The sequence below is a fragment of the Vibrio sp. QJM3NY_15 genome (assembly GCF_057785995.1).
On sequence record NZ_CM173517.1, the window covers coordinates 3343169 to 3458511 of the forward strand.

Annotated in this window: 87 protein-coding genes, 10 tRNA genes and 7 rRNA genes (1 of these 104 cut by a window edge); 52 read left to right on the forward strand and 52 right to left on the reverse strand. The window is 45.7% G+C overall.

Features of this window, described 5'->3' with window-relative positions:
- From AC3CKG_RS15085 to argC, 3 genes are all read right to left on the reverse strand, one after another.
- Positions 1-389: the 5' end (the start) of an argininosuccinate synthase gene (locus AC3CKG_RS15085; protein ID WP_488528535.1), read on the reverse strand. 823 nt of this gene lie to the left of the window's left edge; 389 of the gene's 1212 nt are visible here — the first part of the coding sequence; the start codon lies at positions 387-389; its stop codon lies off the left edge, out of view.
- Positions 390-502: 113 nt separating this feature from the next.
- Positions 503-1291, reverse strand: a complete 789-nt coding sequence (gene argB, locus AC3CKG_RS15090; protein WP_076668771.1) for an acetylglutamate kinase — start codon at positions 1289-1291, stop codon at positions 503-505.
- 12 nt (positions 1292-1303) lie between these two features.
- Positions 1304-2308: an N-acetyl-gamma-glutamyl-phosphate reductase gene (argC, locus tag AC3CKG_RS15095; protein WP_488528536.1), complete on the reverse strand. Its 1005-nt coding sequence runs from the start codon at positions 2306-2308 to the stop codon at positions 1304-1306.
- Between the two features lie 153 nt (positions 2309-2461).
- On the opposite strand from argC, the gene argE reads away from it, so the two are divergent.
- From argE to AC3CKG_RS15110, 3 genes are all read left to right on the forward strand, one after another.
- A complete protein-coding gene (gene argE, locus AC3CKG_RS15100) occupies positions 2462-3598 on the forward strand; it encodes an acetylornithine deacetylase (protein WP_009848891.1) in 1137 nt (378 codons plus the stop codon).
- Positions 3599-3850: 252 nt separating this feature from the next.
- Entirely contained in the window at positions 3851-6487 is a 2637-nt protein-coding gene (gene ppc / locus AC3CKG_RS15105; protein WP_017108577.1) for a phosphoenolpyruvate carboxylase, read from the forward strand.
- 373 nt (positions 6488-6860) lie between these two features.
- Positions 6861-7400 carry a PadR family transcriptional regulator gene (locus tag AC3CKG_RS15110; RefSeq protein WP_017104637.1) on the forward strand — a complete coding sequence of 180 codons (540 nt, stop codon included), beginning with the start codon at positions 6861-6863 and terminating at the stop codon, positions 7398-7400.
- 154 nt (positions 7401-7554) lie between these two features.
- Here AC3CKG_RS15110 and metF read toward each other — a convergent pair whose 3' ends face one another.
- From metF to AC3CKG_RS15125, 3 genes are all read right to left on the reverse strand, one after another.
- Positions 7555-8454: a methylenetetrahydrofolate reductase gene (metF, locus tag AC3CKG_RS15115; protein ID WP_029223209.1), complete on the reverse strand. Its 900-nt coding sequence runs from the start codon at positions 8452-8454 to the stop codon at positions 7555-7557.
- Between the two features lie 285 nt (positions 8455-8739).
- Positions 8740-11151, reverse strand: coding sequence for a bifunctional aspartate kinase/homoserine dehydrogenase II (locus AC3CKG_RS15120; RefSeq protein WP_017108578.1), 2412 nt, complete (start codon positions 11149-11151; stop codon positions 8740-8742).
- Between the two features lie 2 nt (positions 11152-11153).
- Positions 11154-12335: an O-succinylhomoserine (thiol)-lyase gene (locus AC3CKG_RS15125; protein ID WP_102306776.1), complete on the reverse strand. Its 1182-nt coding sequence runs from the start codon at positions 12333-12335 to the stop codon at positions 11154-11156.
- Positions 12336-12543: 208 nt separating this feature from the next.
- Between AC3CKG_RS15125 and metJ the strand changes: the two genes are divergently transcribed.
- Positions 12544-12864 (forward strand): met regulon transcriptional regulator MetJ, encoded by a 321-nt coding sequence (gene metJ / locus AC3CKG_RS15130; RefSeq protein ID WP_004729686.1) that lies wholly within the window; start codon positions 12544-12546, stop codon positions 12862-12864.
- A gap of 199 nt (positions 12865-13063) precedes the next feature.
- Here the strand turns inward: metJ and AC3CKG_RS15135 are convergent, their stop codons facing one another.
- Positions 13064-14356: a malic enzyme-like NAD(P)-binding protein gene (locus AC3CKG_RS15135; RefSeq protein ID WP_372111248.1), complete on the reverse strand. Its 1293-nt coding sequence runs from the start codon at positions 14354-14356 to the stop codon at positions 13064-13066.
- A 334-nt stretch (positions 14357-14690) separates the two neighbouring features.
- Complete coding sequence (gene rpmE / locus AC3CKG_RS15140) at positions 14691-14909, reverse strand: 50S ribosomal protein L31 (protein ID WP_017055855.1); 219 nt, start codon at positions 14907-14909, stop codon at positions 14691-14693.
- Positions 14910-15240: 331 nt separating this feature from the next.
- Between rpmE and priA the strand changes: the two genes are divergently transcribed.
- The 7 genes from priA (at position 15241) to rraA (ending at position 23186) form a co-directional block, all read left to right on the forward strand.
- The gene (priA, locus tag AC3CKG_RS15145; RefSeq protein ID WP_017104633.1) at positions 15241-17442 is read left to right on the forward strand and encodes a primosomal protein N'; all 2202 of its coding nucleotides are present in this window, start codon (positions 15241-15243) and stop codon (positions 17440-17442) included.
- Positions 17443-17682: 240 nt separating this feature from the next.
- Positions 17683-18687, forward strand: a complete 1005-nt coding sequence (cytR, locus tag AC3CKG_RS15150) for a DNA-binding transcriptional regulator CytR (RefSeq protein ID WP_017104632.1) — start codon at positions 17683-17685, stop codon at positions 18685-18687.
- A gap of 122 nt (positions 18688-18809) precedes the next feature.
- Positions 18810-19349, forward strand: a complete 540-nt coding sequence (locus AC3CKG_RS15155) for an SPOR domain-containing protein (RefSeq protein ID WP_029223211.1) — start codon at positions 18810-18812, stop codon at positions 19347-19349.
- Positions 19350-19573: 224 nt separating this feature from the next.
- Complete coding sequence (hslV, locus tag AC3CKG_RS15160) at positions 19574-20122, forward strand: ATP-dependent protease subunit HslV (protein ID WP_017104630.1); 549 nt, start codon at positions 19574-19576, stop codon at positions 20120-20122.
- Positions 20123-20180: 58 nt separating this feature from the next.
- The gene (hslU, locus tag AC3CKG_RS15165) at positions 20181-21521 is read left to right on the forward strand and encodes an ATP-dependent protease ATPase subunit HslU (RefSeq protein WP_017104629.1); all 1341 of its coding nucleotides are present in this window, start codon (positions 20181-20183) and stop codon (positions 21519-21521) included.
- A gap of 155 nt (positions 21522-21676) precedes the next feature.
- Positions 21677-22594 carry a 1,4-dihydroxy-2-naphthoate polyprenyltransferase gene (locus tag AC3CKG_RS15170; protein WP_017104628.1) on the forward strand — a complete coding sequence of 306 codons (918 nt, stop codon included), beginning with the start codon at positions 21677-21679 and terminating at the stop codon, positions 22592-22594.
- A gap of 73 nt (positions 22595-22667) precedes the next feature.
- Entirely contained in the window at positions 22668-23186 is a 519-nt protein-coding gene (rraA, locus tag AC3CKG_RS15175; protein WP_017104627.1) for a ribonuclease E activity regulator RraA, read from the forward strand.
- Positions 23187-23295: 109 nt separating this feature from the next.
- Here rraA and zapB read toward each other — a convergent pair whose 3' ends face one another.
- On the reverse strand, positions 23296-23538 hold the full coding sequence (zapB, locus tag AC3CKG_RS15180; protein WP_017104626.1) for a cell division protein ZapB: 243 nt from the start codon (positions 23536-23538) through the stop codon (positions 23296-23298).
- Between the two features lie 324 nt (positions 23539-23862).
- On the opposite strand from zapB, the gene glpX reads away from it, so the two are divergent.
- The 3 genes from glpX to AC3CKG_RS15195 all read left to right on the forward strand — a co-directional run bounded on the left by glpX (position 23863) and on the right by AC3CKG_RS15195 (position 26103).
- Positions 23863-24870, forward strand: coding sequence for a class II fructose-bisphosphatase (gene glpX, locus AC3CKG_RS15185; protein ID WP_488528537.1), 1008 nt, complete (start codon positions 23863-23865; stop codon positions 24868-24870).
- 162 nt (positions 24871-25032) lie between these two features.
- Positions 25033-25653, forward strand: coding sequence for a helix-turn-helix transcriptional regulator (locus AC3CKG_RS15190; RefSeq protein WP_017104625.1), 621 nt, complete (start codon positions 25033-25035; stop codon positions 25651-25653).
- 102 nt (positions 25654-25755) lie between these two features.
- Positions 25756-26103, forward strand: a complete 348-nt coding sequence (locus tag AC3CKG_RS15195) for a DUF3135 domain-containing protein (protein ID WP_017104624.1) — start codon at positions 25756-25758, stop codon at positions 26101-26103.
- Between the two features lie 99 nt (positions 26104-26202).
- Here the strand turns inward: AC3CKG_RS15195 and AC3CKG_RS15200 are convergent, their stop codons facing one another.
- Both AC3CKG_RS15200 and AC3CKG_RS15205 read right to left on the reverse strand, forming a co-directional pair.
- Complete coding sequence (locus AC3CKG_RS15200) at positions 26203-26625, reverse strand: DUF805 domain-containing protein (protein WP_004729700.1); 423 nt, start codon at positions 26623-26625, stop codon at positions 26203-26205.
- A gap of 86 nt (positions 26626-26711) precedes the next feature.
- On the reverse strand, positions 26712-27059 hold the full coding sequence (locus tag AC3CKG_RS15205; RefSeq protein WP_017077592.1) for a 5-carboxymethyl-2-hydroxymuconate Delta-isomerase: 348 nt from the start codon (positions 27057-27059) through the stop codon (positions 26712-26714).
- Between the two features lie 249 nt (positions 27060-27308).
- On the opposite strand from AC3CKG_RS15205, the gene tpiA reads away from it, so the two are divergent.
- Positions 27309-28079, forward strand: a complete 771-nt coding sequence (gene tpiA / locus AC3CKG_RS15210) for a triose-phosphate isomerase (protein ID WP_012604968.1) — start codon at positions 27309-27311, stop codon at positions 28077-28079.
- Between the two features lie 160 nt (positions 28080-28239).
- Here tpiA and pfkA read toward each other — a convergent pair whose 3' ends face one another.
- From pfkA to AC3CKG_RS15225, 3 genes are all read right to left on the reverse strand, one after another.
- Positions 28240-29202, reverse strand: coding sequence for a 6-phosphofructokinase (gene pfkA / locus AC3CKG_RS15215; RefSeq protein WP_029223212.1), 963 nt, complete (start codon positions 29200-29202; stop codon positions 28240-28242).
- Between the two features lie 315 nt (positions 29203-29517).
- Positions 29518-30426: a CDF family cation-efflux transporter FieF gene (gene fieF / locus AC3CKG_RS15220; RefSeq protein WP_029223213.1), complete on the reverse strand. Its 909-nt coding sequence runs from the start codon at positions 30424-30426 to the stop codon at positions 29518-29520.
- A 164-nt stretch (positions 30427-30590) separates the two neighbouring features.
- The gene (locus AC3CKG_RS15225; protein WP_076668755.1) at positions 30591-31100 is read right to left on the reverse strand and encodes a CpxP family protein; all 510 of its coding nucleotides are present in this window, start codon (positions 31098-31100) and stop codon (positions 30591-30593) included.
- Between the two features lie 180 nt (positions 31101-31280).
- Between AC3CKG_RS15225 and AC3CKG_RS15230 the strand changes: the two genes are divergently transcribed.
- The 4 genes from AC3CKG_RS15230 (at position 31281) to trmL (ending at position 34600) form a co-directional block, all read left to right on the forward strand.
- Complete coding sequence (locus AC3CKG_RS15230; protein WP_017104617.1) at positions 31281-31970, forward strand: response regulator; 690 nt, start codon at positions 31281-31283, stop codon at positions 31968-31970.
- On the forward strand, positions 31970-33349 hold the full coding sequence (gene cpxA / locus AC3CKG_RS15235; protein ID WP_076668751.1) for an envelope stress sensor histidine kinase CpxA: 1380 nt from the start codon (positions 31970-31972) through the stop codon (positions 33347-33349). The genes AC3CKG_RS15230 and cpxA overlap by 1 nt, the downstream gene beginning before the upstream one ends.
- Positions 33350-33425: 76 nt before the next feature.
- The gene (locus AC3CKG_RS15240; protein ID WP_488528538.1) at positions 33426-34043 is read left to right on the forward strand and encodes a superoxide dismutase; all 618 of its coding nucleotides are present in this window, start codon (positions 33426-33428) and stop codon (positions 34041-34043) included.
- A 77-nt stretch (positions 34044-34120) separates the two neighbouring features.
- Entirely contained in the window at positions 34121-34600 is a 480-nt protein-coding gene (trmL, locus tag AC3CKG_RS15245) for a tRNA (uridine(34)/cytosine(34)/5-carboxymethylaminomethyluridine(34)-2'-O)-methyltransferase TrmL (protein ID WP_009844716.1), read from the forward strand.
- 186 nt (positions 34601-34786) lie between these two features.
- Here trmL and AC3CKG_RS15250 read toward each other — a convergent pair whose 3' ends face one another.
- Positions 34787-35311 (reverse strand): FxsA family protein, encoded by a 525-nt coding sequence (locus AC3CKG_RS15250; protein ID WP_488528539.1) that lies wholly within the window; start codon positions 35309-35311, stop codon positions 34787-34789.
- A gap of 284 nt (positions 35312-35595) precedes the next feature.
- Between AC3CKG_RS15250 and aspA the strand changes: the two genes are divergently transcribed.
- From aspA to AC3CKG_RS15305, 11 genes are all read left to right on the forward strand, one after another.
- Positions 35596-37047, forward strand: a complete 1452-nt coding sequence (gene aspA, locus AC3CKG_RS15255) for an aspartate ammonia-lyase (protein WP_017083812.1) — start codon at positions 35596-35598, stop codon at positions 37045-37047.
- Between the two features lie 180 nt (positions 37048-37227).
- A complete protein-coding gene (locus AC3CKG_RS15260) occupies positions 37228-38535 on the forward strand; it encodes an anaerobic C4-dicarboxylate transporter (RefSeq protein WP_017083813.1) in 1308 nt (435 codons plus the stop codon).
- A gap of 510 nt (positions 38536-39045) precedes the next feature.
- Positions 39046-40494 (forward strand): YfcC family protein, encoded by a 1449-nt coding sequence (locus AC3CKG_RS15265; protein ID WP_017108586.1) that lies wholly within the window; start codon positions 39046-39048, stop codon positions 40492-40494.
- Positions 40495-41328: 834 nt separating this feature from the next.
- On the forward strand, positions 41329-42552 hold the full coding sequence (gene arcA / locus AC3CKG_RS15270; RefSeq protein ID WP_076648674.1) for an arginine deiminase: 1224 nt from the start codon (positions 41329-41331) through the stop codon (positions 42550-42552).
- Between the two features lie 72 nt (positions 42553-42624).
- Positions 42625-43536, forward strand: coding sequence for a carbamate kinase (arcC, locus tag AC3CKG_RS15275; protein WP_017108588.1), 912 nt, complete (start codon positions 42625-42627; stop codon positions 43534-43536).
- A 196-nt stretch (positions 43537-43732) separates the two neighbouring features.
- A complete protein-coding gene (locus tag AC3CKG_RS15280; protein WP_004729719.1) occupies positions 43733-44743 on the forward strand; it encodes an ornithine carbamoyltransferase in 1011 nt (336 codons plus the stop codon).
- Between the two features lie 497 nt (positions 44744-45240).
- The gene (gene pyrB, locus AC3CKG_RS15285) at positions 45241-46170 is read left to right on the forward strand and encodes an aspartate carbamoyltransferase (RefSeq protein WP_017062721.1); all 930 of its coding nucleotides are present in this window, start codon (positions 45241-45243) and stop codon (positions 46168-46170) included.
- A gap of 15 nt (positions 46171-46185) precedes the next feature.
- Positions 46186-46650, forward strand: a complete 465-nt coding sequence (gene pyrI, locus AC3CKG_RS15290; RefSeq protein WP_017104607.1) for an aspartate carbamoyltransferase regulatory subunit — start codon at positions 46186-46188, stop codon at positions 46648-46650.
- A 326-nt stretch (positions 46651-46976) separates the two neighbouring features.
- Positions 46977-47465: an arginine repressor gene (locus AC3CKG_RS15295; RefSeq protein WP_004729722.1), complete on the forward strand. Its 489-nt coding sequence runs from the start codon at positions 46977-46979 to the stop codon at positions 47463-47465.
- Between the two features lie 175 nt (positions 47466-47640).
- On the forward strand, positions 47641-49506 hold the full coding sequence (locus tag AC3CKG_RS15300; protein WP_488528540.1) for a protein-disulfide reductase DsbD: 1866 nt from the start codon (positions 47641-47643) through the stop codon (positions 49504-49506).
- Between the two features lie 212 nt (positions 49507-49718).
- Positions 49719-50348: a response regulator transcription factor gene (locus AC3CKG_RS15305; RefSeq protein WP_012604978.1), complete on the forward strand. Its 630-nt coding sequence runs from the start codon at positions 49719-49721 to the stop codon at positions 50346-50348.
- Here AC3CKG_RS15305 and AC3CKG_RS15310 read toward each other — a convergent pair.
- A complete protein-coding gene (locus AC3CKG_RS15310; RefSeq protein ID WP_488528541.1) occupies positions 50345-52096 on the reverse strand; it encodes a potassium/proton antiporter in 1752 nt (583 codons plus the stop codon). The genes AC3CKG_RS15305 and AC3CKG_RS15310 overlap by 4 nt on opposite strands.
- A 438-nt stretch (positions 52097-52534) precedes the next feature.
- Here AC3CKG_RS15310 and AC3CKG_RS15315 point away from each other — a divergent pair, with 438 nt between their 5' ends.
- From AC3CKG_RS15315 to AC3CKG_RS15330, 4 genes are all read left to right on the forward strand, one after another.
- The gene (locus AC3CKG_RS15315) at positions 52535-52801 is read left to right on the forward strand and encodes a DUF4212 domain-containing protein (RefSeq protein ID WP_009844701.1); all 267 of its coding nucleotides are present in this window, start codon (positions 52535-52537) and stop codon (positions 52799-52801) included.
- A 10-nt stretch (positions 52802-52811) separates the two neighbouring features.
- A complete protein-coding gene (locus AC3CKG_RS15320; protein ID WP_488528542.1) occupies positions 52812-54515 on the forward strand; it encodes a sodium:solute symporter family protein in 1704 nt (567 codons plus the stop codon).
- A 202-nt stretch (positions 54516-54717) separates the two neighbouring features.
- The gene (locus tag AC3CKG_RS15325; RefSeq protein ID WP_488528543.1) at positions 54718-55104 is read left to right on the forward strand and encodes a hypothetical protein; all 387 of its coding nucleotides are present in this window, start codon (positions 54718-54720) and stop codon (positions 55102-55104) included.
- 12 nt (positions 55105-55116) lie between these two features.
- Positions 55117-56502: a class II fumarate hydratase gene (locus AC3CKG_RS15330; protein WP_488528544.1), complete on the forward strand. Its 1386-nt coding sequence runs from the start codon at positions 55117-55119 to the stop codon at positions 56500-56502.
- A 128-nt stretch (positions 56503-56630) separates the two neighbouring features.
- On the opposite strand, the gene AC3CKG_RS15335 is transcribed toward AC3CKG_RS15330, so the two are convergent.
- Both AC3CKG_RS15335 and AC3CKG_RS15340 read right to left on the reverse strand, forming a co-directional pair.
- Entirely contained in the window at positions 56631-60062 is a 3432-nt protein-coding gene (locus AC3CKG_RS15335; RefSeq protein WP_488528545.1) for a hybrid sensor histidine kinase/response regulator, read from the reverse strand.
- 111 nt (positions 60063-60173) lie between these two features.
- Positions 60174-61364 carry a 3-phenylpropionate MFS transporter gene (locus tag AC3CKG_RS15340; protein WP_065104154.1) on the reverse strand — a complete coding sequence of 397 codons (1191 nt, stop codon included), beginning with the start codon at positions 61362-61364 and terminating at the stop codon, positions 60174-60176.
- 228 nt (positions 61365-61592) lie between these two features.
- Between AC3CKG_RS15340 and AC3CKG_RS15345 the strand changes: the two genes are divergently transcribed.
- The 9 genes from AC3CKG_RS15345 (at position 61593) to fis (ending at position 71401) form a co-directional block, all read left to right on the forward strand.
- On the forward strand, positions 61593-63425 hold the full coding sequence (locus AC3CKG_RS15345) for a DUF294 nucleotidyltransferase-like domain-containing protein (protein ID WP_488528546.1): 1833 nt from the start codon (positions 61593-61595) through the stop codon (positions 63423-63425).
- Between the two features lie 11 nt (positions 63426-63436).
- A complete protein-coding gene (locus AC3CKG_RS15350) occupies positions 63437-64069 on the forward strand; it encodes a 3'-5' exonuclease (RefSeq protein WP_102279262.1) in 633 nt (210 codons plus the stop codon).
- Positions 64070-64287: 218 nt separating this feature from the next.
- A complete protein-coding gene (gene acs / locus AC3CKG_RS15355) occupies positions 64288-66237 on the forward strand; it encodes an acetate--CoA ligase (protein ID WP_017108601.1) in 1950 nt (649 codons plus the stop codon).
- Between the two features lie 322 nt (positions 66238-66559).
- Entirely contained in the window at positions 66560-67009 is a 450-nt protein-coding gene (gene aroQ / locus AC3CKG_RS15360; protein ID WP_004729735.1) for a type II 3-dehydroquinate dehydratase, read from the forward strand.
- A 74-nt stretch (positions 67010-67083) separates the two neighbouring features.
- Positions 67084-67536, forward strand: a complete 453-nt coding sequence (accB, locus tag AC3CKG_RS15365; RefSeq protein ID WP_004729736.1) for an acetyl-CoA carboxylase biotin carboxyl carrier protein — start codon at positions 67084-67086, stop codon at positions 67534-67536.
- A 15-nt stretch (positions 67537-67551) separates the two neighbouring features.
- Positions 67552-68895 carry an acetyl-CoA carboxylase biotin carboxylase subunit gene (accC, locus tag AC3CKG_RS15370; RefSeq protein WP_017104594.1) on the forward strand — a complete coding sequence of 448 codons (1344 nt, stop codon included), beginning with the start codon at positions 67552-67554 and terminating at the stop codon, positions 68893-68895.
- Positions 68896-69083: 188 nt separating this feature from the next.
- Positions 69084-69971 (forward strand): 50S ribosomal protein L11 methyltransferase, encoded by an 888-nt coding sequence (prmA, locus tag AC3CKG_RS15375; protein ID WP_017108603.1) that lies wholly within the window; start codon positions 69084-69086, stop codon positions 69969-69971.
- A 141-nt stretch (positions 69972-70112) separates the two neighbouring features.
- On the forward strand, positions 70113-71081 hold the full coding sequence (dusB, locus tag AC3CKG_RS15380) for a tRNA dihydrouridine synthase DusB (RefSeq protein ID WP_488528547.1): 969 nt from the start codon (positions 70113-70115) through the stop codon (positions 71079-71081).
- Between the two features lie 23 nt (positions 71082-71104).
- Positions 71105-71401 (forward strand): DNA-binding transcriptional regulator Fis, encoded by a 297-nt coding sequence (fis, locus tag AC3CKG_RS15385; protein ID WP_004729744.1) that lies wholly within the window; start codon positions 71105-71107, stop codon positions 71399-71401.
- A gap of 192 nt (positions 71402-71593) precedes the next feature.
- Here the strand turns inward: fis and zntR are convergent, their stop codons facing one another.
- A complete protein-coding gene (gene zntR / locus AC3CKG_RS15390) occupies positions 71594-72025 on the reverse strand; it encodes a Zn(2+)-responsive transcriptional regulator (RefSeq protein ID WP_029223214.1) in 432 nt (143 codons plus the stop codon).
- Between the two features lie 323 nt (positions 72026-72348).
- Here zntR and purH point away from each other — a divergent pair, with 323 nt between their 5' ends.
- Positions 72349-73941 carry a bifunctional phosphoribosylaminoimidazolecarboxamide formyltransferase/IMP cyclohydrolase gene (gene purH / locus AC3CKG_RS15395; RefSeq protein ID WP_102514499.1) on the forward strand — a complete coding sequence of 531 codons (1593 nt, stop codon included), beginning with the start codon at positions 72349-72351 and terminating at the stop codon, positions 73939-73941.
- Positions 73942-74267: 326 nt separating this feature from the next.
- Positions 74268-75557: a phosphoribosylamine--glycine ligase gene (purD, locus tag AC3CKG_RS15400; protein WP_488528548.1), complete on the forward strand. Its 1290-nt coding sequence runs from the start codon at positions 74268-74270 to the stop codon at positions 75555-75557.
- 135 nt (positions 75558-75692) lie between these two features.
- Here the strand turns inward: purD and AC3CKG_RS15405 are convergent, their stop codons facing one another.
- Together AC3CKG_RS15405 and hupA are read right to left on the reverse strand one after the other, a co-directional pair.
- Positions 75693-76391, reverse strand: a complete 699-nt coding sequence (locus tag AC3CKG_RS15405; protein ID WP_076668721.1) for a DUF1481 domain-containing protein — start codon at positions 76389-76391, stop codon at positions 75693-75695.
- Positions 76392-76438: 47 nt separating this feature from the next.
- The gene (gene hupA, locus AC3CKG_RS15410) at positions 76439-76711 is read right to left on the reverse strand and encodes a nucleoid-associated protein HU-alpha (protein WP_017108607.1); all 273 of its coding nucleotides are present in this window, start codon (positions 76709-76711) and stop codon (positions 76439-76441) included.
- A gap of 270 nt (positions 76712-76981) precedes the next feature.
- Here hupA and AC3CKG_RS15415 point away from each other — a divergent pair, with 270 nt between their 5' ends.
- Positions 76982-78145, forward strand: coding sequence for a CNNM domain-containing protein (locus tag AC3CKG_RS15415; RefSeq protein WP_488528549.1), 1164 nt, complete (start codon positions 76982-76984; stop codon positions 78143-78145).
- A gap of 115 nt (positions 78146-78260) precedes the next feature.
- On the opposite strand, the gene AC3CKG_RS15420 is transcribed toward AC3CKG_RS15415, so the two are convergent.
- The gene (locus AC3CKG_RS15420; protein WP_029223215.1) at positions 78261-78848 is read right to left on the reverse strand and encodes a YjaG family protein; all 588 of its coding nucleotides are present in this window, start codon (positions 78846-78848) and stop codon (positions 78261-78263) included.
- 71 nt (positions 78849-78919) lie between these two features.
- Between AC3CKG_RS15420 and AC3CKG_RS15425 the strand changes: the two genes are divergently transcribed.
- Both AC3CKG_RS15425 and AC3CKG_RS15430 read left to right on the forward strand, forming a co-directional pair.
- On the forward strand, positions 78920-79846 hold the full coding sequence (locus tag AC3CKG_RS15425; protein ID WP_488528550.1) for a D-2-hydroxyacid dehydrogenase: 927 nt from the start codon (positions 78920-78922) through the stop codon (positions 79844-79846).
- On the forward strand, positions 79846-80439 hold the full coding sequence (locus AC3CKG_RS15430; RefSeq protein ID WP_488528551.1) for a uracil-DNA glycosylase family protein: 594 nt from the start codon (positions 79846-79848) through the stop codon (positions 80437-80439). The genes AC3CKG_RS15425 and AC3CKG_RS15430 overlap by 1 nt, the downstream gene beginning before the upstream one ends.
- A gap of 108 nt (positions 80440-80547) precedes the next feature.
- Here AC3CKG_RS15430 and hemE read toward each other — a convergent pair whose 3' ends face one another.
- Positions 80548-81615 carry a uroporphyrinogen decarboxylase gene (gene hemE, locus AC3CKG_RS15435; protein WP_029223216.1) on the reverse strand — a complete coding sequence of 356 codons (1068 nt, stop codon included), beginning with the start codon at positions 81613-81615 and terminating at the stop codon, positions 80548-80550.
- A gap of 299 nt (positions 81616-81914) precedes the next feature.
- Positions 81915-82724: an NAD(+) diphosphatase gene (gene nudC, locus AC3CKG_RS15440; RefSeq protein ID WP_488528552.1), complete on the reverse strand. Its 810-nt coding sequence runs from the start codon at positions 82722-82724 to the stop codon at positions 81915-81917.
- A 165-nt stretch (positions 82725-82889) separates the two neighbouring features.
- Between nudC and AC3CKG_RS15445 the strand changes: the two genes are divergently transcribed.
- Positions 82890-83387, forward strand: a complete 498-nt coding sequence (locus tag AC3CKG_RS15445; protein WP_017104580.1) for an Rsd/AlgQ family anti-sigma factor — start codon at positions 82890-82892, stop codon at positions 83385-83387.
- Positions 83388-83753: 366 nt separating this feature from the next.
- Here the strand turns inward: AC3CKG_RS15445 and rpoC are convergent, their stop codons facing one another.
- The 13 genes from rpoC to AC3CKG_RS15510 form a co-directional block, all read right to left on the reverse strand.
- Positions 83754-87956 (reverse strand): DNA-directed RNA polymerase subunit beta', encoded by a 4203-nt coding sequence (rpoC, locus tag AC3CKG_RS15450; RefSeq protein WP_029223217.1) that lies wholly within the window; start codon positions 87954-87956, stop codon positions 83754-83756.
- An 89-nt stretch (positions 87957-88045) separates the two neighbouring features.
- Positions 88046-92074 (reverse strand): DNA-directed RNA polymerase subunit beta, encoded by a 4029-nt coding sequence (gene rpoB / locus AC3CKG_RS15455; RefSeq protein ID WP_017104578.1) that lies wholly within the window; start codon positions 92072-92074, stop codon positions 88046-88048.
- A gap of 234 nt (positions 92075-92308) precedes the next feature.
- Complete coding sequence (gene rplL / locus AC3CKG_RS15460) at positions 92309-92674, reverse strand: 50S ribosomal protein L7/L12 (protein ID WP_004729770.1); 366 nt, start codon at positions 92672-92674, stop codon at positions 92309-92311.
- Positions 92675-92731: 57 nt separating this feature from the next.
- Positions 92732-93226, reverse strand: a complete 495-nt coding sequence (gene rplJ, locus AC3CKG_RS15465; protein ID WP_010435550.1) for a 50S ribosomal protein L10 — start codon at positions 93224-93226, stop codon at positions 92732-92734.
- 251 nt (positions 93227-93477) lie between these two features.
- Positions 93478-94182 carry a 50S ribosomal protein L1 gene (gene rplA / locus AC3CKG_RS15470; protein ID WP_017104577.1) on the reverse strand — a complete coding sequence of 235 codons (705 nt, stop codon included), beginning with the start codon at positions 94180-94182 and terminating at the stop codon, positions 93478-93480.
- A gap of 4 nt (positions 94183-94186) precedes the next feature.
- Positions 94187-94615 (reverse strand): 50S ribosomal protein L11, encoded by a 429-nt coding sequence (gene rplK / locus AC3CKG_RS15475; RefSeq protein WP_010435555.1) that lies wholly within the window; start codon positions 94613-94615, stop codon positions 94187-94189.
- A gap of 213 nt (positions 94616-94828) precedes the next feature.
- The gene (nusG, locus tag AC3CKG_RS15480; protein ID WP_012605006.1) at positions 94829-95377 is read right to left on the reverse strand and encodes a transcription termination/antitermination protein NusG; all 549 of its coding nucleotides are present in this window, start codon (positions 95375-95377) and stop codon (positions 94829-94831) included.
- A 13-nt stretch (positions 95378-95390) separates the two neighbouring features.
- Complete coding sequence (gene secE / locus AC3CKG_RS15485; protein ID WP_017096511.1) at positions 95391-95768, reverse strand: preprotein translocase subunit SecE; 378 nt, start codon at positions 95766-95768, stop codon at positions 95391-95393.
- 223 nt (positions 95769-95991) lie between these two features.
- A complete protein-coding gene (gene tuf, locus AC3CKG_RS15490; protein WP_012604914.1) occupies positions 95992-97176 on the reverse strand; it encodes an elongation factor Tu in 1185 nt (394 codons plus the stop codon).
- Between the two features lie 93 nt (positions 97177-97269).
- Positions 97270-97345 (reverse strand) — tRNA-Thr (locus AC3CKG_RS15495).
- 14 nt (positions 97346-97359) lie between these two features.
- Positions 97360-97434, reverse strand: a tRNA-Gly gene (locus tag AC3CKG_RS15500).
- Positions 97435-97472: 38 nt separating this feature from the next.
- A tRNA-Tyr gene (locus tag AC3CKG_RS15505) sits at positions 97473-97557 on the reverse strand.
- Between the two features lie 45 nt (positions 97558-97602).
- Positions 97603-97678: transfer RNA gene (locus tag AC3CKG_RS15510), tRNA-Thr, on the reverse strand.
- A 210-nt stretch (positions 97679-97888) separates the two neighbouring features.
- On the opposite strand from AC3CKG_RS15510, the gene coaA reads away from it, so the two are divergent.
- Positions 97889-98812 carry a type I pantothenate kinase gene (gene coaA, locus AC3CKG_RS15515; RefSeq protein WP_017108613.1) on the forward strand — a complete coding sequence of 308 codons (924 nt, stop codon included), beginning with the start codon at positions 97889-97891 and terminating at the stop codon, positions 98810-98812.
- Positions 98813-98819: 7 nt separating this feature from the next.
- On the opposite strand, the gene birA is transcribed toward coaA, so the two are convergent.
- Both birA and murB read right to left on the reverse strand, forming a co-directional pair.
- A complete protein-coding gene (birA, locus tag AC3CKG_RS15520; RefSeq protein ID WP_488528553.1) occupies positions 98820-99785 on the reverse strand; it encodes a bifunctional biotin--[acetyl-CoA-carboxylase] ligase/biotin operon repressor BirA in 966 nt (321 codons plus the stop codon).
- Positions 99782-100828 carry a UDP-N-acetylmuramate dehydrogenase gene (gene murB / locus AC3CKG_RS15525; RefSeq protein WP_488528554.1) on the reverse strand — a complete coding sequence of 349 codons (1047 nt, stop codon included), beginning with the start codon at positions 100826-100828 and terminating at the stop codon, positions 99782-99784. Before murB ends, birA begins: the two co-directional genes overlap by 4 nt.
- 66 nt (positions 100829-100894) lie before the next feature.
- On the opposite strand from murB, the gene AC3CKG_RS15530 reads away from it, so the two are divergent.
- Positions 100895-101326, forward strand: a complete 432-nt coding sequence (locus AC3CKG_RS15530) for a GNAT family N-acetyltransferase (RefSeq protein ID WP_102536499.1) — start codon at positions 100895-100897, stop codon at positions 101324-101326.
- Between the two features lie 91 nt (positions 101327-101417).
- Positions 101418-102758: a CDP-diacylglycerol--serine O-phosphatidyltransferase gene (pssA, locus tag AC3CKG_RS15535; RefSeq protein WP_488528555.1), complete on the forward strand. Its 1341-nt coding sequence runs from the start codon at positions 101418-101420 to the stop codon at positions 102756-102758.
- An 885-nt stretch (positions 102759-103643) separates the two neighbouring features.
- Here the strand turns inward: pssA and AC3CKG_RS15540 are convergent.
- From AC3CKG_RS15540 to rrf (AC3CKG_RS15600), 13 genes are all read right to left on the reverse strand, one after another.
- Positions 103644-103720, reverse strand: a tRNA-Asp gene (locus AC3CKG_RS15540).
- A gap of 67 nt (positions 103721-103787) precedes the next feature.
- Positions 103788-103903, reverse strand: a 5S ribosomal RNA gene (gene rrf / locus AC3CKG_RS15545).
- Between the two features lie 102 nt (positions 103904-104005).
- Positions 104006-106899 (reverse strand): 23S ribosomal RNA (locus AC3CKG_RS15550).
- Between the two features lie 367 nt (positions 106900-107266).
- A tRNA-Val gene (locus AC3CKG_RS15555) sits at positions 107267-107342 on the reverse strand.
- 32 nt (positions 107343-107374) lie between these two features.
- Positions 107375-107450 (reverse strand) — tRNA-Lys (locus tag AC3CKG_RS15560).
- Between the two features lie 2 nt (positions 107451-107452).
- Positions 107453-107528: transfer RNA gene (locus AC3CKG_RS15565), tRNA-Glu, on the reverse strand.
- A gap of 91 nt (positions 107529-107619) precedes the next feature.
- Positions 107620-109174 (reverse strand): 16S ribosomal RNA (locus tag AC3CKG_RS15570).
- 392 nt (positions 109175-109566) lie between these two features.
- Positions 109567-109682, reverse strand: a 5S ribosomal RNA gene (gene rrf / locus AC3CKG_RS15575).
- A 91-nt stretch (positions 109683-109773) separates the two neighbouring features.
- Positions 109774-112666 (reverse strand): 23S ribosomal RNA (locus AC3CKG_RS15580).
- Positions 112667-112964: 298 nt separating this feature from the next.
- Positions 112965-113040 (reverse strand) — tRNA-Ala (locus AC3CKG_RS15585).
- A gap of 21 nt (positions 113041-113061) precedes the next feature.
- A tRNA-Ile gene (locus AC3CKG_RS15590) sits at positions 113062-113138 on the reverse strand.
- Positions 113139-113204: 66 nt separating this feature from the next.
- Positions 113205-114759 (reverse strand): 16S ribosomal RNA (locus tag AC3CKG_RS15595).
- 390 nt (positions 114760-115149) lie between these two features.
- Positions 115150-115265: ribosomal RNA gene (gene rrf, locus AC3CKG_RS15600) — 5S ribosomal RNA — on the reverse strand.
- Together the 16S, 23S and 5S rRNA genes with 6 tRNA genes alongside form the textbook arrangement of a ribosomal RNA operon.
- Between the last annotated feature and the right edge of the window lie 78 nt (positions 115266-115343).

Genomic DNA, 115343 nt, shown 5'->3' on the forward strand with positions numbered 1-115343 from the left:
ACTTGGTCATTACCCTTACCTGTACAACCGTGACATAGCGCGTCTGCACCTACTTTACGTGCTACTTCAACCTGAGCTTTCGCAATGATTGGACGAGCCATAGAAGTACCTAGCAAGTATTTACCTTCGTAGTAAGCACCTGTTTTAAGTGTTGGGTAGATGTAATCTGCCACCATCTCTTCTTTAAGGTCAGCGATGTAACACTCAGAAGCACCAGACGCTTTTGCTTTCTCTTCAATGCCAATCAGCTCTTCATCGCCTTGGCCTACATCAGCAACAAATGCGATAACTTCGCAGTCATAGTTCTCTTTCAACCATGGAATGATTACTGATGTGTCTAGACCGCCAGAGTAGGCTACTACAACTTTCTTTACGTTAACTTTGCTCATTTTCTTTCTCCTAATTTCCATACTGCACATGGCGGTCAGCGTTGGAAATGACTTCATAATTATATGTTTATTTAGTTTGTCTAAATTCTTTAAGTAGTGACTCGCTGTGAGGCCTACTGAGGTAAAAACTGTGTTCCTATGCTCTTACCTGAAAAAAGTTGTGTCAGTTTGTCTGGGTATCGCCAAGTGGCGACTTCGATTGGTCGTCCGAGGTCATTAGCGGCTTCTAATGCGGCTTTAACCTTAACGATCATGCCGTCAGTAATGACTTTGCCTGTGATGAGGTCATCGGCTTGTTGTTGATTAAGACTTGGAATCAGGTGCCCTTTACCATCCAACACGCCACTTACATCAGAAAGCAGTACCAGTTCAGCATCAAGCGCACCTGCAACGGCAACCGCGGCTTGATCGGCATTAACGTTCATCAGTTGGCCTTGCTCTGTCAGACCAATCGAACTAATGATTGGTAATGCACCAGCATTTAGGATCGCTTGCAGAACGGTTGAGTCGCCCGGCTCAGCTTTACCTACTGCACCCAATTCAGGGTTCAGCTCACTGACTTTACATAAACCACCGTCTGCTAGGCTCAAACCAACGGCATTGATACCGTCTTTAATCGCCTGACCTTGAAGTAACTTGTTGGCTGTACCCGCTAGCGCACCAGCAATCACAGGGATCTGATCATAAGGAGTAACACGTAGCCCTTCTTTCTTAACGGTTTCGAGGTTCAACTTATTCATCAAATCATCAACAAGGTAACCACCACCGTGAACAATCACGATTGGTCGTTGTGCTTGTTGTTGGTAAGCAGAGATAGCACCAAATAACTTGCTAAGTGTTTCACCACAAGATAGCGCAGCGCCACCTAACTTTATGATTAATGGTTGATTATTAAGGCTCATATCTAGATTTCCTTACACTAACGCAGTTAATGGCGCAAAACCATAACGTAAATTTAAACACTGCATCGCTTGGCTAGATGCACCCTTTAATAAGTTATCAATCGCTGAAACAACGATGATGTGTTGACCTTGAACCTTCCAACCTAAATCGCAGAAAGGTGTCTGTTCTACATCTTGAATTCTTGGCAATGTCTCTTCGAGTAATCTCACGGCTGGCTTACCTTGATAAGCTTGCTCGAAGGCTTCTTGTATCTGTTGTTCTGTCACACCGTCAGCCAGTTTCATAGTAATGGTCGCTAAAATGCCACGCTTAAAGTTGCCGAGGTGCGGGGTGAAAATTACATCACACCCTAGGTGTGCCGCCATTTCAGGTTGATGACGGTGGTTGAATACACCATAAGCTTGCAGGCTTACTTCGCAGAAGCTGTTGACCATAGTCGCCTTACGACCTGCTCCAGTAACGCCACTAGTCGCGTTAATCACTGGCCATTGGTTCTCATCCAGTAACTTTGCTTCAACTAAAGGCTTAATCGCCAGTTGTGATGCAGTTGGGTAACAACCCGCGACTGCAACAAGCTGAGCTTCTTTTATTTCTTGTTCGTTCCATTCCGCTAAACCGTAAGCCGCTTTGTCTAGCCATTGTTCGTGTTGATGTTCAAAACCGTAAAACTCTTGATAGAAGTTTTCGCCTTTAACTCTGAATGCACCTGATAGGTCGAACACTTGGCAATCGTTCTCAAGGAAGATTGGCGCTAGGTCGTGACTTACCTCGTGTGCAGTGGCTAAGAAAATCACATCCGACTGCTTTGCCACTTCTTCTGGATTCGTTAATGGCTGTACTGGCATATCAATCAGGCCAGCTAACTTACCGTGCAGTGCCGCAATAGGTTTACCTGCGTCTACACTATTGGCTGAGACATATAAACCTGATAGCGTGAGCTCAGGGTGTCTGTTTATCGTTAGAGCCAGTTCTGCTCCTGTGTAGCCGCTTGCGCCAATGATCGTGGTTTTCAACATCTCAACACATCCATTCTTGAGGTAAGTTACATTTCAAATTTGACTATTCATACTTAATTTTTAGCTTTATTTGATTTCTTATGCATTAAATATGATTTAATATGTGTTTTACCGACTTATGGTTTTCCTGTCAATAGTAGAAGTGAAGTTATTATGCAATTACCGAGTTTTCTAGAGGTCTATAAAGGCCTGATTTCCACCGACTCCATTAGCTCGACCGATCCAAGCTGGGATCATGGCAACGAGAAAGTTATCGAAAAAATGGCTCAATGGTTTAAAGACGTAGGCTTTAGTGTTGAGGTGGTAGAGGTCGAACCCGGCAAGCATAATATGGTCGCAAAGATGGGTTCTGGCGAAGGGGGCTTACTGCTTGCAGGACATAGCGACACCGTGCCATTCGATGAAGGACGTTGGAACTTCGACCCTCACGCACTGACAGAACACAACAACCGCTTCTACGGATTAGGCACCGCCGATATGAAAGGCTTTTTCGCTTTCGTTTATGAAGCCGCGAAGAAGATGGATTGGAGCAAGCAAACCAAGCCGCTTTATGTATTAGCAACCTGTGACGAAGAAACCACCATGTTGGGTGCACGTCATTTCACTGAAAATGCACCATTTAAACCGGACTACTGCATCATTGGTGAACCAACCAGCCTTGTGCCGATTCGTGGTCATAAAGGCCATGTCGCCAACGCAGTACGAGTAACGGGTAAATCAGGTCACTCTTCAGATCCAGCTCTAGGCGTTAACGCTATCGAGATCATGCATGAAGTGTTATTTGCTTTAATGCAGCTGCGTGACAAGTTAGTCAAAGAGTACCATCACCCAGGTTTTGCAATTCCAAGCCCGACCCTAAACCTTGGTCATATCCACGGTGGCGACAGTGCAAACCGTATCTGTGGTTGTTGTGAACTGCACTATGATGTTCGTCCTTTACCGGGCATCAGCTTAGATGGTTTAGATAACATGCTGCGTAGCGCACTAAAAGAAGTAGAAGCAAAATGGCCGGGCAGAATTGAGATTACTCCGCTGCACGAACCTATTCCGGGTTACGAGTGTCAGCACGATCATCCGTTTATCGGTGGCATGGAATCAGTGTGTGAAACTGAATCTCAAACCGTGAACTACTGTACTGAAGCACCTTTCCTTCAAGAGTTATGTCCAACCTTGGTATTAGGTCCAGGCTCAATTGACCAAGCTCACCAGCCGGATGAGTTCTTAAGCTTCGATTTTATTGACCCAACAATTGATGTTCTGAGTAAATCTATCCGTAAATATTGTTTCTAGTTATTACTTCTCAATCCGAATATTCACATAAAAGCCACCCTAAAAAGTGGCTTTTATTCTGCCATCCCTGATATAGCCGCAATCTTGTAATTAAATTTCACTTTTTCCCTAAGTTTTTAAAAATTTACTTCTCCCGCATTTTTAAACCTAATAATTGCAAACTTAGAATGCTTTATTTGACTAGATACAGCACTTTTCGCTAGATTGTGTACTTAACAAGGAACAATGGATGTAATTTTTTTACGAGGCAGGATGACAATGAACGAGAAATACGCCGCTCTCAAGAGTAACGTAAGCATGCTGGGACGCTTGCTGGGTAACACAATCCAAGATGCACATGGTGACGTTATCTTAGAGAAAGTGGAGACTATCCGTAAACTTTCCAAATCCGCCCGCGCAGGCAACAAAGCTGACCGTGACAGCCTAGTTGAAGAAATCAAAAACCTGCCGAACGAACAACTCACTCCTGTTGCTCGTGCATTTAACCAATTTCTCAACCTCACCAACATGGCAGAGCAGTACCACACCATCTCTCGCCACTGTGAGGAGCATGTTTGCGAACCAGACGTGCTGCAATCTCTATTTTCCAAATTAAACCAAAACGACATCAGCAAGTTAGATGCAGCTCAAGCTGTTCGCGACCTGAACATCGAACTCGTTTTGACTGCTCACCCAACAGAAATCACTCGTCGCACCATGATCAACAAGTTGGTTAAGATCAACGAGTGTCTGTCTAAATTAGAATTAAGCGACCTATCACACAAAGAGCGTGTGAAAACCGAACGTCGCCTAGAGCAGCTTATCGCTCAAGGTTGGCACTCTGATGTGATTCGTCAACAACGCCCAACACCACTTGATGAAGCTAAGTGGGGCTTTGCGGTTGTAGAAAACTCTCTTTGGGAAGCCGTGCCTGATTTCCTACGTGATATGGATGGCCGACTAAAAGGTTACCTTGGTGAAGGCTTACCAATTGATGCACGCCCAGTACACTTCTCATCTTGGATGGGTGGCGACCGCGATGGCAACCCATTCGTAACGCACACCATCACCAAAGAAGTACTGCGTCTATCTCGCTGGAAAGCCGCTGATCTGTACTTAGGTGACGTGAACGAGCTGATTACCGAACTGTCGATGACCAAGTGTAATGATGCCGTTCGTGAATTGGCTGGCGATGAGCACGAAGCTTACCGTGCAATCCTCAAGAGCCTACGTACTCTGCTGAACAACACGCTAGAAGTGCTTGATGCAAAACTGCACGACGCAGAAGTACCGAAGAAAGAAACACTACAGAATATAGACCAACTTTGGACACCGCTTTACGCGTGTTACCAATCGCTGCACGAATGTGGCATGGGCGTCATCGCGGACGGTTCTCTACTTGATACCCTACGTCGCCTAAAAGCATTCGGTGTGCACTTGGTTCGTCTCGATGTTCGTCAAGAAAGTACACGTCACTCAGACGTACTGTCTGAACTGACTCGCTACCTAGGCATTGGTGATTACGACCAGTGGAGCGAGCAAGACAAGGTCGCTTTCTTAACCAATGAATTAAGCTCAAAACGCCCACTGTTACCACGCGACTGGGAGCCATCCGAACAGGTCAAAGAGGTTTTGGACACCTGTAAGGTCGTTGCTGCTCAACCTCGTGAAGCCTTCGGTGCTTACGTAATTTCTATGGCTCGTACTGCTTCAGATGTACTGGCTGTTCACTTGCTTCTGCAAGAATGTGGTTGCCCGTACCGCATGGACGTATGTCCACTATTCGAAACGCTAGACGACTTGAACAACTCAGAAGCGGTAATGAAACAGCTAATGAGCATCGACTTGTACCGTGGCTTTATCCAGAACCACCAAATGGTGATGATTGGATATTCTGACTCAGCAAAAGATGCCGGCGTAATGTCTGCAGGCTGGGCTCAGTATGACGCGATGGACAAGCTGGTTAAGGTTTGTGAAGAAGAAGGCATTGAGCTAACTCTATTCCACGGCCGTGGCGGTACAGTTGGTCGTGGTGGTGCGCCAGCGCATGCAGCCCTACTTTCTCAGCCACCTAAAAGCTTGAAAGGCGGCTTACGTGTAACAGAACAAGGCGAAATGATCCGCTTTAAGCTTGGCTTGCCAGATGTTGCAGTAAACAGCTTCAACCTTTACGCAAGTGCGATTCTAGAAGCGAACCTTCTGCCGCCACCGGAACCAAAACAAGAATGGCGCGACCTAATGGAAGTGCTGTCTCAAGTCTCTTGTGAGGCTTACCGTAACGTGGTTCGCGGTGAAGAGAAATTCGTACCTTACTTCCGTCAAGCGACGCCTGAACTGGAGCTAGGTAAACTGCCTCTTGGTTCTCGCCCTGCGAAACGTAACCCGAATGGCGGCGTAGAAAGCTTACGTGCGATTCCATGGATCTTCTCATGGAGCCAAAACCGTTTGGTACTTCCAGCATGGTTAGGCGCAGGTGAAGCGATTCAATATTCCGTCGACCAAGGTCATCAAGCACTGCTTGAAGAGATGTGTCGCGAGTGGCCATTCTTCTCGACTCGTCTGGGTATGTTGGAAATGGTGTACTCGAAGTGCAACATGGAAATCGCTAAGTACTACGATCAACGCCTTGTTGATAAAGAACTGCTGCCGTTGGGTGAATTACTGCGTGAACAATTGCAGAAAGACATCAAAGCCGTGCTGAATGTAGAAAATAACGAGAACCTGATGCAGAGTGACCCATGGGGGCTTGAATCAATTCGCCTACGTAACATCTATGTTGAGCCACTAAACATGCTTCAAGCTGAGTTGCTTTACCGTACTCGTAAGTGTGAAACACCACCAGCAGAACTAGAAGAAGCGCTAATGGTGACGATTGCAGGCATTGCAGCAGGTATGCGAAACACTGGTTAATTAGTGATTCCTACTATAACCTAATCAGCATTTACATCTACAAAAAGAACAAAAGGTCGCCATGCGCGACCTTTTTATTTTGCAAAATAAACACTAATGAGTATTTTGTTAGTTTTTTGGGTTATTTTGTCCATGTATTCTACTTTATGCTTATTATTTAGATATACTACTGCTCCGCTGCGGAAATACTCCAATAAAATAATCTGCAGCAGTTTGACCAAGAAATCGGTCAACCTAGGTGATAAACGGCTTTATAAGGTGACATAACCAACCGCTGAGTTGGTGCTACTTAGACATAACCAATATAACGTGCCATTAGAAGCACACTTGTTGTTTAAGTATTTGTTTACTGTTTACCATTTGGATTTCAGACATGTCATTACCACACGTAATTCTAACCGTTTTAAGTACACGCGATGCTACTGGTTACGATATCACAAAAGAATTCTCCGCAAGCATTGGTTACTTCTGGAAAGCTAGCCACCAACAAGTTTACCGCGAGCTAAATAAAATGGCTCAGAACGACCAAGTAACTTGCGTGCTTGAACCTCAAGAAGGCAAACCTGATCGTAAAGTTTACTCTATCACTGACGCTGGTCGTGGCGCTCTAGGTGAATGGTTTGAACAACCGACTGCACACCCAACGGTTCGTGATGAGTTCTCAGCTAAGCTAATGGCTTGTGCTGTTCAAGCATCTGACCCGTACCGTGTACAACTTGCTGAGCTAGTAGAAGAGTCTCGCAAACTGGTTTCTCACTACAAAGAGATTGAAGCAGCTTACTACGCAACACCATCAACGCTAGACAAGCAAGCGCGCCTTGAGCGTCTAACACTTCGTCGCAACCTACTGATCCGTGAAGCATGGATTGTATGGGCTGAAGAAGTGCTGCTTGAACTTGGTGCTATCGCATAAGCTAGAAGCTAGAAGCTAGAAGCTAGAAGCTAGAAGCTAGAAGCTAGAAGCTAGAAAAGCAAAAGGCTTGAACTCTAAGAGTCCAAGCCTTTTTTGTATCTGTAGGATTTGAAATGTTACTGCCAGAGGCTTTCTACAAGTGCTTAGTTTTTGATTACAGCGCAGCAATTTGTGGACGAACACCTAGCGTATGGCAAAGCGCGTAAGTCATTTCTGCACGGTTTAGCGTATAGAAGTGGAAGTCCTTCACACCTTCACGGCTCAGCGTACGAACCATATCAATCGCTTGGCTCGCGCCTACTAACTGACGAGTCGTTGGATCATCATCCAAGCCTTCGAATTGCTTCGCCATCCAGCCCGGCACTTTTACGTTGTTCATTGCTGCAAAGCGAGACGCTTGCTTGAAGTTAGATACTGGCAAGATGCCCGGTACAATCTCAACATCAACACCCGCTGCCACACAACGGTCACGGAAACGTAGGTAGCTTTCTACATCGAAGAAGAATTGCGTAATAGCACGGTTCGCGCCCGCATCCACTTTACGTTTTAGGTTGATAAGATCAGATTGAGCGCTCTTCGCTTCAGGGTGAACCTCAGGGAATGCTGCTACCGAGATATCAAAATCATGACGTGATTTAAGCAGTTCAACTAGGTCAGATGCGTACATCTCTGGCGCACCGCCACCAGCGGGAATATCACCACGCAGAGCAACAATACTTTCGATTCCATTTGCCCAATAATCGTCGGCAATTTGAATCAGCTCTTCACGGCTAGCATCGATACACGTTAAGTGTGGTGCTGCCACTAGACCCGTTTGGTTTTTGATTTCTTTAATGATTGAATGGGTACGATCACGTTCGCCCGAGTTTGCACCATAGGTTACCGATACAAATTTTGGTTGAAGTGTTTTAAGACGGTGAACAGAGTTCCACAGTGTTTCTTCCATCTTCTCACTGCTTGGTGGAAAGAATTCAAATGACACATTGATGTTGTCAGAAAGCTCTGCGATATTCTGATTCAAAGCGTCGATATGGCCTGCGTGTGTGTATCCCATCTTACTCTCCCTGTGGCAAAAGCAACCACTAAAAATCTTAAATCTTAAATCCTTCGAACGCCGTTTAGACGTCTATATGTCTGTAGAATGTATTGAATACGATTTAATGTCAACAGATCCATTATGAATTTTTCTCAAGTAGATCGTGAGTAAAACTCAAGTAGTTAGATGGCTCGCAAAGCAGAAATAATGTAGAAAAAAGGCTGAAAAACACATCGTGCTTTCAGCCTTGTTTATCTTAGTGAATAGTATGACATTTAGGCACTAAACCAACCGATCTGAGTATCAGAACAGGCTAGACATTCTGTTTAGGTCAGATTGAATTGCGCCAGCTGTTACTTCACGACCAGCACCCGGGCCACGAATAACCAATGGATTATCTTTATACCACTTACTCTCAATCGCAAAGATGTTGTCGCAAGGCAGTAAGTTCGCCAGAGCGTGTTCTTTAGATAGCGCTTCAACGCCTACGGTAGCTTTACCATTCTTCTCCAAACGCGCGACGTAACGCAGAACCTTCTGCTGAGAATGTGCTTTTTCTAAACGTTCAGCTAACTCTTCGCTCAGCACAGAGGCCTTATCAAAGAAGTCATCAACGGATAGGTCTTGTAACTCTGCAGGTACCAATGATTCTACTTTCACGTTTTCAGGTTCAATATCTAACCCCGATTCACGAGCCAGAATCACTAGCTTACGCATCACGTCTGAGCCATCGAGGTCAGCGCGAGGATCGGGTTCAGTGAGGCCTTGCTGCCACGCTAAGTCAACCAACTCACTGAATGGCACCGTGCCATCGAACTGTTGGAACAACCAAGACAAGGTGCCCGAGAAGATACCCGATAGCGCGATGATGTCATCGCCGCTTTCACGCAGGTCACGTACCGTGTGGTTAATCGGTAAGCCAGCACCTACTGTCGCGTTGTACAACCAATGACGGCTGATCTTAGCGAAAGCATCTTGCACTTGATGGTAATACTCGCTTGATGCAGAACCTGCCACCTTGTTAGCCGAGATCAGGTGAATACCTTGTTGTGCGACTTGCAGGTATTTTGCTGCAAGCACAGGGCTCGCCGTGACATCTAAAACAACCGCTTCATCGTAGCCCTGAATAGAACCTAAACGTTCTAGCCAGTCGTTGCCGTTATTGGCAATCGCTTCGTCATCAAAGCGTTTACCAACTGAAGTCGCGTCAATGCCTTGGTCGTCGAACCAATAAGTTTGGCTATCAACCACCGCAACTAATTCAAAGTTCATTCCACGACGCTTTTCAAGTTCCGCTTTTTGCTCAGCAAACAGGCTTAACCAACTTGAACCAATGTTGCCCTTGCCACATAAAGCAATCGCAACACGCTTCTGCGCTTGGAACAATTGAGAGTGAATGCCTTTCACTAGGCTTGATGTTTCACTCTTACGAATCACAGCGACTAAGCTCAAGCCAGAGTTCGCTTCTGAGATGAATTCAACCGGTGAGCTCTTGAGCTGCTGGTAGAAACCGTAGCAATGGTTCGGGTTCTTAGTCACACCCGCACCTACCGCCGCAATCAGAGAGAAACCTTCTTTGAGCTTAATCTCAGCTTCAATCGCGTGGTCTTGTAGATATTCCAGAGCGCCACCAGCGATCTCTTCTGTGTAAGCAAGACGCAAGCAGTGCTGATCCGGTTCAAGTTCATAAGCAAGCGGCTCTAATTGAGCGCGCTTAAGCCCTTCAAGGACTTCACTCTCTAGACGATCGAAATCATGACCGTGACCAAAGGTCAGCTGCACGATAAGAACTTCATCTAAAGAGGTAATAATTTTTGCACCACGACCCGATGCCAGTACACGCTCTATCTGTGTAGAGCCAGCTTCTGGCTGATAGCTGCAGCGTAAGCTTAAATCCATAGCACTTTGAGCAACAGGCTGTAACGTTCGGCTATGAAGCACTGGAGCCGCTAAACGAGCTAACTCACTCGCTTCATCAAGGCGAAGCAGAGGCAGTAAACATGCATCCGAAACCAAGCGAGGGTCAGCGCTGTATACGCCTGCCACATCACTCCAAATCGTCACACGTTCAACTTCCGCCAAAGCACCAATCACAGTTGCTGAGTAATCCGAGCCGTTACGACCTAGCAGTACCGTTTCACCTTCAGTGTTTTGAGCCATAAAGCCGGTAATCACCACACGACAATGCGCATGCTGCGCTAGAGCTTCTTTAATCAGAGGATACGAGCGAGCACGGTCAACTTCAGGTTGAGCGCCCGCTTCTGCACGTAAAAAAGCACGAGCGTCTTGAGCAACTGCTTGTAAGTCATGCTGGCACAACAAAGTCGCCAACAAACGTGAAGACCAAATCTCGCCATGACCAAGCACTTGCGCTTTTTGTGCTTCGCTCAAGGGAGCAGTGAGCTCACCCAAAGCGGTAAATTCTTGTTGGATGGTTGCCGTTAGTTGAGAAGCGGCTTCGCCTTCAAGCAATGCTTCAATCAGTTCAAGTTGGAACTGACGAAGGGTTTGTAGGCATTCATGCGCAATACGACCATCTTTGTCGAGCGCTTCAACAAACTCAATCAAGCGGTTAGTTGTTTTACCCGCTGCTGATACAACGACTAAATCCGTTGCTGATGAGTATTCTCTAAGAATGTTGACTACGCGTTGGTAACATTCAGGATTCGCTAGACTGCTGCCACCAAATTTATGTAGCTGGCGAAAGGTTGCCATTATTAACCCTCCCCTTCAGCGATAAAGCCTTGTGTTCTTTCGAAAGCTTGCTTGAGATCGTCGATGAGGTCTTCTGCATCTTCAAGACCAACAGAGAGGCGCAGTAGTTGTTGAGAAACACCCGCTTCTGCTAGAGCTTCTTCGCCCATCGCACGGTGAGTCATCGACGCAGGGTGACAAATCAAGCTTTCAACACCACCCAGTGATTCAGCCAAAGAAAATAGCTCTAACTTATCGACAAAATATTTAAGTGCTTCAAAAGAGCCCGCGAACTCAAAGCTCAGCATAGAACCAAAGCCCAACTGCTGTTTCTTCGCGATCTCGTGACCCGGATGTTCAGGAAGGCTTGGGTGGTAAATTGTACCCACCAGATCTTGTTGTTGCAGAGCCGTCAGAATTTCACGTGAGCTTTCTTCGTGAACACGCATACGCGCACCTAGCGTACGAATACCACGTAGAGTCATATAGCTATCAAATGGTGTGCCGGTTGCACCAATACAGTTGCCCCACCATGCTAACTCTTCAGCGTGTTCTTCAGTTTTCGTCACCACAACGCCACCAATAACATCTGAGTGTCCATTGATGTACTTGGTGGTTGAGTGGATAACAAAATCAGCACCCAGCTCTAAAGGCTTTTGGAACACAGGCGTCAAAAACGTGTTGTCGACAGCAACCAGAGCACCCACTTCTTTCGCTTTGCGGCAAGTTTCTGCAATATCAACCACACGAACCAATGGATTCGATGGTGTTTCAATTAAGATCAACTTTGGCTTAAGCGCGATCGCTGCATCCAGCGCGGCTTGATCCGATTGATCAACAAACAGAACTTTGAAGTCACCTTTAAGTGAGCGTGTATTAAACAGACGGTAAGTGCCACCGTAGCAGTCGTGAGGTGCGATAATAAGATCATCGCCACCTAAGAAAGCAGAAACCCATAAGTTAAGCGCCGAGGTACCACAGTTAGTGACAACCGCGCCTTTACCAGACTCAAGCTCAAACAGTGCCGTTTCTAATAAACCACGGTTTGGGTTACCAGAGCGGGTATAATCGTACTTTGGCACTTCACCAAAAGCGGGAAACCCATAGTTAGTCGAAAGATAAATAGGTGGGACAACAGCATGGTGTTGCGTGTCTGACTCGATGCCAGTACGTACTGCGATGGTTGCTGGCTTCCGGCTGCTCATAGGTGCTTCCTTACAAGTTTTGCGTCTGAGAATCACAGCTGCTTGTCGGCATTTTGCGGCTGTGTTAGATATATGTTATTCACTTTACTTTCATAAACGTGAGACGTCAACACTTCTAGACGTCTATATGTCTTTGCTTATGGCAGTAAATCCCGCTAAAATCACCACTATTAATTTATTCTAACAACTAAAGTGATGAAGGTACGCAATGGCCGACTGGAATGGTGAATACATAAGCCCATATGCTGAGCATGGAAAGAAAAGCGAACAAGTAAAGAAAATTACAGTTTCTATCCCTCTAAAAGTGTTAAAGGTTCTTACTGACGAGCGTACTCGCCGCCAGATTAACAACCTACGCCATGCAACAAACAGTGAGCTACTGTGCGAAGCCTTTCTACATGCGTACACAGGCCAACCACTACCAACGGATGAAGACCTTCGTAAAGACCGTCCAGACGATATCCCTACTGAAGTGAAAAAACTGATGACAGAGATGGGTATCGAGTTCGAAGCGTTTGACGAAGAATAAAAACAACTCAGTCACTGCCTTCAATATTGATTCGCGATAACTGAACCCTATTTGTCACATCAACCACTATGCCCTCTATGACTGCGCAGTGAATGATAGACATAAAAAAACCGACTCCTAATGGGTCGGTTTTTTATTATTCTTTTTCGCTCAATAGAGCAACTGCTATAACAAGCTATTGAGCTATTGAGCTATTGAGCTATTGAGCCATGTAGTTAGCAGGCATCTCAATACGAGCCACGCCAGACTCAACCGCCGCTTCCGCAACAGCTTTTGCAACGCGAGGAAGTAGACGTGGGTCCATTGGCTTAGGAATGATGTAACCTGTACCAAACTCCAATGCAGTCTCACCCGCAGCAGCTAGTACTTCAGCTGGAACTTCTTCTTTTGCTAACTCACGAATCGCCTTAACTGCAGCTAGCTTCATCTCATCATTGATTTCGCTTGCACGCACGTCTAGTGCACCACGGAAAATGAATGGGAAACAAAGTACGTTGTTTACTTGGTTAGGGTAATCACTGCGGCCTGTACCCATAATTAGGTCAGAACGAACTTCGTGGGCAAGCTCAGGCTTGATCTCTGGATCTGGGTTTGAACATGCAAACACAACAGGCTTATCAGCCATCAGCGTTAGTGCTTCAGCTGGTAATAGGTTAGGGCCTGATACGCCCAAGAACAGATCAGCGCCTTCGATAACATCTTCAAGTGTGCGCTTATCAGTGTTGTTTGCGAACAACGCTTTGTATTCGTTTAGGTCATCACGACGAGTGTGGATCACACCTTTACGGTCAAGCATGTAGATCTTCTCGCGCTGAGCGCCACACTTAATCAGTAGCTCCATACATGCTACAGCCGCTGCGCCAGCACCTAAACAAACGATCTTACACTCTTCAAGTTTCTTGCCCTGAAGTTCGATCGCGTTCAGCATACCCGCTGCCGTTACAATCGCAGTACCGTGTTGGTCATCGTGGAATACAGGTACATCACAACGCTCGATCAGGCGACGTTCAATCTCAAAACAATCTGGTGCTTTGATGTCTTCTAGGTTAATACCACCGAATGTATCTGCGATATTCGCAACCGTATCAACGAACTCATCGATTGTGCGGTGTTTTACTTCAATATCGATAGAATCTAAACCAGCAAAACGCTTAAACAGTAGCGCTTTACCTTCCATTACAGGTTTAGAAGCAATAGGACCAAGGTTACCTAGGCCAAGAATCGCAGTACCGTTAGAGATAACAGCAACCATGTTGCCCTTACCTGTGTATTTATAGACGTTATCAACGTTCTGTGCGATCTCGCGAACAGGCTCAGCCACGCCTGGGCTGTATGCAAGTGCTAGATCTTCTGCAGAGTTTGCAGGCTTCGTCAGTGCTACGGCAATTTTGCCTGGAATTGGGAACTCATGATAATCAAGAGCTTGCTGACGGAATCGTTCTTGAGGCGATAATTCTTGAGAGGATTGGTCTTGGCGGCTGTCTTCAGACATAGGTGTAGGTTCCTAGGATATTATTATTTGGGGGATCTTGTTCATGTTAATAGATGTACTTCAAAGTTCCTAGGTGGTTAAAGCCTCTGTCTCATTAAAAAACGAGATTTCACTACTAATAAGACCAGTGAGCAGTTGAAATTACTATCGCTTGTTGAACTTTCGAGCGGATTTCTAGGGAAGCGTGATTCAGGGGAAAGTGTTGGAGCTAAACTCAAATCGACAGCCTATCGTCGAGATAAGCGAAGAGTGTTATTAAAGTCAGGGGTTTCTCAAATTTCAGGCAACAAAAAAGGACACCGAAGTGTCCTTTTTCATGTCTAAATAGCGAGAATTACTTCTTGCTAGAAAGAGCACCGAAACGCTTGTTAAAGCGATCTACACGGCCGCCTGTATCTACGATACGTTGCTTACCAGTGTAGAATGGGTGACATTTGTCACATACGTCTAGGTGAATACCATCTTTACCTAGAGTAGAGTTGAATTCGAATGTGTTGCCGCAAGAACAAGTTGCTGTTACTGCTTTGTATTCTGGGTGGATTCCAGCTTTCATGGGATAACCTCAATTAGGCCGTGTCGCCATCCGATTCTAAGCCGGACACCACACGTTGTTAAAAAATAAAATAAAGACACCGCAGCATCACTAAAAAGCGATAAAGCCATACCTTTAAGGCGCAGTATAGTAATGAATCTGTGAGGTAGGATCAACTGATTTGATACATTTTTCACCAACACAGTCCTTAAACCCTCTATTAAGCGTTATTTTCTGGCTCCAGTAGCATTCAAGCCTCAAGTAAGCTCTGTCATCTAAACTGCTCCTCGAATTTAACGCCCTTATCCATTAGACTGTTCGCTCTCGTCAACTCAGATAAAGCCGTCCCTTTATGCGTCCAATGATTGCCCGTGTGGCACTGCCTGTTCCACTCGACAAGCAGTTCGATTACAAGATTCCTAGCCACCTATTTCCGATTATTGGCGGTCGAGTCTCTGTGCCTTTTGGACGACAAACCTTAACCGGTATCGTGACGGCTCTGGTTAACGAATCAGAATTCGAGCTCGACAAGCTCAAGCCTATTAAAGCCTTATTAGACAACCAACCCGTTTGGCCTGAATCGGTCTACTCACTCTTGGTATGGTGCAGTCAATTCTATCAGTACCCACTGGGCGAAACCTTGGCTAACGCTCTGCCTAGCGCTTTACGAAAAGGCAAAGCTGCCGATTTCGCAACGCTTGTTGAATGGCAACTGACCCCATCAGGTAGAGATCAACTGATGCAAGGCTTTGGTCGCGCAGTCAAACAAGCCAAAGTCATGCACATGCTTGAACACGGCGCAGTTCCTCATCAAGAGTTCATTGATGAAGAGGTGGGCAGCGCAGTACTGAAGACGTTGGAAGAAAAAGGCTGGATTGAGTCGGTAGAAAAAAAACCGAAGCGCAAGCCATGGCCAGTGGAACTCGAAAACGACCAAGACAAGCCAAAACTCAATGCAGAGCAAGCCATCGCAATTGCGACAGTAAACAGCCAAACCGATTTTGGTTGCTTCTTGTTAGAGGGTGTCACAGGTTCGGGCAAGACCGAGGTCTACCTGAATATGATCAAGCCGATTCTCGACCAAGGCAAGCAAGCGTTAGTCTTGGTACCTGAAATTGGCCTCACTCCACAAACGATTAACCGCTTTAAGCGACGCTTTAATGTGCCTGTTGAGGTTATCCACTCTGGATTAAACGATTCTGAGCGACTCAATGCATGGCTATCAGCCCGCGATAAGATTGCTGGCATCGTGATTGGTACCCGCTCGGCTCTATTCACGCCGTTTGCTGATTTGGGCATTATCATTGTTGATGAAGAGCATGACGCCTCTTATAAACAGCAAGATAGCCTGCGCTACCACGCTCGTGATGTCGCGATCATGCGTGCTCATAAGGCGCAAATCCCAGTGGTTCTAGGTTCGGCTACACCGGCTTTTGAAACGCTGCACAACGCCCAGATAGGTAAATACAGCTATCTCACCCTCACCTCACGCGCTGGTGTCGCACTGCCGACCACCAATAAAGTGTTGGATGTTAAGGGGGAATATCTGGAAAGTGGCTTATCTGCGTCGTTAATTGCAGAAATGCAAAGACACTTAAAAGCGGGCAACCAAGTGATGCTGTTCCTCAATCGCCGCGGTTTTTCCCCAGCATTGATGTGTCACGACTGTGGTTGGACTGCCGAATGTAAACGCTGCGATGCTTACTACACCTATCACCAATACAGCAATGAAATGCGCTGCCACCATTGCGGCTCGCAGCAGCATATCGTGCACAATTGCCAAGGCTGTGGTTCAGCTAACTTAGTGACGGTAGGTGTCGGCACCGAGCAACTTGAAACGCAACTTGGTCAACTATTCCCTGAATACAAAACCATTCGTATTGACCGCGATAGCACCCGTCGTAAAGGCAGCCTAGAAAGCGCGTTAGAATCGATTCGTAAGGGTGAATACCAAATTCTTATCGGTACACAGATGCTTGCTAAAGGTCACCACTTCCCTGACGTGACACTTGTGGCGTTATTGGACGTTGATGCATCTTTATATAGTAGTGACTTCCGCGCCTCTGAAAGACTGGCTCAGTTGTTCACCCAAGTTGCAGGTCGAGCAGGACGTGCCAGTAAGCCAGGTGAGGTTATCTTACAAACTCACCATCCAGAACATGGCTTATTACAAGCGCTATTGCATAAAGACTATAACCACTTTGCTCAGACTGCTCTGGCTGAACGCAAACAAACGATGTTGCCGCCTTATACCTTCATGACTCTGTTTAGAGCAGAAGCGAACGACACACGCTTGGTGGAAGAGTTTTTGCGTCAAGTTCGTCACACATTGGAATCACATCCGTTGTTTGACCAATATTGCATGGTGCTCGGCCCAACCCCTGCGCCTTTGGCAAAACGAGCAGGGAAATCTCGCTGGCAGCTGATATTGCAAACACAGACTCGTTCATTAATGCAGAAGCTATTAATGAGTGCTAAACCTGCGATCAATATGTTACCCGCTGCGAAAAAAGTCCGCTGGTCACTCGATATTGAGCCGCAAGATTTGAGCTAAACCCACTCGGGTTAAAACTAATGATAAGTTTGTTCACAAATATTTCATATTTCTCGTGAGCAACTTCACACTAGTCATGTGATTTTTGTTAATCTAGCCGTAACTTTACACGGATGAAACGAATAAAATATTGCAATAAAAAAAGTGTTAGCAACACTTTCACAATATCTATCCGATTGTATTAATTATTCACGCCTTAGATACTTAGGCAGCAAAGGAACTTAAAAGAGGGTTTAATTTATGGCGACAATGAAGGATGTTGCCCAGCTAGCAGGCGTCTCAACCGCAACGGTATCACGTGCATTGATGAACCCTGAGAAAGTCTCAGTTTCGACTCGTAAACGAGTAGAGACAGCAGTACTTGAAGCTGGATACTCACCCAATACATTAGCTCGAAACTTACGTCGCAACGAATCAAAAACCATCATCACTATTGTTCCTGATATCTGTGACCCTTATTTCGCTGAGATCATCCGTGGTATCGAAGATGCTGCAGTAGAAAATGACTACCTAGTTCTACTTGGCGACAGTGGTCAGCAGAAGAAGCGCGAATCATCATTTGTAAACTTGGTATTCACCAAACAAGCTGACGGCATGCTGCTGTTAGGCACTGATCATCCATTTGATGTCAGTAAGCCTGAGCAAAAGAATCTACCTCCTATGGTGATGGCGTGTGAATTTGCACCCGAGCTTGAATTGCCAACGGTACATATCGACAACCTAACCTCTGCATTCGAAGCCGTGAACTACCTAGCTCAATTAGGTCATAAGCGCATTGCTCAAATCTCTGGGCCAACCACTGCAACCCTATGTAAGTTCCGCCAGCAAGGTTACCAACAAGCACTGCGCCGCGCTGGAGTATCAATGAACCCAGCTTACAGCACAGTGGGCGACTTCACCTTTGAAGCTGGCGCGCAAGCGGTTCGTCAATTATTGGCACTTCCGGAGCAGCCAACTGCGATTTTCTGTCACAACGATGCGATGGCAATTGGTGCGATTCAAGAAGCGAAGAAGCTAGGTTTACGTGTTCCTCAAGACCTATCGATTGTTGGCTTCGATGACATCCAATTCGCTCAATACTGCGATCCACCGCTAACGACGATTTCTCAACCTCGTTACGAAATTGGACGCCAAGCGATGTTGATGATGCTTGATCTACTGAAAGGTAATGATGTTCAAGCAGGTTCACGTCTACTTGAAGCCAAACTCGTGGTTCGTGGCAGTACGGCACCACCTCGAATTTAGGCAAGATAAATACCCACACAAACCTGCGGCACATTTTGATGTGCCGCTTCCATTTCTGCACTATTATCCTCGCGCAATCTGGATTACCATGAGAGCAGAACTATCAACTATTGAATTGTCTTGTGGCTAATAGAGATTATGTAAAGCGCGGTCGTGGCACGAAAAAACCGACCAAGAAACAAGCCCCTCGCCGTAAACCTTGGCGCAGTGGTCTTTTGGCGATCCTCCTTGCCGGTGGTTTTGGTTACGGACTTTACTTATTGAGTAACGATCCTGAGCCGCCAACACCAGTGCCAGAGGTGAGCAAGCCGAAACCTAAGCCAAAACCAACGAAAGTGATTCCACCACCTCCAGAAGAGAAGTGGGACTACGTTGAAACGCTGCCAAGTCGCGAAATTGAAGTTAAAGCCAAAGAGCAAGAGATCTCGAAGATCCCTTACATCATGCAGTGTGGCGCTTACAAAACAGCTTCTCAGGCAGATGCGCGTAAATTGGATATTGCTTTCCAAGGTATCTCGAGTGAAATCCGTAAGAAAGACGGCAGTAGCTGGTATCGTGTGGTTCTAGGGCCATACAAGTTTAAGCGTGACGCCGAGCGCGATCGCCACAAACTACAGCGAGCAAAAATCGAACCTTGTGCTATTTGGAAAGACACCGAGTAGTTTTAGATTCAGTCGCAGTCTTAATCTTAGCAAAAGCCAAAAAACAAACACCGAAAGCCTCCCATTGTGGAGGTTTTCTTTTATCCCTTCGCCCTTTAACCAAATTTCCTTACAACTTCCGCCGATAAGTTGCGCGACATCACTCGACCTTCCTTGAATTATCCGAGCACCATCCTCATATACTTTTTATACCCAAAGATAAGAAATATTAAGAGGCCCTACTCGTGACTACCATTGTATCTGTACGTCGTAATAATAAAGTCGTCATCGCGGGTGATGGACAAGTATCTCTAGGCAACACCGTAATGAAGGGCAATGCCCGTAAAGTACGTCGCCTATACAACAACAAAGTACTGGCTGGTTTTGCTGGCGGTACGGCTGATGCTTTCACGCTATTCGAAAAATTTGAAAGCAAGTTGCAAATGCACCAAGGCCACCTAACCAAAGCTGCCGTTGAGCTGGCGAAGGATTGGCGTAGCGACCGTGCTCTACGTAAATTAGAAGCACTGCTAGCAGTAGCGGATGAAACTGCTTCATTGATCATCACTGGTAACGGTGACGTAGTTCAACCAGAGAACGACCTGATTGCGATCGGTTCGGGCGGTAACTTCGCTCAAGCAGCGGCTACTGCACTATTAGAAAATACAGATTTAGATGCGCGTGAAATTGCAGAAAAGTCGCTGAACATTGCTGGCGATATCTGTGTATTCACCAACCATCAGCACACTATTGAAGAACTAGAGAGCACCGTTGAGCTGCCAAAGCCAGAGTAGCGACCGCTTCCATCAATAACGTTGTATTCAACAGTGATTAAAGAATTAAGGAAAAACCATGTCTGAGATGACTCCTCGCGAAATCGTTCACGAACTCAATCGCCACATTATCGGCCAAGACAACGCTAAGCGTTCAGTTGCTATCGCACTACGTAACCGCTGGCGTCGTATGCAGCTTGAAGAAAGCCTGCGTGTTGAAGTATCACCAAAAAACATCCTGATGATTGGCCCTACCGGTGTAGGTAAAACTGAAATTGCTCGCCGTCTAGCGAAACTAGCAAACGCGCCTTTCATCAAAGTAGAAGCGACTAAGTTCACTGAAGTGGGCTACGTAGGTAAAGAAGTTGAAACCATCATCCGTGACCTAACGGACGTTGCGATCAAGATGACGCACCAGCAAGCGATGGAAAAAGTACAATACCGCGCTGAAGAACAAGCTGAAGAACGCATTCTTGATGCCCTTCTACCACCAGCACGCGATGCTTGGGGTCAGAACGAGCAATCAACGGAAGAAACCACCTCTTCAAACACTCGTCAGATTTTCCGCAAGAAACTGCGCGAAGGTAAGCTAGACGACAAAGAGATCGAAGTTGATGTAGCGGCGCCACAAATGGGTGTTGAAATCATGTCACCTCCAGGCATGGAAGAGATGACTAACCAGCTACAAGGCATGTTCCAAAACCTCGCTGGCGACACCAAGAAAAAGCGTAAGATGAAAATCAAAGACGCATTCAAAGCACTGACTGAAGAAGAAGCTGCGAAGCTTGTGAACCAAGAAGAGCTAAAAGAGAGCGCGATCTTCAACGCTGAAAACAACGGCATCGTATTCATCGATGAGATCGACAAAATCTGTAAGCGTGGCGACAGCTCAGGCCCAGATGTATCTCGTGAAGGTGTTCAACGTGACTTGCTTCCTCTTATCGAAGGCAGCACAGTATCAACTAAGCACGGTATGGTTAAAACTGACCACATCTTGTTTATCACTTCAGGTGCATTCCAAGTGGCTAAGCCATCAGACTTGATCCCTGAACTGCAAGGTCGTCTGCCAATCCGCGTTGAACTTGAAGCGCTTTCTGCACATGACTTCAAACGTATTCTTACTGAGCCAAAAGCATCACTGACCGAGCAGTACATTGCCCTGATGAAAACAGAAGATGTCGGCATTGAGTTCACTGAAGATGGCATCAACCAAATTGCTGACGCAGCATGGCGTGTGAACGAAACTACTGAAAACATCGGTGCGCGTCGTCTACATACCGTCATGGAGCGCCTAATGGATGAGATTTCATTCGACGCAACAGACCGAGCAGGCAGCAAATTGGTGATTGATGAAGCTTATGTAATATCTAAGCTTGGCGAGCTCGTAGAAGACGAAGACCTAAGCCGCTTCATCCTGTAGCACAGGAAACTCCAACTTATTGCTCTATCTCAAAGAAATAGCAGCTAATAAGCGAATTCAAGGCCCACTTTCGAGTGGGCTTTTTATTACCCGAAAAATGGGCGTATACTCAAATCACAGTATGAAACGAAGACTTACAAAGAATTAGACCTACGATGAAACAATCTCTACTGATTTGGCTTGATGCCGCACGACCAAAAACTCTGCCTCTCGCACTTGTCTCTATTCTTACAGGAAGTAGTTTAGCGTTCGCCAACGACCAATTTTCTTTGTCGATAGCCCTGCTGGCATTTTTAACTGCCACGCTATTACAGATTTTGTCGAATTTAGCGAATGACTACGGCGATGCGGTTAAAGGCACGGATAACGACAAACGCCTAGGCCCGATGAGAGCCATGCAGTCAGGCGCTGTCACCGCCCAAACCATGAAACAAGCGATCATTCTCAATATCGTATTTACGGTAATCGCAGGGTTGATTCTTATTTTTCATGCACTGAGTTCACTCGAAAGCATCTTATCTTTCATTGCTTTGGGTGTTTTAGCGATTGTCGCAGCGATTGCCTATACCGTCGGTAATAAGCCTTATGGTTATATTGGCCTTGGCGACTTGTCGGTGTTTATCTTCTTTGGCTTGTTAGGGGTTTCAGGTACTTACTTCTTACATACCGGCCATGTAGAACCCAGCCTGTTCCTTCCAGCGCTAGGCTGTGGACTAATGGCGGTTGCCGTTCTCAACATCAACAACATGCGTGATATTGAAAACGACAGCGAATGTGGCAAACGCACCATGGCCGTTCGTCTAGGGCAACGTAAAGCTAAGCAGTACCATTTCGCGTTACTCGGTTTGGCGCTTGCGTCTTTCGCCATCTACCTACTGATTCAAGAAAAACCGGTCTGGATTAGCCTACCGTTTTTACTCAGCATTATTATTGTGTACAAGCATGGCAAAGCCGTTTGGGAAACCGAAAAACCGGCTCAGATTGCCCCAATGATGCCCGTTATTGTGAAATGTTCACTGGTGACTAATCTACTGTTTGCAGGGGTTGTCGTAGCTCAAACTCTATTGAGTTAATTAAGACTAATCATTGCAAAGGGATCAAGCACCGATATACTCAAAGTAAGCTCATTGTTCAAAAGGTATGCTAATGGAATACAACACTTCAGCACTGTGCGACATATATTTGGATCAAGTTGATGTCGTGGAGCCAATGTTCAGTAATTTCGGTGGACGAGCGTCATTCGCCGGACAGATCTCGACGATAAAATGTTTTGAAGACAACGCATTGATTCGGTCTGTATTAGAACAAGATGGTCTGGGGCGGGTGTTGTTGATCGATGGTGGCGGCTCACTGAGAAAAGCGCTGATCGATGCTGAAATAGCATTGCTTGCCGAAGACAATGAGTGGGAAGGTATTGTGGTTTACGGCTGCGTACGCGAAGTCGATGAGCTAGAAGACATGAACCTTGGTATTCAGGCTTTGGCCTCTATTCCTGTAGGTGCGAGCCAAGAAGGTGTCGGCGAATTAGACGTGCCGGTCAACTTTGGCAGCGTTACTTTCTTGCCGGAAGATTACCTCTACGCGGACAACACGGGCATCATTCTTTCTGCTGAGCCTTTGGATGTTGAGCTTGATTTGGATGTTGAGGAAGAAGAGGTCGAGTAGCTCACTCAGCTTCAAATAATTAAAAAACCATAAGAACACAAAGCATAATAATACAAACAAAAACGCCCGCTACTCAGTAGCGGGCGTTTTTTTAAATCTGAAGAGTCAATTACTCAACGTCATCCATTTTACCTAGAAGGTTACGGATGCGATCTTGCCATGCAGAGTGCTCTTCCTGCATTTGCTGAGTTTTTTGCTCTAGGTCGTGACGGCTTGCTTTTAGCTCACCAGCTTCTGTTGCTAGTGCTTCTTTCTCTTCTTTAAGCTCTTCCACTTCCATTTGAAGAAGTGCAATTGTATCTACTGCTGTTTGAATTTTTGCTTCTAGCTGCTCTAGTACTTCAAAAGACATTCTGGCCTACCTTTAAGTTATCCATTTGATGGTGAAGGTCTACTCCACTTATTTCCCCATTCTACTCAGCAGAGCAAGGATAAACACTCTATATATTCGATATTTTGCGCCATTCGATGAAAAAAACAGCGCTTTTTACCGAATATTGACGTGAATTATTACTAGCGCGACAACAGACTGATTATTTTGATGAATATTACCTGTTTTCACCTGCAAATTGATCGAGAGCAATCCCCCAAAAACAAAAAGGCAAACGTTTCCTTTGGGATATGGTAAAATTCGCCGCGAAATTTCTATTCCCCCTTTGAAAATTTTGGAGTCCGCATGAAACGCGATTTAGCAATGTCATTCTCTCGTGTCACTGAAGGTGCAGCACTAGCTGGTTACAAGTGGCTTGGCCGCGGCGATAAAAACGCTGCAGATGGCGCTGCTGTAGAAGTAATGCGTAGCCTACTGAACAAAACCGAAATTAGCGGTGAGATCGTTATTGGCGAAGGTGAAATCGATGATGCACCTATGCTATACATCGGCGAAAACGTCGGTATTGGTGGTGATGCTGTAGATATCGCCGTTGACCCAATTGAAGGGACACGCATGACAGCAATGGGCCAATCAAATGCATTGGCGGTATTGGCTGCAGGCGAAAAAGGCAGCTTCCTTAAAGCGCCTGACATGTACATGGAGAAATTAGTTGTTGGCCCTGGCGCAAAAGGCGTGATTGACCTAGAACTGCCACTGACAGAAAACCTAGAAAACATTGCGAAAGCACTAGGTAAAACACTCGATACACTAGTAGTAACCACTCTTGCTAAACCACGTCATGATCAAGTGATTGCTAACATGCAGGCGATGGGCGTTCGTGTATTCGCAGTGCCGGATGGTGATGTTGCTGCTTCTATCCTAACGTGTATGCCAGACAGCGAAGTTGACGTCATGTACTGCATCGGTGGTGCTCCTGAAGGTGTCGTGTCAGCTGCGGTTATTCGCGCACTCGACGGCGACATGCACGCACGTCTGCTTCCTCGTCATGAAGTAAAAGGCGATACAGAAGAGAACCGTAAACACGGTGAGCTTGAATTAGAGCGTTGTGCTGAGATGGGCGTAACGGCGGGTATCGTGTTGAAGATGGAAGACATGGCTCGTAGCGACAACGTTGTGTTCTCTGCAACGGGGATTACTAAGGGTGACCTGCTAGAAGGCATCACTCGTACAGGCAATATCGCAACCACAGAAACACTGCTTATCCGTGGCCGCTGCCGTACCATTCGTCGCATCAAGTCTATTCACTACCTGGAGCGTAAAGACCCAGAAGTGATTGGTCACATCCTGTAAACCTAAACTAGGTTCAACAGAACACGCGAAGGCTGATACCAAGTATCAGCCTTTTGTTTTATTGGCCATCAAGAACCTGTGCATTTCATCTGCACCATAGTAAATGGTTTGCTTTATAAACACCTTGCCTCATAATAGTAAGGTTCATGAGGTAGGGATAGTATGAAAACAAGCGACAAAATCTTACAGACCATTAAGCGTCAAGGTGCGGTAACCGCGAAACAACTGTCAGAAGAATTTGGCATGACGACAATGGGTGCCAGACAGCACCTACAAAGTTTGGAAGATGACGGTATTCTTGCGTTTCATGACGTCAAAGTAAAAGTAGGTCGCCCAACTCGCCATTGGTCACTGACTCAGCAAGGTCATGGTCAATTTTCAGATCGTCACGGTGAGCTCACGATTCAAGTGATAGATGCTGTCGAAAACCTGTTTGGTAAAGAGGGGCTAGCTAAGGTGGCCGCGGAACGTGAACAACACACGTTAAAACAATATCAAACGGCCCTATCTGGCTGCGACAATCTACTGAGTAAACTTGAAAAGCTAACCCAACTTCGAGAAGAAGAAGGGTATATGGCTGAACTTCAAGATCAAGGCGATCACTACATCTTAATCGAAAACCACTGCCCTATCTGTAAGGCTGCAACTCGTTGCCCTAGCCTCTGCCAATCAGAACTCAATGTTTTCAAAGAATTACTCAAAGATGAATGTCATGTAAGCCGCACTGAGCACATCATTACTGGCGAACGTCGTTGTACTTATACCCTAACGCCAAGTTACTAATACTGTCTCAATATTGAGAAAATAAAAATAGAACAAAATTTGTACAGATTTCTTTCTTAAGCTTAAAGCATATGAAACATGCTTAATGCTAAGGAAGGAAAGATGGGACATCCACAGCCAGATCAAAAACTGCCCCCCTTTGATGAACTTGTTCAACTCGCGAAAAGCGATCCGAAAGCATTCAATCAATTCAAACATGAGATGTGCGAACAGATGATCTGTTCGGCCTCTGAAACCATGCAAGACAGGCTTCGAGCCCAGCAGAGCCACATAGACTTAGTGGTTAGTCGTTGTAAAAACCCACATCATGCCAATGTCGTACTGATGCAAGAATTAAGCTGCCAAGTGTGTAAGTTCCAAGACGCGCTTCAAGGTCGTTGCAGTTTTGAAGAGCCTCTGCCTGAAAATGTCGTGCCTTTTAGACCCAATACAGAACCAAAAATGTACTAAGAGCCAAAATGTATTTGTAAAAAACGCATTAAAAACAAAATGCCTTAGAACAAAAAAGGGAGCGCAATGCTCCCTTTTTACTGATGAATCATCCAATCTTTAAACTGGATCTTCACCGTAATCATTGCGGCCTTCAGTGCCTTTCATCAAACCGCACTCTACCAAGATCCACAAACCACATACTAGTGCAGCAACCGTTGCCACCATGTGAATAGGCGATACTGGCTCTGTCGTAGTCGCAGCCATAGGTGATGCAAGTCGCCCTAGTACGAGCGGTACATTCAGCAATAACCAGTAGTTCGACTTGTTGCGGTCATGCCAGCGCTTAGCGGTAACGGCAAGATCTGGAATAACAAGTAATAGAAGGAAGATTGGTAACAGGAGATAGGAGTATGCTGGGAACAAAACCGAGATACCGGTGGCAAAACCAGTAATCGCGATATAGTAGAAAATATTCCAAATCCAGTAAGTCTTACGACCAATTCTCCCCTTGAAAGAGAGCAGTAAATCTTTCATCGACATCTTAAATACTCAAAAAATTAATACGCTACCAAAAAGTTAGCAGCAAATAGTCAGTTAATCACTTTTAGTTAGTTGATTCTTTTAAGCTAATTCATCACTTTCTGAAAGCAACTTTTATCCATATCTCGTATGTTGACTGTTAGGCTACGGATATGGCTTGCCTGTTCTTGTAAGGTTTGCATCAACAAACGAGACAATTCTCTTTTCTGTTCTTCGGTACGTCCTGAAAGTAACTCGAAGCTAATATGAACAAAATCCACATTATCCTCTTCATCACCGACCAACCAGTTATGACAGCGCAGTGAACGAGACTTCACAGAAGGTACATCAAACAAACCACAGTTTAATGTAACTTGATGAAGGTCTTCCAGTAAACCTTGAATATTCACTCGCTCATCCACTGAATTTGAGTACTCTAGAACTAGATTCGGCATTATTACTTCCTATTGTTAACGCAATCGTTTGTCCCTTAATAGCAACTAACGATGAAAAATCCGAGAAGTTAGCTATTATTCTGTCTGCCGGATCACTGATATATGCTCAAAATCTACTCTGACCATTGAGTAAGATCCAAGAAAGTCATGACCACAGTCATGATCTGTTGATATTATTCTGTTATATTATTTCGTAATAAAGTTTACTTTTTTACATTCGATTTATTTAAATACTTTGGAGATATTCCTATGCGTCATCCTGTAGTTATGGGTAACTGGAAACTAAACGGCAGCAAAGAAATGGTTGTTGATCTACTAAACGGTCTTAACGCTGAACTTGAAGGCGTAACAGGCGTAGACGTAGCAGTTGCTCCACCAGCACTTTTCGTTGATCTTGCTGAGCGTACGCTTACTGAAGCGGGCAGCGCGATCATCCTAGGTGCTCAAAACTCTGACCTAAACAACAGCGGTGCATTCACTGGCGACATGTCTCCAGCAATGCTTAAAGAGTTCGGCGCATCTCACATCATCATCGGTCACTCTGAGCGTCGTGAATACCACGCTGAGTCTGACGAATTCGTTGCTAAGAAATTCGCATTCCTAAAAGAGAACGGCCTAACTCCAGTTCTTTGTATCGGTGAATCTGAAGCACAAAACGAAGCAGGCGAAACTGTTGCGGTATGTGCACGTCAACTTGACGCTGTTATCAACACTCAAGGTGTTGAAGCTCTTGAAGGCGCTATCATCGCTTACGAACCAATCTGGGCTATCGGTACTGGTAAAGCAGCTACAGCTGAAGATGCACAACGCATCCACGCTCAAATCCGTGCACACATCGCTGAGAAATCAGAAGACGTTGCTAAGAAAGTTGTTATCCAATACGGCGGTTCTGTTAAGCCAGAAAACGCAGCAGCTTACTTCGCACAACCAGACATCGACGGTGCTCTAGTTGGCGGCGCAGCTCTTGACGCGAAAAGCTTCGCAGCTATCGCTAAAGCAGCTGCTGAAGCAAAAGCTTAATTTAAACGTCACCGTTTAGATTGAATGAAAGGTCAACTTAGGTTGGCCTTTTTTATTGCCTGTCATTTGGAATTCAAACTTAAAACCTAAACGGTAGGCACAAAAAAACCGCTGAACAATCAGCGGTTTTTAATGTATTTAAGCGGACGCTAAGCGTGGCTTAGAACAACTCTTCTGCAACGCGGAACAGCTCAGAACGGTCTGGGTTCTGCATGTTCTCGATACAGTCGATGATGTCATGGTGAACAAGTTCTTCTTTCTCGATACCAACACAACGACCACCGTGGCCTTCTTGAAGAAGGTGAACAGCGTAGTTACCCATGCGTGAAGCCAGTACACGGTCAAATGCAGTAGGACGACCACCACGTTGGATGTGACCAAGAACCGTTGCACGAGTTTCACGACCTGTTGAAGATTCGATCTCTTTAGCCAGTTCGTTCGCGTCCATCATTAGCTCAGTTAGAGCGATGATTGCGTGCTTCTTACCTTTCGCAATACCATCTTGGATGTTGCTGATAAGCTGTTCTTTATCTAGGCCAGTTTCAGGAGTAATGATGTACTCACAACCACCCGCGATTGCTGACATAAGCGTAAGGTCACCACAGTGACGGCCCATGATTTCAACAATAGAAATACGTTGGTGAGAAGAAGACGTGTCACGTAGACGGTCGATTGAATCAATAACTGTGTTAAGTGCAGTTAGGTAACCGATTGTGTAGTCAGTACCTGCGATATCGTTATCGATAGTGCCTGGAAGACCGATACATGGGTAACCCATTTCTGTCAGTTTCTTAGCACCCATGTAAGAACCGTCGCCACCGATAACAACAAGTGCTTCGATACCGTGCTTCTTAAGGTTCTCGATGCCTTTCTCGCGAACTTTAACATCTTTGAATTCAGGGAAACGTGCAGAACCTAAAAAAGTACCGCCGCGGTTGATGACGTCAGATACGCTTGAACGGTCAAGCTTTTCAATACGGTCTTCAACAAGGCCTTGGTAGCCATCGTAAATGCCGTAAACTTCAATGCCAACTGATAGTGCGGTACGAACTACGCCGCGTACTGCTGCGTTCATGCCTGGAGCGTCACCACCACTGGTCAAAACACCGATCTTCTTAATCATGCTCACCCTCGATTTTTGGGAATCTATTATTCAATTCTTTTGCTTGCCGATTGTATATCAACAAGATTTTAAATCTATATATGTGCTTTATGTTACATTTCCTCAATGGGAATAGCACTTAAATCGCGTAAATTTATGTAACATTTCTACTTCTGTAAGAGTATTACAGTTTTACTCAGTAACTTTGTTGATTCACATCAGAATCAACATTAATTGTTATGCGGTGGTTTTTGTATCACCAAAGAATTCGCAATTTTTACTCACTTTAGTTCAAAAGCCACCCACTTACCATTTGCGGGCTGCTTTTCCCACCTATTACCAAGAATGGAATTTCTGCTGCTTCTCCGGGCCAAACACCACCGAATACGGGTCTTGATGAATTAATACATCAGCATCAGGGAACACAGAGATAAGCTTGGCCTCCACTTCATCAGAAATGCGATGCGCTTCAATAAGTGGGATATTATCTTCCAATTCTAAATGCAGTTGGATAAAGCGAATCGGCCCCGAACGACGAGTTCGTAATTGATGCACACCCAACACGCCTTCAATGCTCAATGATGTCTCTTTAATCTGTTTCAGCTCTTCATCTGGCAGCTTATGATCAAGCAGAGATTGCACGGCTTCCATCGCCATTTGGTAAGCGCTGTACAGGATGTAGATACCAATACCAATCGCGAACACCGAATCCGCCTGACCAATGCCAAACCAGCTCAACGCCAGTGCCAACATAATAGCGGCGTTCATATAGAGATCGGTTTGGTAGTGCAGTGAATCAGCCGCAATAGCTTGGCTACCGGTTTTGTTTACGACATGCTTTTGGAATCGAACTAGACCGAAGGTCATCACCATCGCGAATAAGCTGACATAGATACCAATTTCTGGGGAGTTCAGTTCGTGGGGTCTAAAGAAGCGCTCAATACCGTTAAGAATGAGGAAACAAGCCGAGCCTGAAATAAACATCGCCTGCGCTAATGCAGCAAGGGATTCGGCCTTACCATGACCAAAGGTGTGTTCTTTGTCGGCGGGCTGGAGAGAGTAGCGAACCACGATAAGATTGACGACCGAGGCCGCGATATCCAACATTGAATCCACTACGGAAGCCAACAGACTCACAGAACCTGTCACCCACCACGCTGCGACTTTCACTATCAATAAGATAGTGGCGATGGTTGTGGCTGCCCAAGCGGCGAGCGTAACTAAACGTGCGTATTCTTGTTTCATAATTTGGCTATAAAGTGACTGATAGCACAAAGTATAACCTGCAAACAATCAATTGAATATGACAGCTCGGATGTAAAACATTCATTTCTAGGGATCAAAAAAAGCGGCACGCGGCCGCTTCTTTCTCAACACTTTCATTCAGCCCGGCTTTCTCAAGCCATGAATTACTTGTCTTTGTTCATGCGTTTTTCCATTTTATCAGCACACTTAGTCATGCGCTCTTGCTGGATTTCTTTCAGTTGAGTCTTTTGCTCAGCCGTTAGTACGCTCATCATTTGGTGTTGTTTCTTAAGCATTGCTACGCGACGCTCAGTTTGCTTCTCAACCATTTGGCTTGCTAGGTCGTTTGCCGCCGCTTCATCAAAAGTATCCGCTAGAACTAAATCTTGAACTTTCTCTTGGTGCGCTTTCATTTTCGCCATTTTATCGGCTTTATTACCAGCGTGTTTTTCTTTCATCTCTGCACGATTCGCTTCGCGCATCTCTTTCAATTCTGTTTTTTGTGCATCAGTCAGGTCTAGTTGACGCATCACTTTCTTATCGAAGCCGCCACATTTACCGTGCATACCTTTGTGGTCGCCTTTATCGCCGCCGCCATATGCGAATGCGCTTGCTGTACCTAACATTAGTGGAAGTGCCGCAGCTGCTAGTACAAGTTTCTTAGTCATTTTCATAATTGTTGCCTCAATTCGGTATAATAAGTCATGTGTTGCGTCTGTTTCTCAGCGCTTAGATATAGATTAGTCTTTCCCTCGTAAAGCGACGTTTAGAAAGCGTAAAGAATCGTAAAGAGTGAAAGTTGACGAATAATTAACAGTATTATTAACGTGTAAATAACCAATTAAGGCTTCCCAATGGCGAACATTCTTCTTATTGATGACGACACCGAGTTAACCAGTTTACTTAAAGACATTCTGAGCTTTGAGGGGTTCACTGTTTCTGAAGCCAATGACGGCTATGCGGGGCTTGAGGCGATCAATGATGAGATAGATTTGATCCTATTGGATGTGATGATGCCGCGTCTTAATGGCATGGAAACCCTTAAGAAGCTGAGAGAAAATTGGGAAACACCGGTATTAATGCTGACCGCTAAAGGTGAAGAGATCGATCGTGTGATTGGCCTTGAGCTTGGCGCGGATGATTACTTACCAAAACCGTTCAGTGACCGTGAACTTCTCGCTCGTATTCGTGCCATCTTGCGTCGCACACAAACCGCTTCGGCACCTAAAGCAGCCAGTGATACCATTCAATACCAAGACATCGAAGTGTTCCCCGGCAAGCAAGAAGCTTACTGTAATGGTCAGCAAATCGACCTCACCACCACTGAGTTCGCCTTGCTAAGCCATCTAATCCAAAATCCGGGGCAAGTGATCACCAAAGAAGCATTGAGCTTAGATGTATTAGGCAAAAGGCTGGCGGCATTTGACCGTGCCATTGATATGCACATATCTAATCTACGTAAGAAGATTCCAGAACGTAATGACGGTAAATCTCGCATCAAAACCTTACGTGGCCGTGGCTATTTATTGGTAGAGGAAGGTTAATGCGTATACCTAAAATCACTAGCTTATATGGACGTATCTTTGCCATCTTTTGGTTCACCATGTTACTGGTGCTTTTATCCGTGTTATCTCTACCGCACCTCGATCCTCGAGTGGCGCGAGATGTGCCCGCCGATCATCTCAATAAATTAGAGCGTATCGCTAAAATCACAGAAAAACGCTACGCCAAAGAACCGAATCTAGGCAAAATTGTGTTCCAACTTGAGGCTCCACGTAGCCGCAAGGATTCTCGTGCTCGTATCTATTTAACCGATCTTGAGGGTGCAGTCCTTACTTCGAAAAGGCATTCGGACTACAAGCTTAAGGCGATTCGTAACTTTGTTACCTCGATTGATAACCCTGAGATGCCGAAGCAAAAGCTTTACGGACATTACATGGTCGCAGGGCCTGTGCCGATTACACTCGCTGGTGAAGAACTGTTGATGTACGCCGGAGTGAAGTGGAATCAACCACCGCCATTTTTGCTACGACTGTTTGATAAGCCTCTACAGCTATTACTTGCCGTCATGCTGGCAAGTACCCCACTATTACTTTGGTTAGCTTGGGCATTGAGCCAACCTGCTCGTAGGCTTGAACGCGCAGCGCAACGTGTGGCGAAAGGCCAATTCGAGGTCGATCCAACACTCGAAAAAGGCACATCAGAATTCAGGCAAGCGGGTGAAAGCTTTAACCAAATGGTCGAAGCGGTAAACCAGATGATCTCAGGGCAACAACGCCTGCTCTCTGATATTTCACACGAACTGCGCTCACCACTGACTCGTCTGCGTATGGCCAATGCATTAGCGATTCGTAAACAAGGTGAGAGCCAAGAGCTAGAACGTATCGATATGGAAGCTCAGCGATTAGAGCAGATGATCAGTGAACTGCTGACGCTCTCTCGCATGCAGGTCGACAGCCACATAACTCGTGAAGTTCAACCACTCTCAAGTCTATGGGAAGAGATATTAAAAGATGCAGAGTTTGAAGCCGAGCAGATGGGTAAATTACTAACGTTTTCAGAGATCCCAGATCGTTCTATTTCGGGTAATCCTAAGCTGCTGATGAGTGCCTTAGACAATATTACGCGCAATGCTATCTACTACGGTAAAGACCAAGTCGATGTGCAATTCCATGTAGCCCAAGATCAGCTGACCATTCGCGTGAATGACAATGGCGATGGTGTGCCTGATGACGAACTCGATTCGATTTTCAGACCGTTCTATCGTGTTTCAACGGCGCGAGATCGTAACTCAGGCGGTACTGGGCTTGGGTTAACCATTACTGAAAGTGCGATTCGCCAACACAGCGGAACCATCACAGCCAGTCGCAGCACGTTGGGCGGACTACAACTGGAAATTACCTTACCTATCCTACCGGTATAATACCCCCACAAAGATCGCAGTTGATAATGATTGTTATTATCATTATGGTAAATCCTCTAATTAAGGAGGATTTACCATGTCACACATTTTCCCTGCTCTACCCTACGCTTACGATGCCCTAGAACCTTACATTGATGCTCAGACGATGGAAGTGCATTACAGCAAGCACCATAGAACCTACTACGACAAGTTTGTTGCGGCTATCTCTGGCAGCGAGCTAGAGCAACAGTCTCTGACCGAGATCTTCGCTAACATCTCCCAGCATAGTCCTGCTGTACGTAATAATGGCGGCGGTTACTACAACCACATCTTGTATTGGAACTGCATGTCTCAAGATGGCGGTGGTGAACCGACGGGCGAGCTTGGTGAGGCTATCAAAAGTACATTCGGGGATTTCCAAGCGTTCCAAGAGTTGTTCGCACAAGCGGCAATCAATACCTTTGGTTCAGGCTTCGCTTGGTTGGTAGTAGAAGAAGGACAACTGAAGATTATCTCGACCTCAAACCAAGACAACCCGTGGATGGATACCATCGCCAGCAACGGTGAGCCGATTCTTGCACTCGATGTCTGGGAACACGCCTACTACATCAGCTACCAAAACCGCCGCCCTGAGTACATCAATGCATGGTGGAACGTGGTGAACTGGAATGCGGTGTCAGCAAACTACGCGCAAGCACTGGCGAATCAAGCATAAGCTGATGGTGGTGAACTGTACTCACTCAGCTTGCCACCGTATACTCTGGCTATCTTTGAATATTCTTGTGAACCAACATGTTTGATATCGCTCTATACGAACCAGAAATTGCGCCCAATACGGGTAACATCATCCGCCTATGTGCTAACTGCGGCGCAAACCTGCACCTGATTGAACCGCTTGGCTTTGATTTTGAAGAGAAGAAAGTTCGTCGTGCTGGCTTGGATTACCACGATCTAGCGCGTGTTAAGCGTCACAAGAACCTAGAAGCCTTCCTTGAGTATCTAGAGAATGAGCGCGAAGGTGATTTCCGCATCTTCGCTTGCACGACTAAAACGACAGGTCACCACGTTGATGCAAAATTCCAACAAGGTGATGTGTTGATGTTTGGCCCTGAGACTCGTGGCCTGCCTGCTGAGTTCATCGAAAGCATGCCAATGGAACAACGCATTCGTATTCCAATGATGCCAGACGCGCGTAGCCTAAACCTATCTAACGCGGTTGCTATTATTGCATTCGAAGCATGGCGACAAATGGGCTTTGAAGGCGCGGTATAACCTAATCTCAGTAAATCAATCTCAGTAAATAACTGTTCACTCGGCCTGTTACCTGTTCCTGCTAGCTATCGTAAATAGCAGGTAACATGCAATAAAAAAGGCTCTTACCATTATCACTTGCTTGCGAAGGATAAAGGTAAGAGCCTTTTCTGTTTTTCCCTCTATATAAAGAAGAGGGAAAACGGATTAGTTCAAGCGATTACGATCGTTGTCATCGTCTTTCTTCTCAAACTCACCTTCAAAGGTGTTGCCGTCTTTTGATTGGTCAGAGGGATCGCGATTGAATGGGTCTTGTCCAAATGGACTCTGACCAAAACCAGCCTGTCCACCGGCATGGAAACCGCCAGACATATTGCTAACCACCATTTTTTCCATAATTTTCTTGGCAATCATCGCTCTTGGTGCTGGTAGCAATACCAACATACCGAGTGCGTCCGTCATAAAGCCCGGAGTCAGCAGCAAAACACCTGCAACCGCAAGCATCACGCCTTCAAGAATCTGTTGTGCTGGCATTTCGCCTTGTTGTAGTCGACCTTGCACAGACATAAGTGTTTGAATGCCTTGGCTACGAACAAGCGATGCACCTACAAATGCAGTAATCAAAACTAACGCAATAGTTGGCCACAATCCTAAGAAGCCACCAACTTGAATAAATAGACCAATCTCAATGATAGGTACGAAGATAAACAGTAATAATAAGATAGGAAACACACGCCCTCCTTTGTTACTCCCAGTTTACGCTGAAAGCCCTATTAATCTCAAATTTATCCTGTAAATAAGCGTGTTTATTGACCGAGAATAACTTTGCAAAATATTGACGAAACAAAACCGAAAAAGGTGATCAACTTAATATTTTTATGCGCTAGGTACAGTATCATGTGCCACATAAGTCAGGACGGATTTATCAGCCCAATATTCTAGCGAACGGAGTATTTGCACACAGAATAGGCTAATAACTAACTATATAATCAGAATAATTCTCTAAGGATCCTGTTATGGCTAATCTATCAGAAGCTCAAGTTGAAGCTCCTCAAGCTACTCGTCTCGAAGAAGATCTACTAGGTCAACGTCATGTTCCGGCTGATGCTTACTACGGCATCCACACTCTACGCGCAGTTGAAAACTTCAACATCTCAAATGTAACGATCTCAGATGTACCTGAATTCGTTCGCGGTATGGTGATGACAAAGAAAGCAGCGGCTTTAGCAAACAAAGAGTTAGGTGTAATCCCAAGCGAAGTGGCTAAGTACATCATCGAAGCTTGTGACCTAATTCTAGACACTGGTAAGTGCATGGATCAGTTCCCATCGGATGTATTCCAAGGTGGTGCTGGTACTTCTGTAAATATGAATGCTAACGAAGTTGTGGCAAACGTGGCACTTGAACTTATGGGCAAAGAAAAAGGCCAATATGAGTTCATCAACCCGAATGACCATGTAAACCGCAGCCAATCAACAAACTGTGCTTACCCAACTGGTTTCCGTATCTCTGTGTACAACAGCGTTCGTAAACTGATTGACGCTATCGAATACCTAAAAGGTGCATTCGAGCTTAAGAGCCAAGAATTCAACACAATCCTGAAGATGGGTCGTACTCAACTTCAAGATGCTGTTCCAATGACGGTTGGCCAAGAGTTCCACGCTTGGGCTGTAACCATCAATGAAGAAATCAAAAACCTAGAATACACTTCAAAGCTTCTTCTTGAAGTTAACCTAGGCGCAACGGCTATCGGTACTGGTCTGAACGCAGCTCCGGGTTACCAAGGCCTAGCAGTGAAACACCTAGCAGAAGTAACGGGCTTAGAGTGTGTCGCGGCTGAAGATCTTATCGAAGCAACGTCTGACTGTGGCGCATACGTAATGACGCACGGTGCACTTAAGCGTCTAGCGGTTAAACTGTCTAAGATTTGTAACGACTTACGTCTTCTTTCTTCAGGCCCACGTACTGGCTTCAACGAGCTAAACCTACCTGAACTGCAAGCGGGTTCTTCAATCATGCCTGCTAAAGTAAACCCAGTTGTACCTGAAGTAGTAAACCAAGTTTGCTTTAAAGTTCTAGGTAACGACAACACGGTTTCTTTCGCAGCAGAAGGCGGTCAGCTTCAACTGAACGTAATGGAACCTGTTATCGCACAAAGCATGTTTGAGTCTTTAGACATCCTAACAAACGCATGTGTGAACCTACGCGACAAGTGTGTAGACGGCATTACTGTGAACAAAGAAGTGTGTGAATCTCACGTATTTAACTCTATCGGTATCGTAACTTACCTAAACCCATACATTGGCCACCACGAAGGTGACATCGTTGGTAAGATTTGTGCGGAGACAGGTAAGAGTGTTCGTGATGTAGTTCTAGAGCGCGGTTTATTAAGCGAAGAAGAACTTGATGACATTTTCTCTGTTGAAAATCTGATGCATCCTCAGTATAAAGCTAAGCGCTACGAGTAAAGTTAGCGAGAAAGGGCTCCAAACGGAGCCCTTTTTTAGGCTCCAATACGGTTACCCATGATTATTTTGTGGATTTCCGTAGGTTGCGTTTTTGCTTAATTGAACCTAAACCATAGAACTATTATGTGAACATTCCAGTGGCGAATGTTCACATAATAAAATCTAAATGAGGTGTTACTTATGATTGCAGTAGAACTATTTGTCGTCCTGCTCTTTATCTTTTTGGGGGCCAGAATTGGCGGTATCGGTATTGGTTTTGCCGGTGGTGCTGGTGTTATTGCCCTTTCACTTATTCTTGGTGTTCCAACAAGCCAGTCTTTCATCCCGATCGATGTAATCTTGATCATCATGTCGGTTATCACCGCAATTGCAGCAATGCAGGTTGCTGGCGGTATGGACTGGTTGGTGCAAATTGCAGAAAACTTTTTGCGTAAGCACCCTGAGCGCATCACCTTTTACGCGCCAATCGTGACCTTTGTAATGACATTGATGGCGGGTACTGGCCACACAGCATTCTCAACGCTTCCTGTAATCGCAGAAGTAGCGAAAGGCCAAGGCGTTCGTCCTTCTCGTCCACTGTCTATCGCAGTAGTAGCCTCTCAAATTGCTATCACAGCTTCGCCAATTTCGGCAGCGGTTGTGGCATTCGCAGCAATGCTGGCACCGTTTGGTGTTGATTACCTAACGCTATTGATGGTTTGTATCCCAACAACCTTCATCGCTTGTATGGTTGGTGCGGTTGTCGCGAACTACATGGGCTGCGAACTGAAAGACGATCCTGTTTACCAAGAGCGTCTAGAGAAAGGTCTAATCAAACTGGCAACAGAAGAGAAGCGCGAAATTCTACCAACAGCGAAGAGAGCAACTTACATCTTCCTAGCGGCGATTGGTTTCGTGGTTTGTTACGCAGCGGCTATCTCTAGCTCTGTTGGCCTAATTGAAAACCCAGCTCTAGGCCGTAACGAAGCAATCATGTCTGTGATGCTGGCAGCTGCTGCTGCTATTGTTATGTTCACTAAGATTGATGCAGCGAAGATTTCTTCAGCGCCAACATTCCGCTCTGGTATGACAGCGTGTGTTTGTGTACTGGGTGTGGCTTGGTTAGGTTCAACGTTTGTAAACGCACACGTTGCTGAAATCAAAGACGTAGCCGGCGCTCTACTGGCTGACTACCCATGGATGCTGGCTCTTGTTCTGTTCTTCGCTTCTATGCTGCTTTACTCTCAAGGCGCAACAACGGTTGCACTGATGCCTGCAGCTCTTGCGATTGGCGTAGCACCACTAACAGCCGTGGCTTCTTTTGCTGCAGTAAGTGCACTGTTCGTACTTCCAACTTACCCTACGCTACTGGCAGCGGTTGAGATGGATGACACAGGCTCAACGCGTATTGGTAAGTACGTATTTAACCACCCATTCTTCATTCCTGGTGTGGCAACAATCAGTACTGCGGTAGCACTCGGCTTCGCATTCGGCGGTCTGTTCATCTAACATTCGCTGATGATTAAAACTTTAAAAGGAAGCTTCGGCTTCCTTTTTTGTTTTCTACTCAATGTGTTATTTGATACACATCAAATAACTATTATAAACTTTAAAACCCGCCTAAAAATAAAATTTGAATAAAATTCCAAGAGTATTCAACCCAACTAATAACAACACTTACCAAATCAATCTCCCCTCGCTTTCATCTAATCCACATCGAATATTAATCCAAGCTAACTAACCAAAAAACCTTGCTATTTTCATGCCATTTTCAAGCCATCTTATTGGCCACTATTTTTGTGAACAGCACCAAACTTAAATAGCTAGGTAAGGAATAAAATAACCGCAGATAAATTAAATCTAACTTCATTTGGATCAGTAAATATAAAAACGAACTTAATTTAAAGTCAGCAACTTTATATCGTTGGGAACTTTATAAGCATCAGTATATTTACAATCTATAAATCATTAGTCGCTAATTCACATCACTTTTATTTAAGATGGTGTAAGGAGATAGCTATGACGACTCAGACAATACCAAGCGAGACAAAAAAGGGCGGCTTCTTTGCCAATTTTAAATTCCCTTCTGCCTACACCATTTTATTTATTCTTATTGCGTTCGTAGCGCTCCTTACCTGGATTGTTCCAGCAGGCCAATACGACCGAGCCATGAATGAAGAACTCGGTCGAGAAGTACCCGTAACCGGAACCTATCAAGCCGTAGAAGGTAACCCTCAAGGTGTGATTGATGTACTGCTAGCGCCTATTGATGGCTTCTACGACCACAATAGCTATGAAGCAGCGGCTATCGACGTTTCACTGTTCATTCTAATCATTGGTGGCTTCTTAGGGCTAGTAACCAAAACGGGTGCCATTGATGCCGGTATCGAACGTGTCACCGCCCGCCTAGAAGGGCGAGAAGAGTTGATGATACCGATACTGATGGCGCTGTTTGCTGCTGGCGGTACCGTCTACGGCATGGCGGAAGAATCACTGCCATTCTATACGCTGCTAGTACCAGTAATGATGGCCGCTCGCTTTGACCCTCTGGTTGCTGCTGCCACGGTATTGCTTGGCGCAGGCATTGGGGTGCTCGGTTCAACCATTAACCCATTCGCGACTGTTATTGCTGCCAACGCCTCTGGTATTCCATTTACCGACGGTATCGCGCTGCGTGTTGGTATGCTGATTATTGGTTGGGGTATTTGTGTCGCTTACGTTATGCGTTACGCAAGAATGGTTCAAGCCGACCCAACAACATCGATTGTCTACGACAAATACGAAGAGAACAAAGCACATTTCCTTGGTAACGCGAGTGGTGAAAAACTTGAATTCACCGCAACTCGTAAACTGATTCTGACCATTTTTGGTGGCTCTTTCGCTGTGATGATTTACGGCGTATCCGTTGCAGGATGGTGGATGGCTGAGATCTCCGCGATGTTCTTAGCAGCAACAATCATCGTCGGTATTGTGTCTCGCATGAGCGAAGAAGAGTTTACCACTAGCTTCATTGACGGTGCTCGAGACCTATTGGGCGTAGCACTTATCATAGGTATCGCACGTGGTATTGTGGTGGTGATGGACCGCGGTATGATCACCGACACCATTCTGTTCTCTGCAGAACAAATGGTTACCGGGCTATCTTCGGTTATCTTTATTAACGTGATGTTCTTCTTAGAGATTCTATTGTCATTCTTAGTACCATCAACGTCTGGATTAGCGGTACTGACTATGCCAATCATGGCGCCGTTGGCCGATTTTGCTGGCGTAGGTCGTGACCTCGTTATCACCGCGTACCAATCCGCTTCTGGCTTGGTGAACTTAATCACACCGACCTCTGCGGTAGTAATGGGTGGCTTGGCGATTGCTCGCGTCCCTTACGTACGCTGGGTTAAATGGGTAATGCCATTAATCGGTATCTTGATGGTGTTCTGCATCGTTGTGCTGAGTATTGGTGCGCTTATCTAGACAGCTCCAACTAACAGTCTTCAGCCAATAAGCTTCATCTTCTCGTTCAAAGCCGCTTTCTTAGCGGCTTTTTTTATCGCTATCGAATCCAACTCTAACCCGATCACCAAAACAACCTCACGAGCTGCACACGATTCATTTAACGCCTCCCTATTACCTATCTCAGTAGCAAAGCTTAAACAAACAAAAACCACTTGCGACAAAGAGTAAGCCAACGCTTAAACATCAACGTTAAGGCTAATAAAGCGCCAACTATTCTTCGCTCTTATATTTATACAAATATTTAGTCATTTATTGGCGTTAATTATATTTAAAGTAATTTAAGCAGTAATAACCAAAGAGGGAATAGTAGTGATTTTTATAGAAAACTGGCTTAAAAACCCCAATTACAAAGTGTGACCACAATAGCTTTATTCGCATTTAAATTGTTAAAGAATAATTAATTCTTCGTACAAAATTAAATATATAAATACTAACATTGCATACTTTCAATCTAAGCTCATTATTATCAATAAAACCATTTTGCATATAATCCCTCACAAATTGAATTCTAGCTAGGCGAATGAAAAAAGCATGCATAATATTCCCAAGGAGTTAACTATTTAGAAAAGGCTGACAATAGTTGAAAGTGCATAAAGTTTGTTAAAACCCTTGATTTTAAAGGGCTGCGGGATAAAAAACGATTTGTGATAGATCTCTAAGAATACCTGACTAGCAGGCGTAATATTAATTCCAGACAAGAGATATGAATAAAATAATTCATTCTTCTCAACTGAAAATAAATAATTACTCTTAGCGATAAAAGTAATTCAAATATATAAGAGAGAGACGATCATGAGTAAGTTCTATGTAGGTTCTGAAATAGGTCAATTACGCCGCGTTCTAGTTCACCGTCCAAGACGCGCACTGACTCACCTAACACCCTCTAACTGTCACGATTTGCTGTTTGATGACGTACTGGCTGTTGAGCGTGCAGGTAAAGAGCATGACGCATTTACTCAAACGCTACGTGATCAAGGTGTTGAAGTTCTTCTTCTTACTGACTTGCTAGCAGACACACTAGCTGTGCCAGAAGCGAAAGATTGGCTACTAAGCTGCCAAGTATCTGATTACCGTTTGGGTAAAACATTCGCCAATGATGTGCGCTGCTACTTGGGCGACTTACCAAACCTAGAGCTAGCAAAAATCCTAACAGGCGGTTTGTCTTACGCTGAGATGCCAATGAAATCATCTTCAATGATGCAAGGCATGCACGCACCAACCGACTTCATTATCGAGCCTCTACCAAACCACCTATTTACTCGCGACACATCTTGCTGGGTATACGGCGGTGTATCTATCAACCCAATGGCGAAACCAGCTCGTCAACGTGAAACAAACCACGTTCGCGCTATTTACCGTTGGCACCCAACATTCGCAGGCCAAGACTTCATTAAATACTTCGGCGATGAAGAAAAGATCAACTACGACAACTCAACCATTGAAGGTGGTGACGTTCTTGTTCTCGGTCGTGGCGCGGTACTTATCGGTATGTCTGAGCGTACAACAGCACAAGGTGTAGAGCACTTAGCATCTAGCCTATTCAAACACGGTCAAGCGACACAAGTTATCGCAATGCAGCTACCAAAACACCGTTCTTGCATGCACTTAGACACCGTAATGACGCACATGAACGAAGATACGTTCTCTGTTTACCCTGAAGTGGTAAGTAAAGACGTGCAGTGCTGGAACCTAACTGGCGATGAGTCTGGCGCTGTAAAAGTGAAAGAAGAAGGCTACTTCGTAACGGCTATCGAAAAAGCACTTGGCGTAGACAAGTTAAATCTAATCACAACGGGTGGCGACAACTTCCATGCAGAACGTGAACAGTGGAACGATGCAAACAACGTTCTAACGGTTAAACCTGGCGTCGTTATTGGCTACGAAGGCAACACATACACCAACGAAAAATACGACAAAGCAGGCATCACGGTTCTTCCGATTCCAGGAGACGAACTTGGTCGCGGTCGCGGTGGCGCACGCTGCATGAGCTGCCCAATCGAGCGTGATGGTATCTAATCACTAAGACGAAACGGCCAAGTTGAACGGACTTAAATAATCTCAACTTGGCCAAAATGAGAGAACACAATTATGACTAAGCAAACTGTTGTTGTTGCACTCGGCGGTAATGCCCTACTTCGTCGCGGTGAGCCGTTAGAAGCCGATGTTCAACGCCGTAATATTGAAACAGCTGTTAAAACCATCTCTGAAATCGCGAAAGTGTACAACGTGGTTCTAGTACACGGTAATGGCCCACAAGTTGGTTTACTTGCTCTGCAAGGTTTGGAATACAAAAAAGTAAATCCGTACCCGCTAGATGTGTTGGGCAGTGAGACTCAAGGCATGATCGGCTACATGCTGATGCAAGAGTTCAAAAACTATCTTCCTAACCGCAACATCTCATGCATGTTGACCCAAATGACAGTCGATCCAAACGATCCTGCATTCGCGGATCCAACCAAACCGATCGGCCCGATCTACGAAGAAGCAGAAGCGCGTGAATTGGCAGAGAAATTCCACTGGATCGTAAAACCAGATGGCCAACATTTCCGTCGCGTAGTACCAAGCCCACGCCCTACCGGGATTGTTGAACACGACGCGATTACCCAACTTATCGATGCAGGTCATCTCGTTATTTGTACTGGTGGTGGTGGCATCCCAGTGAAAAAAGAAAATGGCAAATTAGTGGGTGTTGAAGCGGTTATCGACAAAGACATGTCAGCGGCTTTCTTGGCGAAACAATTGGATGCAGATGCACTGCTTATTCTGACCGATGCTGACGCTGTATACCTTGATTGGGGCAAACCAACTCAACACGCACTGCGCAGCACCACACCAAGCGAATTGGCGAAGTTCACATTTGATGCCGGCTCAATGGGGCCAAAAATTGAAGCATCGTGCGAATTCATTCAGCAAGGCGGCAAAGTAGTAGGTATCGGTGCACTCGAAGATGGCTTGCAAATTCTGCAAGGCCAAGCGGGCACCAATATCACCAAAGGTTAACGTACTAGCGAGCTTTATCATCTTGAGAACCTTAAACCTTGAGAGCTTTTAAATCTTGAGAGCTTTTAAATCTTGCGAAAACAGAATTAAACGAAACAAACAGAACCGAACAAATTTAACTAAAAATTGAATCGTGCTTTCTTGAATTTTCTTTCCCTGTAACAGGAAAGCGCCTAAATCTAAAAAGGAATACATCATGGCTTTTAACCTACGCAATCGTAACTTCCTAAAACTACTAGATTTCACTCCACGCGAAATTCAACACTTGTTAGATCTTTCTATGGAGCTAAAAAAAGCGAAGTACAACGGTTACGAACAGCCAACACTGACTGGCAAAAACATCGCACTTATCTTTGAGAAAACCTCAACTCGTACTCGCTGTGCATTTGAAGTTGCTGCATTCGACCAAGGTGCTCGCGTCTCTTACTTAGGCCCATCTGGCTCTCAAATTGGCCACAAAGAATCAATGAAAGATACGGCTCGCGTTCTTGGCCGTATGTACGATGGCATTGAATACCGCGGCTTCGGTCAAGAGATCGTTGAAGAGCTAGGCGCTTACGCTGGCGTTCCTGTATGGAATGGTCTGACTGACGAATTCCACCCAACACAAATCCTGGCTGACTTCCTAACGATGACGGAATACGGCCGTGGTAAGCAGCTGCATGAAATCAGCTTTGCTTACCTAGGTGATGCTCGCAACAACATGGGCAACTCTCTGATGGTTGGCGCGGCGAAAATGGGCATGGACATTCGCCTTGTTGCTCCGAAACAATTCTGGCCACAAGAAGAGCTATTGGCACAATGTCGTGAAATTGCAGAGCACACTGGCGGCAAAATCACGCTAACTGAAGACGTTCAAGAAGGCGTGCAAGGTTGTGACTTCCTATACACCGACGTTTGGGTATCCATGGGCGAAGCAAAAGAAGCATGGGCTGAGCGTATTAACCTAATGATGCCTTACCAAGTCAACATGGACATGATCAAAGCGACAGGCAACCCACATGTGAAATTCATGCACTGCCTACCTGCTTTCCACGGCGAAGACACAACCGTAGGCAAACAGCTTGCTGCTGAATATCCGCAGCTTAAAGATGGCGTAGAAGTGACGGATGAAGTGGTCGAGTCTGAATACTCTATCGTGTTCGATGAAGCTGAAAACCGCATGCACACCATCAAAGCAGTGATGGTTGCGACATTAGGCAGTTAATAAGCTGAACAACTAAGAATCTAGATAACTAATAATCTAAATAGTTAAGCACTCACTTGTTCGCAAGACATTAACAAGTTAAGTGTAATAGCAGGGAAATGCGGGTGGCGTACTTGGGATTTAACCCTTGGATAAAGCCCGCATTTTTTTTCATTCGGTTGAAGAGATTATTACCAAAAAAAACACAAGTTTTTCAGCTTCAACAAAGGCTTAAATGGAAGTTAAAAACGGACGTAATTTCGCATAAAAATCCATTAAATGAATACTTTATAGAAAGTATTGCATGGCCTTTTTATCTGAGTATAATCCTCCGCAATTTGTCTTAAGAGAGCAAAAAATGAACCGCAATTCTGTCGCACATTATTGTCAAACTACACGCCAAAGAGTGGCGGTGGTGTCATTTTTATTTTGCTCTATTGATCGTTTCGAAGCCTCCTATTTTTAGGAGGCTTTTTTTTGTCCGCAATTTGACTGTATGCATAGAAGGAAGACCCGTTATGGCGCATTCGTTATTTAACAAGCACATCATCTCCATACCTGAGCTCACTCGTAATGAACTGGAGCTTATCGTCGACACCGCAGCAAGGCTCAAGGCAGAGCCAAACCCAGAGTTGCTGAAAAACAAAGTCGTTGCGAGCTGCTTCTTTGAGCCTTCAACTCGAACTCGCCTTTCATTTGAAACCGCGGTTCAGCGCCTTGGTGGCACCGTCATCGGTTTTGATAATGGCGGCAACACATCGCTGGCTAAGAAAGGCGAAACACTTGCCGATTCGGTGCAAGTTATCTCTTCTTACGTTGACGCTTTTGTAATGCGTCACCCACAAGAAGGCGCTGCACGTTTGGCCTCTGAATTTTCGAATGGTGTTCCGGTAGTGAATGGCGGCGACGGTGCAAACCAACATCCAACTCAAACCTTGTTGGATCTGTTCTCGATTTACGAAACGCAAGGCACGCTTGATAACCTCAATGTGGCGTTCGTTGGCGACCTAAAATATGGCCGAACGGTGCACTCATTGACGCAAGCACTATCAAAATTCAATAACGTGCGTTTCTTCTTTATCGCGCCAGAAGTGTTAGAGATGCCAGATTATATCTGTGAAGAATTAGAAGAGATGGGTATCCAATACAGCACCCACAGCAGCATTGAAGAAGTGGTGCCTGAACTGGATGTCCTGTACATGACTCGCGTACAGAAAGAGCGCTTCGATGCATCGGAATACGCGCACATGAAGTCGGCTTACATCCTAACGGCCGATACGCTGAAAGACGCTCGTCAAAACATGAAGGTACTTCACCCACTGCCACGCGTCGACGAAATCACCACTGACGTCGATAAAACGCCACACGCTTACTACTTCGAACAAGCTGAAAACGGTGTGTATGCACGTGAAGCTTTATTAGCCCTAGTTCTAAACGACACTTTATAAGCAGGAGATACAGTCATGGTTAAACAAACTCAGCTACAAGTAGAAGCGATCCGTAACGGCAGCGTGATTGACCACATCCCTGCTCATCTTGGGATTAAAATTCTCAAACTGTTCAAGCTGCATAAAACAGAGCAACGCATCACGATGGGGTTAAACCTGCCATCATCAGCGCTCGGCAACAAAGACCTAATCAAGATTGAGAACATCTTTCTGACCAAGGAACAAGCCAATCAATTGGCTCTATACGCCCCACAAGCGACTGTGAATCAGATTGAAGAGTACAAAGTGGTCAACAAGCTCACACTTGTGCTGCCAGAACAAATCAGCAGTGTGTTCGCCTGCCCAAATAGCAACTGTATTTCACACGGTGAACCTGTCGAAAGTAGCTTTAAAGTGCAGCTAAAACACGAAAACGTACAGCTAAAATGTCACTACTGTGAAAAAGTATTCTCTCGCGAGATCATGAGTGAAATTCGCTAACCCTTAGCGCTATTACCTCCGCAACAAAAGCCCTTTATGGTTTATGGATATTTATTCCCAACACGGAATAAATATCCATTTAACCAAAGAATAAAACTCCACAATAAAAGCAATTAACCAGAATTTTGTTTGGTGATCGCCTTCAAAAAGATAACTATACTTTAGTGGTAGACTCAATGCATAGATGATCATACATCTCGCATACCCTCCCTCTTATTTCGGGGTTCATCGGTAAGCCCTAATTAACAATCGTACTCTACGGCTTTGGGAGTGCGTTCTGCGCTATGGACAAGCGATATCAACACGTTGACCTTAAGGAGTTGTTCATGAACCAAATCACTGAGCACGGTTGCTTGTATTCAGCTGAAGATAAAACACTGACTGCCGCGTGCAAACGCTTACTACAACAACAAAGCTTCTCGACCCAGAATCAACTGCGCGAGAAACTCGTCGACATTGGCTATACAGGTATCAGTCAATCGACCGTCTCTCGCATTTTGTCACAGCTTGGCGTTGTCAAAATTCAGAATGCCTGTGGCAAAAAGGTTTACTGCATCACGGTTGAAAGCGCGCCTGTGCGTGTCGATGCCTCAATCTCATCACAAATCGAATTAATTACTCACAACCAAGCGATGGTGATCGTAAAAACAAACCCTGGTTGCGCACAGTTGGTCGCAAGATTAGTCGATATCGACCCACATACTGAGATTATCGGTACGGTTGGCGGCAATGACACCGTGCTAATTATCCCGAAAGACACAATGAACATTGATGCTTGTGAACAAGTAGTAAGAGCACGCTTAGGTGTTGCCTAAATGTCTTATTGGCAAGGGCTGTTCACTGCAGTTGCACAGCTAATCCTCTCTCGACTGCCTAAGAAAGTGGCTCACCCGCCCTAGTGGATATTTGCTGGTCGATGAAACTAATCACAAACTATTACGGTCTGATTGAGTTAAGATACCTTCAACTCCATTTTGATGACTAAATAGTATGCGACGACTTGCCACATTACTTTTTGTTTGTGTTTCCCTGTTCACCCAGCCTGCGTGGGCGCTTTTTGGAAACGACAACGCCGAGCCAAGCTTCGGAGGCAATAACAACGGTTTTGTCCCTGTAGACCAAGCTTTCCCTTTCAATTACTACCAGCAAGACGGCAAAGTCCTTCTCGACTGGCAAGTAAAAGAGGGCTACTACCTCTATCAACATAGCCTCTCGTTCACTGGCCAAAATCTCGCTATCGGCAATGTTGAAATGGAAGATGGCCAACCACACCAAGATGAATTCTTCGGTGAGGTGAGCATTTATACTCAGCCGTTATTCGTGCAAGTTCCTCTACAGAGTTACCAAGATGGCTCACAGCTGATCGTTAAATATCAAGGCTGTGCAGATGCTGGTTTCTGCTACCCACCAGAAACTCGAGTAATCGACATTGAACCATTTACTGCGACGAGTTCTGGTGATGTAAAAAGCAGTGATGTGCAAAATAGTGGTGTCTCACAAGGTTCTTCTGATGCAACTGGTGAAGCGGACAATTCAGTACAACCCTCTTCTCCTACAGCTGACGCAGCAAGTAATACCACTCAACAAACCAATGCTCCCGCTTCAAAAGAAGCAGGCTTAGCCGATAAGCTCGGTGACAGTTGGTGGACTCCATTATTATTCTTAGCACTCGGTGTGGGTTTAGCCTTTACGCCGTGTGTCCTGCCTATGTATCCGATTCTAACGGGTATTGTGCTAGGTGGCGGCAAGCTCAGCCAAGGTCGTGCGCTGATGCTGTCCTTCATCTACGTGCAAGGCATGGCGCTGACCTACACCTTATTAGGTTTAGTGGTTGCTTCAGCAGGCATGCAGTTCCAAGCTGCGATGCAACACCCTTATGTATTAATCGCGCTGAGTATTCTGTTCGTGACGTTGGCGATGTCGATGTTCGGCGTTTATAACCTACAACTGCCAAGCAGCATCCAAACTTGGCTTAACAACCAAAGTAACAAGCAACAAGGTGGCAATACCTTGGGCGTGTTCGCAATGGGGGCTATCTCGGGCTTGGTGTGTTCACCTTGTACTACAGCACCACTGTCAGGAGCACTGCTGTATGTGGCTCAAAGTGGCGACCTATTAACCGGAGCGATCGCTCTTTATGCGTTAGCGATGGGTATGGGTATCCCGCTGATCTTGGTTGCGGTGTTTGGTAATAAGCTTCTGCCGAAAGCAGGCAGCTGGATGGACAAGGTGAAGATCGTATTCGGCTTTATTTTGCTGGCAGCACCTATCTTCCTGCTAGAGCGAATTATTCCTGAATTGTGGGCAACGGTACTTTGGTCTGGATTAGGCTTCATCGCCTTTGGTTGGCTTTACCACAGCAAGAATGCACTGCCATTCGGTGGCTGGAAGCAAAGCGCTGTGGGTATCATCGCTATGCTCGGACTATTCGCTTCAGCGCAACCAGCATTGAATTACTGGTTCGCAGAAAAGAGCGTTGTGGTTGAACAACAAATCCAGTTTGCACGCGTTAACACGGTTGAAGAGTTAGAAATCCAGCTCATCGAAGCCAAGAAACTCGGCAAGCCAGTGATGCTCGATTTCTACGCTGATTGGTGTGTGGCATGTAAAGAATTTGAGAAGTACACCTTCCACCAAGCTGATGTTGAGAACAAGCTTTCTGATTTCGTCCTGCTTCAGGCTGACGTGACAAGAAACATGCCTCAAGACATTGAACTGCTTAAACAATTGCAGGTGCTCGGTTTGCCAACCATAGAGTTCTGGGATGGCGAGGGTAACCATGTTCCAAATGCTCGTGTGACGGGTTTTATGCCTGCAGATGTATTCTTAAAACACATGCAAGACCACCAGCTATAACGACGACATTCGTCTAAATACAAGCACTAACGAAAGCCGCACCGCCCCTCCGTAACGAGATGGCAATGCGGCTTTTTTGCTATTCAGAGTAACGCTTTCTTATTCCGGGGATAAAAGTCGATATGGTTCAGACTTTTCATGCATAGATATTGTCCACATACTCAATCAGGATGATAATAAATATTAACTAAATTGTTAAAAGTATGAACGTCATGGACTCGACCTATACCATCATCATTGCTGATGACCACCCTCTCTTTCGCAACGCCCTGTTTCAGTCAGTTCATATGGCTATCAGCGGTGCGAACCTGCTTGAGGCTGATTCTCTCGATGCCTTACTGACTCTACTAAAAAAAGAAGATGAACCCGACCTGTTGCTTCTCGACCTTAAAATGCCGGGAGCAAACGGGATGTCGGGCTTAATTCAACTGCGTGCTGAATATCCAGATTTACCGATTGTGGTGATCTCAGCCAGCGAGGATGCCAGCGTTGTCACTCAAGTGAAGAGCCACGGTGCCTTTGGCTTCATTCCTAAGTCGAGTGATATGCGTGAATTGGTGAGTGCACTGAATCAAGTGCTGAATGGCGACCCGTTCTTCCCTGAAGGGCTTATCACCAACAATGCAGCCTGTAGCGACCTTGCAGAAAAGCTATCCACACTGACGCCTCAGCAATACAAGGTATTAGGTATGCTTTCAGACGGCCTGCTGAACAAGCAAATCGCCTATGAATTGAATGTTTCGGAAGCGACCATCAAGGCACATATGACAGCCATCTTCCGTAAACTGGATGTGAAAAACCGAACTCAGGCGGTGATCTTGCTACAAGAAGTCCACAACTAAGCTTCGCTTATATCCTCTTCTAAAGTCGTCTTTGGTAAACATAAACCCAACCTGACGACTTTATGATCATCTATCTCTGCAATCACCCAAGTAATGTCATGCCACACAAAACTATCGCCTAATACAGGGTGGGCACCAAGCTCTCGCTCAGCCAATTGTTTTAGCGTCATTTCTCGCTCTTCTTCCGAGCCCAGTTCAATGCCATAACAATCACTGACTGCTGCCACCGATAGTTCGACATCCAAGAAGAAATCACCAAAGAATCGAGCGGTCTCTTCAGCTAGAGGAGCCTCACTGAATAGCGCACTTAAGCTATCTAGGTCTTTATCTTGGCCAAGTACACAGAGAATATCGTTTGCCTCTAACACGGTGCTACCCGATGGGTGAAGCAAAGCATCTTTTCTAAACAGTGCCGTAATTCGCGTCCCTTCTGGCATAGACAAACGCTTAAGCGGTTCACCAACACACCACTTTTCCTCTTTCAGCTTGTAGACAAACATCTCCCACTCACTGGTCGGATAAATCTCCATGCCGGTACGAGAAATTGGTGTTGGTGTCGGTGGTAAGGTCACCTGAGCCAACCTCGCCACTTTCATCAAGCTACCGCCCTGAACAATCAGCGAAACCATAACCACGAAGAAGGCGATGTTGAAGTAAAGTTGAGCATTAGGCAGGCCAGCCATCATCGGGAACACCGCCAAAATGATCGGCACAGCGCCACGTAAACCTACCCAAGAAACAAACCAACGTTCTTTGGTGGTAAAGCTTCTGAACGGCAGTAAACCCAACCAAACGGACAACGGGCGAGCAAACAAGATCATACCGAAAGCCAATGCTAACGCAGGAAGTGCAATGTCCATCAATGTCGATGGTGTAACCAATAAACCAAGTACCAAGAACATCACGATCTGGCTTAGCCACGTCATGCCATCAAGAACATTAAGGATAGAGTGTCGAGAGCGCGTCGGACGATTACCAATGAACAAGCCTACAAGGTAGATCGATAAGATACCGCTGCCGCCAAGCATGTTAGAGAACGCAAACAGTGCCACACCACCGCTGAGTACCAAAATAGAGTAAAGGCCATCGGCCAGCTGTACTCGGTTAATTAGACTCCATAGAACCCAACCGCCACCAATACCAACAAGGGTGCCGATACCAAACTGCATCGCGAAGCTTTTGAGTAGGAAGTTCATTCCCATCTCGGCATCTGGGGTGCCCAGTAGCGCAATTAAAGTCACTGTCAGGAAGACCGCCATTGGGTCATTGGTACCGGATTCGATCTCTAAGGTTGAGCCAACACGTTCATTGAGGCTCTGCCCTTTCAACAAAGAAAATACCGCAGCTGCATCGGTCGAACCTACAATCGCACCAACCAAAATGCCTTGCATCAGTGATAGGTCAAACAGCCAAGCCGCCATTAAACCGGTTAGGGTTGCGGTACAGGCCACACCTATCGTCGCCAGCGAAAGCGACGGCCAAAAAGCGACCTTGAAGCTCGCGACCTTGGTTCGCATACCACCATCAAGCAGGATCACAGCCAGCGCAAGGTTACTCACCAAGTAGGTCAGCGAGTAATCATTGAAATTAATGCCACCGGGGCCATCTTCGCCCGCCAACATACCTACGAACAAAAAGATTAAAAGAATCGGAACGCCCAATCGAGAGGACACTTGTGAGAAAAGTACACTGATGGCGATGAGTACGGCACCAGTCAAAAATAAGTGATTAATGGTTATTGCGTCCAATTCGTTCCCCCAAAGAATAAAACTCGAGCTTTAAGCCTGTTGATCTTTTGCCACTAGCTTGTTGATCTTCTGCCGTTAAGCAAGTCACGGCCGGTGAAAGTACCGTAGTTACTATAACAAACTTATGTTTCGCTTCGTGTCATAGGCAGGACTAAATACCGTTTCTCAGTCATTTAGTTGTTAAATTTTATGACTCGCACTCTAATTCATCCCTTTTTGTTAGACCTTTGGCTAATTTAACATCATTGCAACATCACGTTTTTCTATGGTTCTGTCTCCTAGCTCCCATATTTCAGTACATTAGCGCTAATAGCGTCCCGACTAAAGTTGCACAGATCCCTTGACTTATCCTTGCTACATTCTAAATCGTAACATTACGTTAACACGGCAATTTCTACAGAAACGGTTTCTACGAAAACGGAATTAAAGGAGAAGGCAATGGCGTTCGAATCTACGGAACATGCTCAAGCCTACTGGAAGGAAAACTTGGGAATAATGGGAACACTACTCGCAGTTTGGTTTGTGGTGTCTTATGGCGCTGGCATCTTATTTGTGGATGTCCTAAATACCATTCAATTTGGCGGATTTAAGCTAGGTTTTTGGTTCGCTCAACAAGGTTCAATTTATACCTTCGTGGCGTTGATATTTATTTACGTTGTTCGCATGAATAAGCTGGACAAAAAATACAACGTACAGGAAGACTAGAGGCTAGAACATGGATATTCAAACTTGGACGTTTATTCTCGTCGGTATTACTTTCGCAGTCTATATCGGCATCGCAATCTGGGCTCGCGCTGGAACAACGAGTGAATTCTACGTTGCTGGCGGCGGCGTACACCCAGTAGCAAACGGCATGGCAACAGCCGCTGACTGGATGTCGGCAGCATCATTCATCTCAATGGCAGGTATCATCTCATTCGTTGGTTACGACGGTGCGGTTTACCTAATGGGTTGGACAGGTGGTTATGTACTACTTGCGCTATGTTTAGCACCTTACCTACGTAAGTTCGGTCAGTTTACGGTTCCTGATTTCATCGGTGAGCGTTACTACTCGAAAACAGCACGTATGGTAGCGGTATTCTGTGCAATCTTCGTATCATTTACGTACGTTGCGGGCCAGATGCGTGGTGTTGGCGTTGTATTCTCTCGTTTCCTAGAAGTTGATATTAACCTAGGCATCATCATTGGTATGGGTATTGTGTTCTTCTACGCAGTGCTTGGTGGCATGAAAGGCATCACTTATACGCAGGTAGCTCAATTCTGTGTCCTCATTTTCGCCTTCCTTGTTCCAGCAATCTTTACCTCAATCATGATGACGGGTAACCCACTTCCACAAGTTGGTATGGGCTCGACGCTATCAGGTACAGATGTATACCTACTTGATAAACTGGATGGACTAACAGAAGAACTCGGATTTACCGCCTATACCGAAGGTAACAAGAGCATGGTAGATGTATTCTTCATCTGTGCAGCTCTAATGGTAGGTACTGCCGGTCTTCCACACGTAATCATTCGTTTCTTTACGGTACCAAAAGTACGTGATGCTCGTATCTCAGCAGGTTGGGCACTACTGTTCATCTCATTGCTATACACAACAGCACCTGGCGTTGCAGCTTTCGCTCGTGTAAACATGATCGAAACGATTAACGGCCCAGACATGCAAGGTGTCGCAGCAGCAGACGCACCAAGCTGGTACAAAAACTGGGAAAGCACTGGCCTAGTTGGTTGGGAAGATAAGAACGGCGATGGCAAAATGTTCTATTCGGGCGACGAACGCAACGAGATGAAGATTAACCGTGACATCATCGTACTGGCTTCTCCAGAGCTAGCAAAACTACCAAACTGGGTTGTAGCACTGCTTGCAGCCGGTGGCCTAGCAGCCGCACTATCAACAGCCGCTGGTCTACTATTGGTAATCTCAACGTCGATTTCACATGACTTGTTGAAGAAAGGCTTCAGACCAAATATGACCGACAAGCAGGAGCTGTTAGCCGCTCGTTTGGCTGCCATGGTCGCGATTGTTGGCGCAGGTTACTTGGGTATTAACCCACCAGGCTTCGTAGCACAGGTAGTAGCGTTTGCCTTCGGCTTAGCCGCAGCATCCTTCTTCCCAGCGATTATCCTAGGTATCTTCTACAAGAGGATGAACAAGGAAGGCGCAATTGCAGGTATGTTGTCAGGTATTGCCTTCACAGCAAGCTACATCATCTACTTCAAGTTCATTAACCCAGCAGCAAGCACACCTGAAAACTGGTGGTTTGGTATCAGCCCAGAAGGCATCGGTACGCTAGGTATGTGTCTAAACTTCGTAGTATCAATTGCTGTAAACAAAGTAACTGCTGAAGTTCCACAAGATGTACAAGATATGGTTGAGAACATCCGTTACCCGAAAGGTGCAGGTGAAGCTCACGACCACTAAGCACGACCACTAAACAAAAATGTTTAGCAAAAAATGAATCAGTACTTACATTGTAGGGATTAGGTACTGAATCTCAGAAAGCCGATACATTATGTATCGGCTTTTTCTTTTGCCTTATATTTTATAAAAAGACCAAATAAAGGGTTGTTTTTAAAATATCATTTGATAATAATTATCATTAACATCCATTAAAGAGATGCAAATGATGATGAAAGAGCAGCAGAGTCTCTACTCGAGGTTTTACAAAGCACAAGATCGCTTTGCTTCATTAGAACAAGTGCAAGGCCACGAGCCATTTGTGATTCGAGACTACATCGAGTGCGCACTAACGCTTTCGGCTTACTATGAAAAGCATGCCGCCCAAGAAAACATCTTGTTATGCGAGCTGCACCTGCGCCAAGTTTTCTTTCATTTGATAGAAGCGATTGAGTCTCGTGACCGCAGTTTCACCTTTCGTCATATCTGCCTAGACTCTATTCACTCTCCATTGTTTTATTTGAAACGCCACTACTGCCAGCAGCCTCAAGGCCAAGCGCGTTTTTTGAATCTCAGCCAAACACTACAACAAGTCCAAGCCCCACTTGGCTAACAAGGATAGAACATGACCCTACAATTTCGGATAGAAAAAGACAGCATGGGCGAAGTGAAAGTTCCTGCCGATGCGCTATACCAAGCACAAACTCAACGTGCCGCGGATAACTTCGCGTTCAGTTCACACAAGATGCCAACCAGCTTCATTCAAGCACTGGCGTTAATTAAACTGGCCGCCGCCGATACTAATGCTCAGCTAGGTTTACTGGAAGGTGATATTGCCAACGCGATAGCCGAAGCCAGCCAAGAGATCATCGATGGTAAACACCTCGAGCAATTCCCTATTGATGTCTATCAGACGGGCTCTGGCACCAGCTCCAACATGAATGCTAACGAAGTGATTGCGACACTCGCTTCAAGAAGCCTGCAAGGAGACGTGAACCCGAATGATCACGTAAACATGGGGCAAAGCAGTAACGATGTCGTGCCAACAGCAATTCAAGTCAGTGTCGCTTTGATGGCAGAAAATAAGCTGTTGCCTGCACTTACCCACCTTTCTGTGGCGCTTACCGTAAAACAGCATAAACTTGCTGAGGTAGTCAAAACTGGCCGTACCCATCTAATGGATGCAATGCCAATTACCTTTGCTCAAGAGCTTGGTGGTTGGAAATATCAGATTGAACATGCCAAGCAAGCGATAGAAAGCAGCTTGCCAGCAGTCAAGGCGCTTGCTCAAGGTGGTACAGCAGTCGGTACGGGGATCAATGCCGACCCACGCTTTGCCGATAAGTTTGCAAGTAACCTGTCTCAATCGACAAAGATCAGTTTTACCTCGAGTGAAAACTTCTTTTTTAACCTCAGCAGCCAAGACGCGATCGTTGCATTGTCTGGTCAGCTTAAAACTGCAGCAGTTGCGATCATGAAGATCTCAAACGATCTTCGTTGGATGAATTCAGGCCCGTTAGCTGGCTTAGGGGAAATTGAGTTGCAGGCTCTGCAGCCGGGCTCGTCTATCATGCCTGGCAAGGTCAACCCTGTAATTCCAGAAGCAGCTGCCATGGCGGCAGCGCAAGTGATTGGCAATGACACCACCATTACGGTGGCTGGGCAGTCTGGAAATTTCCAATTGAATGTGATGCTGCCGGTTATTGCTCATAACGTATTAGAAAGCATAGAACTATTAGCCAACAGCTCAGTCGCACTGGCTGATAAAGCGATTGCTACCTTCACGGTGCGCCAAGACAATCTTGATTTAGCGCTTTCAAAGAATCCAATTCTGGTGACCGCACTCAACCCTGTGATTGGTTACCTAAAAGCGGCTGATATCGCCAAGAAAGCCTACAAAGAAGGCTTACCGATTCTAGATGTTGCCGAACGAGAAACAGACCTAAGCCGAGAAGAACTCAGCAAGCTGCTTGATCCAAGCACACTGACGCAGGGCGGTATTGCGGGCTAGTTAGTTATCTATTTAGTTAGTTAAAAAGCGAACAGGTATTAACGATCCTTACTAAAACAAAAAAGGCCTCATCCGAGGCCTTTTTTACATCCGTTCATTAATTAGGAATTAGAGCTGATTATTCCTAATTAACTCACCCGATTTAAGACCGCCCTTAACTTGAGTGGCTTCACTGGCTTAGCAATAAAGCTGAAGCTGTTGGCCTTTATCGCAGTCAACATGTCATCGGTTCTATCAGCACTGATGATGACACCTTCAAAAGAGTCCCCAAGACGCAAACGGCATTGTTGCAGGACTTCGAGTCCAGTTCGGCCATTATCGAGGCGATAATCAGAGAAAATCACATCCGGCTGCCAATCATCATCGAGACACTTCAAGCTTTCGACTAAGTCGACGGCGGTCTTGACCTCACAACCCCATCGACCAATCAAGTTCTCCATGCCGACTAAAATCTCGCGCTCATTATCGACACACAGTATTTTCAGGTGCTCGATGTCGCTTGTCGCCATTGGCGCTGAAGCTTGCACAATTGGAGCCACCTGCTCTGCTCTCGCTAAGGTGATGGAAAAGACGCTGCCTTCTCCCGGCCATGAACGCATCGAGATTTGATGACCAAGCACATGAGCAATGCCTTTCGAGATAGCCAACCCTAATCCCAACCCCTGATCGGCTCGTACTTGGCTACCACGCGTAAACTCCTCGAAGATCTCTTGTTGCTTGTCTTCATCGATACCGGTTCCGTTATCCCACACATCAATTCGCACCTGACCATTCACTCGTCTCGCACCGAGGACAACTTTTCCTTCAGGGTTATAGCGGAACGCATTAGTCAAAAAGTTCTGAATCACGCGTCTCAATAATTTAGGGTCAGAGTGAATAAACAATGACGACGGGATCATCTGGAATTGGATCTTCTGCTGTGTTGCCAAAGCACTAAATTCCGCATTCAAATTGGTCAGCACGTCATGCACGGCAATCGCGTGAACGTTGGTTTCTAGCTTGCCGGATTCCAATCGAGAGATATCCAATAAGTCGCCAATCAAATCTTCAGCCGCACCCAACGCACTCTCGATATGAGACGAAAGCTGCTTCACCTCTTGCTCTTTTGCCACCTCAGACAGCGATGAAGCAAATAAACGAGCAGCATTGAGCGGCTGCATCAAATCATGACTAACAGCCGCAAGAAAACGACTCTTAGATTGAGATTCTTGATCAGAAATTTGAGTGGCTTTAACTAAACGTTGGTTAAGTTTTTCGAGCTCTTGAGTTCGCTCATGAACTCTTGACTCCAAGCTTTCGTTAGCATCTTTGAGCGCTTGTTCTGCTTGTCGGAATACCGTGATGTCGGTAAAGCTCATGACAAACCCGCCACTCGGCATTGGATTACCTTGCACCTCAATCACTCGACCATCAGGACGAATACGAGATGAGGTGTGTCGCGTGCCTTGCTCAAGGTGATAGACACGACGGCGAACGTGATCTTCAGGGTCACCCGGACCACACAAACCTTGCTCAGCATTGTGACGAATCACATCTGAAATGGGTCGGCCAACCTGAATCAAACCAGCAGGGAACTCAAACAGTTCTAAGTAACGTTGATTCCATGCCACCAGCCTCATTTGTTTGTCTATTACTGCAATGCCTTGGCCAATATGTTCAATCGCGCCTTGCAGTAAACCACGGCTGAAGTCGTACAGTTCAGAGGCTTCATCAACAATGGTCGCCACCTCTTCAAGCTGCATGTTTCTGCCTTGCAAGGCCGAAGTGAGTACTAACTTAGCAGACGAAGCACCGAACACCCCGGCGAGCACGCGCTCTGCGTGTCTAATCAGACTTGCGGGCGCTTGTTGATTGGGAAGCAGCGGCTGACCGTGTTGTTGCCAATAACTGTGTAAGGCACTTTTCGCTCGCTTACGACCTACAAAACGCGAGGCGAGCATCTCTAATTCAGCCACCGTAACACGGTTCTGATAGAGGCTGATATTCTCATTTTCAGGCAGTGGCGTACCAACGAATGCTGCTGATTGTAAGCGCTCACTTAGGCTTGGGCGTGTTGTCATCGAGACCACTACATAACACAGGGTATTGAGTAAGATACTCATCACGATACCCCAGTTTGAACTGCTGACATCCCAACTACTCAGTAACTCTGGCGGCGTAATAATCCACAACAGTAAATTACTGTCGCTATCGCCCGCCAACATACTGGTTTGGCTCATTAGGGTAATCAACCAAATCACTGAGCCAACTAATAGGCCAACATAAACCCCTTTTCGATTACCCAGACGCCAATACAAACCACCGATCAAGGCGGGGGCAAACTGCGCAATCGCCGCAAAGGAGAGAAAGCCGATCGCCGACAGAGAATGAATGGTATCTAGCGCCTGATAAAATGCCCACGCACCCAGCAGCAGTAATAGGATCAGTCCACGACGAATCACCAATAACAAGCCAGAAAAATGTTTATGCGTTCGTTGCGTCAAGCGCATACGGCGCAGCAACAGTGGCATCACCAGATCATTCGATACCATGATCGCCAATGCAATGGTCGAAACAATCACCATGCCACTCGCCGCTGAGGTACCCCCAAGAAAAGCCAGCAAAGCAATATGATTAGCCCCTTCTGCCATCGGCACGCTAATCACGTAGGTATCAGCCGGCATACCCGTAAGTAATCCCTGGCCTGCCCAAGCAATCGGTAGAACAAACAGCCCCATTAGAATGAGATAAAGAGGAAATAACCAGCGAGCGGTGTGTAAGTCCTGAGGTCGTTCGTTTTCAACCACCATGGTGTGAAACTGACGTGGCAGACAGACAATCGCCAACATCGTAAGAATGGTGTGAATCACTAACGTGGGGATATTGGGCGATTCATAAGTAGAAGCCGCGACATCAAGCAAGTCGATTTTATCGCTGCTCATTGCGAGGTAAATGATAAACAGACCAACAATCAAGAAGGCCGCCAGCTTTACAATCGACTCAAATGCCACCGCCATCATCATGCCACGGTGATGTTCTGTGTTATCGATGTGTCGCGTACCAAACAGCATCGTAAAAATCGCTAATGCACCGACTACAAACCAAGAGACGTGATAATTCTGATATCCAAAATCTTCGGCGAGATCGGGGGCGACAATCTCCAAGCCCATCGTAATACCACGCAACTGTAGCGCGATATAAGGAAGAATACCGACCACGGCAATCACGGTGACGGCAACAGCCAAGCCCTGAGATTTTCCATAACGAGCCGCGATAAAGTCGGCAATAGAGGTGATGTGCTCACGTTTCGCGATGAGGATCAGCCGAGCTAATATCCGCCACCCCAACGTGAAAACTAAAATAGGGGCGAGGTAGATGGGTAAGAATGACCAAGGATTGTTACTGGCCTGCCCGACCGTTCCATAGAAGGTCCAAGAGGTACAATACACCGCAATAGAAAGGCTATATATCCATGGACGCCAGCGTGATAGCCAACGAACTTGCCTGTCTCCATACCATGCGATCAGAAATAACACGCCCAAGTAAGCTAAAGAGACTGGAATTACTACCCATCCTTGCATTGAAAACCCTTTTTTCATCCATAAAAAAACCTCTCCATATTGGAGAGGTTTCATTTAACTAGGGAAGTGCGCTTAACTCAATCGCATCGCTTAAATTCTGTGCTTTGGGCTTTAATTCTGAGCATCAGATTGAGCTGAGGCTGTTTGATTGACTTCAACCACTGAACTTCTTTCATCAACCTTAATGAACAGTGCAAGTGCGCCCATTGCGGCCATGCCCCAGAAAATATTCGCACCCCAAAGCTCATAACCCCAACCACTTAAGGTTGTCATTAGTGCGATAAAGGCACCTAATGGAATCGCGTTATACAAAGCTTGCAGGGCGACCATCTTGTTCTGTTCTTCAGATTGAATGTATTGAATCGCAGCAATATGCGCCATGGCAAATGTCACGCCATGAAGCAGTTGCACCATCACCAATGCAAAAATAGCCGTTGTTGACGCGGTAATACCCCAGCGAGCCATTACCCCGATTGCCGCTACTACGAACAGCGTGCGCAGTGACCACCCTGAGAACAAGCGTTTACTTAAAGCAAACACGGCCACCTCAGCGACAACACCTAAGCTCCATAAGTAACCAATAATCGCTTCAGAGTGACCCGCCTCTTTCCAATAAATCGCACTAAAGCTGTAATACGCAGCGTGGCTACCTTGCAGCAGCGCCATCAAGGCCAAAAATTTAACTACTGACGATTCACGCAGCAGCTCACCTAATTTTGGTCGTACCGCTTGTTGCTCAGAGTGTGTCACCGGCATCACATTAGGATTTCTCATCGCCAATACTAATGACATCAGCACACCAGCAAACGCGGTATACAAAATCATGTCTGTACCAAACTTCGCAACCAAAAAACCCACCACGGTGGATCCTGCGATAAATGCAATCGACCCCCACAAACGAGTACGCCCGTAATCAAGCATATTGAGGCGGCTGTAATGGTTCGCCATTGCATCAGACAATGGAATGATCGGGCCGCAGCATAGGTTGAACAATACTGTCGCAAGCAGCATCAATAAAAAGCTACCGCCAGTGAAGAAGTGGAAGCCAACAAACAGCAATGCCGCAAAGCTCAAGCAACGCAAAGCCGGCATTAAATGCTCAACTTTATGGATACGTGGGGTGATCACTAGGTTGGCAACACAACGCGTCGCAAAGCCAATACCAATCAGAACACCAATATCACCCGCAGAGACACCTTGGTCTTCAAACCACAGCGCCCAAAATGGCAAATAAACGCCATAGGCAAAAAAGAAACCAAGAAAATACTGGGAGATCCAGCCATAGGGAGAAGGGCTAAACATAAATAACCTATAAAGTGTGCGGAAAAAGGCAAAACCAATTATGCCTACGTCGCATACGATGAAAAAGGGAATTATTGAAGAGATAGTATTCCTGTATTCAATGAATATCGATATCCCATTTGAGTGAGGTATCCGGCGCTCATCCGCACCACGATCGCATTTAGACTAAAGTCGTCTGGAGCTTCGCTGGTAATTTGTCAGACTGAAAAGAGACTCCTACTTCTTTCGATGCTTATGCCTGATAAATTTAATATGCAGCACCCGCCCTTCGATAGCCTGTCCGACACGGAGCAGTTAACGCTGCGTTCCTCATTGGATGTGGTCTATTACCGAGCACACGAGGTGATATTGGAGGCAGACCGCCCTAGTCGCCATCTGCATATTCTGATTAAAGGAGCCGTGGAGGAGCGCGCGAGCAGCGATGGGGAAATCTACGCACATTATGCCAATGACGATATCTTCGATGTACGCAGTCAGTTTGAACCTCACACCAAACACCAATATATCGCGCTTGAAGATACCCTAAGTTATCTACTCCCAACCGATACCTTTCTTGAGCTGTACCACGCCAATGGCCAGTTTGCCGCTTACTTTGATAGCAACCTTTCGACACGAAAAGCGCTAATTGAAGCTGCCCAACAGCAACAAAATCTTGCCGAGTTCATACTGACCAAAGTGGACGAATCGATCTATCACCCTCCACTGATACTGGAACCCGGCCAACCTATTAACCAAGTCACTCAAACCCTTAAAGAACAAGGGTTAGACTCGGCTCTAATTCATTTAGAACATGATGATCCAAAAGCTTTTGGATCATCATGTACCTTTCCGTATGGAATCGTCACAAGAACCAATTTATTGCACGCGGTGATGCTCGATAACCATCCGCTCGATACCGCGGTTGGCGAGATAGCAACGTTCCCTGTACTGCACGTTAATCAAGGGGACTTCTTGTTTAACGCCATGATCACCATGACCCGAAATCGCGTAAAAAGGCTGATGGTTTGTGATGGTCCAAATGCTGTCGGTATGGTGGACATGACGCAAATTCTGAGTGCATTCTCTACTCATTCTCACGTTCTTACTTTGCGTATTGCACGAGCCACCAGCATTGAAGAGCTTGCATTAGCCTCCAACAAGCAACGTCAACTGGTTGAAAGCCTACTCAGTAACGGCATTCGCACGCGCTTCATCATGGAGTTAATTTCAGCCGTTAATGAACAGATCATAGAGAAGGCTTTTGAGTTGGTTATCCCACCCGCACTGCATAATCATTGCTGCCTGATCGTATTGGGATCTGAAGGTCGCGGAGAGCAAATCCTTAAAACCGACCAAGATAATGCGCTGATTATTCAGGATGGTTTGGAGTGGCACCAATGCCAAAGTGCCATGAACGACCTAACGCATACATTGCAGCAATTGGGCTACCCACTCTGTCCAGGCAACGTGATGGTCAACAACCCGAAATGGGTTCATTCACAACAAGAGTGGAAACAAACGCTCACCCGTTGGGTAAAAAAAGCCACGCCCGATACCGTGATGGATATTGCCATCATGGCAGATGCACATGCCGTTGCGGGTAATAGAGAACTTTTAAAACCGGTCAAGCAACACCTGAGTGATTTGATGCTAGGACAGGAATTGATTCTGACTGAATTCTGCCGCCCAGCTCTGAACTTTTCAGTTCCCCTCACCCTATTTGGTAACGTGAAAAAATCCAAGTCAGGGCTCGATATCAAGCAAGGTGGTATTTTCCCGATAGTCCACGGTGTGAGAGCACTTTGCCTTGAGCATGGTGTGACTGTGAACAACACCTTTGAGCGTATTGAACAACTGGTTAGCAAAAAGGTGTTAGAGCAAAGTACCGCGGACAACCTCAATGAAGCGCTCAAACAGTTCTTTAAATGGCGTTTAGCTCAGCGACTTTCACAACAACACAGCAGCAATAAAATCGACGTCAAACTGATGGAACGGGCAGACCGAGACTTACTTCGTCATAGCCTGCATGTGGTCAAAAAGTTCAAGCAATGGCTCGGCTACCACTATCAAATCAGAGATTAGGTGACTGAACGATGAATAGATTGATTCGTTATTACTGGCATCACAAACTCAAAGGCTCTGCTTATCAGCCTCTGTTTGCTGCGTCTGCTAATCACGAATACGTATCTCTCGATTGTGAAACCACCAGTCTCGACCCCAATCAGGCGGAATTAGTTACCATTGCCGCGACCAAGATCATTGGTAATCGAATCATTACCAGCCAGCCTTTCGAGGTCCGGCTACGAGCCCCTCAATCGCTCGATTGCAATTCAATCAAAATTCATCGCATTCGCCATCAAGATCTCAAGCATGGTATCGAAGAGAAACAGGCTTTGATCGAGCTGCTCGACTTTATTGGTAATCGCCCTTTAGTTGGCTATCACATCCGCTATGACAAGAAAATTCTCGACCGCGCCTGTTTAAAACAACTCGGATTTCCACTGCCTAACCGGTTAGTCGAAGTGAGCCAGCTCTATCAAGAAAAACTCGAAAGACAGCTACCCAATGCCTATTTTGATCTCAGTATGGACGCCATTTGTCGCCAGCTGGATCTACCTATCCCGGTCAATAAACATGATGCATTACAAGACGCTATCTCCGCCGCCCTGATCTTTGTTCGCCTTAAACACGGTGATTTACCTCGTTTCAACTCTTCTTATTCTTAATTCAACCATTGCCTCTCTACATAGAGAGCAATATCGCAAAAATGAACTTAACTCGCTATTTTGTAAGTGAAAAGCGGCGTCTCATCCTAAAGTCTAATTGTGGAAATCGCCGTCCTAGTCGAGAGTGATAGCACAACGACGGTCCTGTAATAGACTTAGAAACTGAACACAAAGGAAGTTGCCAGTTCATTAAGAATGTAGGCACAAGGAGAGATGCAATGAGTGAAGCCCACGTTTATCCGGTAAAAGAAAATATTAAATCAACCACACACGCGGATAATGACACTTACCTAGCCATGTACCAGCAATCTGTTTCTGACCCTGAAGGCTTTTGGGGTGAACACGGAAAAATCGTTGATTGGATTAAACCTTTCACACAGGTAAAAAATACTTCTTTCGACCCAGGCCACATTGATATTCGCTGGTTTGAAGATGGCACGCTTAACGTTTCGGCTAACTGTATCGACCGTCACCTTGCTGAGCGCGGTGATGAAGTCGCTATCATCTGGGAAGGCGATGACCCTGCTGATGATAAAACCCTAACCTTTAACGAACTACACAAAGAAGTGTGCCTGTTTTCTAATGCTCTGAAAGAGCAAGGCGTACGTAAAGGCGATGTGGTTTGTTTATACATGCCAATGGTTCCAGAAGCTGCGGTTGCGATGCTGGCATGTACCCGTATCGGCGCGGTTCACACAGTGGTATTTGGCGGTTTCTCCCCAGAAGCACTGTCTGGTCGTATTATCGATTCAAATTCTAAAGTCGTTATCACTGCCGATGAAGGCGTGCGTGGCGGCCGTGCTGTTCCACTGAAGAAGAATGTCGATGAAGCACTGACTAACCCTGAAGTGAAGAACATCGAGAAGGTTGTGGTATTCAAACGTACTGGCGGCGATGTGGCTTGGCACGAACACCGTGATGTGTGGTGGCATGATGCTATCGCAAACGTATCGGCGGATTGCCCACCAGAAGAGATGAATGCGGAAGATCCACTATTCATTCTTTATACATCAGGCTCAACAGGTAAACCTAAGGGTGTTATGCACACCACAGGTGGCTACCTTGTTTATGCAGCCATGACCTTCAAATACGTATTCGATTACCAAGAAGGCGAAACCTTCTGGTGTACTGCGGATGTGGGCTGGATTACCGGTCACACTTACCTTGTTTACGGACCGCTTGCCAATGGTGCGAAAACCATCCTGTTTGAAGGCGTGCCGAATTACCCGAACACAAGCCGCATGAGTGAAGTAGTTGATAAGCATCAAGTTAATATTCTTTATACTGCGCCAACGGCGATTCGCGCCCTAATGGCGAAAGGTAATGAAGCGGTTGAAGGGACTTCTCGTGACAGCCTAAGAGTCATGGGCTCGGTAGGTGAACCTATCAACCCAGAAGCGTGGGAGTGGTACTACAAAACAATTGGTAACGAGCAGTCTCCAATTGTCGATACATGGTGGCAAACAGAAACGGGCGGCATCTTAATCGCTCCACTACCGGGCGCAACAGACCTAAAACCGGGTTCAGCGACTCGTCCATTCTTCGGTGTGCAACCCGCGCTTGTCGACAACATGGGCAACATCATTGAGGGTGCAACAGACGGCAACCTTGTGATTCTTGACTCTTGGCCGGGACAAATGCGTACCGTACATGGCGATCATGACCGTTTCGAACAAACTTACTTCTCTACCTTTAAAGGTATGTACTTTACCAGTGATGGCGCTCGTCGTGATGAAGACGGTTACTACTGGATTACGGGTCGTGTCGATGACGTGCTTAACGTATCAGGTCACCGTATGGGTACCGCTGAGATTGAATCTGCGCTAGTGGCGTTCGATAAGATTGCAGAAGCAGCGATTGTGGGCATTCCTCACGATATTAAAGGCCAAGCAATTTACGCTTACATCACGCTTAATGATGGTGAGTTCCCAACCGCAGAGCTTCATAAAGAAGTCAAAGACTGGGTACGTAAAGAGATTGGCCCAATCGCAACACCAGACGTACTGCATTGGACAGATTCTTTGCCAAAAACTCGTTCAGGTAAAATCATGCGTCGTATCCTGCGTAAGATTGCCACTGGCGATACTGGCAACCTAGGCGATACGTCAACACTAGCAGACCCAAGCGTAGTCGATAAACTGATTGCAGAGAAAGCTGAACTGGCATAAGCAACCCGTCACATTAGCTTATCACTATTTAAAACAGCCATTAATAAACCGTCACCTATGTGGCGGTTTTTTTATGGCTGATCTTGATCTCAAATATCTTCGATAAAATTAAGGCAATCGCTGGTTTTTGTTAAGTTGATAACAATTCCATGCCGTACTTATAGGAGATTAGACCAGTAAATTGCTGCGATTTGCGCTGAATTAGCTATAATCTGGTTCTAATTTTTAAATTTGGGTTTTTCTTACTGGAAATTAACCCCAAATTTTCAATAAAATGGCAACATTCACATTCGTAAACACGATAAAGGAAGATAGCCCCACAATGTCTACAAAGTTTCGCATTCTAGTTTTAAATGGCCCAAACCTTAACCTGTTAGGCCTTAGAGAGCCTGCACACTACGGTTCTCAAACACTTGACCAGATTATTAGCTCTTTGACCGAGCAAGCGAAAACACAAGATGTTGAGCTGTCTCACTTACAGTCAAATCGTGAGTATGAACTGATTGAAGCTATCCATAGTGCTTATCAAAATGTTGATTTTATTATTATCAACCCAGCGGCCTTTACACATACCAGTGTGGCGTTGCGTGATGCACTACTTGGTGTTGCTATCCCATTTATTGAGGTTCATCTATCGAATGTTCACGCACGTGAACCATTCCGTCACCACTCATACCTATCTGATAAAGCAGAAGGTGTGATTTGTGGCTTAGGTGCCCAAGGTTATCAATTTGCTTTGACGGCTGCGCTCAACAAGCTCAACGCAAAGTAAATAAAAACAACGAACTATTACTAACCTACTCAGTCAAAGAGTAAGTTCAATCAACAGATAAAGAGAAAGAAACAATGGATATTCGCAAAATCAAAAAGCTAATCGAATTGGTTGAAGAGTCTGGCATTTCTGAGCTAGAGATCTCTGAAGGTGAAGAGTCAGTACGAATCAGTCGTAACAGCCCTGTATCTGCAGCGCCTATTCAATATGCAGCGGCTCCAGCTCCTGTAGCGGCAGCAGCACCTGCGGCGGCACCTGTAGCAGCAGAAGCAGCAGCTCCTGCAGTTCCAGCTGGTCACCAAGTTCTTTCTCCAATGGTTGGTACTTTCTACGGCGCTCCAAGCCCAGATGCAAAACCATTCGTTAAAGTTGGTCAATCTGTAACTGCTGGCGAAACTCTATGTATCGTTGAAGCAATGAAAATGATGAACCAAATCGAAGCTGATAAGTCTGGTGTTGTAACAGCAATCCTAGTTGAAGACGGTCAACCAGTAGAATTCGACCAAGCTCTAGTAATTATCGAATAATAGAGAGCACTTATTATGTTAGATAAATTAGTAATCGCGAACCGTGGTGAAATTGCACTGCGTATTCTGCGAGCATGTAAAGAGCTTGGCATCAAAACGGTAGCGGTTCACTCAACCGCTGACCGTGATCTTAAGCACGTACTTCTTGCTGACGAAACCATTTGTATTGGTCCAGCTCGCGGTATCGATAGCTACCTGAACATCCCTCGTATCATCAGCGCAGCTGAAGTTACAGGTGCAGTTGCTATTCACCCAGGCTACGGCTTCCTATCTGAAAATGCAGACTTTGCAGAACAGGTAGAGCGCAGTGGCTTTATCTTTGTTGGCCCTAAAGCTGAAACCATTCGCATGATGGGTGACAAAGTGTCAGCTATCACGTCAATGAAGAAAGCTGGCGTACCTTGTGTACCAGGTTCTGACGGCCCTCTTGATGACGACGAAGCGAAAAACAAAGCGCACGCTAAGCGCATTGGCTTCCCAGTTATCATCAAGGCATCTGGCGGCGGCGGCGGTCGTGGTATGCGTGTTGTTCGTTCTGAAGCAGAACTAACAGAAGCTATCGCGATGACTCGTGCTGAAGCAAAAGCATGTTTCAACAACGACATGGTTTACATGGAGAAATTCCTAGAAAACCCACGTCACATTGAAGTACAAGTGCTTGCAGATGGCCAAGGTAATGCTATCCACCTAGGTGAGCGTGACTGTTCAATGCAGCGTCGTCACCAGAAAGTTGTGGAAGAAGCACCAGCTCCAGGTATCACTGAAGAAATGCGTAAATACATAGGCGACCGTTGTACTCGTGCATGTCTTGAGATTGGTTACCGCGGCGCAGGTACATTTGAATTCCTATACGAGAACGGTGAGTTCTACTTCATCGAAATGAACACTCGTATTCAGGTTGAGCACACGATTACTGAAATGGTAACGGGTATCGATCTAGTGAAAGAGCAACTTCGCATTGCTGCTGGTCAGCCTCTATCATTCACACAGGATGATATTAAGCTGCGCGGCCACTCAATCGAATGTCGTATCAATGCTGAAGATCCAGTTCGCTTCCTACCTTCACCAGGTAAGATTGAACGTTTCCACGCACCAGGCGGCATGGGTGTTCGTTGGGAATCTCATATCTACACTGGCTACACAGTGCCACCGCATTACGATTCAATGATCGGCAAGCTGATCACTTACGGTGAGAACCGTGACGTAGCGATTGCACGCATGAAGAACGCACTAGCAGAAATGATTGTTGAAGGTATCAACGTCAATACTGAGCTGCAATTAGCGATTATGAACGACGAAAACTTCCAACACGGTGGTGCAAACATCCATTACCTTGAGAAGAAGCTTGGTCTGCAATAGAAGCAGGTCTTCCATAATACGTTCTCTGTAGAACAGTAATAAATGCTCACTTCGGTGGGCATTTTTGTTTTTAAACACTCGCAAAAATCAATCGATAATCCGTCTTATAATCCGCGGTGTTTTGGTGAATTTGCTCATATTTTCTGCTAGACTCCCCATCCAATTTTTCTCATATAGAAGATGCAGCCATGCCTTGGATTCAAATCAAGCTTAATGCGACCAATGAAAATGCCGAACAAATCGGCGACATGTTAATGGAAGAGACTGGTGCTCTTTCTGTAACTTTCCTGGATGCACAAGATACCCCTGTATTTGAGCCTCTGCCGGGTGAAACTCGCCTTTGGGGTGATACTGACATTCTCGCGCTTTACGACGCTGAGACTGATACTGGTGTCGTTCTAGCGCAGATTAAAGCAAGCAACATGTTCCCTGCAGACTTTGCTCATAAAGTAGAGCAAATTGAAGACAAGGATTGGGAACGTGAATGGATGGACAACTTCCACCCAATGAAGTTTGGTGAGCGTCTTTGGATCTGCCCTAGCTGGCGTGATATCCCAGAACCTGACGCTGTGAACGTCATGCTAGACCCTGGTCTTGCATTTGGTACGGGGACTCACCCAACAACAGCATTGTGTCTTGAATGGCTGGAAGGCTTAGACCTTACAGGCAAAACCGTGATCGACTTCGGTTGTGGTTCAGGCATTCTTGCGATCGCTGCGATCAAACTGGGCGCTGCAAAAGTTATCGGGATCGACATTGATCCTCAAGCTCTGCTTGCTTCAAAAGACAACGCACAACGCAATGGTGTTGCTGAGCAGCTAGAGGTGTTCCTACCTCAAGATCAACCTGAAGGTCTGATTGCTGACGTTGTTGTTGCTAACATTCTTGCAGGTCCATTACGCGACCTTTCAGGCATCATCAAAGGCCTAATTAAGCCAACTGGCGTGCTTGCGATGTCGGGTGTTTTGGATACACAAGCAGAAGATGTTGCGACTTATTATCGTGATGAGCTTCACATTGATCCAATCATTGAACAACAAGAATGGTGTCGAATCTCTGGTCGCAAGCAAGGCTAGACAAGACTTTGGGTGCTAATTGACTGAATTTTAAGCAAATTACAAAAACAAATTGTAAATGCTCAAATATTAGTCTTTTCACGCAGCGAAAAAATGCGTAAAATGCGCGCCCTTGCTGGTACAGAACTGTGATGACATTTTTTGAAAATCGGAAATTATCAACTTAAGAACAATCTAATCGTCGCTCCTATGGCTGGCGTAACGGATAGACCATTCCGTGAGTTGTGTCTTCGTTACGGTGCGGGGATGGCAGTCAGTGAAATGATGTCCTCCAATCCGAAAGTTTGGAAAACGTCAAAGTCTCAGCAGCGTATGGTACATGAAGGCGAATCGGGCATTCGTTCAGTACAAATCGCTGGTGCAGATCCACAGCTTATGGCCGAGGCTGCTCAATTCAATGTTGCTAACGGTGCGCAAATCATCGATATCAATATGGGTTGTCCAGCCAAAAAAGTGAATAAGAAGCTTGCGGGCTCAGCCCTACTTCAGCATCCAGAACTCATTGAAGACATTCTGAAGGCTGTGGTAAATGCTGTCGACGTTCCAGTAACGTTGAAAACGCGCACAGGCTGGGATACAGACAATAGAAACTGTGTCCAAATCGCTAAAATAGCCGAAGACTGCGGCATACAAGCTCTTGCCCTTCACGGGAGAACTCGCGCTTGTATGTACAAAGGTGAGGCAGAATACAAACACATTAAAGAAGCAAAACAAGCAGTATCTATTCCGGTTATCGCTAACGGTGATATCGATAGCCCGGAAAAAGCTAAGTTTGTGCTGGAGTACACTGGCGCTGATGCTTTAATGATAGGTCGACCTGCCCAAGGACGCCCTTGGATTTTTAACGAAATCCTACACTATTTGGAAAACGGCACCACGATGGACCCGCTCCCGACTTCGGAAGTGAAAGACATCATGCTTGGCCATGTTAACGCTCTACATGAATTTTATGGCGAGTTTTTAGGCCCCCGAATTGCTCGTAAGCATGTGGGTTGGTACCTAAAAGAACATGAACAAGCGAGTGAGTTTCGCCGTACCTTCAACGCTTTCGAAGCAGGTGATCTGCAGCTTGAAGCGCTAGAAGGTTTTTTTGATAACGTTGCACCATAATTACGAGAAGAGCTAGACCGAATATGTTCGAACAAAATCTGACTTCAGAAGCATTGACAGTAACTACAGTTACATCACAAGACCAAATCACGCAGAAGCCTCTACGTGACTCAGTTAAAGCATCATTGAAAAATTACCTTGCTCAATTAAACGGTCAAGAAGTCAGCGAGTTATACGAATTAGTATTAGCTGAAGTTGAACAGCCACTACTAGACACTATCATGCAGTACACTCGCGGTAACCAAACTCGCGCAGCAACCATGATGGGTATTAACCGCGGTACTCTTCGCAAGAAACTTAAAAAATACGGCATGAACTAATCGTTCTTTCGTAATTAATTGAATTGAAAGCCAAGCTCATTTATTGAGTTTGGCTTTTTTTTTTGCCTATTGATTATGTCGCTAAACAAGACAACCTCGCTGAGTAACAAGGTTGTAAGGCAATAAGTAATAACGCTGTAAGACAGCAAGGCAACATACCTAACGAATGCAAATTAGCGGCTATCGGCTTGGTTAGCTACAACAACGCCCCTTCTCAAGGTTTGCTGAGTCTAGGGCAGCCAGAATCGAACAATGGCTCGCATCGTCATCTATGTGGCCACAGCAGGCATCATTGATTTTCTTGAGTGCCGTTCGAATTTTAGTAAGCTCCGTTATCTTTTCATCAATCATCTCTAATTTAGAAGAGGTAATCGACTTCACTTCAGCGCAACTGTGTTGAGTCGCTTCAAGGCGAATCTCTAACAATTCTTTGATTTCATCTAAACTCAGCCCTAACTCTTTAGATTTGAGAATAAACGTCACCTGCTTTTGGTTATTTTCATCATACAGACGATAACCCGACTCACTGCGACTGGCTGGTGCAATCAGGTTATTCTTCTCATAAAAACGCAAGGTATCGGCTGTCACACCGCATCTTTTCGCCAATTCGCCAATCTGAAACATGTTTTTTCCTATTCTTTCATCCATTCCACTATTAACCTTGTTGTTACTTTTCAGGCTGAAATGGCACTTTTCATAATTAATTTTGAGATGCCAAACGATTGCGCGAGCTTTTTTGTAATAAATTAGTTAGAATCTGCGCCATCAAATTTGGAGTTGGTTATCTTATAGCTTGATTATAAGAACACCCAAAAGGTCTTTACCAAAACTGGCCAATATTTTATCTCTTACTGGTATCTAAGATACTCCACGCTGAGAAGATAGAAACAAGTTCTTTTTTGGCAAATATCTTTATTTTAACCCCATGAATTTGAGGAAATGGAAGCATGAATAACGCTCGTCCAATTCGCCGCGCTCTCATCAGCGTATCAGACAAAACTGGTATCGTTGAATTTGCACAAGCTCTTGCTAACCGTGGTGTAGATATCTTATCTACTGGTGGCACTGCTCGCCTGCTTGCTGAAAAAGGCATCTCTGTAACAGAAGTATCTGACTACACTGGCTTCCCAGAAATGATGGATGGCCGTGTTAAGACTCTGCACCCGAAAGTTCATGGTGGTGTTCTAGGCCGTCGTGGCCAAGATGATGGCGTGATGGAAACTCACGGTATCAACCCTATCGATATGGTTGTTGTAAACCTATACCCATTCGCAGAAACCGTTGCTAAAGAAGGTTGTACCCTTGCTGACGCTGTTGAGAACATCGACATCGGTGGCCCAACAATGGTTCGCTCTGCGGCTAAAAACCACAAAGACGTAACGATCGTTGTAAACGCACACGACTACGAGCGTGTTGTGGCTGAAATGGACGCGAACGAGAAATCTCTAACACTAGAGACTCGCTTCGACCTCGCTATCGCAGCATTCGAACACACCGCTTCTTACGACGGTATGATCGCAAACTACTTCGGCACTATGGTTCCATCTTACGGTGAGAACAAAGAAGGCGACGAAGAGTCTAAATTCCCTCGCACGTTCAACCAACAGTTCGAGAAGAAGCAAGACATGCGCTACGGTGAAAACAGCCACCAAGCAGCAGCTTTCTACGTTGAAGCAAACCCTGAAGAAGCATCAGTTTCTACAGCTCGCCAAATCCAAGGCAAAGCGCTTTCTTACAACAACATCGCTGACACTGACGCAGCACTTGAGTGTGTGAAAGAGTTCGACCAGCCAGCATGTGTAATTGTTAAGCACGCTAACCCATGTGGTGTTGCACTAGGTGAAGACATCCTAGAAGCTTACGACCGTGCATTCAAAACAGACCCAACGTCTGCATTTGGCGGCATCATAGCTTTCAACCGTGAGCTAGACGCTGCAACAGCAACGGCTATCACTGAGCGTCAATTCGTTGAAGTTATCATTGCACCATCTGTTTCTGCTGAAGCAGTAGCAATCGTAGCGGCTAAGAAAAATCTTCGCCTGCTTGAGTGTGGTGAGTGGACAACTAAGACAACTGGTTTTGACGTGAAACGCGTTAACGGTGGTTTGCTAGTTCAAGACCGCGACCAAGGCATGGTTTCTGAAGACGACCTAAAAGTCGTTTCTAAGCGCCAACCAACAGCTGAAGAGCTAAAAGATGCTCTATTCTGCTGGAAAGTAGCGAAGTACGTTAAGTCTAACGCTATCGTTTACTCGAAAGGTGACATGACGGTTGGTGTGGGCGCTGGCCAAATGAGCCGCGTTTACTCTGCGAAAATCGCAGGCATCAAAGCGGCAGACGAAGGTCTACAGGTTGAAGGTTGTGTGATGGCATCAGATGCATTCTTCCCATTCCGTGACGGTATCGACGCGGCAGCAGAAGCGGGCATCAAGTGTGTTATCCAACCGGGCGGCTCTATGCGTGATGACGAAGTTATTGCAGCAGCAGACGAACACGGCATGGCGATGATCTTTACAGGCATGCGTCACTTCCGCCACTAATTCTCCTGTCATCATTGGGGCGGTAACTGCGTTGACTACGCTCGCTTACGCTAATCACATAGCGGGCTATGCTCATAGGGATAAGCTCGCTTGTCGCCTTGTTAGCGCTCCCACTGATTTAAAGAGACCTCAAATAGTTGAATGACGTAAGCACCAACTACTTTGAGCAAGACTTATAATTTTGTTTTTTAAATATTCCGATATTTGAAATACGTAGAGCAAGTCAGTGACTTTAGTTCAAGGAAAACACGCGGAGCTTATGACCATAAGTGAGCATGTTTGACACAGAAATAAAGGCTCTGAAGCAGCTATAAGGATTTTAAAACATGAATGTATTGATTATCGGTGCAGGCGGTCGTGAGCATGCACTTGGTTGGAAAGCAGCACAAAACCCAAACGTTGAAACAGTATTCATCGCTCCAGGTAACGCAGGTACTGCACTTGAGCCGAAACTTGAGAACGTAAACATCGGCGTTGAAGACATCGCTGGTTTAGTGGCGTTTGCTCAAGAGAAAAAAATCGAACTGACTATCGTTGGTCCTGAAGCACCATTGGTTATTGGTGTGGTTGATGCATTCCGCGAAGTTGGCCTACCAATCTTTGGCCCAACTCAAGCGGCAGCACAGCTTGAAGGCTCTAAAGCATTCACCAAAGACTTCCTAGCTCGTCATGAGATCCCAACAGGTTACTACTCAAACTTCACTGAGATTGAGCCAGCTATCGCTTACGTTCGCGAGCAAGGTGCTCCAATCGTAGTAAAAGCTGATGGCCTTGCTGCAGGTAAAGGCGTTATCGTTGCGATGACCCTTGAAGAAGCAGAAGACGCAATCAAAGACATGCTAGCAGGCAACGCATTTGGCGAAGCAGGCAGCCGCGTGGTTATCGAAGAGTTCCTTGAAGGCGAAGAAGCAAGCTTCATCGTTATGGTTGACGGTTCTAGCGTTCTTCCTATGGCCACCAGCCAAGACCACAAACGTGTTGGTGACAAAGACACTGGCCCTAATACTGGCGGTATGGGTGCTTACTCTCCAGCTCCAGTGGTAACTCCAGAAATCCATAACCGCATCCTTGAGGAAGTTATCTACCCAACGGTACGTGGTATGGACGCAGAAGGCGCACCTTACACTGGTTTCCTTTACGCTGGCCTAATGATCGATGCTGACGGCACACCTAAAGTTATCGAATACAACTGCCGCTTCGGTGATCCAGAAACGCAACCTATTATGATGCGTATGGAGTCGGATCTTGTTGAGCTTTGCCTAATGGCTATCGACGAGAAACTGGATGAAGCAGAATCTAAATGGGATCCACGCGCTTCTATCGGTGTTGTTCTTGCGGCTGGCGGTTACCCTGCTGACTACGCAAAAGGCGATGTAATTTCCCTGCCGACAAGCGAAGTTGAAGGCCAAAAAGTTTTCCATGCAGGTACCACAAATAACGAAGCTGGCGACGTTGTGACAAACGGCGGCCGCGTGCTATGTGCAACCGCACTGGGCAATACGGTTTCTGAAGCTCAGGAGCGCGCTTACGCGTTAACTAAGCAAGTTAGCTGGAATGGTATGTTCCACCGCAATGACATTGGTTACCGTGCGATTACGCGCGAGCAAGAGCAGTAATCTCTCTCGAACAATCTATCTCTAACTCATTGCAGTTAGCTAAATCAAAAAAGGCGCCCAGGGCGCCTTTTTAATATTAAAAATTCATTGATATACGCTTACCAAGCGTTTGGCCTATCGTAGGCCAAAAGCTCTCTACTCACTGAGAAGTGATGGCCTTTGAATACATTGGTGGTTTTCATCTGCTAATACTAGTAGCTCAGCAACCGACACTTTACGTGACGACACCTTGCCCACAAGAGCACCATAACTCTCTACTGAAGCAAGACGATTGACAACGATTCTTGGTAAGGTCTTGTTAAATTCAAAGTACTCGAATTGATCACCAGAACATGTCTCAAAAATCTCACCATTCCAGTAGCCCTGAAGAAGCTCTAATCCTTCATCATTTTGCTTCTCTGTGATATCGAGAACCGAAATCGCCTGCTTTTGGTAGTTTTCCAGCTGCTCTGATTGAAGTGGCAAGATTTTGCTACCGATTCGGTATTGTTGATACACAGCCTCGCCAGACTGATTAAAGCGCACATGAATACGATAAGGTGCTAACGCTTGTGAATCGTCACGTAGCTCGCCTTCACGAATAAATTCACGCAGCACACCACCGGACCAAGCATAATCGGTTTTGTACCAGCCATAGTCACCCATAGTGACGTAATCAGCAGAAGTGTGTGGTTGTGTTAGCTTGTTGGTGACCCAGAAGAAACTTGTCGCGTCGCCCATGACTTGGCCGCCGGTATAGGTTTCAAATTGCTCTAGGTTTTTGCCGGGGCTTGTTGAAGAACAGCCGAGAAGAAATGTAGATAAGAGTGAAACGAGAAGAAATGCTTTTTTCATAAAACCTGTACCGAGGTGAGAGTAAAACTACCTCGGTACAGTTTAGATTATTTTACTGAATCTTTCAGCGCTTTACCTGCAACAAATGCTGGAACATTTGCAGCAGCGATTTGGATCTCATCACCAGTTTTTGGGTTACGACCAGTGCGAGCTGCACGGTGGTTTACTTTAAAAGTACCAAAACCAATTAGCTGTACTTGATCGCCATCTTTAAGAGTCTCAGTCACGCCGCCAAGAGTTGCTTCTAGAGCCGCTTTAGCTTGTGCTTTCGAAAGGTCCGCTTTTTCAGCAATAAAGTCGATTAATTGAGTCTTGTTCATTTTAGGTTTCCCTTCTTAGTATTTTCGAATTCAATTAACTCTAAAACATAAATGCCCTATCTGGCAAAGGTTTGTCGTCGATCTTTAGCTCTAATGCCGTAGTTTTAGCCATAATATGAGTAATAACTCACAATTTGTTACTGATTTTATTGAGTAAGCCCTTGTTTAAAAGGGGCTGAGAGTGAAATTAATGATGACCTAGCCACTACTTATTCTCTATAATCCACCTTGAATCGCTGACAAAGCGTACAATTTAATTTAAGGGCAAACATGCTGCTGCTAACTATTTACGTCTCCATTGCTATTGGAGTTTCTTTCATTTGTTCTGTTTTGGAAGCTGTACTTTTGAGTATTAGTCCGAGCTACATCGCTCAACTAAAACAAAATGGGCACCCTGCAGCCGCGTCTTTAGACAAACTGAAAACAGATATTGATCGCCCACTCGCGTCAATTTTAACGCTCAACACCATCGCACATACTATTGGTGCGGCAACTGCAGGTGCACAAGCTGCTGTGGTTTTTGGTAGCCAATGGCTAGGTGTTTTCTCTGCCGTGCTCACTCTGGGCATTCTGGTGTTGTCTGAGATTGTTCCAAAAACGATTGGTGCGACCTACTGGCGTCAACTTGCTCCAGCATCGTCAACGGTACTTCGTTGGATGGTGTTCTTCCTAACTCCATTTGTTTGGTTCTCAGAGCAAATTACTAAACGTCTAGCTCGTGGTCACCAAGCACCTAAGATGCGTGACGAGCTATCAGCGATGGCTATTTTGGCAAAAGAGAGTGGCGAGTTCGCAGAAGGCGAATCAAAAATCCTAAGCAACTTATTAGGCATTCAAGACGTTCCTGTTACTCAAGTCATGACACCTCGACCGGTTGTATTCCGTGTAGATGCAGAGATGAGCGTCAATGTGTTCCTTGAAAAACACAAAGACACGCCGTTCTCACGTCCTTTGGTCTACAGCGAACAGAGTGACAATATCATTGGTTTTGTTCACCGTCTGGAGCTGTTTAGATTACAACAAGCGGGTTGCGGCGAAAAAGCGTTAGGCGAAGTCATGCGCCCTATCCACGTGTTATTGAACAACATGGGCCTCGCTAAAGCCTTTGACCAAATGATGGCAAATCGCCTGCAATTGTCTTTGGTTGTTGATGAATACGGAACAATTCAGGGCATCATCACCCTAGAAGACATCTTTGAGCATTTAGTTGGCGAAGAGATCGTTGATGAAGCAGACAAGACCACAGACATGCAAGAACTTGCGTTTCAGCGTTGGGAAAAATGGAAAGAGACACACGGTGTTATCGAAAACCGCGATGAAGAGGACGAGCTAGAAAAAGAAACTCCAGCCGACAACGATGCCTCAGATTCAAAATCAGCGGATGATGACGACGCATCAAAAGATAATGTCTCAAAAGACAAAGCTCAGAACTAACAGCTAAGAAACAAAAGAAAAAAACGCTTAATCGAAACTTGATAGCGTCAGATACAACAAAGGCTCCCTAGGGAGCCTTTGTTTTTTTATTCTATTCGCTACAACTCAACATCCGTTATAACGCAACACCAATGTTGCTCACTGGGTCTTCGCGCAGTTCATGACGCAGATCTTTAATCAGTTCAAGGTCACGCTCTGTCGTTTCACGAAGTGGTCGGAAGATCGCCCATTGAACGTCCCACTCTTCACAAACCGCTTCATTTTCTTTTTGGTTTTCGTTCGTGACTTCTTCAGCACCTTGAGCGAATTCAAGTTCTGCAACCGTCTTAACTGACTGTTGGCTCACTTTAATTACCGATTCAAGCATGTGTTCACGATCAAGCAGACCATGTATTAACGTTGCTAAGCCTTGGCATGCGTCCATTGCTGGATAAACACCATAAAAATCAAAATCATCACCGCTAGGGAATAGCTCTTCTACTTTCTCAAGTTGACGCTCAAAGTTCACCTTTGCCGTTTTAACCGTTAGGATTTCCCAAATGCTATCCAAAACATCACGATAGATTCGAGCTTCCGCAAATTCTGTATTCTCACAAAACATGGCATAGTTAGGATACATACGCTCACATAGACACGCCATAAAGGTAATTTGTTGCCAAGGTTCTAACTTTTCAAGACGAACCTGCAATGGATTCTGAAGCATAGTCACTCAATAATTGCAGAAAAAGACAGCGAAAGTGTACTTGATAAACCCTGAGGGGAAAAGGTAAGCCGATGAACAATTTTACGAATAAGCTCTATATTCTTACCGAGCATGACGATACTTACACGCAACTGATTGTAAACCGAGATTTACCTGACCTAGAAATCACCACAAACCCAGAGTTAGCGGAGATCGTCTTGGCCTCTCCTCCCCTCATAGCAGGACGTCTTGATGAGTTTAAGCATCTGGATTGGGTGCAAAGTACCTATGCAGGGATCAACAAATTAACCCAACCGAATTTGCGTCAGGACTACACGTTGACCAACGTCAAAGGCATCTTCGGCCCTGCCATTGCCGAGTACGTATTGGGTTACACAATCAGCCACTTTAGACACTTCACTCATTACCACCAGCAACAACAACAGCGAAACTGGCAGCCACAGCTTTATACCAGCCTAACCGACAAAACCATGGTGATTTTGGGAACAGGTTCAATTGGCAGCCATTTGGCGAAAGCCGCTTCTGCGTTTGGTATCCATACCATTGGGGTCAACCGGACAGGTATCCCATCAAAGCAAGAAACCTTCAAAGATACTTTCCACATTAATGAATTAGAAGCCGCCCTCAAACAAGCGGATATTGTGGTGAACACACTGCCATCAACGGATGAGACCTACCAACTACTGAATCAAACCGCCTTAAGCTACTGCTCTAACGTATTGCTGTTTAATGTGGGTCGCGGGGAAAGCGTAGACAATAAAGCGTTACTGCTTGCGATTAAGAACAAATGGGTTGAACACGCTTTCTTGGATGTATTTGAATGCGAGCCTCTCACACAAGAACACCCGTTTTGGAAATTACCGCAAGTCACCATCACACCACACATTGCGGCTCTAAGTGAGCCAAGACAGGTCGTGGAGATCTTCGCCAATAATTACCAACAATGGCGAGATGGTTTTACACTTAATCACACCATTGATTTTGATAAAGGCTACTGATGTTCTCGTCACTGCTCACCGAGATACGACAATGCACCGCTTGTGAGCCTCATTTATCACACGGTGCAAATCCAGTAATTCAGGCACACCCAAACGCGCGCTTGTTAATCATAGGGCAAGCGCCCGGTATCAAGGTTCATCAATCATCTATCCCTTGGAATGATGCCAGTGGCGAGCGATTAAGAGAATGGCTAGGAATGGATAGCGATACGTTTTATGACGAACAAAAAGTCGCGATTGTCCCGATGGGCTTTTGCTATCCAGGAAAGGGAAAAAGTGGCGATCTACCGCCTCGAAAGGAGTGCGCTGCGCTATGGCACCAAAAAGTGCTGCAATCACTGCCCAACATCCAAATGACCTTGCTGATTGGTCAGTATGCGCAAAACTATTATCTAAAAGATAAAGCCACCAGCACACTCACTGAAACGGTGCGTAACTGGCAGGCTTGGGCTCCAGAATTTTTGCCACTTCCCCACCCTTCACCACGTAATAATATCTGGATCAAGAAAAACCCATGGTTCGAAAGTGAAGTTATTCCCTATATCAGGAAGCACGTATCAGAGCATTTGGCCTACCATGATCCAAATACCTAATTAGCTGCACATCAACGATGATTAAGCCGATATTGGGTGCGGATAAAAAGATAATAAAAAAGCGCTGCCGATTTCTCGACAGCGCTTTTTCTAAAAACACATACTGAATTACTTGTGGTATGGCTTAGATAGGTCGTGAACTGCGTCCACAAATACACCAGCATTTTCTGGTGGCACATCTAAGTGAATACCATGGCCAAGGTTAAATACGTGGCCAGTACCGCCGTCACCAAAACCCTCAAGGATAGTGCCGACTTCTTCACGAATACGCTCAGGTTGTGCGTAAAGTACTGATGGATCCATGTTGCCTTGTAGAGCCACTTTATCGCCAATACGTGCTTTTGCATCAGCAATATTGATTGTCCAGTCTAGGCCAACTGCATCACAGCCAGTCGCTGCGATAGATTCTAGCCACATGCCACCGTTCTTAGTGAACAGAGTAACCGGTACACGGCGACCTTCGTTTTCACGGATTAGGCCATCGACAATTTTGTGCATGTACTGCAGTGAGAACAGGTTGTAGTCACGCGGAGTAAGTACACCACCCCATGTGTCGAATACCATTACCGATTGAGCACCCGCTTTAATTTGCGCGTTCAGGTATTCAATAACAGTGTCAGCAAGCTTATCTAGAAGTAAGTGCAGCGTTTGTGGTTCTGCATACATCATCTTCTTGATTTTAGTAAACGCCTTCGAGCTGCTGCCTTCAACCATGTAAGTCGCCAGTGTCCAAGGGCTACCAGAGAAACCAATCAGTGGTACTTCGCCTTTCAGATCTTTACGGATCTGACGAACAGCATTCATTACGTATTGAAGCTCACCTTCTGGATCAGGTAGGCCAATTTTCTCTACGTCAGCTTTACAAGTAATCGGACGCTCAAATTTAGGGCCTTCACCTGTTTCGAAGTACAAACCTAAACCCATCGCATCTGGGATAGTTAGGATGTCAGAGAACAAGATTGCCGCATCAAGAGGGAAACGACGCAAAGGCTGAAGTGTTACTTCTGATGCTAGTTCCGCGTTCTTGCACAAAGACATGAAGTCGCCTGCTTCTGCACGCGTTGCTTTGTATTCAGGAAGATAGCGACCCGCTTGGCGCATCATCCATACTGGAGTGCAATCAACAGGCTGCTTTAAAAGTGCGCGTAAATAGCGATCATTTTTTAATTCGGTCATTCCGTTCAATTCCAATTCAATCTTGTCTAGTTTTGATGGCAAGTATTCTAACACTGATTGAGGGGTAAAAGCTGTGTGCTTTGCAACCTAGATCAAGTTATTAACTTTTAAATCAATGCTTAATTTGCACCCAATTGCAGGCGCATGTTAAAAATTTGTTCGCTAGCGAAAATTACAATTATAACATCTGAGTAGTCACTACTCAGCATCTCATAACGACATCTTACTTACCCCCTCCACTTGTGGAGGGTTTTTTTTAGCTTTTGACCACCCATAGGCCAAATACTATCACAGGCCAATTAGTGCTCGAGCGCCTGCTCCGTCACTGTATCTTTCATCACGTCATCGACTGTTTTCTCAATCAATTGTCTCGCAATGGTTCCAACTGGAGCAACATCCGGCAAGCTTGTTACATCAAACCATTGGGCATCCGACAGTTCACTGTAATCTGGTTTGAGCGTTCCACAAGCATAGTCAGCGAGAAAGGCCATCATCATACTCGATGGAAACGCCCATGGCTGGCTACCAAAGTAGCGAATATTACTCACATCGATACCCGTTTCTTCTTTGACTTCTCGCGCCACACACTGTTCTAAGGTTTCTCCAACCTCTAGAAAGCCCGCTATCACGGTATACATGCCTGTTTTATGCCTTGGGTGCTGCGCAAGCAATATCTTGTTGTCGTTTCGCACAGCGACAATGATGCACGGGAAGATACGAGGGTAATGAAGAGTTCGACAGTCACCACACTGCATCGCAACCTGATTGTGATTCAAATGATTACGACCGCCGCACTGTGGACAAAAACGCATACTTTGAGTCATGTGCCCGTACTGGATAGCCTTACTTGCCATAAGAAAGCTCGATTCAGACCAGTGCAATAACTCACGTAGGTTGACCATGGTCAGTTCACTCTCGACATCGCAATCGTTGAGCCAATAGACCTGACGTCCTTGATGCTGGCCAATACAGATAGCGTGTTCAACACTGAGCCCTAACTCATCAGCCGAGCCATAAGGAAACTGATCATTATTAACCCAAATATCACTACCAGAAACGACGCACCAGTAAGCTTGCTCTGTCATTTTTGTATCACTTTTTTTTAACATCCCTATGCCTCATTGCTTGCAGTTCGTTCATTTTACTGGCAATCTAATTTCATACTAGAGTTGTAGCAGAGAATATTTCAAGCTATTACTTTTAGTAGTTACCAATAAACGGACCTTGCTTAGGCAATTACCATGATCACAAGGTTGTGATCAGATCATGAGGACATGGTCATGCTAAATAAATTCAAACAAATACAAGAACAATGGGGTGGCTCTAATGAGGTCATCGATCATTGGCTCGAAACTCGACAGTCTCTAATCGTTGAGTATTGTAAGCTTGCCGCTCTACAGCCTTCATCGTCGAAAGCAACGGCAATTACCGAACTGCCTTCTCCAGAAGCGCTCCAAAAATTCAGCCAACATCTTGTTGATTACATCTCCGAAGGTCATTTCAAAATCTATGACATGGTGATGGACAAGTGGCAGTCTACAGGCTTCAAAGCAACAGACGAAATTAACCAATCTTATGGTCATATCGTCCTTACCACAGAGCCACTACTTAACTTTACCGATAAGTACGCCGCCATCAAAGCCAGCGATGCATTAGAGAGCTTTGACAGTGATTTATCTTTGATTGGTGAGATTATTGAGGCGAGGTTTGAGGTTGAAGATCAACTGATACAGCAAATTGCCGATAGCCTAGCGGTTCCGCCAGGAGCATAGTTGGCTAACTATCTTGTAAGCTTGCCTCTGTGCAAGCTTTTTGTTTTGTCTATGAATCATGAACATCATCTACCTCTAGAAGCCTAGCGTTTGATAACCTGCAACCCATTGATACTCTACTATTGCTATCTATCCGCGCACATTCCCGCATATCAGCAACCTACACATCTAGCTTACGATTCTCTATATAGCTCCGTAGAGACAGTAACGCTACTCTAGAAATGAAACACATAGCTCACTTGAAACTTGTACCAAAGATACGAATTAGCCCTCTGCAAGATTAATCCGATTTAAGCCAAACGACAGATACAAAAAAGGCACCCGAAGGTGCCTTTTTTCTTATCTCTTAGAGACTACTCGTAGAGCTTACTCTTCTGAAGAGAAACCAGCGTTTAGAAGTGCTGCTAGATTGTCAGTAGCTTGTTCAGCTGAAGGACCTTCTTGCTCTTCTTCACGTTGCTTTTGACGCTCTTGGTGGTATGCGAAACCAGTACCAGCTGGGATCAGACGACCAACAATTACGTTCTCTTTCAGACCGCGAAGGTCATCACGCTTACCAGAAACCGCAGCTTCTGTTAGTACGCGAGTCGTTTCTTGGAACGATGCAGCTGAGATGAATGACTCAGTTGCAAGAGATGCTTTAGTAATACCTAGTAGGTCACGTTCGAAACGTACTAGTTCTTTACCTTCAGCTTCTAGCTTACGGTTAGCAATCTTAACATTGTGGTACTCAACTTGTTCGCCAGGTAGGAACGGAGAGTCACCAGAATGAGTGATTGTACACTTACGTAGCATTTGACGAACGATAGTCTCGATGTGCTTATCGTTAATCTTTACGCCTTGTAAGCGGTAAACTTCTTGAACTTCGTTCGCGATGTACTGAGTTACTGCGTGGATACCACGTAGACGCAGGATGTCGTGTGGAGTTTCAGGACCGTCGGCGATTACATCACCACGTTCAATCTTCTCACCTTCGAACACGTTCAATTGACGGTGCTTAGGAATCATCTCTTCGTAAGCGTCACCGCCTTCACGAGTGATTACTAGACGACGCTTACCTTTCGTTTCTTTACCGAAAGACACAGTACCTGTGTGCTCAGCAAGGATCGCAGGCTCTTTAGGCTTACGAGCTTCGAATAGGTCAGCTACGCGTGGTAGACCACCGGTGATATCTTTGTTTCCGCTCGACTTTTGAGGGATACGAGATAGTGTGTCACCAATGCCAACTTCAGCGCCATCTTCGATGTTTACAATCGCTTTGCCAGGTAGGAAGTAGTGAGCTGGCATATCAGTACCAGGGATCATTACGTCGTTACCTTGCTCATCAACAAGTTTGATAGCTGGACGCATATCTTTACCTGCTGCTGGGCGAGCTGCTGCGTCTGTTACTTCACTTGAAGAAAGACCAGTTAGATCGTCAGTTTGACGAGAAACTGTAATACCATCGATCATATCTACGAATTGGATACGACCTGCCACTTCAGTGATGATTGGCATGGTATGCGCTTCCCAGTTAGCTACAACTTCACCAGCAGTAACTGCTGCGTTGTCGCCTTTGGTTAGCATCGAACCGTAAGGAAGTTTGTGCTTCTCTTTCGTACGGCCGAATTCATCAATAATCGTCATCTCAGATGCACGAGAAGTGATAACCAGTTTCTTATCTTTGTTAACTACAAACTTAGCATTGTGAAGTTTCACAGTACCAGTTGTCTTAGCTTGGATGCTGTTCTCTGCTGCTGCAGTAGATGCCGCACCACCGATGTGGAACGTACGCATTGTAAGCTGTGTACCCGGTTCACCGATAGATTGTGCAGCGATAACACCAACTGCTTCACCTTGGTTCACTAGGTGGCCACGTGCTAGGTCACGACCGTAACACTGTGCACAACAACCGAAGTCTGCATCACAGGTAACAACTGAGCGCACTTTCATGCTATCTACAGAGTTGTCTTCCATGATTTGACACCACTTCTCATCAATCAGAGTATTACGTGGAATCAGTACATCTTCAGTACCAGGCTTAAGAACATCTTCAGCAACTACACGACCAAGAGCAAGCTCAGAAAGTGCAACTTTAACGTCACCACCTTCGATGTGAGGCATCATGTCGATACCTTCATGCGTGCCACAGTCATGTTCGTGTACTACAACGTCTTGTGCTACGTCTACTAGACGACGAGTTAGGTAACCCGAGTTAGCTGTTTTCAGTGCTGTATCCGCAAGACCCTTACGAGCACCGTGCGTTGAGATAAAGTACTGAAGGACGTTTAGACCTTCTTTAAAGTTCGCAGTGATCGGCGTTTCGATGATAGAACCATCTGGACGCGCCATCAGACCACGCATACCTGCTAGCTGACGAATCTGAGCTGCAGAACCACGTGCGCCTGAATCGGCCATCATGTAGATGCTGTTGAACGATTCTTGCTGTTCTTCTTCGCCATCACGGTTAATAACTGTTTCAGAAGAAAGGTTATCCATCATTGCTTTCGCAACACGGTCGTTCGTAGACGCCCAGATATCGATAACTTTGTTGTAACGCTCACCCGCAGTAACAAGACCAGATTGGAATTGCTCTTGGATTTCGCGAACTTCTTCTTCTGCATCAGAAATTTCAGTGTACTTAGCCGCTGGAACAACCATATCGTCGATACCAACAGAAACACCTGAAAGTGCTGCGTATGCAAAACCTGCGTACATAATTTGGTCAGCAAAGACTACTGTGTCTTTTAGACCAAGCTTACGGTAACACTCGTTAAGAAGAGTAGAGATCTGCTTCTTACCTAACTTTTGGTTAACGATGCTGTACGGAAGGCCTCTAGGAACGATCTGCCAAAGCATTGCACGACCTACAGTCGTATCAACTAGGCCAGTGTTCGTTGTGCTGTTGCCGTCTTCGTCTACTACAGTTTCAGTGATACGTACTTTAACGCGAGCGTGTAGCTCAGCAGTCTTAGTACGGTATGCCTTTTCAGCCTCTTCAGGGCCAGCAAGGTACATACCTTCACCTTTCACGTTGATCTTGTCACGTGTCATGTAGTAAAGACCCAATACAACATCCTGAGACGGAACGATGATCGGATCACCTGATGCTGGCGACAGAATGTTATTCGTCGACATCATTAGGGTACGAGCTTCTAGCTGTGCTTCTAAAGTTAGAGGCACGTGTACAGCCATTTGGTCACCATCGAAGTCGGCGTTGTATGCCGCACACACTAGTGGGTGAAGCTGAATCGCTTTACCTTCGATTAGTACTGGTTCAAACGCTTGGATACCTAGACGGTGAAGTGTAGGTGCACGGTTAAGCAGTACTGGGTGTTCGCGGATAACTTCGTCTAGGATATCCCAAACGATCGCTTCTTCGCGCTCTACCATTTTCTTAGCAGCTTTGATTGTCGTAGCCATGCCACGAGTTTCTAACTTGCTGTAGATGAATGGTTTAAATAGCTCAAGTGCCATCTTCTTAGGAAGACCACACTGGTGTAGACGAAGGTATGGACCAACTGTGATTACAGAACGGCCAGAGTAGTCTACACGTTTACCTAGAAGGTTCTGACGGAAACGACCTTGTTTACCCTTGATCATATCAGCAAGAGATTTCAGAGGACGCTTGTTAGAGCCAGTGATCGCACGACCGCGACGACCGTTATCTAGAAGTGCATCAACAGACTCTTGCAGCATACGCTTTTCGTTACGTACGATGATGTCCGGAGCAGCTAGCTCTAGAAGACGCTTCAAACGGTTGTTACGGTTGATCACACGACGGTAAAGGTCGTTCAGATCTGAAGTCGCAAAACGACCGCCATCTAGTGGAACTAGAGGACGTAGATCTGGCGGTAGCACTGGAAGTACAGTTAAGATCATCCACTCAGGCTTGTTGCCTGAAGAGATGAATGCTTCAACTAGCTTCAAACGCTTAGTAACTTTCTTACGCTTAGTTTCTGAGTTAGTTGTTTCTAACTCTTCGCGCATTTCTTCCACTTCTTGATGAAGGTCCATTGTTGAAAGCAGATCTTTGATCGCTTCAGCACCCATCTTAGCAGTGAATTCGTCACCCCACTCTTCTAGACGATCCAGATACTCTTCTTCAGTAAGCATCTGAGATTTTTCTAGGTCAGTCATACCCGGTTCAGTTACTACGTACATTTCGAAGTAAAGAACACGTTCGATATCACGCAGAGGGATATCCATTAGTAGACCGATACGAGACGGCAGTGATTTTAGGAACCAGATGTGAGCAACTGGTGAAGCTAGCTCGATGTGGCCCATACGGTCACGACGAACTTTAGTCTGTGTAACTTCAACGCCACACTTCTCACAGATAACACCACGGTGCTTCAGGCGCTTGTATTTGCCACAAAGACATTCGTAATCTTTAACTGGACCAAAAATACGAGCACAGAACAGACCATCACGTTCAGGTTTGAACGTACGATAGTTGATTGTTTCTGGCTTTTTAACTTCACCAAAAGACCACGAACGGATCGTGTCTGGTGAAGATAGACCGATTTTGATTGCATCAAATTCTTCGGTCTTATGCTGTGCTTTTAGAAAGTTTAATAAGTCTTTCACGTTCAGCTCCTGTAAGGAGTTAAAGGAGCTCACCGACTAAAGTGAGCCCCCTTTACCAAGTAATCCAATCTTCTTTTAAAAAAGAGGGATTACTCTTCGTCTTCTAGCTCGATGTTGATACCTAGCGAGCGAATCTCTTTCAACAGTACGTTGAACGACTCTGGCATGCCAGGTTCCATGCTATGGTTACCATCTACGATGTTCTTATACATCTTAGTACGGCCGTTAACGTCATCTGACTTAACTGTTAGCATTTCTTGTAGAGTATATGCAGCACCGTATGCTTCTAGTGCCCATACTTCCATCTCACCGAAACGCTGACCACCGAACTGAGCTTTACCACCAAGTGGTTGCTGAGTTACTAGGCTGTAAGAACCAGTTGAACGAGCATGCATCTTGTCATCAACCAAGTGGTTCAGTTTCAGCATGTACATGTAACCAACAGTTACAGGACGCTCAAACGAATCACCAGTACGACCATCAAACAGTTTAAGCTGACCAGATTCTGGCAGATCACCCAGTTTAAGTAGTTCTTTGATTAACGCTTCTGACGCACCGTCGAACACAGGAGTAGCAATCGGTAGACCGCCACGTAGGTTCTTGATCAGTGTACGAACTTGATCATCAGACAGTTCCGCAATATCAACTTTCTGACGAGTATCACCAAGATCATAAACCTTCTGTAGGAACTCACGGAACTTATGCAGTTCTTGTTGTTCCTTAACCATTTGGTTGATCTTGTCACCGATACCTTTAGCAGCCAAACCTAAGTGTACTTCTAGGATTTGACCGATGTTCATACGCGATGGTACACCCAGTGGGTTAAGTACGATGTCTACAGGCTGACCTTTTTCATCGTATGGCATGTCTTCAACAGGGTTAATCTTAGAGATTACACCTTTGTTACCGTGACGACCCGCCATCTTATCGCCAGGCTGGATACGACGTTTAACCGCTAGGTAAACTTTAACAATCTTAAGAACGCCAGGCGCTAGATCATCACCTTGAGTGATTTTACGACGCTTAGTTTCAAACTTCTTATCGAAGTCTGCTTTTAGCTCATCCCACTGCTCAGCAAGTTGCTCAAGCTGTGTTTGTAGCGCATCGTCTTCTAGAACTTGCTCTAGCCATTGCTTACGACCGATCGTATCAAGCTTAGCTTCAGAGTAACCACCAGACAGAAGTACAGCTTTAACGCGGTTAAGAAGGCCACCCTCAAGAATTTGGAACTCTTCAGTAAGGTCTTTCTTAGCTTCTTTAAGCTGCATCTGTTCGATTTCAAGTGCACGTTTGTCTTTCTCTACGCCATCGCGAGTGAAGACTTGTACATCGATGATAGTACCCGAAACAGAGTTTGGTACACGTAGAGAAGTATCTTTAACATCAGATGCTTTCTCACCGAAGATAGCACGTAGTAGCTTCTCTTCAGGAGTCAGTTGAGTTTCACCTTTAGGTGTCACTTTACCAACTAGGATGTCGCCACCCTTAACTTCAGCACCAATGTAAACGATACCTGACTCGTCTAGTTTAGACAGAGCAGACTCACCTACGTTTGGAATATCAGCTGTGATCTCTTCAGAGCCCAGTTTAGTATCACGAGCCACACAAGATAGTTCTTGGATGTGGATTGTCGTGAAACGGTCTTCTTGAACTACGCGCTCAGATACTAAGATCGAGTCTTCGAAGTTGTAACCATTCCAAGGCATGAACGCGATACGCATGTTTTGGCCAAGAGCAAGTTCACCAAGGTCAGTTGAAGGACCGTCAGCTAGAACATCGCCGCGTGCAACTGGTTCACCAGGAAGGACAGTTGGACGTTGGTTAATACATGTGTTTTGGTTCGAACGCGTGTACTTAGTTAGGTTGTAGATATCGATACCAGCTTCGCCAGGTACCAATTCATCTTCGTTAACCTTAACTACGATACGAGAAGCGTCAACAGACTGAACTTGACCACCACGTTTAGCAACCGCTGTAACACCAGAGTCAACTGCGATGTTACGTTCAATACCAGTACCTACTAGAGGCTTATCAGCTCTCAGTGTTGGTACAGCTTGACGTTGCATGTTCGCACCCATCAATGCACGGTTCGCATCATCGTGTTCTAGGAACGGGATAAGCGAAGCAGCGATAGATACTACTTGGTTTGTCGCAACGTCCATGTAGTCAACGTGATCGCGTGGGTGAAGACCAGATTCACCTTTTTGACGAGCAGTGATTAGCTCATCAGCAAACGTCGCTTCTTCAGTAAGAACCGTGTTTGCCTGTGCGATAACGAATTGACCTTCCTGGATTGCAGACAGGTAATCAACTTCTTCTGTTACTACACCATCTACAACGCGACGGTACGGAGTTTCTAGGAAACCGTAATCGTTACAACGCGCAAACGCAGATAGCGAGTTAATCAGACCGATGTTTGGACCTTCAGGCGTTTCGATCGGACATAGACGACCGTAGTGAGTTACGTGAACGTCACGTACTTCAAAGCCTGCGCGTTCACGAGTTAGACCGCCTGGACCTAAAGCAGAGATACGACGTTTGTGCGTAACTTCTGACAATGGGTTGTTTTGGTCCATAAACTGTGAAAGCTGTGAAGAGCCAAAGAATTCTTTAACTGCAGCAGAGATCGGCTTAGCGTTGATAAGGTCTTGAGGCATGATTGCATCAAGGTCACCAAGGCTTAGACGTTCTTTAACGGCACGTTCTACACGAACTAGACCAACACGGAATTGGTTTTCTGCCATTTCACCTACAGAACGGATACGACGGTTGCCAAGGTGGTCGATATCGTCCACTTCGCCTTTACCGTTACGGATGCCAATCAGTTTCTTCATCACTTCAATGATGTCTGATTCATCCAGAGTACCGCGCTCTTCTTCTTCTTCACGCTCGATAGAGCTGTTGAATTTCATACGGCCTACAGTTGATAGGTCGTAACGATCTTCAGAGAAGAATAGGCTTTCGAATAATGATTCTGCAGCTTCTTTTGTTGGTGGCTCGCCAGGACGCATCATGCGGTAGATTTCTACCAATGCAGAGATGCGATCTACTGTGCTATCTGCACGTAGAGTGTCTGACATGAATGGACCATGGTCTAGGTCATTCGTGAACAGAGTTTCTAGAGATTTGTGACCTGCTTGAGATAAGTTAGCAAGTGCCTCTAGGCTGATCTCTTGGTTCGCGCCAACGATGATCTCGCCAGTTGCTTCGTTGATGTAATCTTTCGCAGCAATCTTTTCAACGATGTACTCTACAGGTACTTCGATGTGCTCAACGCCATCTTTTTCAAGCTGACGGATATGGCGAGCAGTTACACGACGACCAGTCTCAACGTAAGTCTTACCATTTGATTCGATGTCGAATGACGCAGTTTCACCACGTAGACGATCAGGAACCAACTCCATAAGTAGAGTTTGGTCTTTCACTTCGAAGTTCACTTTGTCGAAGAACAGATCTAGGATCTCTTCTGTCGATTTACCAAGTGCACGAAGGATAATCGATGCTGGTAGCTTACGACGACGGTCGATACGTACGAATAAGTTATCCTTAGGATCGAACTCAAAGTCTAACCATGAGCCACGGTAAGGAATTACACGTGCGTTATAAAGAACTTTACCAGATGAGTGGGTCTTACCCTTATCACTGTCGAAGAACACGCCTGGGCTTCGGTGCAGCTGGGATACGATAACCCTCTCGGTACCATTAATTACGAAAGTACCATTGTCTGTCATAAGCGGAATTTCGCCCATGTAGACTTCTTGTTCTTTAATGTCTTTTACAGTACCTGCAGGCGCATCTCTATCAAAGATAACTAGACGCAGTTTAACGCGTAGTGGCTTTGAGTAAGTTACACCACGAATTTGACATTCTTTAACATCAAATACTGGCTCACCAAGACGGTAGCTAACGTATTGCAGCTCAGAATTGCCGTTGTAGCTCTGAATTGGAAATACAGAACGAAAAGCAGCCTCAAGACCGTATTGACCTTCTGGATCCTGTTCGATGAATTTATCGAAAGAATCAAGCTGGATCGATAACAGGTATGGAATGTCCAAAACTTGTGGACGAGTACCAAAATCCTTACGGATGCGCTTTTTCTCGGTATAAGAGTAAACCATGGGGTTCCTCAGCTCGCTGATAAGTGACCCAAACTGTCCAAACGCTCATTAGAGTGGGACAGTGACTAACAGCTGTTTATTGTGGTTAACAATTATTTCGAAGAAATAACCGTTTTTTTGCTCAGACTATGACGCTTAAACAGCGGGAAATTCATCATAGCCCTACAGCGCAAAAAGGCCGGTGGTTAATAAACCACCAGCCAATAGCCTTGCGGCTAGGAAATTAAGTAATAATTACTTGATTTCAACAGAAGCGCCAACTTCTTCTAGCTGTGCTTTAAGAGCTTCAGCTTCAGCTTTGTCAACGCCTTCTTTAAGCGCTGCAGGAGCTGAGTCTACAAGACCTTTAGCTTCTTTAAGACCTAGGCCAGTTGCGCCACGTACAGCTTTGATAACTTGTACTTTGTTTGCGCCAGCGCCAGTAAGGATAACGTCGAATTCAGTTTGCTCAGCAGCAGCTTCAGCAGAAGCACCACCAGCTACAACTGCAGCAGCAGCAGTAACACCGAATTTTTCTTCCATAGCTTCGATAAGCTCAACAACTTGCATTACAGACATTTCTGCAACTGCGTCTAGGATTTGCTCGTTAGTAATAGACATAACAATTCTCTTTTAAGTCAACAATAAGTTTAAATAGCAACCAGTGAAAAGCAAGGCTTATGCCGCAGCTTCTTCTTTTTGGTCGCGAACAGCAGCGATAGTACGAACCAGCTTGCCAGCAGAAGCTTCTTTCATGCACATCATTAGGCGTGCGATAGCTTCGTCGTAAGTTGGTAGTGTCGCTAGTACTTCAGCATCAGTAACTGCGCCTTCAAATGCAGCAGCTTTGATCTCGAAATCTTTATTCTCTTTAGCGAAGTCTTTGAAAAGACGCGCAGCAGCACCAGGGTGCTCATTAGAGAATGCGATCAGAGTTGGACCAGTGAAAGTGTCTACTAGACACTCGTAGTCTGTACCCTGAACCGCACGGCGTGCTAGTGTGTTACGAACAACTTTCATGTAAACACCCGCTTCGCGAGCTTGTTTACGTAGAGAAGTCATTGCGCCAACTTCAACGCCACGAGAATCAGCTACAACTGCAGAAAGTGCACCACTGGCAGCTTCGTTGACTTCAGCAACAATTGCTTTTTTGTCTTGAAGATTTAAAGCCATTTGGATTAACCTCTGGTTGTGATTACAGCACTCAATACAAAATGTATTGAGCGTTTACGATGTTATTTAAAAATGAATAAATTCACTTCAAACCACAACATCGCCTACGTAGGTTTTATTAAGCCATCAATAATCTAAAGAAAATCGACAGCGCCTACGGTCTTGGGATAGACGACTATGAATTGCTTCAAAAATCACCCAACCACAAATATTAGGCGCAGAAGTATACACTAAATCTGCGCCTAAGCAAATTAGTTTGCTTGTGTGTCAAGACTAGCTTGATCAACAGCAACACCAGCACCCATCGTAGTAGAGATGCTTACTTTCTTCAGGAAAGTACCTTTCGCTGAAGAAGGCTTAGCTTTCTTAAGAGCAACTAGAAGTGCTTCTAGGTTCTCTTGAAGCTGGTTAGCTTCGAAAGTTGCTTTACCGATAGTAGTGTGGATGATGCCGTTCTTGTCGTTACGGTAACGAACCTGACCAGCTTTAGCATTTTTAACTGCTTCAGCAACGTTAGGAGTTACAGTACCAACTTTAGGGTTTGGCATTAGGCCGCGTGGACCTAGGATTGTACCTAGTTGACCAACAACGCGCATTGCATCTGGAGAAGCAACAACAACGTCAAAGTCCATTACGCCTTTTTTCACTTGCTCAGCAAGATCTTCCATACCAACGATATCTGCGCCAGCTTCTTTAGCTGCTTCTGCGTTTGCACCTTGAGTGAACACAGCAACGCGGATTTCACGGCCAGTACCGTGAGGTAGCACAGTTGCGCCACGTACGTTTTGGTCAGATTTACGAGCATCGATGCCTAGGTTAACAGCAACATCTACAGACTCAACGAATTTAGCAGTTGCTAGTTCTTTAAGAAGAGCAATAGCTTCGTTGATTTCGTATTCTTTAGTTACTTCAACTTTGTCGCGGATTACGCGCATACGCTTAGTAAGTTTTGCCATGATCTTATCCCTCTACCACTAGGCCCATTGAACGAGCAGTACCAGCAATAGAACGCTTCATTGCTTCGATGTCAGCACCAGTCATATCAGCAGCTTTAGTTTCTGCGATTTCCTGTACTTGAGCGTCAGTTACTGTGCCCACTTTTTCAGTGTTTGGACGACCAGAACCAGACTTAACGCCAGCAGCTTTCTTAAGAAGAACAGCAGCAGGTGGAGTCTTAGTTACGAACGTGAAAGAACGGTCGTTGTATACAGTAATAACTACTGGAGTAGGTAGACCTTTCTCAACAGATTCTGTTTTTGCGTTGAACGCTTTACAGAATTCCATGATGTTCACGCCGTGTTGACCTAGAGCAGGACCAACCGGTGGACTTGGGTTTGCCATACCAGCTGCAACTTGCAGTTTGATATAAGCTTCAACTTTCTTAGCCATGATATTTCCTAAATATTTGGGTACATGCGCTAGCCTTTAGGCGAGCTCCCCTTAATTTCATAAATTACTTTTCACTTCCTAAGAAGTAAAAAGGCGCGAAATTATAATCATAATTCGCGCCTTTAACAACCCTAAAAAGGTGATTTTTTATACTCTTTCATTTTGAACAGCTTGTTAAATAGTTATCAACAGCTTACTCAAACTAACCGAGTCTTAGTCTAGTTTTTCAACCTGACCGAATTCAAGCTCAACAGGTGTTGCACGACCAAAGATCGATACAGATACCTTAATGCGGCTCTTCTCGTAATCCACTTCTTCAACAGTACCGTTAAAGTCAGCAAATGGACCATCGTTCACACGAACCACTTCACCCGCTTCGAACATTGTCTTAGGACGTGGAGACTCGCTCGCTTTCTCTAGACGGTTCAAGATAGCATCAGCTTCTTTGTCAGTGATTGGTGCAGGACGATCAGAGGTACCACCAATGAAGCCCATAACACGAGGAATGCTGCGTACTAAGTGCCATGATTCATCATTCATGATCATTTGCACTAATACGTAGCCAGGGAAGAACTTACGTTCGCTTTTACGGCGTTGACCTGCACGCATTTCCACTACTTCTTCAGTAGGTACTAAAACGTCACCAAAGAATTCTTCCATGTCGTGCATTTTAATATGTTCGCGTAACGATTGAGATACACGACCTTCATAGCCAGAAAAGGCTTGAACTACATACCAACGTTTTTTTGGAGCTTCACTCATGAATCAGAACCCTCTACACCCCAGTCGCTAGAGAAACTAAACGGACCATAATGCCGTCAATTCCCCAAAGCACTAGAGACATAACAATACATACAGCTAAAACGATCAATGTAGTTTGCATAGTTTCTTGGCGAGTAGGCCAAACAACTTTACGAATCTCCATACGAGATTCTTTTGCAAAATCGATCGCAGCTTTACCTTTAGTTGTTGTTGCTGCAACGCCTAGTGCGGCAGCAATCAGCACAACTACACCTGCAGCGCGAATTACAACAGACAATTCACCATACAGGTAATTACCCACAACAGCAGCAGCCAACAGTACAAAAGCGACTACCCACTTCATTGTATCTGCTGCACCTGAGCTATCAGGAGTTTCAGCGTTTGCTTTCATAAAACCAACCTGTGATAAGTCTTAAATATAGACGACAATAACCCCGCTGTTGCAGGGCACATTCCTTTGCGTTGCAAAACAACACATCTAACAGTCATTTTAGTCAAAAAGACCGTTTAATTCTTTGCTAAGAGCTAAAATTGATGTCAAAACACCCAACTCTTTTTTCAGCGCAGAAAAAGGGCATCAAATGATGCCCTTTTTACTAGTGGTTCGTCAAATCTTATGCAAAGATTTTAGCTACAACACCAGCACCAACTGTACGGCCACCTTCGCGGATTGCGAAACGTAGACCTTCGTCCATTGCGATTGGAGCGATTAGCTCAACAGTCATTTGAACGTTGTCACCTGGCATTACCATTTCTACGCCTTCTGGTAGAGTGATATCGCCTGTTACGTCAGTTGTACGGAAGTAGAACTGTGGACGGTAACCCTTGAAGAAAGGAGTGTGACGGCCGCCTTCGTCTTTAGAAAGTACGTATACTTCAGACTCAAACTTAGTGTGTGGGTTGATTGAACCTTTAGCAGAAAGTACTTGGCCACGTTCAACGTCATCACGCTTAGTACCACGTAGAAGTGCACCAACGTTCTCACCTGCACGACCTTCGTCAAGCAGTTTACGGAACATTTCAACACCAGTACAAGTAGTAAGAGTAGTCTCTTTGATACCAACGATTTCTACTTCGTCACCTACACGTAGGATACCGCGCTCGATACGACCAGTAACAACAGTACCACGACCTTGGATTGAGAATACATCTTCAATAGGAAGTAGGAACGGTAGGTCAACAGCACGCTCTGGAAGTGGAATGTAAGAATCTAGTGCTTCTGCAAGCTCAACGATCTTGTCTTCCCACTGCTTTTCGCCGTTTAGAGCGCCAAGTGCAGAACCTTGAATTACTGGAAGGTCGTCTCCTGGGTACTCGTACTCAGAAAGAAGTTCACGAACTTCCATTTCTACTAGCTCAAGTAGTTCTTCGTCATCAACCATGTCACATTTGTTCATGAATACGATGATGTAAGGGATACCAACTTGACGACCAAGTAGGATGTGCTCACGAGTTTGTGGCATAGGGCCATCTGTAGCAGCAACAACTAGGATACCGCCGTCCATTTGAGCAGCACCAGTGATCATGTTTTTAACATAATCGGCGTGTCCAGGACAGTCTACGTGTGCGTAGTGACGTTCAGGAGTATCGTACTCAACGTGAGAAGTTGCGATTGTGATACCGCGCTCGCGCTCTTCTGGAGCGTTATCGATAGATGCGAAATCTTTAGCAACACCGCCGTACACTTTTGCAAGTGTAGTACAGATAGCAGCAGTTAGAGTTGTTTTACCGTGGTCAACGTGGCCGATAGTACCAACGTTTACGTGCGGTTTCGTACGTTCAAATTTTTCTTTAGACATGGGGTGTCCCTCTAGGTACGGATTAGGTGGCTTAAAATAAGACCACGCAACCAAAAAAATGGTTTTTTATTAAAAGGAGAAGAAGCTTTAGACTGGTGCTAATACCCAGAGTCGAACTGGGGACCTCACCCTTACCAAGGGTGCGCTCTACCGACTGAGCTATATCAGCACACAAAAATGAGTTGGAGCGTGCAGCGGGAATCGAACCCGCATCATCAGCTTGGAAGGCTGAGGTAATAGCCATTATACGATGCACGCAACACGTAACTCTTTTGAGCTATTTAACCTTTAGAATATGGTGGAGGGAGACGGATTCGAACCATCGAAGGCAGTGCCTGCAGATTTACAGTCTGCTCCCTTTGGCCACTCGGGAACCCCTCCAAATTTTGATCTTTCTCTCGCTCTCTATAAATAGAGGGGAGAAAGTGGTGCCGACTACCGGAATCGAACTGGTGACCTACTGATTACAAGTCAGTTGCTCTACCTACTGAGCTAAGTCGGCACAAGTGGGGCGCATTTTATTGAATGATTTTCCACCTTGCAATAGTAAATTGCAAAAAAGTGAAAAATTCTCTTATCAAATTCATATATACGGTTATTTAGCTCAAGGTTTCTGCCTTTAATCCGCATCTAGTAAAGGAAGATATTTAATTTATCTATCGCTTGATGTATTTTCCATGCACTTGTTTTGTTATCCACTATAGAGTTTTGTATGAGCCCATTTATGTCATTTGACCGCGCGCAGTGGTCTGAACTAAGGAATTTAGTTCCGATGACACTTTCTGAGAGCGATTTGAAAGAGCTTCAAGGCATCAATGAAAAGCTGACTATGGAAGAAGCTGTAGAGATTTACCTACCGTTATCTCGTCTGTTGAACCTCTATGTGGCCGCTCGACAAAATAGAAACTCAGTACTTCATCAATTTCTGGATAAGAAAGAGACTGCACCACCCTTCATCATTGGCATCGCTGGCAGCGTGGCGGTAGGTAAAAGTACAACCGCTCGTCTACTCAAAGCTCTGTTATCTCGTTGGGACAACCACCCTAAAGTTGAGCTAGTTACGACAGATGGCTTTTTGTATCCAAATGAGGTGCTGCAAGAAAAAGGCCTAATGAGTAAGAAAGGGTTCCCTGAGTCTTATGATATTAAAGCGCTAGTCAACTTTGTTTCAGACGTAAAGGCATGTAAGCGTAATGTGACAGCCCCCGTGTACTCTCACCTCACCTACAACATTACCAAGGAAGTAAAAGAGGTCGACTTACCCGATGTGCTCATTATTGAAGGGCTCAACGTTTTACAAAGTGGTATGAATTACCCACATGAGCCTCATAGAGTCTTTATTTCAGACTTCCTCGACTTCTCGTTGTATGTCGATGCCGAAAGCGCTCAAATTCAACAATGGTATGTAAATCGTTTTATGAAGTTTCGTGAAGGTGCCTTCGCTAAACCGGGGTCATACTTCGGGCATTACACTAAATTGTCAGATCTAGCTGCTAAAGAAAAAGCTGAAGGTATTTGGCAATCAATCAATGGTTTGAACCTAGAGCAAAATATCCTTCCGACCAGAGAAAGAGCTCACCTGATTTTACGCAAAGGCGCTGATCATATGGTTGAGGAAGTGTTACTAAGAAAGTAGTAACCTCTTAGTCCCCTTTTCTTAGGGATATCTCTCCACCGATATAGCTCTCGACACCGTTCTCAGTTTTGAGTAATACGGCACCTTGTTCATCGATACCTTGTACTACACCTTCAATTTCTCTAGGTCCAATGATCAGTCTAACGTTGCGACCTAAGAAGTTATCTAAACGATTCCAGCGTTCGACAAAATTGGACATTCCTTTCAATTCATAGTCGACGAGCGACTTGTCCCAAGCATTAATCAAAGCCTGAGCTAAGTCATTACGATCTGGCACTTTCCCATCACACACTTCTTTGAGAGAAGTCCACGGCTGGCCAATACCTGATGTTGCGGGATCCATCGATAGATTAAGCCCCAAACCAATCACAATATGAGCAGCCCCACCCGATTGCCCTGACAGCTCTACTAAGATGCCTGCGAGCTTCTTATCATTATGATAAAGGTCGTTCGGCCACTTTAGTTTAACGCCTTCAACCCCCATATCCTCCAACGCCTCTACAACGGCAACACCAACCACAAGACTCAGTCCCATAGCCGCAGCCAGACCGGCATCGAGCCTCCAGTACATTGAAAGGTATAGATTGGCACCGAATGGCGATACCCATTCACGCCCACGACGTCCACGACCTGCGGCTTGATATTCAGCAACACAGACTGAACCTGACTCAATGGTGCTGGTACGTTCTAACAGATGTTGGTTTGTTGAACCTATGATTGGAATCAACTCCAGAGAAGCACCACGGCTAACAGCAGACAACCTCTCCTGATCGAGCATATCCAAACGACTGGCTAACTTATATCCCTTACCTTGCACTCGATAGATATCCAAACCCCACTCTTGAATACCTTTAATATGTTTGCTGATAGCGGCTCTCGACACACCAATCATTTCACCAAGATCTTCACCAGAATGAAACTCGCCATCAGCAAGACATTTTAGCAATGTGAGCTTGGTACTGTGTTCTCTCATGCCATGGCCTCCAAAGCCTTGTCTAAGTTTGTCTCACTGTCTTGGCCCATAAAGCGAACTTCGTGCTCCAATGGAATATCGAACTTGTCCAGAACAGCTTGACGTACTCGTGCTGCAAGTTTGAGGATATCCACAGCAGACGCTTCATCATAATTGATAATAACTAAAGCTTGGTTTGGATGAACTTGAGCGCCACCTTCAATCACACCTTTAAACTGGCATTGATCAATGAGCCACCCAGCAGCAACTTTGATCATGTCGTTACTCTCGTAACCGACGATGTTTGGGAATAACGCAGACAACCGATCAAAATGATCTTTGGTGATCACGGGGTTTTTAAAGAAACTTCCAGCATTACCTTGCACGGATGGGTCTGGTAGCTTACTTGAGCGTATAGCACACACTTCATCGTATATAGAACGAGGAGAAAGTGTTTCTGTGGGTAAACTTTTAAGCGGACCATAGTGGTTACATGGTTTCCACTCTTTAGCTAATGTTAAGCCAATCGCCACAACAATCGCTTTGCCGTAAAGAGCATGCTTAAAAATAGAATCTCGATAACCAAATAGACATTCATCTTTGCTTAGTCGCTTAACTGTATAAGTATCCAGACAAAGAATATCAACGTATTCACATACATCTTGTAGTTCAACACCATACGCACCGATATTCTGAATTGGCGCAGAGCCAGAACAGCCTGGGATCATGGCTAAGTTCTCTAAACCACCCAGTCCATGGTCAACACTCCACTCAACAAGGCTAGGCCAATCTTCCCCACCAGATACATGTAGAGAGTAACTTTCTGAGCTTTCTGTTAACTCAATACCACTTAATCGATTAATAATGACCAAGCCCGAAAAGTGTTCAGTAAAGAGCATATTACTGCCTTTCCCGAGCATTAATTTAGGCAAGGCTGACCATTGAGGGTCTTGATATACGGAGATGAGTTCATCAACAGAGGAAACTTCGACAAGTACATCACAAGTCTGTTCGATCGAAAAAGTATGAACATTTTTTAAGCTAGCATTGAGATAAGATTGCATGGCGATATTTAATTAAATTACACTGCCGACATTCTAACGCAGATAAACAAATGGCGCAGTGACTGAATGAACAATGTCATCATTACTCAATTAGACCCCGTAAAGGTTCCCCTCGTTAAGCGTTTTTACAAAGAGCATTACCCAACAGGTAAAGCCAACAAAAGCGAACAAATCTACTCATTAGAACTAGATGGACAGTTACGTGGTGTAGTTCGCTTTCGAACGATAGAAGATGCACGCTTACTTACCGGAATGGCTATCTCTAAGGAATACCGCGGCAAGCGATTAGGTTCACAGCTAATGGATTATTGTGTTCTTCACACGCTGACGGAAAAAGATTATTGCTTCGCGTATTCCCATCTGACTAATTTCTACAATCGTCATCAATTCATACAAATCGATCCCAATGAACTACCAAATGGTTTGAGAGTCTTATATGAGCGCTATTCGAATAGCGGAAAAGATCTCATTCCTATGCATTATCAGCAAAATTGTTAGAGAATGACTCGATTATCTAGTATTTGATGCTATCCCTTTGGTAAAATTGAAGGTTCGCAATTTTGCATATTTTTAAGGTAAAACAGTCAATATGATTGCTAGTAGGAATCCATTCATACAGTTGCCAACCATAGCGCAGAATCCTGACAAGTTTGAAGTACTGCTATCAGCGCATGAGTTCCGAACTCGCTTACTTGATGAGATATCTCGTGCAACTACTCGTATTAGTTTAGTTGCTCTGTATCTTGAAGATGATGACGCTGGCCGTGAGATCCTAACTGCCTTATACGAAGCAAAACAAAAGAACCCAGAATTAGACGTGAGCGTTTGTGTCGATTGGCATAGAGCTCAACGTGGATTGATTGGTGCGGAGTCCTCTGAGGGCAATGCAGCAATGTACAAAGAGTTTGCAGATAAATACCAGCACACCGTTCCTGTTTATGGCATTCCTGTTCGTGGCAAGGAAGTGTTTGGTGTATTGCATCTAAAAGGCTTTATTGTCGATGACAGCGTCATATACAGCGGTGCTAGCCTTAACAATATCTATTTAGGTTATCATGATCGTTACCGTTTCGATCGCTACCATGTTTTAAACAACGCAACACTTGCTGACTCAATGTTCTCCTATATCCAAGAACAAATGATCTCAGACATCGCTGTTTATGATCTTGCTGATAAGAACAAACCACTAACTAAAGAGTTAAAGCCAGCAATCCGTCAATTCAGAGCATCGTTAGCACGCTCTCAATACAAATTCGATTCTCAAGAAGTCTCGGCAGATCAAGTTGCTGTAACTCCTTTAGTTGGTATAGGTAAGAGACGTAATCGCCTAAATCAAGGAATTAACCAACTGGTTGCTCAGGCTAAAGATGAGATTTTCATTTGTACGCCATATTTCAATTTTCCACCAAGCCTAGCGAAGGAAGTGAAGAAAGCACTTAAGCGTGGCGTCAAGGTCACGATTGTTGTCGGCGATAAAACAGCAAATGATTTCTTTATCTCACCGGAAGAAGAATTTAAAACGATCGGTGGATTGCCTTACTTATACGAATTGAACCTCCGTCGATTCGCGAAGGCTAATGAAGCAAATATAGCAAGTCGTAACCTGTCTATCCGACTTTGGCAACACGATTCCAACAGCTTCCATTTAAAGGGCATTTGGGTTGATAAGCGCTACATGCTGCTAACAGGTAACAACCTAAACCCGCGCGCATGGAAATTAGACTTAGAGAATGGCATATTCATCCAAGATAACTACCATCATCTAACGGATAAATTCCAAGCTGAGGTTGATAATATTGTTCAGCACACACAGCTTATTTGCACTTATAAACAGTTAGATAAAGTAGATAGCTATCCAATGGAAGTACAGAAACTAATTCGAAAGATCACTCGAGTTAAAGCAGACAGAGTTCTTAAACAAATACTCTAAATCGTTGTATTTAAAATTGTTTAAATGCCTAGCAATCGCTGGGCATTTTTATATCTACATTAGAACCTCAGGCTTAACCCCAAGAGCCTATATCGCTTCTGAAGTTACCCATCCAAAATCTACTAATACCTACTCACAAGATAACTCTTGGCAATTCTCTGATGAGATATTCAAAAAGCATACATAGGAGTGGAATAACGAGATATGAGTCGTATGTGAGAACCAGAGAAGCTTGATACATCAGATTAGTTACAGTTGCCACCTTATAGAACGAGGCACCAGCTACTTATATTTAGCCAGGGTTCAGTTTAAGTTTCCTCACAGAGAATATAAGTACCGAGATTACAACTTCAAATCAGAGTTCAAGTAATATACCTACCGCCAGATACCAAACCTACCACCCTAGCAATATTCACTAATAGGCCAAGAGACAGCTAGCAGGCTAGTTGGATCTCGAATCGCAGTCTACCTTACAAAACAACAAACCTTACTATTCCTCACTAGGCTTCTTGCCAATTGTACCCCTAGTGCTCCGAAGAAGTTTATTTCCCAAGACTAAACCTAACCGACATAGCAAAACCTAAAAGTGTAAAAAAGCTCTACGATTTCTAACCAGGCTTTCTAACCTATGGTTGATTCGATTCGAGAATTACCGGCCATGAGCAACCTTTATGGGGGGTTGTAGTAACTAAGAGCTAAAACTCACATCTCAGAAACGACGAAAGCCTAGTCGTCAGACTAGGCTTTCTAATATGTGCCGGAATAGCGTGAAGTGTAGGGTCTCGATGCCTTATGCCTTTTCAGCACTCATACAATCTACAAGCAAAACTCTTTTCTTCAAATGTAAAAAAGCCCTGCTATTTCTAGCAGGGCTTCTCTAATAAGTGGCGGAGTGGACGGGACTCGAACCCGCGACCCCCGGCGTGACAGGCCGGTATTCTAACCAACTGAACTACCACTCCGCAGTGGTCAACTCACTAAGTGAGCGTCCATATCTCCAGGTCGGTCAACCTAAAGATTTAATTTAAAGCCTGGCGATGTCCTACTCTCACATGGGGAAACCCCACACTACCATCGGCGCTATTGTGTTTCACTTCTGAGTTCGGCATGGAATCAGGTGGGTCCACAATGCTATGGTCGCCAAGCAAATTTTAAAATTCGGAAAACTGATTTAAAAGTTATATCTCTTCAAACTCATTCAAGCGTTTGGTATTTCTATTGAGTCCACAAAACCCCTTGGGTGTTGTATGGTTAAGCCTCACGGGCAATTAGTACAGGTTAGCTCAATGCCTCGCAGCACTTACACACCCTGCCTATCAACGTCGTAGTCTACGACAACCCTTTAGGACGCTTATAGCGCCAGGGAAAACTCATCTCAAGGCTCGCTTCCCGCTTAGATGCTTTCAGCGGTTATCGATTCCGAACTTAGCTACCGGGCAATGCCATTGGCATGACAACCCGAACACCAGAGGTTCGTCCACTCCGGTCCTCTCGTACTAGGAGCAGCCCCTTTCAATTTTCCAACGCCCACGGCAGATAGGGACCGAACTGTCTCACGACGTTCTAAACCCAGCTCGCGTACCACTTTAAATGGCGAACAGCCATACCCTTGGGACCGACTTCAGCCCCAGGATGTGATGAGCCGACATCGAGGTGCCAAACACCGCCGTCGATATGAACTCTTGGGCGGTATCAGCCTGTTATCCCCGGAGTACCTTTTATCCGTTGAGCGATAGCCCTTCCATTCAGAACCACCGGATCACTATGACCTGCTTTCGCACCTGCTCGAATTGTCATTCTCGCAGTCAAGCGGGCTTATGCCATTGCACTAACCACACGATGTCCAACCGTGTTTAGCCCACCTTCGTGCTCCTCCGTTACTCTTTGGGAGGAGACCGCCCCAGTCAAACTACCCACCAGGCACTGTCCGTAATCCCGATTCAGGGACCGACGTTAGAACATCAAAACTACAAGGGTGGTATTTCAAGGACGACTCCACCACATCTAGCGACGCGGTTTCAAAGTCTCCCACCTATCCTACACATGTAGGTTCAATGTTCAGTGCCAAGCTGTAGTAAAGGTTCACGGGGTCTTTCCGTCTAGCCGCGGGTACACTGCATCTTCACAGCGATTTCAATTTCACTGAGTCTCGGGTGGAGACAGCGTGGCCATCATTACGCCATTCGTGCAGGTCGGAACTTACCCGACAAGGAATTTCGCTACCTTAGGACCGTTATAGTTACGGCCGCCGTTTACCGGGGCTTCGATCAAGAGCTTCGACCGAAGTCTAACCCCATCAATTAACCTTCCGGCACCGGGCAGGCGTCACACCGTATACGTCATCTTACGATTTTGCACAGTGCTGTGTTTTTAATAAACAGTTGCAGCCACCTGGTATCTGCGACTCTCGTCTGCTCCATCCGCAAGGGACTTCACTGATAAGAGCGTACCTTCTCCCGAAGTTACGGTACCATTTTGCCTAGTTCCTTCACCCGAGTTCTCTCAAGCGCCTTGGTATTCTCTACCCGACCACCTGTGTCGGTTTGGGGTACGATTCCTTACAATCTGAAGCTTAGAGGCTTTTCCTGGAAGCATGGCATCAATGACTTCACTACCGTAGTAGCTCGACATCGTATCTCAGCGTTAATGAAAGTCCGGATTTACCTAAACTTTCCGCCTACGTACTTGAACCTGGACAACCGTCGCCAGGCCCACCTAGCCTTCTCCGTCCCCCCATCGCAATTGTAAGAAGTACGGGAATATTAACCCGTTTCCCATCGACTACGCCTTTCGGCCTCGCCTTAGGAGTCGACTTACCCTGCCCCGATTAACGTTGGACAGGAACCCTTGGTCTTCCGGCGAGGGAGTTTTTCACTCCCTTTATCGTTACTCATGTCAGCATTCGCACTTCTGATACCTCCAGCAGCCCTTACAGACCACCTTCAACGGCTTACAGAACGCTCCCCTACCCCACATACCCTAAGGTACGTAGCCGCAGCTTCGGTGTATAGCTTAGCCCCGTTACATCTTCCGCGCAGGCCGACTCGACCAGTGAGCTATTACGCTTTCTTTAAATGATGGCTGCTTCTAAGCCAACATCCTGGCTGTCTGAGCCTTCCCACATCGTTTCCCACTTAGCTATACTTTGGGACCTTAGCTGGCGGTCTGGGTTGTTTCCCTCTCCACGACGGACGTTAGCACCCGCCGTGTGTCTCCCGGATAGTACTTACTGGTATTCGGAGTTTGCAAAGGGTTGGTAAGTCGGGATGACCCCCTAGCCTTAACAGTGCTCTACCCCCAGTAGTATTCGTCCGAGGCGCTACCTAAATAGCTTTCGGGGAGAACCAGCTATCTCCAGGTTTGATTGGCCTTTCACCCCTAGCCACAAGTCATCCGCTAATTTTTCAACATTAGTCGGTTCGGTCCTCCAGTTGATGTTACTCAACCTTCAACCTGCCCATGGCTAGATCACCTGGTTTCGGGTCTAATCCTAGCAACTGTACGCCCAGTTAAGACTCGGTTTCCCTACGGCTCCCCTAAACGGTTAACCTTGCTACTAAAATTAAGTCGCTGACCCATTATACAAAAGGTACGCAGTCACACCACGAAGGTGCTCCTACTGCTTGTACGTACACGGTTTCAGGTTCTATTTCACTCCCCTCACAGGGGTTCTTTTCGCCTTTCCCTCACGGTACTGGTTCACTATCGGTCAGTCAGTAGTATTTAGCCTTGGAGGATGGTCCCCCCATATTCAGACAGGATATCACGTGTCCCGCCCTACTCGATTTCACTGATTATGATGTGTCGGTTACGGGGCTATCACCCTTTATTGCGAGACTTTCCAGACTCTTCACCTGCATCATTAAAAGCTTAAGGGCTAATCCAATTTCGCTCGCCGCTACTTTCGGAATCTCGGTTGATTTCTCTTCCTCGGGGTACTTAGATGTTTCAGTTCCCCCGGTTTGCCTCCTGTTGCTATGTATTCACAGCAGGATACGTGCTTGTGCACGTGGGTTTCCCCATTCAGAAATCCCAGACTCAAAAGGTTATTACTACCTAATCTGGGCTTATCGCAAGTTATTACGTCTTTCATCGCCTCTGACTGCCAAGGCATCCACCGTGTACGCTTAGTCACTTAACCATACAACCCGAAAGGGTCTTAGTGTATGGCAACTAACCAAGGTTTTTGGTTGTCATCAAGAAGGGTTAATTCTTGATAACTGTTTGCCGGACTCAATTGTGAATCAAACTAACGTTTGATTCGAATACAAGACACTTGAATGTGTTTGTTGTGTTTACCAATAAAGGTAAACATTGAGAACTTTTAAATTTGATTGAATTACTCGTAAGTAATCAATCAGTCAGCTTTCCAAATTGTTAAAGAGCATGAGACTTTAAGAACCAGTGTTCTAAAATTCACATTTTCTAAAGACTCTCAGGGTCAAATGCACCAACCAACGACAAAAGAAGTGGTTTGGATATGACTATAACCAAGAATATTTAGAGAATGGTGGGCGATACCGGGCTCGAACCAGTGACCCCCTGCTTGTAAGGCAGGTGCTCTCCCAACTGAGCTAATCGCCCACGATAGTTTTAATTCCTTCGCGGAGAAAGAATGGTGGGTCGTGCAGGATTCGAACCTGCGACCAATTGATTAAAAGTCAACTGCTCTACCAACTGAGCTAACGACCCAATGGTATCCCGTAGGGGAGTCGAACCCCTGTTACCGCCGTGAAAGGGCGGTGTCCTAGGCCTCTAGACGAACGGGACACTGGATATTGAAGAACTTGGGAGTTCTTCGTCTCTTTACTTTTCTAAACCTAATCAATCTGTGTGGACACTCATCGTAAGTATCTTCGTATAAGGAGGTGATCCAGCCCCAGGTTCCCCTAGGGCTACCTTGTTACGACTTCACCCCAGTCATGAACCACAAAGTGGTGAGCGTCCTCCCCGAAAGGTTAAACTACCCACTTCTTTTGCAGCCCACTCCCATGGTGTGACGGGCGGTGTGTACAAGGCCCGGGAACGTATTCACCGTGACATTCTGATTCACGATTACTAGCGATTCCGACTTCATGGAGTCGAGTTGCAGACTCCAATCCGGACTACGACGCACTTTTTGGGATTCGCTCACTATCGCTAGCTTGCTGCCCTCTGTATGCGCCATTGTAGCACGTGTGTAGCCCTACTCGTAAGGGCCATGATGACTTGACGTCGTCCCCACCTTCCTCCGGTTTATCACCGGCAGTCTCCCTGGAGTTCCCGACATTACTCGCTGGCAAACAAGGATAAGGGTTGCGCTCGTTGCGGGACTTAACCCAACATTTCACAACACGAGCTGACGACAGCCATGCAGCACCTGTCTCAGAGTTCCCGAAGGCACACCTGCGTCTCCGCTGGCTTCTCTGGATGTCAAGAGTAGGTAAGGTTCTTCGCGTTGCATCGAATTAAACCACATGCTCCACCGCTTGTGCGGGCCCCCGTCAATTCATTTGAGTTTTAATCTTGCGACCGTACTCCCCAGGCGGTCTACTTAACGCGTTAGCTCCGAAAGCCACGGCTCAAGGCCACAACCTCCAAGTAGACATCGTTTACGGCGTGGACTACCAGGGTATCTAATCCTGTTTGCTCCCCACGCTTTCGCATCTGAGTGTCAGTGTCTGTCCAGGGGGCCGCCTTCGCCACTGGTATTCCTTCAGATCTCTACGCATTTCACCGCTACACCTGAAATTCTACCCCCCTCTACAGCACTCTAGTTCACCAGTTTCAAATGCAGTTCCGAGGTTGAGCCCCGGGCTTTCACATCTGACTTAATGAACCACCTGCATGCGCTTTACGCCCAGTAATTCCGATTAACGCTCGCACCCTCCGTATTACCGCGGCTGCTGGCACGGAGTTAGCCGGTGCTTCTTCTGTTGCTAACGTCAAGATGTGCAGCTATTAACTACACACCCTTCCTCACAACTGAAAGTACTTTACAACCCGAAGGCCTTCTTCATACACGCGGCATGGCTGCATCAGGCTTTCGCCCATTGTGCAATATTCCCCACTGCTGCCTCCCGTAGGAGTCTGGACCGTGTCTCAGTTCCAGTGTGGCTGATCATCCTCTCAGACCAGCTAGGGATCGTCGCCTTGGTGAGCCATTACCTCACCAACTAGCTAATCCCACCTAGGCATATCTTGACGCGAGAGGCCCGAAGGTCCCCCTCTTTGGCCCGTAGGCATTATGCGGTATTAGCCATCGTTTCCAATGGTTATCCCCCACATCAAGGCAATTTCCTAGGCATTACTCACCCGTCCGCCGCTCGACGCCCAACAAATCCTCCGAAGATTCAATGCTGTCGTTTCCGCTCGACTTGCATGTGTTAGGCCTGCCGCCAGCGTTCAATCTGAGCCATGATCAAACTCTTCAATTTAAGATTTTGTGACTCAACGAATACTGACTTCAAAACTATTCTTTATAAATAAAGAGTGTAATTTTAAAGCTATTACCATTCCAACAGAATGGTAATGAATTGACTGTGCCGAATAACTACAAGTAGTTAAACGTATTGGTCACTCAGTTCATTGAAATCATTTTGTTACCGAAGTAACTGTCATTACCTAAGTAATAACGTTTTGATATTCATCAACGAGTGCCCACACAGATTGATAGGTTTAAATTGTTAAAGAGCTTTGCTTTCAGTGCCTTAGCACGTAAGCAGGACGCGTATAATACGCTTTCCACTTTGAAAGTCAACATAAAACACTAAGAAAACTTAGAACTCTATGGTGACTTGTCTATTAAATAGACAAAGTCGAAATTAAAGCCTGGCGATGTCCTACTCTCACATGGGGAAACCCCACACTACCATCGGCGCTATTGTGTTTCACTTCTGAGTTCGGCATGGAATCAGGTGGGTCCACAATGCTATGGTCGCCAAGCAAATTTTAAAATTCGGAAAACTGATTTAAAAGTCTCTTTCAAACTCATTCAAGGTCTGTCTTTGAGTCCACAAAACCCCTTGGGTGTTGTATGGTTAAGCCTCACGGGCAATTAGTACAGGTTAGCTCAATGCCTCGCAGCACTTACACACCCTGCCTATCAACGTCGTAGTCTACGACAACCCTTTAGGACACTTATAGTGCCAGGGAAAACTCATCTCAAGGCTCGCTTCCCGCTTAGATGCTTTCAGCGGTTATCGATTCCGAACTTAGCTACCGGGCAATGCCATTGGCATGACAACCCGAACACCAGAGGTTCGTCCACTCCGGTCCTCTCGTACTAGGAGCAGCCCCTTTCAATTTTCCAACGCCCACGGCAGATAGGGACCGAACTGTCTCACGACGTTCTAAACCCAGCTCGCGTACCACTTTAAATGGCGAACAGCCATACCCTTGGGACCGACTTCAGCCCCAGGATGTGATGAGCCGACATCGAGGTGCCAAACACCGCCGTCGATATGAACTCTTGGGCGGTATCAGCCTGTTATCCCCGGAGTACCTTTTATCCGTTGAGCGATGGCCCTTCCATTCAGAACCACCGGATCACTATGACCTGCTTTCGCACCTGCTCGAATTGTCATTCTCGCAGTCAAGCGGGCTTATGCCATTGCACTAACCACACGATGTCCAACCGTGTTTAGCCCACCTTCGTGCTCCTCCGTTACTCTTTGGGAGGAGACCGCCCCAGTCAAACTACCCACCAGGCACTGTCCGTAATCCCGATTCAGGGACCGACGTTAGAACATCAAAACTACAAGGGTGGTATTTCAAGGACGACTCCACCACATCTAGCGACGCGGTTTCAAAGTCTCCCACCTATCCTACACATGTAGGTTCAATGTTCAGTGCCAAGCTGTAGTAAAGGTTCACGGGGTCTTTCCGTCTAGCCGCGGGTACACTGCATCTTCACAGCGATTTCAATTTCACTGAGTCTCGGGTGGAGACAGCGTGGCCATCATTACGCCATTCGTGCAGGTCGGAACTTACCCGACAAGGAATTTCGCTACCTTAGGACCGTTATAGTTACGGCCGCCGTTTACCGGGGCTTCGATCAAGAGCTTCGACCGAAGTCTAACCCCATCAATTAACCTTCCGGCACCGGGCAGGCGTCACACCGTATACGTCATCTTACGATTTTGCACAGTGCTGTGTTTTTAATAAACAGTTGCAGCCACCTGGTATCTGCGACTCTCGTCTGCTCCATCCGCAAGGGACTTCACTGATAAGAGCGTACCTTCTCCCGAAGTTACGGTACCATTTTGCCTAGTTCCTTCACCCGAGTTCTCTCAAGCGCCTTGGTATTCTCTACCCGACCACCTGTGTCGGTTTGGGGTACGATTCCTTACAATCTGAAGCTTAGAGGCTTTTCCTGGAAGCATGGCATCAATGACTTCACTACCGTAGTAGCTCGACATCGTATCTCAGCGTTAAGAAAGTCCGGATTTACCTAAACTTTCCGCCTACATACTTGAACCTGGACAACCGTCGCCAGGCCCACCTAGCCTTCTCCGTCCCCCCATCGCAATTGTAAGAAGTACGGGAATATTAACCCGTTTCCCATCGACTACGCCTTTCGGCCTCGCCTTAGGAGTCGACTTACCCTGCCCCGATTAACGTTGGACAGGAACCCTTGGTCTTCCGGCGAGGGAGTTTTTCACTCCCTTTATCGTTACTCATGTCAGCATTCGCACTTCTGATACCTCCAGCAGCCCTTACAGACCACCTTCAACGGCTTACAGAACGCTCCCCTACCCCACATACCCTAAGGTACGTAGCCGCAGCTTCGGTGTATAGCTTAGCCCCGTTACATCTTCCGCGCAGGCCGACTCGACCAGTGAGCTATTACGCTTTCTTTAAATGATGGCTGCTTCTAAGCCAACATCCTGGCTGTCTGAGCCTTCCCACATCGTTTCCCACTTAGCTATACTTTGGGACCTTAGCTGGCGGTCTGGGTTGTTTCCCTCTCCACGACGGACGTTAGCACCCGCCGTGTGTCTCCCGGATAGTACTTACTGGTATTCGGAGTTTGCAAAGGGTTGGTAAGTCGGGATGACCCCCTAGCCTTAACAGTGCTCTACCCCCAGTAGTATTCGTCCGAGGCGCTACCTAAATAGCTTTCGGGGAGAACCAGCTATCTCCAGGTTTGATTGGCCTTTCACCCCTAGCCACAAGTCATCCGCTAATTTTTCAACATTAGTCGGTTCGGTCCTCCAGTTGATGTTACTCAACCTTCAACCTGCCCATGGCTAGATCACCTGGTTTCGGGTCTAATCCTAGCAACTGTACGCCCAGTTAAGACTCGGTTTCCCTACGGCTCCCCTAAACGGTTAACCTTGCTACTAAAATTAAGTCGCTGACCCATTATACAAAAGGTACGCAGTCACACCACGAAGGTGCTCCTACTGCTTGTACGTACACGGTTTCAGGTTCTATTTCACTCCCCTCACAGGGGTTCTTTTCGCCTTTCCCTCACGGTACTGGTTCACTATCGGTCAGTCAGTAGTATTTAGCCTTGGAGGATGGTCCCCCCATATTCAGACAGGATATCACGTGTCCCGCCCTACTCGATTTCACTGATTATGATGTGTCGGTTACGGGGCTATCACCCTTTATTGCGAGACTTTCCAGACTCTTCACCTGCATCATTAAAAGCTTAAGGGCTAATCCAATTTCGCTCGCCGCTACTTTCGGAATCTCGGTTGATTTCTCTTCCTCGGGGTACTTAGATGTTTCAGTTCCCCCGGTTTGCCTCCTGTTGCTATGTATTCACAACAGGATACGTGCTTATGCACGTGGGTTTCCCCATTCAGAAATCCCAGACTCAAAAGGTTATTACTACCTAATCTGGGCTTATCGCAAGTTATTACGTCTTTCATCGCCTCTGACTGCCAAGGCATCCACCGTGTACGCTTAGTCACTTAACCATACAACCCGAAAGGGTCTTAGTGTATGGCAACTAACCAAGGTTTTTGGTTGTCATCAAGAAGGGTTAATTCTTGATAACTGTTTGCCGGACTCAATTGTGAATCAATGTAAACATTGATTCGAATACAAGACACTTGAATGTGTTTGTTGTGTTTATCAATAAAGATAAACATTGAGAACTTTTAAATTTGATTGAATTACTCGTAAGTAATCAATCAGTCAGCTTTCCAAATTGTTAAAGAGCTTGATTTCTTTCGAAACCATTTTTAAAGATTCTTAAGGAAAAACCCTTAAAGATGGTGGAGCTATGCGGGATCGAACCGCAGACCTCCTGCGTGCAAGGCAGGCGCTCTCCCAGCTGAGCTATAGCCCCATCTAGGTATCTAGTCGATATTGGTGGGTCTGAGTGGACTCGAACCACCGACCTCCCGCTTATCAGGCGAGCGCTCTAACCAGCTGAGCTACAGACCCAATATCGTCTCTTTTACTTTCTAAACCTAATCAATCTGTGTGGACACTCATCGTGGTATCTTCGTATAAGGAGGTGATCCAGCCCCAGGTTCCCCTAGGGCTACCTTGTTACGACTTCACCCCAGTCATGAACCACAAAGTGGTGAGCGTCCTCCCCGAAAGGTTAAACTACCCACTTCTTTTGCAGCCCACTCCCATGGTGTGACGGGCGGTGTGTACAAGGCCCGGGAACGTATTCACCGTGACATTCTGATTCACGATTACTAGCGATTCCGACTTCATGGAGTCGAGTTGCAGACTCCAATCCGGACTACGACGCACTTTTTGGGATTCGCTCACTATCGCTAGCTTGCTGCCCTCTGTATGCGCCATTGTAGCACGTGTGTAGCCCTACTCGTAAGGGCCATGATGACTTGACGTCGTCCCCACCTTCCTCCGGTTTATCACCGGCAGTCTCCCTGGAGTTCCCGACATTACTCGCTGGCAAACAAGGATAAGGGTTGCGCTCGTTGCGGGACTTAACCCAACATTTCACAACACGAGCTGACGACAGCCATGCAGCACCTGTCTCAGAGCTCCCGAAGGCACACCTGCGTCTCCGCTGGCTTCTCTGGATGTCAAGAGTAGGTAAGGTTCTTCGCGTTGCATCGAATTAAACCACATGCTCCACCGCTTGTGCGGGCCCCCGTCAATTCATTTGAGTTTTAATCTTGCGACCGTACTCCCCAGGCGGTCTACTTAACGCGTTAGCTCCGAAAGCCACGGCTCAAGGCCACAACCTCCAAGTAGACATCGTTTACGGCGTGGACTACCAGGGTATCTAATCCTGTTTGCTCCCCACGCTTTCGCATCTGAGTGTCAGTGTCTGTCCAGGGGGCCGCCTTCGCCACTGGTATTCCTTCAGATCTCTACGCATTTCACCGCTACACCTGAAATTCTACCCCCCTCTACAGCACTCTAGTTCACCAGTTTCAAATGCAGTTCCGAGGTTGAGCCCCGGGCTTTCACATCTGACTTAATGAACCACCTGCATGCGCTTTACGCCCAGTAATTCCGATTAACGCTCGCACCCTCCGTATTACCGCGGCTGCTGGCACGGAGTTAGCCGGTGCTTCTTCTGTTGCTAACGTCAAGATGTGCAGCTATTAACTACACACCCTTCCTCACAACTGAAAGTACTTTACAACCCGAAGGCCTTCTTCATACACGCGGCATGGCTGCATCAGGCTTTCGCCCATTGTGCAATATTCCCCACTGCTGCCTCCCGTAGGAGTCTGGACCGTGTCTCAGTTCCAGTGTGGCTGATCATCCTCTCAGACCAGCTAGGGATCGTCGCCTTGGTGAGCCATTACCTCACCAACTAGCTAATCCCACCTAGGCATATCTTGACGCGAGAGGTCCGAAGATCCCCCTCTTTGGCCCGTAGGCATTATGCGGTATTAGCCATCGTTTCCAATGGTTATCCCCCACATCAAGGCAATTTCCTAGGCATTACTCACCCGTCCGCCGCTCGACGCCCATTAAATCCTCCGAAGAATCAATAATGTCGTTTCCGCTCGACTTGCATGTGTTAGGCCTGCCGCCAGCGTTCAATCTGAGCCATGATCAAACTCTTCAATTTAAGATTTTGTGACTCAACGAATACTGACTTCAAAACTACTATGTAATTTTAAAGCTATTACCATTCCAACAGAATGGTAATGAATTGACTGTGCCGAATAACTACAAGTAGTTAAACGTATTGGTCACTCAGTTCATTGAAATCATTGTGTTACCGAAGTAACTGTCATTACGCCCTTTCGAAAAAGAACCAATAACGTTTTGATATTCATCAACGAGTGCCCACACAGATTGATAGGTTTAAATTGTTAAAGAGCTTTGCTTTCAGTGCCTTAGCACGTAAGCAGGACGCGTATAATACGCTTTCCACTTTGAAAGTCAACATAAAACACTAAGAAAACTTAGAACTCTATGGTGACTTGTCTATTAAATAGACAAAGTCGAAATTAAAGCCTGGCGATGTCCTACTCTCACATGGGGAAACCCCACACTACCATCGGCGCTATTGTGTTTCACTTCTGAGTTCGGCATGGAATCAGGTGGGTCCACAATGCTATGGTCGCCAAGCAAATTTTAAAATTCGGAAAACTGATTTAAAAGTTATATCTCTTCAAACTCATTCAAGCGTTTGGTATTTCTATTGAG

Bases quoted from the DNA above. Each gene is read 5' to 3' on its own strand.
- AC3CKG_RS15240 (WP_488528538.1), top strand. From the start codon at position 33,426: ATGTCACACATTTTCCCTGCTCTACCCTACGCTTACGATGCCCTAGAA.
- coaA (WP_017108613.1), top strand. From the start codon at position 97,889: ATGAGCCCATTTATGTCATTTGACCGCGCGCAGTGGTCTGAACTAAGG.
- birA (WP_488528553.1), bottom strand. From the start codon at position 99,785: ATGAGAGAACACAGTACCAAGCTCACATTGCTAAAATGTCTTGCTGAT.
- rplK (WP_010435555.1), bottom strand. From the start codon at position 94,615: ATGGCTAAGAAAGTTGAAGCTTATATCAAACTGCAAGTTGCAGCTGGT.
- AC3CKG_RS15125 (WP_102306776.1), bottom strand. From the start codon at position 12,335: ATGAGCAGCCGGAAGCCAGCAACCATCGCAGTACGTACTGGCATCGAG.
- pyrI (WP_017104607.1), top strand. From the start codon at position 46,186: ATGGTTAAACAAACTCAGCTACAAGTAGAAGCGATCCGTAACGGCAGC.
- purD (WP_488528548.1), top strand. From the start codon at position 74,268: ATGAATGTATTGATTATCGGTGCAGGCGGTCGTGAGCATGCACTTGGT.
- acs (WP_017108601.1), top strand. From the start codon at position 64,288: ATGAGTGAAGCCCACGTTTATCCGGTAAAAGAAAATATTAAATCAACC.
- glpX (WP_488528537.1), top strand. From the start codon at position 23,863: ATGAAACGCGATTTAGCAATGTCATTCTCTCGTGTCACTGAAGGTGCA.
- AC3CKG_RS15320 (WP_488528542.1), top strand. From the start codon at position 52,812: ATGGATATTCAAACTTGGACGTTTATTCTCGTCGGTATTACTTTCGCA.
- AC3CKG_RS15425 (WP_488528550.1), top strand. From the start codon at position 78,920: ATGAACAATTTTACGAATAAGCTCTATATTCTTACCGAGCATGACGAT.
- AC3CKG_RS15300 (WP_488528540.1), top strand. From the start codon at position 47,641: ATGCGACGACTTGCCACATTACTTTTTGTTTGTGTTTCCCTGTTCACC.
- AC3CKG_RS15405 (WP_076668721.1), bottom strand. From the start codon at position 76,391: ATGAAAAAAGCATTTCTTCTCGTTTCACTCTTATCTACATTTCTTCTC.
- argB (WP_076668771.1), bottom strand. From the start codon at position 1,291: ATGAGCCTTAATAATCAACCATTAATCATAAAGTTAGGTGGCGCTGCG.
- AC3CKG_RS15330 (WP_488528544.1), top strand. From the start codon at position 55,117: ATGACCCTACAATTTCGGATAGAAAAAGACAGCATGGGCGAAGTGAAA.
- AC3CKG_RS15350 (WP_102279262.1), top strand. From the start codon at position 63,437: ATGAATAGATTGATTCGTTATTACTGGCATCACAAACTCAAAGGCTCT.
- AC3CKG_RS15420 (WP_029223215.1), bottom strand. From the start codon at position 78,848: ATGCTTCAGAATCCATTGCAGGTTCGTCTTGAAAAGTTAGAACCTTGG.
- rplA (WP_017104577.1), bottom strand. From the start codon at position 94,182: ATGGCAAAACTTACTAAGCGTATGCGCGTAATCCGCGACAAAGTTGAA.
- priA (WP_017104633.1), top strand. From the start codon at position 15,241: ATGCGTCCAATGATTGCCCGTGTGGCACTGCCTGTTCCACTCGACAAG.
- AC3CKG_RS15415 (WP_488528549.1), top strand. From the start codon at position 76,982: ATGCTGCTGCTAACTATTTACGTCTCCATTGCTATTGGAGTTTCTTTC.
- nusG (WP_012605006.1), bottom strand. From the start codon at position 95,377: ATGAGTGAAGCTCCAAAAAAACGTTGGTATGTAGTTCAAGCCTTTTCT.
- rplL (WP_004729770.1), bottom strand. From the start codon at position 92,674: ATGTCTATTACTAACGAGCAAATCCTAGACGCAGTTGCAGAAATGTCT.
- AC3CKG_RS15335 (WP_488528545.1), bottom strand. From the start codon at position 60,062: ATGCAAGGATGGGTAGTAATTCCAGTCTCTTTAGCTTACTTGGGCGTG.
- AC3CKG_RS15170 (WP_017104628.1), top strand. From the start codon at position 21,677: ATGAAACAATCTCTACTGATTTGGCTTGATGCCGCACGACCAAAAACT.
- AC3CKG_RS15225 (WP_076668755.1), bottom strand. From the start codon at position 31,100: ATGAAAATGACTAAGAAACTTGTACTAGCAGCTGCGGCACTTCCACTA.
- pyrB (WP_017062721.1), top strand. From the start codon at position 45,241: ATGGCGCATTCGTTATTTAACAAGCACATCATCTCCATACCTGAGCTC.
- hemE (WP_029223216.1), bottom strand. From the start codon at position 81,615: ATGACCGAATTAAAAAATGATCGCTATTTACGCGCACTTTTAAAGCAG.
- fis (WP_004729744.1), top strand. From the start codon at position 71,105: ATGTTCGAACAAAATCTGACTTCAGAAGCATTGACAGTAACTACAGTT.
- AC3CKG_RS15110 (WP_017104637.1), top strand. From the start codon at position 6,861: ATGTCATTACCACACGTAATTCTAACCGTTTTAAGTACACGCGATGCT.
- cpxA (WP_076668751.1), top strand. From the start codon at position 31,970: ATGCGTATACCTAAAATCACTAGCTTATATGGACGTATCTTTGCCATC.
- AC3CKG_RS15430 (WP_488528551.1), top strand. From the start codon at position 79,846: ATGTTCTCGTCACTGCTCACCGAGATACGACAATGCACCGCTTGTGAG.
- hupA (WP_017108607.1), bottom strand. From the start codon at position 76,711: ATGAACAAGACTCAATTAATCGACTTTATTGCTGAAAAAGCGGACCTT.
- prmA (WP_017108603.1), top strand. From the start codon at position 69,084: ATGCCTTGGATTCAAATCAAGCTTAATGCGACCAATGAAAATGCCGAA.
- accC (WP_017104594.1), top strand. From the start codon at position 67,552: ATGTTAGATAAATTAGTAATCGCGAACCGTGGTGAAATTGCACTGCGT.
- AC3CKG_RS15305 (WP_012604978.1), top strand. From the start codon at position 49,719: ATGGACTCGACCTATACCATCATCATTGCTGATGACCACCCTCTCTTT.
- metF (WP_029223209.1), bottom strand. From the start codon at position 8,454: ATGGGATACACACACGCAGGCCATATCGACGCTTTGAATCAGAATATC.
- AC3CKG_RS15530 (WP_102536499.1), top strand. From the start codon at position 100,895: ATGAACAATGTCATCATTACTCAATTAGACCCCGTAAAGGTTCCCCTC.
- metJ (WP_004729686.1), top strand. From the start codon at position 12,544: ATGGCCGACTGGAATGGTGAATACATAAGCCCATATGCTGAGCATGGA.
- AC3CKG_RS15260 (WP_017083813.1), top strand. From the start codon at position 37,228: ATGATTGCAGTAGAACTATTTGTCGTCCTGCTCTTTATCTTTTTGGGG.
- nudC (WP_488528552.1), bottom strand. From the start codon at position 82,724: ATGTTAAAAAAAAGTGATACAAAAATGACAGAGCAAGCTTACTGGTGC.
- aroQ (WP_004729735.1), top strand. From the start codon at position 66,560: ATGTCTACAAAGTTTCGCATTCTAGTTTTAAATGGCCCAAACCTTAAC.
- AC3CKG_RS15230 (WP_017104617.1), top strand. From the start codon at position 31,281: ATGGCGAACATTCTTCTTATTGATGACGACACCGAGTTAACCAGTTTA.
- arcC (WP_017108588.1), top strand. From the start codon at position 42,625: ATGACTAAGCAAACTGTTGTTGTTGCACTCGGCGGTAATGCCCTACTT.
- argC (WP_488528536.1), bottom strand. From the start codon at position 2,308: ATGTTGAAAACCACGATCATTGGCGCAAGCGGCTACACAGGAGCAGAA.
- AC3CKG_RS15280 (WP_004729719.1), top strand. From the start codon at position 43,733: ATGGCTTTTAACCTACGCAATCGTAACTTCCTAAAACTACTAGATTTC.
- AC3CKG_RS15345 (WP_488528546.1), top strand. From the start codon at position 61,593: ATGCTTATGCCTGATAAATTTAATATGCAGCACCCGCCCTTCGATAGC.
- pfkA (WP_029223212.1), bottom strand. From the start codon at position 29,202: ATGATTAAGAAGATCGGTGTTTTGACCAGTGGTGGTGACGCTCCAGGC.
- rraA (WP_017104627.1), top strand. From the start codon at position 22,668: ATGGAATACAACACTTCAGCACTGTGCGACATATATTTGGATCAAGTT.
- arcA (WP_076648674.1), top strand. From the start codon at position 41,329: ATGAGTAAGTTCTATGTAGGTTCTGAAATAGGTCAATTACGCCGCGTT.
- ppc (WP_017108577.1), top strand. From the start codon at position 3,851: ATGACAATGAACGAGAAATACGCCGCTCTCAAGAGTAACGTAAGCATG.
- AC3CKG_RS15190 (WP_017104625.1), top strand. From the start codon at position 25,033: ATGAAAACAAGCGACAAAATCTTACAGACCATTAAGCGTCAAGGTGCG.
- rplJ (WP_010435550.1), bottom strand. From the start codon at position 93,226: ATGGCTTTAAATCTTCAAGACAAAAAAGCAATTGTTGCTGAAGTCAAC.
- rpoB (WP_017104578.1), bottom strand. From the start codon at position 92,074: ATGGTTTACTCTTATACCGAGAAAAAGCGCATCCGTAAGGATTTTGGT.
- aspA (WP_017083812.1), top strand. From the start codon at position 35,596: ATGGCTAATCTATCAGAAGCTCAAGTTGAAGCTCCTCAAGCTACTCGT.
- AC3CKG_RS15135 (WP_372111248.1), bottom strand. From the start codon at position 14,356: ATGTCTGAAGACAGCCGCCAAGACCAATCCTCTCAAGAATTATCGCCT.
- zntR (WP_029223214.1), bottom strand. From the start codon at position 72,025: ATGTTTCAGATTGGCGAATTGGCGAAAAGATGCGGTGTGACAGCCGAT.
- cytR (WP_017104632.1), top strand. From the start codon at position 17,683: ATGGCGACAATGAAGGATGTTGCCCAGCTAGCAGGCGTCTCAACCGCA.
- hslU (WP_017104629.1), top strand. From the start codon at position 20,181: ATGTCTGAGATGACTCCTCGCGAAATCGTTCACGAACTCAATCGCCAC.
- pssA (WP_488528555.1), top strand. From the start codon at position 101,418: ATGATTGCTAGTAGGAATCCATTCATACAGTTGCCAACCATAGCGCAG.
- secE (WP_017096511.1), bottom strand. From the start codon at position 95,768: ATGAAAGCAAACGCTGAAACTCCTGATAGCTCAGGTGCAGCAGATACA.
- AC3CKG_RS15295 (WP_004729722.1), top strand. From the start codon at position 46,977: ATGAACCAAATCACTGAGCACGGTTGCTTGTATTCAGCTGAAGATAAA.
- murB (WP_488528554.1), bottom strand. From the start codon at position 100,828: ATGCAATCTTATCTCAATGCTAGCTTAAAAAATGTTCATACTTTTTCG.
- tuf (WP_012604914.1), bottom strand. From the start codon at position 97,176: ATGTCTAAAGAAAAATTTGAACGTACGAAACCGCACGTAAACGTTGGT.
- AC3CKG_RS15445 (WP_017104580.1), top strand. From the start codon at position 82,890: ATGGTCATGCTAAATAAATTCAAACAAATACAAGAACAATGGGGTGGC.
- zapB (WP_017104626.1), bottom strand. From the start codon at position 23,538: ATGTCTTTTGAAGTACTAGAGCAGCTAGAAGCAAAAATTCAAACAGCA.
- AC3CKG_RS15340 (WP_065104154.1), bottom strand. From the start codon at position 61,364: ATGTTTAGCCCTTCTCCCTATGGCTGGATCTCCCAGTATTTTCTTGGT.
- AC3CKG_RS15315 (WP_009844701.1), top strand. From the start codon at position 52,535: ATGGCGTTCGAATCTACGGAACATGCTCAAGCCTACTGGAAGGAAAAC.
- accB (WP_004729736.1), top strand. From the start codon at position 67,084: ATGGATATTCGCAAAATCAAAAAGCTAATCGAATTGGTTGAAGAGTCT.
- argE (WP_009848891.1), top strand. From the start codon at position 2,462: ATGCAATTACCGAGTTTTCTAGAGGTCTATAAAGGCCTGATTTCCACC.
- AC3CKG_RS15265 (WP_017108586.1), top strand. From the start codon at position 39,046: ATGACGACTCAGACAATACCAAGCGAGACAAAAAAGGGCGGCTTCTTT.
- purH (WP_102514499.1), top strand. From the start codon at position 72,349: ATGAATAACGCTCGTCCAATTCGCCGCGCTCTCATCAGCGTATCAGAC.
- fieF (WP_029223213.1), bottom strand. From the start codon at position 30,426: ATGAAACAAGAATACGCACGTTTAGTTACGCTCGCCGCTTGGGCAGCC.
- trmL (WP_009844716.1), top strand. From the start codon at position 34,121: ATGTTTGATATCGCTCTATACGAACCAGAAATTGCGCCCAATACGGGT.
- AC3CKG_RS15195 (WP_017104624.1), top strand. From the start codon at position 25,756: ATGGGACATCCACAGCCAGATCAAAAACTGCCCCCCTTTGATGAACTT.
- AC3CKG_RS15205 (WP_017077592.1), bottom strand. From the start codon at position 27,059: ATGCCGAATCTAGTTCTAGAGTACTCAAATTCAGTGGATGAGCGAGTG.
- AC3CKG_RS15120 (WP_017108578.1), bottom strand. From the start codon at position 11,151: ATGGCAACCTTTCGCCAGCTACATAAATTTGGTGGCAGCAGTCTAGCG.
- AC3CKG_RS15325 (WP_488528543.1), top strand. From the start codon at position 54,718: ATGATGATGAAAGAGCAGCAGAGTCTCTACTCGAGGTTTTACAAAGCA.
- rpmE (WP_017055855.1), bottom strand. From the start codon at position 14,909: ATGAAAGCTGGAATCCACCCAGAATACAAAGCAGTAACAGCAACTTGT.
- AC3CKG_RS15200 (WP_004729700.1), bottom strand. From the start codon at position 26,625: ATGTCGATGAAAGATTTACTGCTCTCTTTCAAGGGGAGAATTGGTCGT.
- tpiA (WP_012604968.1), top strand. From the start codon at position 27,309: ATGCGTCATCCTGTAGTTATGGGTAACTGGAAACTAAACGGCAGCAAA.